Annotated in this window: 104 protein-coding genes and 3 pseudogenes (1 of these 107 running past the window's edge); 52 read left to right on the top strand and 55 right to left on the bottom strand. The window is 72.8% G+C overall.

From position 1 onward, the window contains the following. Positions 1-268 carry the end of an L-glyceraldehyde 3-phosphate reductase gene (mgrA, locus tag ACIF9R_RS23505; RefSeq protein ID WP_399983340.1) on the top strand. The gene continues 776 nt to the left of window position 1, outside the view, so 268 of the gene's 1,044 nt are visible here — the last part of the coding sequence; its start codon lies beyond the left edge, outside the window; it ends in the stop codon at positions 266-268. A gap of 18 nt (positions 269-286) precedes the next feature. Further along, entirely contained in the window at positions 287-769 is a 483-nt protein-coding gene (locus tag ACIF9R_RS23500) for an MSMEG_6728 family protein (RefSeq protein WP_399983337.1), read from the top strand. Positions 770-827: 58 nt separating this feature from the next. Here ACIF9R_RS23500 and ACIF9R_RS23495 read toward each other — a convergent pair whose 3' ends face one another. From ACIF9R_RS23495 to ACIF9R_RS23455, 9 genes are all read right to left on the bottom strand, one after another. Beyond that, positions 828-2,114, bottom strand: a complete 1,287-nt coding sequence (locus tag ACIF9R_RS23495; protein WP_399983335.1) for an ABC transporter substrate-binding protein — start codon at positions 2,112-2,114, stop codon at positions 828-830. Next, on the bottom strand, positions 2,111-3,256 hold the full coding sequence (locus ACIF9R_RS23490) for a branched-chain amino acid ABC transporter permease (RefSeq protein ID WP_399983332.1): 1,146 nt from the start codon (positions 3,254-3,256) through the stop codon (positions 2,111-2,113). The genes ACIF9R_RS23495 and ACIF9R_RS23490 overlap by 4 nt, the downstream gene beginning before the upstream one ends. Then, on the bottom strand, positions 3,249-4,145 hold the full coding sequence (locus ACIF9R_RS23485; protein ID WP_399983330.1) for a branched-chain amino acid ABC transporter permease: 897 nt from the start codon (positions 4,143-4,145) through the stop codon (positions 3,249-3,251). Before ACIF9R_RS23485 ends, ACIF9R_RS23490 begins: the two co-directional genes overlap by 8 nt. Beyond that, positions 4,142-4,978: an ABC transporter ATP-binding protein gene (locus ACIF9R_RS23480; RefSeq protein ID WP_399983328.1), complete on the bottom strand. Its 837-nt coding sequence runs from the start codon at positions 4,976-4,978 to the stop codon at positions 4,142-4,144. Before ACIF9R_RS23480 ends, ACIF9R_RS23485 begins: the two co-directional genes overlap by 4 nt. After that, positions 4,975-5,766: an ABC transporter ATP-binding protein gene (locus tag ACIF9R_RS23475; protein WP_399983325.1), complete on the bottom strand. Its 792-nt coding sequence runs from the start codon at positions 5,764-5,766 to the stop codon at positions 4,975-4,977. The genes ACIF9R_RS23480 and ACIF9R_RS23475 overlap by 4 nt, the downstream gene beginning before the upstream one ends. A 458-nt stretch (positions 5,767-6,224) precedes the next feature. After that, positions 6,225-7,484, bottom strand: coding sequence for a helix-turn-helix domain-containing protein (locus tag ACIF9R_RS23470; protein ID WP_399983322.1), 1,260 nt, complete (start codon positions 7,482-7,484; stop codon positions 6,225-6,227). Between the two features lie 142 nt (positions 7,485-7,626). After that, positions 7,627-10,812 carry a LuxR C-terminal-related transcriptional regulator gene (locus ACIF9R_RS23465; RefSeq protein WP_399983319.1) on the bottom strand — a complete coding sequence of 1,062 codons (3,186 nt, stop codon included), beginning with the start codon at positions 10,810-10,812 and terminating at the stop codon, positions 7,627-7,629. A 210-nt stretch (positions 10,813-11,022) separates the two neighbouring features. Continuing rightward, positions 11,023-11,925, bottom strand: coding sequence for an alpha/beta hydrolase family protein (locus ACIF9R_RS23460; protein WP_399983316.1), 903 nt, complete (start codon positions 11,923-11,925; stop codon positions 11,023-11,025). Positions 11,926-12,266: 341 nt separating this feature from the next. After that, entirely contained in the window at positions 12,267-12,479 is a 213-nt protein-coding gene (locus ACIF9R_RS23455; RefSeq protein ID WP_399983314.1) for a hypothetical protein, read from the bottom strand. 114 nt (positions 12,480-12,593) lie between these two features. Here ACIF9R_RS23455 and ACIF9R_RS23450 point away from each other — a divergent pair, with 114 nt between their 5' ends. Next, positions 12,594-12,800, top strand: a complete 207-nt coding sequence (locus tag ACIF9R_RS23450; RefSeq protein ID WP_399983311.1) for a hypothetical protein — start codon at positions 12,594-12,596, stop codon at positions 12,798-12,800. A gap of 87 nt (positions 12,801-12,887) precedes the next feature. On the opposite strand, the gene ACIF9R_RS23445 is transcribed toward ACIF9R_RS23450, so the two are convergent. From ACIF9R_RS23445 to ACIF9R_RS23435, 3 genes are all read right to left on the bottom strand, one after another. Next, positions 12,888-14,594, bottom strand: a complete 1,707-nt coding sequence (locus ACIF9R_RS23445) for a hypothetical protein (RefSeq protein ID WP_399983309.1) — start codon at positions 14,592-14,594, stop codon at positions 12,888-12,890. 151 nt (positions 14,595-14,745) lie between these two features. Then, positions 14,746-15,237 (bottom strand): hypothetical protein, encoded by a 492-nt coding sequence (locus ACIF9R_RS23440; protein WP_399983307.1) that lies wholly within the window; start codon positions 15,235-15,237, stop codon positions 14,746-14,748. Beyond that, complete coding sequence (locus tag ACIF9R_RS23435; protein WP_399983304.1) at positions 15,234-17,621, bottom strand: molybdopterin oxidoreductase family protein; 2,388 nt, start codon at positions 17,619-17,621, stop codon at positions 15,234-15,236. Before ACIF9R_RS23435 ends, ACIF9R_RS23440 begins: the two co-directional genes overlap by 4 nt. 227 nt (positions 17,622-17,848) lie before the next feature. Between ACIF9R_RS23435 and ACIF9R_RS23430 the strand changes: the two genes are divergently transcribed. Beyond that, positions 17,849-18,670, top strand: coding sequence for an SAM-dependent methyltransferase (locus tag ACIF9R_RS23430; RefSeq protein WP_399983301.1), 822 nt, complete (start codon positions 17,849-17,851; stop codon positions 18,668-18,670). A 50-nt stretch (positions 18,671-18,720) separates the two neighbouring features. On the opposite strand, the gene ACIF9R_RS23425 is transcribed toward ACIF9R_RS23430, so the two are convergent. Together ACIF9R_RS23425 and ACIF9R_RS23420 are read right to left on the bottom strand one after the other, a co-directional pair. Next, positions 18,721-19,641 (bottom strand): helix-turn-helix domain-containing protein, encoded by a 921-nt coding sequence (locus tag ACIF9R_RS23425; RefSeq protein WP_399983299.1) that lies wholly within the window; start codon positions 19,639-19,641, stop codon positions 18,721-18,723. Between the two features lie 155 nt (positions 19,642-19,796). After that, a complete protein-coding gene (locus ACIF9R_RS23420; RefSeq protein WP_399983297.1) occupies positions 19,797-20,027 on the bottom strand; it encodes a DUF397 domain-containing protein in 231 nt (76 codons plus the stop codon). 217 nt (positions 20,028-20,244) lie between these two features. Between ACIF9R_RS23420 and ACIF9R_RS23415 the strand changes: the two genes are divergently transcribed. From ACIF9R_RS23415 to ACIF9R_RS23400, 4 genes are all read left to right on the top strand, one after another. Next, positions 20,245-20,760 (top strand): ATP-binding protein, encoded by a 516-nt coding sequence (locus ACIF9R_RS23415; RefSeq protein ID WP_399983419.1) that lies wholly within the window; start codon positions 20,245-20,247, stop codon positions 20,758-20,760. Positions 20,761-20,806: 46 nt separating this feature from the next. Continuing rightward, on the top strand, positions 20,807-21,352 hold the full coding sequence (locus ACIF9R_RS23410; protein ID WP_399983294.1) for a hypothetical protein: 546 nt from the start codon (positions 20,807-20,809) through the stop codon (positions 21,350-21,352). Positions 21,353-21,666: 314 nt separating this feature from the next. Beyond that, positions 21,667-24,402, top strand: coding sequence for a SpoIIE family protein phosphatase (locus ACIF9R_RS23405; RefSeq protein WP_399983291.1), 2,736 nt, complete (start codon positions 21,667-21,669; stop codon positions 24,400-24,402). 175 nt (positions 24,403-24,577) lie between these two features. Further along, complete coding sequence (locus ACIF9R_RS23400; protein ID WP_399983416.1) at positions 24,578-25,942, top strand: FAD-dependent oxidoreductase; 1,365 nt, start codon at positions 24,578-24,580, stop codon at positions 25,940-25,942. A gap of 598 nt (positions 25,943-26,540) precedes the next feature. On the opposite strand, the gene ACIF9R_RS23395 is transcribed toward ACIF9R_RS23400, so the two are convergent. Both ACIF9R_RS23395 and ACIF9R_RS23390 read right to left on the bottom strand, forming a co-directional pair. Continuing rightward, on the bottom strand, positions 26,541-28,913 hold the full coding sequence (locus tag ACIF9R_RS23395; RefSeq protein ID WP_399983289.1) for a glycoside hydrolase family 65 protein: 2,373 nt from the start codon (positions 28,911-28,913) through the stop codon (positions 26,541-26,543). Positions 28,914-29,118: 205 nt separating this feature from the next. Further along, a complete protein-coding gene (locus ACIF9R_RS23390; protein ID WP_399983286.1) occupies positions 29,119-30,870 on the bottom strand; it encodes a GAF domain-containing protein in 1,752 nt (583 codons plus the stop codon). A gap of 317 nt (positions 30,871-31,187) precedes the next feature. Here ACIF9R_RS23390 and ACIF9R_RS23385 point away from each other — a divergent pair, with 317 nt between their 5' ends. Continuing rightward, positions 31,188-32,390, top strand: coding sequence for a globin domain-containing protein (locus ACIF9R_RS23385; RefSeq protein WP_399983284.1), 1,203 nt, complete (start codon positions 31,188-31,190; stop codon positions 32,388-32,390). A 61-nt stretch (positions 32,391-32,451) separates the two neighbouring features. Here ACIF9R_RS23385 and ACIF9R_RS23380 read toward each other — a convergent pair whose 3' ends face one another. The 4 genes from ACIF9R_RS23380 to ACIF9R_RS23365 form a co-directional block, all read right to left on the bottom strand. Next, a complete protein-coding gene (locus ACIF9R_RS23380; RefSeq protein WP_399983281.1) occupies positions 32,452-32,826 on the bottom strand; it encodes a hypothetical protein in 375 nt (124 codons plus the stop codon). Between the two features lie 86 nt (positions 32,827-32,912). After that, entirely contained in the window at positions 32,913-33,431 is a 519-nt protein-coding gene (locus ACIF9R_RS23375) for a roadblock/LC7 domain-containing protein (RefSeq protein ID WP_399983278.1), read from the bottom strand. Between the two features lie 38 nt (positions 33,432-33,469). Further along, positions 33,470-34,249 carry a hypothetical protein gene (locus ACIF9R_RS23370; RefSeq protein ID WP_399983275.1) on the bottom strand — a complete coding sequence of 260 codons (780 nt, stop codon included), beginning with the start codon at positions 34,247-34,249 and terminating at the stop codon, positions 33,470-33,472. Then, positions 34,246-34,650, bottom strand: coding sequence for a hypothetical protein (locus tag ACIF9R_RS23365; RefSeq protein WP_399983273.1), 405 nt, complete (start codon positions 34,648-34,650; stop codon positions 34,246-34,248). Before ACIF9R_RS23365 ends, ACIF9R_RS23370 begins: the two co-directional genes overlap by 4 nt. Positions 34,651-35,115: 465 nt before the next feature. On the opposite strand from ACIF9R_RS23365, the gene ACIF9R_RS23360 reads away from it, so the two are divergent. From ACIF9R_RS23360 to tgmB, 4 genes are all read left to right on the top strand, one after another. Beyond that, positions 35,116-36,258, top strand: coding sequence for a hypothetical protein (locus tag ACIF9R_RS23360; RefSeq protein ID WP_399983271.1), 1,143 nt, complete (start codon positions 35,116-35,118; stop codon positions 36,256-36,258). Between the two features lie 321 nt (positions 36,259-36,579). Continuing rightward, entirely contained in the window at positions 36,580-36,906 is a 327-nt protein-coding gene (locus ACIF9R_RS23355) for a YkvA family protein (protein ID WP_399983269.1), read from the top strand. A gap of 119 nt (positions 36,907-37,025) precedes the next feature. Beyond that, complete coding sequence (gene tgmA / locus ACIF9R_RS23350) at positions 37,026-37,217, top strand: putative ATP-grasp-modified RiPP (protein WP_103541913.1); 192 nt, start codon at positions 37,026-37,028, stop codon at positions 37,215-37,217. Between the two features lie 16 nt (positions 37,218-37,233). After that, the gene (gene tgmB / locus ACIF9R_RS23345; protein WP_399983266.1) at positions 37,234-38,217 is read left to right on the top strand and encodes an ATP-grasp ribosomal peptide maturase; all 984 of its coding nucleotides are present in this window, start codon (positions 37,234-37,236) and stop codon (positions 38,215-38,217) included. A 34-nt stretch (positions 38,218-38,251) separates the two neighbouring features. Here the strand turns inward: tgmB and ACIF9R_RS23340 are convergent, their stop codons facing one another. Beyond that, positions 38,252-38,455: a hypothetical protein gene (locus tag ACIF9R_RS23340; RefSeq protein WP_399983264.1), complete on the bottom strand. Its 204-nt coding sequence runs from the start codon at positions 38,453-38,455 to the stop codon at positions 38,252-38,254. Between the two features lie 339 nt (positions 38,456-38,794). Next, positions 38,795-39,046, bottom strand: coding sequence for a DUF5133 domain-containing protein (locus tag ACIF9R_RS23335; RefSeq protein ID WP_399983262.1), 252 nt, complete (start codon positions 39,044-39,046; stop codon positions 38,795-38,797). 194 nt (positions 39,047-39,240) lie between these two features. Here ACIF9R_RS23335 and ACIF9R_RS23330 point away from each other — a divergent pair, with 194 nt between their 5' ends. The 4 genes from ACIF9R_RS23330 to ACIF9R_RS23315 all read left to right on the top strand — a co-directional run bounded on the left by ACIF9R_RS23330 (position 39,241) and on the right by ACIF9R_RS23315 (position 42,733). Next, a complete protein-coding gene (locus ACIF9R_RS23330; RefSeq protein WP_399983260.1) occupies positions 39,241-39,654 on the top strand; it encodes a VOC family protein in 414 nt (137 codons plus the stop codon). Between the two features lie 289 nt (positions 39,655-39,943). After that, positions 39,944-40,840: a Gfo/Idh/MocA family protein gene (locus ACIF9R_RS23325; RefSeq protein ID WP_399983258.1), complete on the top strand. Its 897-nt coding sequence runs from the start codon at positions 39,944-39,946 to the stop codon at positions 40,838-40,840. A gap of 299 nt (positions 40,841-41,139) precedes the next feature. Next, positions 41,140-42,345 (top strand): glycoside hydrolase family 64 protein, encoded by a 1,206-nt coding sequence (locus ACIF9R_RS23320; RefSeq protein ID WP_399983257.1) that lies wholly within the window; start codon positions 41,140-41,142, stop codon positions 42,343-42,345. Between the two features lie 181 nt (positions 42,346-42,526). After that, positions 42,527-42,733 (top strand): hypothetical protein, encoded by a 207-nt coding sequence (locus ACIF9R_RS23315; RefSeq protein ID WP_399983254.1) that lies wholly within the window; start codon positions 42,527-42,529, stop codon positions 42,731-42,733. A gap of 78 nt (positions 42,734-42,811) precedes the next feature. On the opposite strand, the gene ACIF9R_RS23310 is transcribed toward ACIF9R_RS23315, so the two are convergent. The 3 genes from ACIF9R_RS23310 to ACIF9R_RS23300 all read right to left on the bottom strand — a co-directional run bounded on the left by ACIF9R_RS23310 (position 42,812) and on the right by ACIF9R_RS23300 (position 45,873). Next, complete coding sequence (locus ACIF9R_RS23310; RefSeq protein WP_399983251.1) at positions 42,812-43,300, bottom strand: DUF5709 domain-containing protein; 489 nt, start codon at positions 43,298-43,300, stop codon at positions 42,812-42,814. A gap of 175 nt (positions 43,301-43,475) precedes the next feature. Beyond that, on the bottom strand, positions 43,476-44,960 hold the full coding sequence (locus tag ACIF9R_RS23305; RefSeq protein WP_399983248.1) for a hypothetical protein: 1,485 nt from the start codon (positions 44,958-44,960) through the stop codon (positions 43,476-43,478). Between the two features lie 175 nt (positions 44,961-45,135). Beyond that, positions 45,136-45,873: an HAD family hydrolase gene (locus tag ACIF9R_RS23300; RefSeq protein ID WP_399983246.1), complete on the bottom strand. Its 738-nt coding sequence runs from the start codon at positions 45,871-45,873 to the stop codon at positions 45,136-45,138. Positions 45,874-45,969: 96 nt separating this feature from the next. On the opposite strand from ACIF9R_RS23300, the gene ACIF9R_RS23295 reads away from it, so the two are divergent. Together ACIF9R_RS23295 and ACIF9R_RS23290 are read left to right on the top strand one after the other, a co-directional pair. Next, entirely contained in the window at positions 45,970-46,659 is a 690-nt protein-coding gene (locus ACIF9R_RS23295; RefSeq protein ID WP_399983244.1) for a nucleoside/nucleotide kinase family protein, read from the top strand. Between the two features lie 145 nt (positions 46,660-46,804). Then, on the top strand, positions 46,805-48,475 hold the full coding sequence (locus ACIF9R_RS23290; RefSeq protein WP_399983242.1) for an ArnT family glycosyltransferase: 1,671 nt from the start codon (positions 46,805-46,807) through the stop codon (positions 48,473-48,475). A 9-nt stretch (positions 48,476-48,484) separates the two neighbouring features. Here the strand turns inward: ACIF9R_RS23290 and ACIF9R_RS23285 are convergent, their stop codons facing one another. Together ACIF9R_RS23285 and ACIF9R_RS23280 are read right to left on the bottom strand one after the other, a co-directional pair. Then, positions 48,485-48,898 (bottom strand): DUF3662 domain-containing protein, encoded by a 414-nt coding sequence (locus tag ACIF9R_RS23285; protein ID WP_399983239.1) that lies wholly within the window; start codon positions 48,896-48,898, stop codon positions 48,485-48,487. A 129-nt stretch (positions 48,899-49,027) separates the two neighbouring features. After that, the gene (locus ACIF9R_RS23280; protein ID WP_399983236.1) at positions 49,028-49,189 is read right to left on the bottom strand and encodes a hypothetical protein; all 162 of its coding nucleotides are present in this window, start codon (positions 49,187-49,189) and stop codon (positions 49,028-49,030) included. Positions 49,190-49,360: 171 nt separating this feature from the next. Between ACIF9R_RS23280 and ACIF9R_RS23275 the strand changes: the two genes are divergently transcribed. From ACIF9R_RS23275 to ACIF9R_RS23265, 3 genes are all read left to right on the top strand, one after another. Continuing rightward, the gene (locus ACIF9R_RS23275; RefSeq protein ID WP_399983233.1) at positions 49,361-50,278 is read left to right on the top strand and encodes a MurR/RpiR family transcriptional regulator; all 918 of its coding nucleotides are present in this window, start codon (positions 49,361-49,363) and stop codon (positions 50,276-50,278) included. A 413-nt stretch (positions 50,279-50,691) separates the two neighbouring features. Then, entirely contained in the window at positions 50,692-51,060 is a 369-nt protein-coding gene (locus tag ACIF9R_RS23270; protein WP_399983231.1) for a hypothetical protein, read from the top strand. Positions 51,061-51,164: 104 nt separating this feature from the next. After that, positions 51,165-53,558, top strand: coding sequence for a SpoIIE family protein phosphatase (locus ACIF9R_RS23265; protein ID WP_399983228.1), 2,394 nt, complete (start codon positions 51,165-51,167; stop codon positions 53,556-53,558). Positions 53,559-53,568: 10 nt separating this feature from the next. Here the strand turns inward: ACIF9R_RS23265 and ACIF9R_RS23260 are convergent, their stop codons facing one another. Together ACIF9R_RS23260 and ACIF9R_RS23255 are read right to left on the bottom strand one after the other, a co-directional pair. Continuing rightward, positions 53,569-54,216: a peptidoglycan-binding protein gene (locus tag ACIF9R_RS23260; RefSeq protein ID WP_399983225.1), complete on the bottom strand. Its 648-nt coding sequence runs from the start codon at positions 54,214-54,216 to the stop codon at positions 53,569-53,571. Between the two features lie 78 nt (positions 54,217-54,294). Continuing rightward, positions 54,295-55,140 (bottom strand): hypothetical protein, encoded by an 846-nt coding sequence (locus tag ACIF9R_RS23255; protein WP_399983222.1) that lies wholly within the window; start codon positions 55,138-55,140, stop codon positions 54,295-54,297. 397 nt (positions 55,141-55,537) lie between these two features. On the opposite strand from ACIF9R_RS23255, the gene ACIF9R_RS23250 reads away from it, so the two are divergent. Beyond that, entirely contained in the window at positions 55,538-55,954 is a 417-nt protein-coding gene (locus ACIF9R_RS23250) for a Zn-ribbon domain-containing OB-fold protein (RefSeq protein ID WP_399983220.1), read from the top strand. A 71-nt stretch (positions 55,955-56,025) separates the two neighbouring features. Here the strand turns inward: ACIF9R_RS23250 and ACIF9R_RS23245 are convergent, their stop codons facing one another. From ACIF9R_RS23245 to ACIF9R_RS23235, 3 genes are read right to left on the bottom strand one after another with little or no spacing between them, the layout of a single operon-like run. Beyond that, positions 56,026-56,409: a PPOX class F420-dependent oxidoreductase gene (locus ACIF9R_RS23245; protein ID WP_399983217.1), complete on the bottom strand. Its 384-nt coding sequence runs from the start codon at positions 56,407-56,409 to the stop codon at positions 56,026-56,028. Between the two features lie 10 nt (positions 56,410-56,419). Beyond that, the gene (locus tag ACIF9R_RS23240; protein ID WP_399983214.1) at positions 56,420-57,151 is read right to left on the bottom strand and encodes a class I SAM-dependent methyltransferase; all 732 of its coding nucleotides are present in this window, start codon (positions 57,149-57,151) and stop codon (positions 56,420-56,422) included. Then, on the bottom strand, positions 57,144-58,343 hold the full coding sequence (locus ACIF9R_RS23235) for a MalY/PatB family protein (RefSeq protein ID WP_399983212.1): 1,200 nt from the start codon (positions 58,341-58,343) through the stop codon (positions 57,144-57,146). Before ACIF9R_RS23235 ends, ACIF9R_RS23240 begins: the two co-directional genes overlap by 8 nt. 189 nt (positions 58,344-58,532) lie before the next feature. On the opposite strand from ACIF9R_RS23235, the gene ACIF9R_RS23230 reads away from it, so the two are divergent. Next, positions 58,533-59,906, top strand: coding sequence for a S1 family peptidase (locus ACIF9R_RS23230; RefSeq protein WP_399983210.1), 1,374 nt, complete (start codon positions 58,533-58,535; stop codon positions 59,904-59,906). Positions 59,907-59,972: 66 nt separating this feature from the next. On the opposite strand, the gene ACIF9R_RS23225 is transcribed toward ACIF9R_RS23230, so the two are convergent. Both ACIF9R_RS23225 and ACIF9R_RS23220 read right to left on the bottom strand, forming a co-directional pair. Then, positions 59,973-60,158 (bottom strand): hypothetical protein, encoded by a 186-nt coding sequence (locus ACIF9R_RS23225; RefSeq protein WP_399983207.1) that lies wholly within the window; start codon positions 60,156-60,158, stop codon positions 59,973-59,975. A gap of 167 nt (positions 60,159-60,325) precedes the next feature. Next, on the bottom strand, positions 60,326-61,021 hold the full coding sequence (locus ACIF9R_RS23220) for a L,D-transpeptidase family protein (protein ID WP_399983204.1): 696 nt from the start codon (positions 61,019-61,021) through the stop codon (positions 60,326-60,328). Between the two features lie 138 nt (positions 61,022-61,159). On the opposite strand from ACIF9R_RS23220, the pseudogene ACIF9R_RS23215 reads away from it, so the two are divergent. Further along, positions 61,160-62,153 (top strand): annotated as a pseudogene (locus ACIF9R_RS23215) (pyridoxal phosphate-dependent decarboxylase family protein). A 48-nt stretch (positions 62,154-62,201) separates the two neighbouring features. On the opposite strand, the gene ACIF9R_RS23210 reads toward ACIF9R_RS23215, so the two are convergent. From ACIF9R_RS23210 to ACIF9R_RS23195, 4 genes are all read right to left on the bottom strand, one after another. Beyond that, complete coding sequence (locus tag ACIF9R_RS23210) at positions 62,202-63,005, bottom strand: SDR family NAD(P)-dependent oxidoreductase (RefSeq protein WP_399983202.1); 804 nt, start codon at positions 63,003-63,005, stop codon at positions 62,202-62,204. Positions 63,006-63,055: 50 nt separating this feature from the next. After that, entirely contained in the window at positions 63,056-63,967 is a 912-nt protein-coding gene (locus ACIF9R_RS23205) for an SDR family oxidoreductase (RefSeq protein WP_399983199.1), read from the bottom strand. A gap of 101 nt (positions 63,968-64,068) precedes the next feature. Next, on the bottom strand, positions 64,069-64,698 hold the full coding sequence (locus ACIF9R_RS23200) for an MBL fold metallo-hydrolase (protein WP_399983197.1): 630 nt from the start codon (positions 64,696-64,698) through the stop codon (positions 64,069-64,071). Next, the gene (locus ACIF9R_RS23195) at positions 64,698-65,786 is read right to left on the bottom strand and encodes an S-(hydroxymethyl)mycothiol dehydrogenase (RefSeq protein WP_399983194.1); all 1,089 of its coding nucleotides are present in this window, start codon (positions 65,784-65,786) and stop codon (positions 64,698-64,700) included. Before ACIF9R_RS23195 ends, ACIF9R_RS23200 begins: the two co-directional genes overlap by 1 nt. Before the next feature lie 135 nt (positions 65,787-65,921). Between ACIF9R_RS23195 and ACIF9R_RS23190 the strand changes: the two genes are divergently transcribed. From ACIF9R_RS23190 to ACIF9R_RS23180, 3 genes and pseudogenes are all read left to right on the top strand, one after another. Beyond that, complete coding sequence (locus ACIF9R_RS23190; RefSeq protein ID WP_399983192.1) at positions 65,922-67,676, top strand: ABC transporter ATP-binding protein; 1,755 nt, start codon at positions 65,922-65,924, stop codon at positions 67,674-67,676. A 167-nt stretch (positions 67,677-67,843) separates the two neighbouring features. Beyond that, entirely contained in the window at positions 67,844-68,209 is a 366-nt protein-coding gene (locus tag ACIF9R_RS23185; protein ID WP_399983189.1) for a nuclear transport factor 2 family protein, read from the top strand. Between the two features lie 122 nt (positions 68,210-68,331). Continuing rightward, positions 68,332-68,612, top strand: a pseudogene (locus ACIF9R_RS23180) (nuclear transport factor 2 family protein). Between the two features lie 7 nt (positions 68,613-68,619). On the opposite strand, the gene ACIF9R_RS23175 reads toward ACIF9R_RS23180, so the two are convergent. Further along, the gene (locus tag ACIF9R_RS23175; RefSeq protein ID WP_399983187.1) at positions 68,620-69,282 is read right to left on the bottom strand and encodes a TetR/AcrR family transcriptional regulator; all 663 of its coding nucleotides are present in this window, start codon (positions 69,280-69,282) and stop codon (positions 68,620-68,622) included. A 184-nt stretch (positions 69,283-69,466) separates the two neighbouring features. Between ACIF9R_RS23175 and ACIF9R_RS23170 the strand changes: the two genes are divergently transcribed. Beyond that, positions 69,467-70,729, top strand: a complete 1,263-nt coding sequence (locus tag ACIF9R_RS23170; RefSeq protein ID WP_399983184.1) for a YncE family protein — start codon at positions 69,467-69,469, stop codon at positions 70,727-70,729. Between the two features lie 48 nt (positions 70,730-70,777). Here the strand turns inward: ACIF9R_RS23170 and ACIF9R_RS23165 are convergent, their stop codons facing one another. The 4 genes from ACIF9R_RS23165 to ACIF9R_RS23150 all read right to left on the bottom strand — a co-directional run bounded on the left by ACIF9R_RS23165 (position 70,778) and on the right by ACIF9R_RS23150 (position 74,579). Beyond that, positions 70,778-71,278 carry a metallophosphoesterase family protein gene (locus ACIF9R_RS23165; protein ID WP_399983181.1) on the bottom strand — a complete coding sequence of 167 codons (501 nt, stop codon included), beginning with the start codon at positions 71,276-71,278 and terminating at the stop codon, positions 70,778-70,780. A 22-nt stretch (positions 71,279-71,300) separates the two neighbouring features. Further along, a complete protein-coding gene (locus tag ACIF9R_RS23160; RefSeq protein WP_399983179.1) occupies positions 71,301-71,480 on the bottom strand; it encodes a hypothetical protein in 180 nt (59 codons plus the stop codon). Positions 71,481-71,553: 73 nt separating this feature from the next. Continuing rightward, the gene (locus ACIF9R_RS23155) at positions 71,554-71,973 is read right to left on the bottom strand and encodes a CBS domain-containing protein (protein ID WP_399983176.1); all 420 of its coding nucleotides are present in this window, start codon (positions 71,971-71,973) and stop codon (positions 71,554-71,556) included. 164 nt (positions 71,974-72,137) lie between these two features. Beyond that, positions 72,138-74,579, bottom strand: a complete 2,442-nt coding sequence (locus ACIF9R_RS23150) for a SpoIIE family protein phosphatase (protein ID WP_399983173.1) — start codon at positions 74,577-74,579, stop codon at positions 72,138-72,140. A 251-nt stretch (positions 74,580-74,830) separates the two neighbouring features. On the opposite strand from ACIF9R_RS23150, the gene ACIF9R_RS23145 reads away from it, so the two are divergent. Next, complete coding sequence (locus ACIF9R_RS23145) at positions 74,831-76,981, top strand: SpoIIE family protein phosphatase (protein WP_399983413.1); 2,151 nt, start codon at positions 74,831-74,833, stop codon at positions 76,979-76,981. 878 nt (positions 76,982-77,859) lie between these two features. On the opposite strand, the gene ACIF9R_RS23140 is transcribed toward ACIF9R_RS23145, so the two are convergent. Then, positions 77,860-79,203 (bottom strand): S1 family peptidase, encoded by a 1,344-nt coding sequence (locus ACIF9R_RS23140; protein WP_399983170.1) that lies wholly within the window; start codon positions 79,201-79,203, stop codon positions 77,860-77,862. A 147-nt stretch (positions 79,204-79,350) separates the two neighbouring features. Here ACIF9R_RS23140 and ACIF9R_RS23135 point away from each other — a divergent pair. The 7 genes and pseudogenes from ACIF9R_RS23135 to ACIF9R_RS23105 form a co-directional block, all read left to right on the top strand. Beyond that, positions 79,351-79,629: pseudogene (locus ACIF9R_RS23135) on the top strand (hypothetical protein); the annotation flags it as partial. Continuing rightward, positions 79,626-81,848: an NHLP family bacteriocin export ABC transporter peptidase/permease/ATPase subunit gene (locus ACIF9R_RS23130; protein ID WP_399983167.1), complete on the top strand. Its 2,223-nt coding sequence runs from the start codon at positions 79,626-79,628 to the stop codon at positions 81,846-81,848. The pseudogene ACIF9R_RS23135 and the gene ACIF9R_RS23130, both read left to right, overlap by 4 nt. A 1-nt stretch (position 81,849) precedes the next feature. Beyond that, the gene (locus ACIF9R_RS23125) at positions 81,850-84,675 is read left to right on the top strand and encodes an NHLP bacteriocin export ABC transporter permease/ATPase subunit (RefSeq protein ID WP_399983165.1); all 2,826 of its coding nucleotides are present in this window, start codon (positions 81,850-81,852) and stop codon (positions 84,673-84,675) included. An 84-nt stretch (positions 84,676-84,759) separates the two neighbouring features. Then, positions 84,760-85,770, top strand: coding sequence for a Ppx/GppA family phosphatase (locus ACIF9R_RS23120; RefSeq protein WP_399983163.1), 1,011 nt, complete (start codon positions 84,760-84,762; stop codon positions 85,768-85,770). Positions 85,771-85,840: 70 nt separating this feature from the next. Then, positions 85,841-86,854, top strand: a complete 1,014-nt coding sequence (locus tag ACIF9R_RS23115) for an iron-containing redox enzyme family protein (protein ID WP_399983160.1) — start codon at positions 85,841-85,843, stop codon at positions 86,852-86,854. Between the two features lie 22 nt (positions 86,855-86,876). Continuing rightward, positions 86,877-87,530 (top strand): HemK2/MTQ2 family protein methyltransferase, encoded by a 654-nt coding sequence (locus ACIF9R_RS23110; protein WP_399983158.1) that lies wholly within the window; start codon positions 86,877-86,879, stop codon positions 87,528-87,530. Further along, entirely contained in the window at positions 87,511-87,708 is a 198-nt protein-coding gene (locus ACIF9R_RS23105; protein WP_360406178.1) for a CDGSH iron-sulfur domain-containing protein, read from the top strand. Before ACIF9R_RS23110 ends, ACIF9R_RS23105 begins: the two co-directional genes overlap by 20 nt. A gap of 197 nt (positions 87,709-87,905) precedes the next feature. On the opposite strand, the gene ACIF9R_RS23100 is transcribed toward ACIF9R_RS23105, so the two are convergent. Further along, positions 87,906-88,340: a subtilase-type protease inhibitor gene (locus tag ACIF9R_RS23100; RefSeq protein WP_399983156.1), complete on the bottom strand. Its 435-nt coding sequence runs from the start codon at positions 88,338-88,340 to the stop codon at positions 87,906-87,908. 324 nt (positions 88,341-88,664) lie between these two features. On the opposite strand from ACIF9R_RS23100, the gene ACIF9R_RS23095 reads away from it, so the two are divergent. Beyond that, entirely contained in the window at positions 88,665-89,222 is a 558-nt protein-coding gene (locus ACIF9R_RS23095) for a hypothetical protein (RefSeq protein ID WP_399983154.1), read from the top strand. A 35-nt stretch (positions 89,223-89,257) separates the two neighbouring features. Beyond that, positions 89,258-89,953 (top strand): alpha/beta fold hydrolase, encoded by a 696-nt coding sequence (locus tag ACIF9R_RS23090; RefSeq protein ID WP_399983151.1) that lies wholly within the window; start codon positions 89,258-89,260, stop codon positions 89,951-89,953. Between the two features lie 159 nt (positions 89,954-90,112). Here the strand turns inward: ACIF9R_RS23090 and ACIF9R_RS23085 are convergent, their stop codons facing one another. The 4 genes from ACIF9R_RS23085 to ACIF9R_RS23070 all read right to left on the bottom strand — a co-directional run bounded on the left by ACIF9R_RS23085 (position 90,113) and on the right by ACIF9R_RS23070 (position 95,255). Further along, the gene (locus ACIF9R_RS23085) at positions 90,113-91,753 is read right to left on the bottom strand and encodes an RICIN domain-containing protein (protein WP_399983148.1); all 1,641 of its coding nucleotides are present in this window, start codon (positions 91,751-91,753) and stop codon (positions 90,113-90,115) included. A gap of 476 nt (positions 91,754-92,229) precedes the next feature. Then, positions 92,230-92,607: a toxin Doc gene (locus ACIF9R_RS23080; protein WP_399983145.1), complete on the bottom strand. Its 378-nt coding sequence runs from the start codon at positions 92,605-92,607 to the stop codon at positions 92,230-92,232. A gap of 3 nt (positions 92,608-92,610) precedes the next feature. Continuing rightward, a complete protein-coding gene (locus ACIF9R_RS23075; RefSeq protein WP_399983142.1) occupies positions 92,611-92,856 on the bottom strand; it encodes a hypothetical protein in 246 nt (81 codons plus the stop codon). 155 nt (positions 92,857-93,011) lie between these two features. Continuing rightward, entirely contained in the window at positions 93,012-95,255 is a 2,244-nt protein-coding gene (locus ACIF9R_RS23070) for a glycoside hydrolase family 9 protein (protein ID WP_399983140.1), read from the bottom strand. A gap of 214 nt (positions 95,256-95,469) precedes the next feature. Between ACIF9R_RS23070 and ACIF9R_RS23065 the strand changes: the two genes are divergently transcribed. Continuing rightward, entirely contained in the window at positions 95,470-97,842 is a 2,373-nt protein-coding gene (locus ACIF9R_RS23065) for a SpoIIE family protein phosphatase (RefSeq protein ID WP_399983138.1), read from the top strand. 222 nt (positions 97,843-98,064) lie between these two features. Here the strand turns inward: ACIF9R_RS23065 and ACIF9R_RS23060 are convergent, their stop codons facing one another. After that, positions 98,065-98,589, bottom strand: coding sequence for a flavoprotein (locus ACIF9R_RS23060; protein ID WP_399983136.1), 525 nt, complete (start codon positions 98,587-98,589; stop codon positions 98,065-98,067). A 167-nt stretch (positions 98,590-98,756) separates the two neighbouring features. On the opposite strand from ACIF9R_RS23060, the gene ACIF9R_RS23055 reads away from it, so the two are divergent. Next, a complete protein-coding gene (locus ACIF9R_RS23055; RefSeq protein ID WP_399983134.1) occupies positions 98,757-99,389 on the top strand; it encodes a LysE family transporter in 633 nt (210 codons plus the stop codon). Between the two features lie 93 nt (positions 99,390-99,482). Next, on the top strand, positions 99,483-99,932 hold the full coding sequence (locus ACIF9R_RS23050; protein WP_399983131.1) for a nitroreductase family deazaflavin-dependent oxidoreductase: 450 nt from the start codon (positions 99,483-99,485) through the stop codon (positions 99,930-99,932). 82 nt (positions 99,933-100,014) lie between these two features. Here ACIF9R_RS23050 and ACIF9R_RS23045 read toward each other — a convergent pair whose 3' ends face one another. After that, positions 100,015-100,944 (bottom strand): cation diffusion facilitator family transporter, encoded by a 930-nt coding sequence (locus tag ACIF9R_RS23045; protein WP_399983411.1) that lies wholly within the window; start codon positions 100,942-100,944, stop codon positions 100,015-100,017. Positions 100,945-101,099: 155 nt separating this feature from the next. Here ACIF9R_RS23045 and ACIF9R_RS23040 point away from each other — a divergent pair, with 155 nt between their 5' ends. Next, entirely contained in the window at positions 101,100-101,645 is a 546-nt protein-coding gene (locus ACIF9R_RS23040) for a hypothetical protein (RefSeq protein ID WP_399983129.1), read from the top strand. Positions 101,646-101,730: 85 nt separating this feature from the next. Further along, the gene (locus ACIF9R_RS23035) at positions 101,731-102,036 is read left to right on the top strand and encodes a DUF4235 domain-containing protein (RefSeq protein ID WP_399983127.1); all 306 of its coding nucleotides are present in this window, start codon (positions 101,731-101,733) and stop codon (positions 102,034-102,036) included. Between the two features lie 9 nt (positions 102,037-102,045). Here ACIF9R_RS23035 and ACIF9R_RS23030 read toward each other — a convergent pair whose 3' ends face one another. Next, complete coding sequence (locus tag ACIF9R_RS23030) at positions 102,046-102,438, bottom strand: VOC family protein (protein ID WP_399983124.1); 393 nt, start codon at positions 102,436-102,438, stop codon at positions 102,046-102,048. Between the two features lie 246 nt (positions 102,439-102,684). Between ACIF9R_RS23030 and ACIF9R_RS23025 the strand changes: the two genes are divergently transcribed. The 3 genes from ACIF9R_RS23025 to ACIF9R_RS23015 all read left to right on the top strand — a co-directional run bounded on the left by ACIF9R_RS23025 (position 102,685) and on the right by ACIF9R_RS23015 (position 104,421). Then, positions 102,685-103,077, top strand: coding sequence for an anti-sigma factor antagonist (locus ACIF9R_RS23025; RefSeq protein WP_399983122.1), 393 nt, complete (start codon positions 102,685-102,687; stop codon positions 103,075-103,077). Positions 103,078-103,222: 145 nt separating this feature from the next. Further along, the gene (locus ACIF9R_RS23020) at positions 103,223-103,885 is read left to right on the top strand and encodes a DUF4230 domain-containing protein (protein ID WP_399983120.1); all 663 of its coding nucleotides are present in this window, start codon (positions 103,223-103,225) and stop codon (positions 103,883-103,885) included. Positions 103,886-103,944: 59 nt separating this feature from the next. Then, complete coding sequence (locus tag ACIF9R_RS23015; RefSeq protein WP_399983117.1) at positions 103,945-104,421, top strand: VanZ family protein; 477 nt, start codon at positions 103,945-103,947, stop codon at positions 104,419-104,421. A 64-nt stretch (positions 104,422-104,485) separates the two neighbouring features. Here ACIF9R_RS23015 and ACIF9R_RS23010 read toward each other — a convergent pair whose 3' ends face one another. Beyond that, positions 104,486-104,761: a hypothetical protein gene (locus ACIF9R_RS23010; protein WP_399983115.1), complete on the bottom strand. Its 276-nt coding sequence runs from the start codon at positions 104,759-104,761 to the stop codon at positions 104,486-104,488. 146 nt (positions 104,762-104,907) lie between these two features. Between ACIF9R_RS23010 and ACIF9R_RS23005 the strand changes: the two genes are divergently transcribed. From ACIF9R_RS23005 to ACIF9R_RS22990, 4 genes are all read left to right on the top strand, one after another. Next, positions 104,908-105,948, top strand: coding sequence for a PHP domain-containing protein (locus ACIF9R_RS23005; protein ID WP_399983112.1), 1,041 nt, complete (start codon positions 104,908-104,910; stop codon positions 105,946-105,948). Between the two features lie 630 nt (positions 105,949-106,578). After that, positions 106,579-106,851, top strand: a complete 273-nt coding sequence (locus ACIF9R_RS23000) for a hypothetical protein (RefSeq protein ID WP_399983110.1) — start codon at positions 106,579-106,581, stop codon at positions 106,849-106,851. 144 nt (positions 106,852-106,995) lie between these two features. Continuing rightward, a complete protein-coding gene (locus tag ACIF9R_RS22995) occupies positions 106,996-107,484 on the top strand; it encodes an FBP domain-containing protein (RefSeq protein WP_399983107.1) in 489 nt (162 codons plus the stop codon). An 82-nt stretch (positions 107,485-107,566) separates the two neighbouring features. Continuing rightward, the gene (locus ACIF9R_RS22990; RefSeq protein WP_399983104.1) at positions 107,567-108,817 is read left to right on the top strand and encodes an aromatic acid exporter family protein; all 1,251 of its coding nucleotides are present in this window, start codon (positions 107,567-107,569) and stop codon (positions 108,815-108,817) included. A gap of 80 nt (positions 108,818-108,897) precedes the next feature. On the opposite strand, the gene ACIF9R_RS22985 is transcribed toward ACIF9R_RS22990, so the two are convergent. Together ACIF9R_RS22985 and ACIF9R_RS22980 are read right to left on the bottom strand one after the other, a co-directional pair. Continuing rightward, a complete protein-coding gene (locus ACIF9R_RS22985; protein WP_399983101.1) occupies positions 108,898-109,632 on the bottom strand; it encodes a DUF2470 domain-containing protein in 735 nt (244 codons plus the stop codon). A gap of 88 nt (positions 109,633-109,720) precedes the next feature. Continuing rightward, on the bottom strand, positions 109,721-110,329 hold the full coding sequence (locus ACIF9R_RS22980; RefSeq protein ID WP_399983098.1) for a TetR/AcrR family transcriptional regulator: 609 nt from the start codon (positions 110,327-110,329) through the stop codon (positions 109,721-109,723). Between the two features lie 110 nt (positions 110,330-110,439). On the opposite strand from ACIF9R_RS22980, the gene ACIF9R_RS22975 reads away from it, so the two are divergent. Next, entirely contained in the window at positions 110,440-111,945 is a 1,506-nt protein-coding gene (locus ACIF9R_RS22975) for a cytochrome P450 (RefSeq protein ID WP_399983096.1), read from the top strand. Positions 111,946-112,283: the final 338 nt, after the last annotated feature.

The following is a 112,283-nucleotide window of genomic DNA, read 5'->3' as shown; positions in this document are numbered from 1 at the left end:
CGACATGCTGCACCGGCTGCGCGCACTGAACGGGATCGCGGCCCGGCGCGGGCAGACTCTCGCGCAGATGGCGCTGGCCTGGGCCCTGCGCGACCGGCGGGTCACCTCACTGGTGATGGGTGCCTCCCGCCCCGAGCAGCTGGAGCAGAACGTCGCCGCGCTGGAGAACCTCGACTTCTCCGCCGAGGAGCTGGCCGAGATCGACTCGTACGCCACCGAGGCCGGCGTCGACCTGTGGCGTGAGGCGCGCCTGGGCACAATGGACTGAGCCCCCGAGGAGGGTCGTATGCAGACCTTCATGCCGTATCCCGACTTCCGCGAGTCGGCGCTGGTGCTCGACCGGCGCCGGCTCGGCAAACAGCGGGTCGAGGCGATCCAGGTGCTGCGCGGGCTGATCGTGCCGGGGTACGGATGGCGCCGCCATCCCGCGGTGCGCATGTGGACCGGGTACGAGGAGGCGCTGGTGCGGTACGGCCTGGACATCTGCCGGGTCTGGCGGGACCGGGGCCATCAGGACAGCTGCGCCGCCACCCTCGTCGCCGATCTCGCCGGCGTACGGCCGGGCGCGCCGGTGCGCGGTCAGCGGGAGCTGGCCGAGGCCGGCGAGCTCCCGCCGTGGCTCGGGGACGAGGCCCTGCACCGCAGCCACCGGTCGGCGCTGGTCCGCAAGGACCCGGCCTTCTACGCCGGGCTCTTCCCCGGCGAACCGGACGACCTGCCGTACGTATGGCCGGCGTCCGACCGTGATCCGGAGGCGGTCGGCGGCTGACCCCGGCGTCCCCTCCCCCGGGGTCGGCCGGGGCACCCCACCCCGGGACGGCGTCGCGTCACCGCGCGGACAGGTAGTCCTCCACTCCCGGCGCCGCGTGCGCCTCCTCCGCGTTCACCACACCACCGACCGCCTTGGCGTCGGGCTTGAGCACATAGGTCCTGACGCTCGCGGGACGGTCGACGTCGGAGAAGTTCTGCGGGGTGCCGAGGCCGGTGTCCGCGTTCGTCTGCGCACGGTGTGCCTTGACCACGTCCTCACGGGTCAGGCCGCCCGCCTCGCAGGCCCTCTTCAGGTCGTCGCCCATGAGCTGGGCGGCGTTGTACCCGGACAGCACGCCGGAGTCGACCGGCGAGTCCGGGTACTTCTTCTGGTACGACGCCACCATGCGCTGCACGCCTGGCAGGTCGGAGCTGACCGCGGGGGCGGCGCTCACGATGCTGAGCATCGCCGCCAGGGCGGGCGCGGCGGGCGTCTTCATCAGCTGGGGCGCGAAGCCGGGGGCGCTGCTGACGACGGGGACCTTCAGGCCGCGGGAGGCGGCGACGCCGACGAGGGAGGCGGTCTGTGCGGGTCCCGCGCTGATCAGGATGGCCTTGACACCCTCCTTGCGCAGGGCCGAGACCTGGGCCGACAGATCGGTGTCCGTCGCCTGGATCTTCTGTCCGGTCACCTTCATGCCGGCCTTCTCCGCCGCCCAGGTGGAGCCTTCCAGGGCGTTGGCGCCGTAGTCGCCCTCGAAGTAGACGTGGCCGATCGTGTCGCCCTTCTTCAGGCCCTTGGTGCGGGTGAGGTACTCGACCGCGGCGATCATGTCGACGTCGTAGGTGGTGCCGAGCACCTGGATGGCGTCCTTGCCGAGCAGGGAGGCCGCCCAGGCCTGCGGGAAGGTGAGCATCTTGTCCCGCTCGATGTCGTCGAGCAGGGCCGCGACCACCGGGGAGCCGATGACCTGGGGCAGCGCGACGACGTCGGGGGCGATGTCGGCGTAGGCGGTGACCGCCTTCTGCACGTCGTAGCCGTGGTCCTTGACGACGATCTCGACGTCGCGTTCGCAGATGCCGCCGTCGGCGTTGACCTCGTCGGCCCACAGCTGCTGGGCCTGCACGATGCTCTTGCCGAGCGTGGCGTAGGGCCCGGTCAGGTCGGTGAGGGCGCCCAGTCTGATGGTGTCGGCGCCTATCCCGGGTCCGGTGCGGACGCCGTCGGCGGCTTCGCCGCCGCCCTTGCCGTCCTCCGCCTTCGAGCTGCATCCGGTGGCCGCGAGCAGCAGGACGAGGGCGCCGGCGAGGACGGTGCCGGCGGTGCGGCGCCGGTTGCGGGGCCTGAGGTGCGTGGTGTTCACGGGGTGTGCTCCTTGGGTCGTGCGGCTGCGGTCGGCTGCGGAGGGGAGGGGATGTCGTGTGTGTCGGCGGGGGGACGGGATCGGCGCCGCCCTACGCGGTCGCGGGCCCGGCGTGCCAGGCCGTGCAGACCGTCGGGGGCGTACAGCAGGACCAGGACGATCGCCGCGCCGTAGAGGTAGCGGGCGGCCTCGGTGGGGCCCACGGCGCCCTCGGACGAGCCGGGGGCGGCGACCAGCGGGAGCTGGTCGGCGTAGCGGGTCATCAGCAGGGGCAGCGCGGTGACGAAGACGGCGCCGGCGGTGGCTCCGGCGACGGAGCCGAGACCGCCGATGACGATCATGGCGAGGTAGTCGACGGAGAGGACGAGGGAGAAGTAGTCCGGGACGACGCGGCGGAAGGCGAGCGCCAGGAGCACTCCCGCGAGGCCCGCGTACATCGACGACACCACGAAGGCCGCGGAGCGGTGCCGGGCGACGTCGACGCCCATCACGGCGGCCGCGGTCTCGCTGTCGCGCAGGGCGGCGAGCGCCCGGCCGGGGCGTGAGCGCAGCAGGCCGCGGGCGGTGAACCAGGTGAACCCGAACAGGGCCAGGCCGAGGAACCACAGGCGCTCCTCGGCGCCGAACGGTACTCCGAGTACGGTGAGTTCGGGGTCGCTCTCGGCGAAGGTGAATCCGCCGAGGGTCATCGGGGGCACGGAGCGGCCGTTGAAGCCGCCGGTGACGGAGTCCGCGGTGAGCAGGACGTGGTGGCCGAGGAAGACCAGGGCGAGGGTGGCGATGCCGAGGTAGATGCCCTTGACCCGGGCGGCGACGGGGCTGAAGAGGCCGCCGGCCGCTCCGGCGAGCAGTACCGCGAGGAGCGCGGCGAGTGCGGGTGGCAGGCCCGCTCCTGGTTCGCCGGCGAACCATGAGTAGCCGTAGGCGCCGACGGCGAGGAAGAAGGCGTGGCCGAGGGAGAGCTGGCCGGCGGTGCCGGTGAGCAGGGCGAGACCGACGGCGCCGATGGCCGCGGCCATGGAGAACAGGCCGATGCGGAGCCAGAAGGCGTCCAGGTAGAACGGCGGCAGGCACAGGACGGCGGCGAGCAGCAGAAGCCGGGTACGCCGGCGGGTCAGAGCCCCGGTGAGTCGGTCAGACACGGGCCGTCCCCTTCCCGCCGAACAGTCCGGTGGGCCGCACGAGAAGCACCAGCAGCATCACCGCGTACGGGGCGACGTCGCCGAAGCCCTCGCCGAGGACGTGGAGTTCGGACTGGTAGCCGACGACGAGCGCCTCGGTGAGGCCGATGATCAGGCTGCCGGCGAGGGCGCCGGCCGGGGAGGCCAGCCCGCCGAGGATCGCCGCGGGGAAGGCGTTGAGGGCGATCTGGCCGGTGGTGCGCTCCAGGCCGGGCGCGGGGAAGGCGGAGAGGAACACCGCCGCCAGCGCGGCGAGCGCGCCCGCCAGGCACCAGGCGCCGGCGCGGACCCGGCCGAGCGGTACGCCCATCAGGGCGGCGGCCTCGAGGTCCTCGGCCGCGGCCCGCAGGGACAGTCCCCAGGAGGTGAACCGGAAGAGCGCGAACACCGCGCCGATCACCACGGCCGACACCCCGATCGCGGCGAGCCGGCTGTCGGCGACGGTCAGCGGCCCGATCTCGGTCACCGCGTCGCCCCAGGGGTCGCCGAGCGACAGCAGGTCGCCGCCGATGCGCCGGGCCAGGTCGGTGAGCAGAACGATGTCGATGCCGATGGTGACGATGGTCTGGACGTGCGCGGAGTGGGCGTCCTGGCCGCCGCGTTGCAGCAGGAGGCGGTCGAGCGCGCCGGCGAGGGCGGCCGTGGCCAGGACCGCCAGGGCGAGCGCTCCGGCGAAGCCGAGGTCGTCGTGGAACACGGCGGTGAGGTAGCCGCCGAACAGGAGCAGGGAACCGTGGGCGAAGTTGAGGACGCCGGAGGCCTTGAAGATGACGACGAAGCCGAGGGCGACCAGCGCGTAGACCGCGCCGAGTGCCAGTCCGCCGAGGATGTTGTCGAGGAATGCCGTCATGCCGCGTCCTCTCCGGTCGCGTCGGTGCCCAGGTAGGCGCGCAGCACCTCGGGGTCCTGGCGGACCTCGTCGGGGGTGCCGTGGGCGATGCGCCGGCCGAAGTCGAGCACGGTGACGTCGTCGGCGAGGCGCATGACCAGTCCCATGTCGTGCTCGACGAGGACGACGGACAGCCCGAGTTCGGCGCGGAGTTCACCCACGACCTCGGCGGTGCGGGCGCGTTCGGCTGCGTTCATGCCGGCCACGGGTTCGTCGAGGAGCAGCACGCGCGGCTCCAGGCAGAGGGCGCGGGCGAGTTCGACGCGCTTGCGGTCGCCGTACGACAGCAGCGCGACCGGGGTGTCGAAGTGGGCTCCGAGGCCGGTGAGTTCGGCGATCTCGCGGGCCCGCCCGAGGTGCTCGCGCTGTTCGCGCACGGCGCTCGGCAGGCGCAGCGCGCTCGCGGCGAAACCCGCGCGGGACAGGGCGTGGCGGCCGAGCATGAGGTTGTCGGCGACCGTGCCGTGGGTGGTGACGATGTTCTGGAAGGTGCGGGCCACGCCGAGCGCGGCGATGCGGTGCGGGGCGAGCCGGGTGAGTTCGGTGTCGCCGAGGGTCACCGCGCCTTCGGCCGGGCGGCACAGGCCGGACAGCACGTTGAAGCAGGTCGACTTGCCGGCGCCGTTGGGCCCGATGAGCGCGTGCACCGAGCCGGGCGTGACGGTGAAGGAGACGCCGTCGAGGGCGGTGAGTCCGGCGAAGCGCACGGTGACGTCCCGTACGTCGAGCACCGGCGGGGCGGTGGTGGTGCGGTCGTCGTGCACGGGCGGTGCGGTGGTGGTGCGGTCGTTCACGCCGCCCCCTCGTCCTCGGCCGACTCGCCCAGGTAGAGGCGGCGTACGGCGTCGGTGCGGGCGAGTTCGTCCGCGGGGCCGGACAGGCGGGTCTCGCCGACCTCCAGGACGTGGGCGTGGTCGGCGAGGGAGAGCGCCATGCCGGCGTTCTGCTCGACGAGGAGGACGGCGGTGCCCTGGGTGTTGATCTCGCGGATCACCTCGGCGATCCGGTACACCATCTGCGGTGCGAGGCCGAGTGAGGGCTCGTCGAGGAGCAGCAGGCGGGGGGCGGCCATCAGGGCGCGGCCGATGGCGAGCATCTGCTGCTCGCCGCCGGAGAGCAGGCCGGCGGCCTGGTGGGTGCGTTCGGCGAGCCGGGGGAACAGCGTGAAGACGCGGTCGCGGGCCTCCCGCACCTGGGCGCGTCCGCGCCGGCCGAGACCGAGACCGCCGGAGCGCAGGTTCTCGTCGACCGAGAGGCCGGCGAACACCCGCCGCCCCTCGGGGACCTGGACCACTCCGGCGCGCACCGCCGCGACGGGGTCCTTGCCGTCGAGCACCGTCTCGCCGTAGCGGATGCGGCCGGCCGTGATCGCGCCCCGGTGCAGGCGCAAGGTGCCGGACACGGCCCGCAGCAGGGTCGTCTTGCCGGCCCCGTTGGCGCCGAGGAGCGCCACCACGGCGCCGGGCGGCACGGTCAGGGACACGGAGCGGAGAGCGGACAGCGCACGCCCGTACGTCACGTCGACGTTCTCGACGTGCAGGGCGGGCAGGGCGGGCAGGCCGTCCGGTGGTGCTTCGGGCATCACGACTCCTCGGGACCGTGCCCGCTCGGGGCGGTCACGGCTTCGGGGGAAGGGGTGCTCACGACAGCACGGGGGCGGACGGCCGGTACAGCGGCCGGGGGCTGCTCGCTGCGGTGTACCAAGCGGGGCGGGTGGGGGTTGTGCGGGTGCCCAGGCCGGGGGCGGGGGCATGAGGGTGGGGGGCATGGGGGCTGGCTGTTGTGGTCACGGCCGCTGCGCACTCCGGGGGTGCTGCGACGCGGTCGGGGATCTCGCCCCCGCCGCCCCTTCCCGTCCCGAACTGGGGCTCCGCCCCAGACCCCGCTCCTCAAACGCCGGAGGGGCTGACATAGCCCCTCCGGCGTTTGAGGAGCGGGGGTCCGGGGGCGGCGGGGGGAGGGCCCCGGCACAGCTCCGCGCCCCTGAACGCGCCCACGCGACCGAGTCGCGTATCGGGGCGGCGCCGTGCCCGTTGCGCCTCAGCGGTGAAGGAGGCTGCGGGCGGTCAGGGCCAGGGTCACCTCGACGAGGTCGGAGGGGCGGGAGAGGGAACGGCCCGTCAGTTGTTCGTAGCGGCGGAGGCGGTTGAGGACGGTGTTGCGATGGCAGTACAGGCGCCTGCTCGCCCGCTGCGCCGAACCGTCACAGGCCAGCCAGGTGGCCAGGGTGTCCAGCAGTACCTCCGCGTCGGCGGGTTCGAGGTGGGCCAGCGGGCCGAGGAGCCGGTCGGCCAGCGCCGCGGCGAGTCCGGGGCTCGACGCCACCAGCGCGGCCGGGAGGTGTTCGGTCAACCGGACCGTACCGCCCGACTCGGGGCAGAGGGTCAGCGCGGTGTCCGCCAGACGCCGCGCGTCGCCCACCGCGGCCAGCCCGTCGACCGCGCCGCTGACGCCCACCCGTGTCCCGGGCGGCTGTTCCTCCCGCACGATCGGCTCCTCACCGTCCTCGACCCGGACGATGCCGTAATCGGCGTCCGCACCGGTGTGCCAGTGCACCCGCACACCCGGGGCGAGGACGGCCTGGGCACCCGGACAACCGGTCGGCCCGCCACCGGCGGCCACGACGACCACGTACCGTCCGTGCTCCGGCAGATCCAGCGCCTGCGCGGCCTCGGGCAGGTCGGCGATCCTGCTCGTCCCGTCCAGCAGGGCCCCGGCCAGCAGGCGCACCCTGTTCTCCCTCCGCCACGCCAGCCGGCGCTCGGTCTGCCGGTAGGCGTCCGCGACGAGCGTGCAGTGCTCGTCGACGAAGTTCCACACGTCGGACGCCACGTGCACCAGCAGCCGTACGTCCTCGGGTGCCGCCCGTGACGTCTCGTCGACCAGCCCCTGCCACACCAGTGAGCCACCCAGCCGGAAGGCGTGCAGCAGGGCGTCCAGCGGCATCCCTTGTTCGGCGCGGGTCGCACCGATCCGCCAGGAGCAGCGGCGCGCCGCGTCCCGGGCGCCCCTCGGGTCGAGCAGGGACGCGATGCTGTGCCGCAGTGAGCGGTGCGCCTCCTGCCAGGTCGCGGTGGCGTCGCCCTCCAGCGCGGTGCGGTAGGCGGGCTCCTGCTCCCGCAGTACGGCGAGCAGCCGGTCGGTGAGCTGCGGCAGGTCGTCCAGCAGGACGCGGGCGGCCCGGTGCAGCACCCGCAGCGCGTCGGCGTCGATCAGCGACCGCATGCCCGGTGTCCGCGGGCGCGGAGCGGGCGTGGGTCCGTGGCGAGGCAGGGTACGTGGCCGTACGGCGTGTTGCATCGCGCATCTCCCCCAGGGTCGGGTTCCCGGCGGTGCCCGTGCGGCGGTCCCCGCATCGGCGCCCGGCCGGCCGGGGAGCCCGTGGGCCGGCCGCCACCGGACTCGTCCTGCCCCGAAGGATGGCATACCGTCCGGTCGGTCCCTAGAGTCGTGCACCGGTCTTTTCCTCCTGTTCGACCAGCCGGACGAGCGCGACCCGGGAACGGACGCCGAGGGTGGCGAACACGTTCCGCAGGTGATAGTCGACGGTGCGGGTGCTGACGGACAGGCTCAGGGCCACCTCCCGGTTGGTGGCGCCCTCGGCGACACATCGTGCGATCCGCAGTTGCTGCGGGGTCAGCCGGGACAGCTCCCCGGCCCCGGTCCCGGCCGGGGCCGCGCCTCCCGCCCTCAGTTCGGCGGCGGTCTGCTGCGCCCACAGGGGTGCGCCGCACCGCTCGAAGCCCAGCAGCGCCTCGCCGAGGCGCACCCGCGCCTCACGCAGTCGGCGCCTGCGCCGCAGCCATTTGCCGTAGAGGAGCTCCGTGCGGGCCCGCTCGAAGTCACCGGCCGTCTGCTCGTGGTGGTGCAGGGCCCGCAGGTACAGGGCGTCGGCGGCGGCCGGGGCGGCCAGCAGCGCGCGGCAGCGCATCAGCTGGGCGGGGGCCTGCGGGTCGGCACCGCAGGCGGCCCACAGGGCGAAGTCCTCGACGACCGCCGGGGTCTCTTCGGGCCGGCCGGCGAGTGCGGCGGCCTCGACGAAGCAGGGAACGGCCAGCATCCACACCGCGAAGTGGCCCCGCCGCGCACCGGGGCGGACCAGCGGACCGAGACGGTCCGCGGCCTCGTGAGGGCGGCCGGCACCCAGGTCGGCGCGGGCCGCGGCCCACTGGGCGAGCGTGGCCGCCTGCGCCAGGCCGTGCCGGCGGGCGGTGCTCAGGGCGGCCGTCACATGCTCGGCGCCGATCTCCCGCTCCCCCTCGATCGACGCGGCGAGCGCCAGTACGGCGTGGTGGTGGGCGGCCGTGTTCCGCTGCCCCGTCAGCGAGGCGGTGCGCAGGCCCTCCTCGGCGTGGGTACGGGCGAGCTGGTGGCGTCCGGCCCGCAGTTCGGCGTACGCGAGGTATTCCAGTGCCCTCGGTTCGAGGGCGGCGCGGCCGAGGGTCCGGGCCGTCACGAGCGCCCGGGCGCCGGCCCGGCGGGCGGCGGTGACCTCCCCGAGCATGAGCGCGGCGGCGGCCGCGCGCAGCAGCAGCTCAGGCTCGTCGCCGCGCAGCCCCCGCCCGACCACCCGCCGCAAGGGAGCGGCGGCACGGTCGAACCGCGCCAGCAGTACGGCCCGCATCCCGTCCCGGTGATCACGGAGCATGCCCTTGTCGTGACGAGAGACCGCGTCGCCGTCCTGCCTCCCCCCGGGCGATCTCCCGGCAGCCCCGGCCGCCGACACCCTGCCACCACAGGCACCGGCCCCCACGCCCGCGGCCTCCCTGCCCCCCGCACCGGGAGAGCCGGGCGCCTCCCCGCCGTCGACGGACGGCACACCCGACGCACCGGCCGCCACCCGGCCCGCGACAGCGGCCGGAGCCCCGGTCACCGGGCTCGGAGTACCGACGGACGCGACAGCCGCACCGGACACACCGCCGACCGCCGGAACGCCCTCATCCCCCGCCTCGCAAGCCGCTCCGCCCACTCTCGATCCACCAGCCGGCGCCCGCACCGGAACCGCGGCCGGAGCGCTGGTCGCCCGCACCGGGCTGCCACCGGTGGACGGGACCCCCGGGCCGGGCACGGCCTCGGCCGCCGCGGTGGCCTCTTCGGGGACACCGGAAGCCGCCCCACCGGCGGTGGACGACACGGCCACGCCCGCGGTGGTGGTCATCGGCGGGTGCGGGAAGGGGAGTTGACCCGGGCCGGTGTGGGGCGGCGGGTCGGGGGTGAGGGCCTCCAGGCAGGCCGCGGCGTCGCCCGCCGACCAGGCCGCGTCCGCCGCGCCCAGGGTCGCCCTGGCGGCGGCCTCCCGGTCGGTGGCGGCCAGCAGGGCGGCGGCGAGCAGGAAGGACTCGCGGGCGTCGTCCACCGGCCCGTCGGCCAGGAGCACCGCACCCCGCAGAAGTTCCGCTCCGCCGCGTGCCGACGGGGGTGCCGGACGGCTCCTGCCGGCGTCGAGCAGGCGCAGGGCCTCGGACGGGTGACCGGCGAGGACGGCCTGCTCCGCGGCGGCTGTGCGGTGGTGGAGCCGCTGCGTGTCGTCCGGGGTGAGTGCGGCGGCCCGGGTCAGTGCCCGGCGGCGCAGGGCGGGCGGCAGCGCCGGGTCCGCCGCCGCGCGGGCCAGCCGGGCCGCCAGGGCGGGAGCGTGGCCCGTGACGGTCCATGAGCGGTGCAGCAGCGCGAGGATGTCCTCGGGGTCGGGCAGGGCCCCGGCCAGGGCGCGGTGTGCGGCGCGGCGTCGCGCGGGCGGCGCACCGGCGTAGACGGCCCGTCCCAGGAGCGCGCTGCGGAACCGCAGCCGGCCACCGGCCCGGACCAGCACGTCGGGCAAGGGCTCCACGGCGCGGGTCGCGTCGGCTCGCAGAACGAGGTCCGCGTCGGCGTCCGGCTCACCCGTCACCCGCAGGGCGGCCGCCGCCGTCAGCAGCAGTGCGGCCCGGTCGGCCGGCACGCCGGTGAGACATCCGCCGGCCACCCCGGCCAGGACCTCACCGTCGGCCAGCGGCCTGGGCAGTGCCCGGCGCCCGCCGAGCTGGGCGGGCGACAGCCGGTGGACCAGCGCCAGCAGCAGCGCGGGATTGCCCTCCGCCGCGGTCACCAGTTCCTCGCGCACGGCGGGGTGCAGGGCGCCGTCCGTCGCGTCGTCGGCCAGCCGCGCCGCGTCCCCGGCCGCGAGCGGGCCGAGCCGCAGCACGGGCAGCGCCGCCAGCTCCGGGTCGACGGGCCGGTGCCCTGGAACGGTGAGGAGCAGCCCCGCCCGGATCCCCGCGGAGCACACCCTTCCGGCGGCGTGTCCCAGCGCGGAGCGGGACGCGGCGTCCCACAGGTGCGCGTCGTCCACGCACACCAGGAGCGGCACCGCGGTGGACGCCATGCGCAATGCCTCGAACAGCGCTTCCCCCGAGGGGCCGTCCGCGGGCACGGGTACGGAGCGCCCGGCGGCCCGCAGCAGGGTGTGCAGGCCGCCGGAATGCCGTACGTGCCACACCGGTCCGGCGTGGCAGGACCGCGTGGCGTGCTCGAGGAACGTCGTGCGGCCGCAACCGGGTTCGCCGGTCACCACGCGGACGCCGCCGTCGGTGCGAAGCGTGTCGAGGAGCTCGGAGATCACCTGCCGCCGCAGGAACGTCTGTCCGGTCATTCCCGCGACGTTACTCATGCGTAAGGTGACCTGGAAGGAACCCGTCCACGCTGGATGAACGCTCAACTGCCGCTTCACCAGCGGGTCTTCTCCCGCCGTACGGGAAGCGGAGTGTGCCGCGGCCCAAGGCGGGGGGTGCCCGGCGGTGCGCCCGCACAACGCCGGTGGCGGCCCGCGCCGTACGCGGACCGCCACCGAACGCCCCGAACCTCAGGAGGTGTGCGGGCAGTTGCCCCGGGACTCCTCGATCGTCAGGCTCCGCGGCGGCAGCGGGCAGAGGAACTTCTCGTAGCGGGTGTCGTTGTCGATGAACCGCTTCAGCCAGGAAATGCTGTACTTCGCGATCGTCGTGTTCGACGAGTTCGGCGTGAAGTGGGTGGCCCCGTTCAGTTCCAGATAGGCCCGGTCCAGGGAGGACGGCAGGCCCGTGTACAGGGGCTCGGCGTGGCTGGAGACCGGGGCGATCGTGTCGCCGTCGGCGCCGAAGATCAGGGTGGGGGTCCGCACCTCGGGCCAGGTCTTGTCGAGGTTCCACGGCGTCAGCGGGATGGCGGCCTGGAGCGAGGGCCGGTCCTTCGCGGCTTCGAGGGTTCCCCCGCCACCCATCGAGTGGCCCATGACGCCGAGCCGGCCGCTGTCGACACGGCCGCGGACGGCGCTGCGCTGGGTGAGGTAGTCCAACGCGGCCAGCAGCTGGCGGCCCCGGGAGTCCGGCTGGTCGAGGGTGGTGTTGGTGTCGATGGTGAAGACCACGAAACCCTGGGAGGCCAGGCGCGGGCCCAGCCAGGCGATGGAGGACTCGTAGGCGGTGAAGCCGGGCGAAATGGCGATCGCGCCGAAGGTGCCGTCGGCGGTGCTGGTGGGGTAGTAGATCGTGCCGCCGCCGAAGCCGGACACGGAGAGCGAGGAGACGGAGATGTCCGACACGGCATACGGGCCGCGCAGCGCCTCGATGCTCGATTCGGTCGGGGCCGGCCCGCGCTCGTAGGGGTTGTCCGCCGCGTGGGCGCCGGGACCGCCGAGGGTGCTCAGAGCGACCACGGCGGCGAGGGAGGCGGTCAGTCCGGCAAGCCGGCCTGTCGGGCGCCTGCGGGTGTGGGGGTGCTGCTGCACGACGAGTGTTCCTCTCTGTCGCGGCGTACCGCCCGGCCGGCCGGGGCACGGGATCATGGCGCGGTTCGGGGCCGTGCCCCGGCCGGGGGCGCCGCCGATTGACTGGAGGTGCCACTGTCGGAGAGGAGGGGGTGGGTGCGGACCGGCAATCTCACCGGTCTCGTGCGCAAGCACCGTTGCGTGCGCGGCGAGGGAAGGTGACCGCGCGCAGGGTGTGCCGGGGAGAAGCGGGGGTAGACGGACAGGCGCGGTCACCGTCGGAGTCGGCGCCGACGGTGACCGCCGACCGCGGTGGCGGGGACGCCGCTCAGGTGCGCCTGGTCATGTGCGCGGCGGTCGCGTCACGCCGCGTCGTAGACATGGGCCCGGCCACCGGCCCACCTGACCCAGGCGGGATCGTCCAGCAGGCGTTCGCCGTCCGGCAGCCCGGCGCGTCGCAGGAACTCCACCACGTCCCGGTCGGAGCCCGCGAGGCCGACGATCTCCCCGCGCACGGTCACCCGGCGTCCGCCCGAGCCGAGCGGCGGGTGTACGACGATCGGCGCCTTCCTCACCCTTCCAGCATCCGGCGACGGCCTCCGGTATGCATCCCGGCCCCGGATGTCACCCGACTGGCCCGCCGGACGAGCGGTCCGGGACCGGGCCGTGCTCGTATGGGAGCGGCCCCCATGCCTACCCGGAGGGAGCTGGGAATGCACGAGATGTGGTGCGGTGCAGACACTTCGGGGGAGCCGGTGTGGCATGTTCTCACCCCGGACAAGACCTCGACCCTGTGCGGAGTGGACAAGGAGGAGGAGTCGCCGGGCCGTGACACGACGGACCGGCACTGCTACTCCTGCATGCAGTCGTTCCAGGCCGTTGTGGCGTCCCGCTGAGGGTCACGGCGTGCCGGTGCGGCCCGGACCGGCTGCCCGCCGGGAACGGGAGTGCCTCGGACGGTGGTCCGAGGCACTCCCGTTCTCTCAGTGACACGGATGGCCGCCGCTCCCGTCCCCGTCGGCGTCCGCGAAGGCCGCGGGCCGGCCGGTCTCCGTGCGGCAGAAGCAGGACGCCTCGATCGGTACGTCCGCCAGCGCGGCCGCGTGCTGGAGCTGCCGGGCGATGATCGCAGCCTCACCGGTCTTGCCGGTGCGCAACAGGCACTCGTGGAAGCCGTGCAGCGCCCAGACGTTGTTCGGGTGCTGCAGGGGTCTGGGCAGGGTGGCGTCCAGTCCGAGATCCGCGCGGTAGACCGCCTCGGCCTCGGCGACGCGTCCCTGTTCCAGGAGCAGCGCCCCGTAGGCGTGCCGGGTGGGCTGCATCCAGCCCCAGGGCTCGTCGTAGGGCAGGTTGTCGTCCAGTTCGATGGACCGCTCCAGCGCGGCGAAGGCGATGTCGTACTCCCCCTTGCGGTAGGCGAGTTCGCCGTCCAGCATCGCCGACGCGATGGCGAGGATGTCGTGGCAGGTGTTGTTGAAGAGCATCCTGGTTTCGGGGACCCGGTCCACGGCCGCGCGGAAGCTCTCCCGTTCGGCCTCGGCCGCGTCGGTGTCGCCGGTGGCGGACAGGGCGACGCCTCGCGCGTAGTGCAGCATGGCGGTGGTCACGCGGTACAGGTCGGGGTCGTCGGGAAAGCGCAGTGCCAGGATGTCGTCCCACCGGCCGAAGCGGATCAGGACATGGACGCGCATGGCCAGGAACCCCTCGAGCCAGTCGGCCATGGGCGGGCTCTGGACCCGGAGCAGCTGTTCGGGGATGGCCTCCTCGAGCCGTGCCGCGGCGTCCAGGGCCACCTTCGACTGGCCGGCGAACATGGCGCCGTAGATCCGGAAGTGGTGGTTGTGGGCGCGGTAGAGCGTGTAGAAGTTCATCGCGCCGGCCCGCCGGAGGTACCTCTCGTCGGCTGCGATGGCGAGGGTGTTGTCCGAGACGACCCGCCGGTAGTCGCCGCACAGCACTTCCAGGTGCGAGGGCATGTGGTGCAGGTGCCCGGCATCGGGTACGGCGCCGCGCAGCCGGTCGGCGACGGTGAGGGCCGCTTCCGGGGTGGGGGACATCTCCATCAGGTGGATGTACAGATGGAGGACACCGGGGTGCCGGGCGCCCTCCTCGGTGGCGAGCGCGCCGTCGAGTACGGCCTTGGCCTCCAGGGTGCGGGCGCCCTCGGCGGGGTGGCCGGTCCTGAGGTCCCACAGCTGCCAGGGGGTGAGGTTCATCAGGGCGTCGGCGCAGAGCGTGGCCACGTCGAGGTCACCGGGGGCGCTCTCGTACACGGCGAGCATCCGGTCCGCGTACGGCTCGTTCCACACCGAGCAGTCCTCGGTGGCCCGCGCCTGGGGGTAGCGGGCGCGGAGGGCTTCGACGAGGGCCTGTTCCACGGGGCCGGCGGACGCCGCCTTCTCGTGCGCCCGCTCCACCGCCCGGTGGGTGCGTTCGACGGTGTGGGCGAGTTCGTCACCGTCGAAGGCGTCCCAGGGTTTGTTGTAGTTGGGGCCGAGGGCGTAGGCGATGCCCCAGTGGGCCATGGCGCAGTCGGGGTCGGCTTCGGCGGCCTTCTCGAAGCAGGCGACGGCCTCCTCGTGGTTGAAGGCGTACGTCCACATCAGCCCCCGGTCGAACCAGAGTTGGGCTGCGGCGGAGGACGTCGTCACGGGCCGGCGGTAGGGGCCGAGGTCGTAGTAGTCGTCCATGGGGGCCTGCCTCCCGGGGATGCGGATGGGCCGGCCGCTGCCGCGCCGGCGGCGAACGTCCCGTGGGGACGAAACCGACGATAGCGGGGCACAGGCGCTCGCGCAGGCGTCAGCGCGGTTCCGGGCACCGTGTACTCACCCGCTCACCCGCTCACCCGCTCACGAGGAGCTGCGGGGAGAGCACCTTGATCATCGTATTGGTCCAGCGCATCTGGCGCAGGGTCTGCGGGTGGCAGGCGGAGACCAGCTCCAGGAGGTCCCGGTCCCGGGTGGCCTGCGCCGCCTGGGCGAGCATCTCCCAGTGCAGGGAGTTGCGTACCGCGGCCAGGTGCAGGTCCCGCAGGTCCTGCAGCAGGAGCAGACCGGTCCCGGGACGGCGCCCGAGGGCCTGCGAGGCCTTCTCCCGCAGCGCGGCGAGCGCGCCGGGAGAGGGGTGCTCGCGGGGTCCGGACAGTGCGAGGCCGTGGTCGCGGCCGAGGGCGGCGAGCCGGACGGCGTGTTCCCGGGACCAGCGCGCGACGTCGGTCGCGATGTGGTGGAACTCGTGCTCGACGCGATGGCGTTCCGCGGCGGCCAGCAGGTCCTGTTCCAGGTCCCGTTCGTCGTCGTGCAGGGTCCGCAGGGTGAGGTCGACGCCGCTCATGCCGTGCTCTCCGCGCCGTCGGCGCCGTCCGTGCCGGTGCCGCGGCGGGAGACCAGCGTCATGCGGGCCGCGGAGGTCTTGAACAGGGGCTGTTTGGAGAGCGGGTCCCAGTCGGTGATGGTCGTCTCGTTGACGGCCCGGCCTGGGCGGTCGTCGGGCGGCCGGTGGCCCTGCGGTGTGTCCCAGTAGCCGTAGTGGAACGGGACGAACACCACTCCGTCGCGGATCCCGGTGGTCCGCAGCCGGGCCCGCATCGCTCCGCGCGGGGTGGTGACCTGGACCAGGTCGCCGTCGGCGAGCCCCTGCGTGGCGGCCTCCGCCGGGGAGATCTCCGCCCACACGTCGGGGGCGGCGGCGTTCAGCTCGGGCGCACGGCCGGTCTTGGTGCGGGTGTGGAAGTGGTACACGGTACGGCCGGTGGTCAGCTGGAGGGGGTACTCGGGCGAGCTGTCCTCGTGCGGCGGCAGGTACTCGGCGGCCTTGATCACGGCCTTTCCGTGCGGGTTGAGGGAGCGGTACTCGACCGGGGTGACCGTCGCGCCGGTCACCATGTCCTTGCCGTAGCTCTCGCACCGGTCGGGGTGGGCGTGGGCGAAGCCGTCGGTGTAGAGGCGGGCGGTGCCGTCGGGGGCCTCCTCGGTGCAGGGCCACTGGATGCCGCTGCCGCGGCGCAGCCTGTCGTAGTCGAGGCCGGTGTAGTCGCAGGGGCGTCCGGCGCTGCACCGCTGCCAGGCGGCGAACGCGCCCTGCGGGTCCCGCCAGCCGATCAGCGGGCCGCCGTCCTTGTCACGGAAGTCCATACGCGCGGCGAAGTCGAGGAAGATGTCGAGGTCGGGCCTGGCCTCGCCGGGCGGTTCGACGGCTTTCTCCGACAGGTGCACGGTGCGGTCGGTGTTGGTGAAGGTGCCGGTCTTCTCGCCCCAGGTCGCGGCCGGCAGGACGACATCGGCGAGTTGGGCGGTCTCGGTGAGGAACAGGTCCTGCACCACCACGAACAGGCGTTCCTGGGCGAGGATCGAGCGGATCCTGGCGAGTTCGGGCAGCGAGACGGCCGGGTTGGTGCCGGTGATCCACAGCATGCCCAGGGAGCCCTGCTCCGCGTAGCGGAAGATCTGCAGGGCGTGGGTGGGCGGACCGTAGTGGGGGATGGCTTCCGGCTCGACGTTCCAGATCTTGGCGAGCTCCGCCACGTGCTGGTCGTTCTGCCAGTTGCGGAAGCCCGGGAGGTCGCCGTTCGCACCGCATTCGCGGGTGTTCTCGGCGGTGGGCTGGCCGTTCATCTGGAGCAGCCCGCGACCGGGGCTGCCCAGCATGCCCCGGATCAGATGCAGGTTGTTGACCTGGACGGCGGCGGCGGAGGCCTGGTGGGACTGGTAGACGCCCTGGAGGACGGTGGACAGCAACCGCCGCGCGCTGCCGAGGAGTTCCGCCGCCCGTTCGATCTGCGCGGCGGGGACGTCGCAGATCCGCGCGGCCCACGTGGGGGTGCACGGCTCGACGCGGGAGGCGAGTTCGTCGAAGCCGACGGTGTGCGCGTCGATGTAGGCGCGGTCGACGCGGCCGGTGCGGATGATCTCGTGCAACAGGGCGTTGAGCAGCGCCACGTTGGTGCCGGGGCGGGGCGCCAGATGCACGTCGGCGCGCCGGGCCACGGGCGTGTACCGGGGGTCGACGCACAGCAGCCGGGGCGGGTCGGAGCCCTCCAGGCGGTCCAGGATCCGCATCCACAGCACGGTCTGGGTCTCCGCGGCGTTGTGTCCGAACAGCGCGATGGTGTCGGCGTGGTCGACGTCCTCGTACGAGCCGGGCTGACCGTCGGAACCGAAGGTCTCCTTGAGCGCCTCGGCGGCCGTCGCCGTGCACAGCCGGGTGTTGCCGTCGAGGTGGTTGGTGCGGATGCCGACGTGGGCGAGGACGGCGAGGGTGTAGTACTCCTCCAGGAAGAGCTGGCCGGAGGTGTAGAAGCCGACGGCCCCGGGGCCGCGTTCGTCCAGCAGGCTGCCGGTCCGGGAGGTGATGCGGTCCATGGCGGTGTCCCAGTCGGACTCCACCAGGCGTCCGTCCTCCCGGACGAGGGGCCGGGTGAGGCGGTCCGGTGAGTGGTTGGCCTGCCAGCCGTAGAGGTCCTTGGGGCCGAGCCGGCCGCGGTTGACGCGGTCGACCGCGCGTCCGCGGACGCCCACGATGCGGCCGTCGCGCACCGCGATGTCCAGCGCGTCCCCGTTGGAGTGCAGGATCGAGGCGGAGCGCACCCACCGCTCCACATCCTCCTCCCCGACCCCGTCCGCCAGTTGCATGTCGGTACGGGCCGGCCACGGGGTGCCGGGTTCGTAAGGGGTGCGCGCGCCCCAGGGGTTCGCGATCCGTTCCGGCGAGCTGTTCAAGATCCGACCTCCCAGAGGTGACCATGTCGCCGCCGAGTACCCCTTCCCCGGACCACCAGACCCTCACGTCGCGCCACCGGACGGACACCCGGAGTAGTGACGAGTGTGCGCATACGCCATTCCTTCGAGCGCTTTCGCCGACCGGCTGGCACGGGCCGCACGGCGCTCCCTAGGATGTATTCCCTGTCCAGCCAGCTCAGTTGGCGCGGTACTCCGCAGGGGGAACGATGCACACCGGTAAGCAGCTGTCCACCGAGATCGACGCGACCGTGCCGACAGCCGCACGCATGTACGACTACTATCTGGGCGGCAAGGACAACTACGCGGCGGACCGCGCGGCCACCGAGGAACTGGACAAGGTGGTGCCCAGCACCCGCCGCCTGGCCCTGAATAACCGGCGCTTCCTCCAGCGGGTGGTGCGCACCCTCACGCAGGAGTACGGCATCCGCCAGTACCTGGACCACGGTTCCGGTCTGCCCACCCAGGACAACGTCCACCAGGTCGCGCAGCGCATCGATCCGAGCACGCACGTGGTCTACACCGACAACGACCCGATGGTGCTGGTGCACGGCCGGGCGCTGCTGGAGCAGGACGAGCGCACCGTGGTCATCCAGGCCGACATGCGCGACACCGAAGGGATACTCGGCCACCCGGAGACCCAGCGTCTGATCGACTTCTCGGAGCCGGTCTGTGTGCTGTTCAACTCGGTCTTCCATTGCATCCCGGACAGCGACACCGACGGCCCGCTCGCCGTGGCCCGCAGGGTCCGTGAGCGCCTGGCCCCCGGCAGCTTCATGGTGATGTGCCAGCTGGTGAGCGAGGACCCGGAGGTCCGTGAGTTCGTCACCGGGTTCATGGACAAAGCGACCCAGGGGCACTGGGGCCGGGTACGCGAGCCGAAGGACGTCGAGACCTACTTCGAGGGCCTGGAGATATTGGATCCCGGCCTGGTGGAGGTCTCCACCTGGCGTCCGGACACCGAGGTGGCGCCCCGTCAGCTCACCCAGGAGTGGATCGAGTTCGGTGGCGTGGGCCGGCTCCCGCTGTAGCACTTCCGGCAGCACCGGTGTCCCGGCCGGTGCTGCCGGCCCGCCGCCGTTCAGGTGGCGGCGTAGCGCTCCTTGATCGTCCTGCGCAGCAGTTCCACGGACTCACGGGGCTGAAGGGCCTCGTCGGCCAGGCGGTCCAGCGCGATCCGGTACTCCTCGGTCTCGTCGAGATCCTCGAGGAAGTTCGCGCTTCGTATGTGTTCCAGATAGACCACGTCGGGCAGATCGAGCCCGCCGAAGCGCAGATAGGTCACCGGGATCGCGGGAGCGGACGCGTTGGTCACGGCCAGCGGCACGATCTGTACCGTCACATTGGACCGCTCGGTCATCGTCACCAGGTGCTCGAGCTGCTCCCGCATGACCGCGGGACTGCCCAGTACACGCCACAGAACCGACTCGTCGATGACGGCCCACAGCTGCGGTGCCGCCTCGCGCCGCAGCAGTTCGGCCCGGCGCATGCGCAGCTCCACCCGCCGCTGCACCTCGCCGGCCGGAGCGTTGGGCAGGCCCCGCTCGACCACGGCGCGGGTGTAGGCGGCGGTCTGCAGCAGTCCGGGGACGTACTGGATCTCGAAGGTGCGGATCGTGGCGGCGGCTTCCTGGAGACCGACCAACCGGTCGAACCACTCGGGCATCAGCCGCTTGTCGTACCGCTGCCACCAGCCCGGTTCTCCGGCCCGCTTGAGCAGTTTGAGCAGCACCGAGGCTTCGTAGTCGTCGGTGCCGTACAGCTTCAACAGCGCACGGACATCGTTCTCGGTCGGCGGGCGGCGGCCCTTGCCCGACTCGATGCGGGACAGCTTCGCCCCGCTGAAACCGACGGATCGCGCCGCCTGGTCCTGGGACAGCCCGGCGTCCTCACGGAAGCCTGTCAGCTGCACTCCGACCAGCATCTTCAGCAGGGTCGGAGCGGGCTCGGGCCTGTCCAGATAGGGTTCCAGACGGGAGATTCGATGCGACGCGGCGGACATCCTGACTCCCAGCAGACCGGCACAAGGGCGATTCACACTATCGCATCTGACAGTGACTCAGCGCATCCACGCGAGAAGCACCACGCAAGTGGGTCACGCGCCTCCGTTTCGCCGGCGCCGCCCCGAACGGCCGGCGCCGGCATCCCGGGAACGGGTCAGACGAGGTGGTCGAACTCGCCGTCCTTCGCTCCGGCGAGGAACGCCGCCAGTTCCGCGACCGTGTAGACGAGGGCGGGTCCGTCGGGGTCGCGGGAGTTGCGCATCGCGACGCCCCCGCCGGCCAGCGGGGCCACCTCGACACAGTTGCCCTCGGCGTTGCTGTGCCGGCTCTTGATCCAGCGGGCGCCCAATTCGCTGGCCCGCACTCCGTTCCGCACTCCTGGCACCGGTGTCTCCTCGCTGTTCACGTTCCACCGCGCACGCCGTCCCTCCGTGCGTGGCGAAAAATCTCGCGCAATTTCTCGTGCAATTGCACGCGAGCGCTGTCAGCGTGGATAATAGCCGCGGCGTCAACCCCCTTGTCGGCGCCAGGTCCTGACGATGCATCGAGGAGATGCCGTGTCCTCACCTGCGCTTCCTGTGCTCCGGTCGTCGGCCGTGGCGGTGGTACCGGCGGGTGGCCCCGGCACGGCCCGGGCCTTCCCCCACACCCCGCTCCCGACGGCCGCGCGCGACGAACCCCGCCCGACGTCCAGGACGGCCGGTACGGCGTCCGCCTCGGCGGCGCTGCGCATCGCGAGCGGCCCCGAGGGCCTCGCCCGGGCGCGGTCCTTCACCCGGGACATCCTGGGCCTCTGGTCCCTGGGACACCACTGCGACGACGCCACCCTGGTGATGACCGAGCTCGCCGTGAACGCCGTGACCCATGCGGCACCACGCTGCCCGGGTGTGCCGGACATCCGGCTCGGGTTCCGGCTGGAACCGACGCACCTGCTGCTCACCGTCTCCGACCCCGACGACCACCCGCCCGTCCACGCACCCGGTGCCGGCTTCGACCTCGAGGAGCACGGCCGGGGGCTGCGCATCGTCGAAGCCCTGTCCGAGGCGTGGGGCTGGAACCCCGTCGCCCCGGTCGGCAAGACGGTGTGGGCCCGGTTGTCGACCCGCCCGCCCGTCTGACCCGTCCGCCCATCCGACCCGACTGCCGCGGAAAGGCACCCACGCCATGCGCAGCGCTTCGACACAGCAGCCGAGCAGCGAGCGCCCTGTGCGCCACACGCCCCCCACCAAAGTGGCACGGACCACGCCCCTCACGGCACTGTCCCGGGTGCCCTGGGCCGAGATGCAGGACTCCACCGGATCGGCGGCCGCCGTCCCCCTGCTGCTCAATGTCATCGCCTGGGGCGACTCCGGTACGGCCCTGGCCGCTCTGGAGGATCTGCGGAAACGGATCTGCCAGTACGGTTTCGTCACGGAGCAGGCGACTGCGGCCACGGTCCCCTTCCTCTGGGAGCTGGCCCAGATGCCCCACGTCACCTGCCGGGTCCGGATCATCGAGCTGCTCAAGGCCATCGCCGACGCCCGGCAGTGGGAAAGCACCGCCGCCGCGTATCCCAAACTGCTCAACCACCGCGAGAACCCGGTGGTATGGGAGCGGGCCGCCCGTCAGGCGGTGCGCGCCCGGCGTGACGAGCTGAACCGGCTGCTCGACGAACCGGACACCGAGATCGCGCGGGCCACCACGGAACTGGCCCGCGCACTGGCCGACTGAGAAGCCGGCCGGCCGGCCGGGAAGCCATGGGCCGCTCCTTCGGGCGGTCCGGCCGAGAACGCGCGCGCCCCCGTCGGGGGACGGGGCGCGCGCGGGGGGAGGGTCGGGGGGGGGGCCCGGGGGGGCGGGCCCCCCCCCCCCCCCCCCCCCCCCCCCGCGCGGGCGGGGCCGCCCCGGGGGGGGGGGGGGCCCCCCCCCCCCGGGGGGGCCCCCCCCCCCCGCGACCCGCGAACCGACCGGCGGGGACGCCGCGGCCCGCCGGTCGGGTGGGTGCGCCCCTCGCCTCATATGGCGTGGCGGTGTAGACATGGCACATGGTCCGACTCATGGGTCGATTCCGGACCCGGTCGCCCCAACGGCCCGGCGCCGTGCCGGAGCGGCGCCGCCGGCAGGGAGGCGGCAGCTCCCGGCGGCGTCCGGCGACGGGACTGCGGTCGGCGCTGAGCAAGCGGAGTGTCGCCGGGCAGGTGTTCGTACTGCACCTGGTGATCGTGCTGCTGCTGGTCGCCGCCGCCGTCGTGGCCCTGGTCCTCCAGGTTCAGCGGGACAGCACGCAGGAGGCCCGCAATCGCTCGCTCGCCGTCGCGGAGACCTTCGCCAGCGCGCCGGGGATCGTCGAGGCGCTGGACTCCCCCGACCCCACGGCCGTGCTCCAGCCGCGCGCCGAAGTGGCACGCGAGCTGGCGGATGTCGACTTCATCGTCGTCATGAACACCGACGGCATCCGCTACACCCATCCCAGGACGGACCGCATCGGCAAGCAGTTCGTCGGCACCACCGGGCCCGCGCTGGCCGGGGAGCCGGTCGTGGAGGAGATCGAGGGCACCATCGGGGAACTGGTGCAGGCGGTGGTGCCGGTCGAGGACGCCGACGGCACCGTGGTGGGCCTGGTGTCGGCGGGCATCACGACCGAGAACGTGGGCGGCGCGGCGGAGGACCAGCTGCCGCTCGTGCTGAGCGCGGCGCTCGGCGCGCTCGCCCTGGCCGTCGGGGGCGCGGCCCTGGTCAGCAGACGGCTGCTGCGGCAGACCCACGGCCTGGGCCCTCACGAGATGACCCGGATGTACGAACACCACGACGCGGTACTGCACGCGGTACGCGAAGGCGTGATCATCGTCGACGGCGACGGCACCCTGATGCTCGCCAACGACGAGGCGAACCGGCTGTTCGGCCTGCCCGAGGACGCCGAGGGCCGGCACGTGCTGGACATCGGCCTGGATCCCGACACCGCGGACCTGCTGTCCTCCGGGCGGGTGGCCACGGACGAGGTGCACCGGGTGGCCGGCCGGCTGCTGGCGGTCAACCAGCGGCCCACCGACCGCGCGGGCGGCCCGCCGGGCAGTGTCGCCACCGTCCGTGACTCCACCGAGCTGCGGGCCCTGTCCGGCCGGGCCGAGGCATCGCTGGAGCGGCTCAACATGCTCTACGAGGCGGGCGTGGGCATCGGGACGAGTCTGGACGTCCTCCGCACGGCCGAGGAACTCACCGAGCTGGCCGTGCCGCGGTTCGCCGACTTCGTCACGGTGGACCTGTTCGAGTCGGTGCTGTCCGGCGGCCACCCGGATCCGTCCGGCACCCTGCGCCGCACGGCCGTGACGGGGATCGCCGAGGACGCTCCGCTCTACCCGAGGGACGAGAAGATCCGTTTCGTCGCGTCGTCCCCGCAGGGCAAGAGCCTCACCACCGGCCGCCCCGTCCTGGAGCCCCGGCTCGTCGAGGCCCCGGGCTGGCACGTACAGGACGTCGAGCGCTCCCGGCGGGTCATGGAGTACGGCATCCACTCGCTGATCACCGTGCCGCTGCGGGCCGGGGCGCTGACGCTGGGTGTGGTCAGCTTCTGGCGTTCGGAGAAACCGGAGCCGTTCGACACCGATGAGCTGGCCCTGGCGGAGGAGCTGGTCACCCGGGCGGCGGTCTCCATCGACAACGCCCGCCGCTACACGCGTGAGCACAACATGGCGGTGACGCTCCAGCAGAGTCTGCTGCCGCGCAGTCTGCCCGAGCAGACCGCCCTGGAGATCGCCTACCGCTACCTTCCGGCGCAGGCCGGGGTGGGCGGGGACTGGTTCGACGTGCTGCCGCTGTCCGGTGCCCGGGTCGCGCTGGTGGTCGGCGACGTCGTCGGGCACGGTCTGCACGCCGCGGCCACCATGGGGCGGCTGCGCACGGCGGTGCACAACTTCTCCGCGCTGGACCTTCCGCCCGACGAACTCCTCGGTCTCCTCGACGAGCTGGTCGGCCGCATCGACCAGGACGAGGCACAGGACGAGCAGGTCGCCCCGGTGACCGGGGCGACCTGTCTGTACGCCGTGTACGACCCGGTGTCGCGGCGCTGCACCGTCGCCCGCGCGGGCCATCCCCCGCCGGCCCTGGTGCGGCCGGACGGCAGCGTGGAGTTCCCGGAGGTGCCCGCCGGTCCTCCGCTGGGACTCGGCGGTCTGCCGTTCGAGTCGGCCGATCTGGAACTGCCGGAGGGCAGCCGGCTGGTCCTCTACACCGACGGTCTGGTCGAGGACCGGGGACACGACATCGACGTCGGTCTTGAGCGGCTGCGCCAGGCGCTGTCCCGGGCCGGGGACTCTCCCGAGGACACCTGCAGGGTCGTACTGGAGTCCCGGCGGCCGATACGGGCCAGTGACGACATCGCCCTGATCGTGGCGCGGACGCGGGCGCTGTCCGCCGACCGGATCGCCGAGTGGCCGGTGCCGTCGGATCCGGCGGCCGTCGGTGAGGTACGGGCCGCGGTCAGCCGGAAGCTGGCCGAGTGGGGGCTGGAGGCGTTGACCTTCGGCACCGAGCTGATCCTGAGCGAACTGGTCACCAACGCGCTCCGCTACGGAGGCTCCCCGATCCAGGTGCGTATGCTGCACGACCGCAATCTGATCTGCGAGGTCTACGACAGCAGCAGCACCTCGCCCCATCTGCGGTACGCGACCATGACCGACGAGGGCGGACGGGGACTGTTCCTGGTCGCCCAGCTCGCCGATCGCTGGGGCACCCGCTATCTGCCCGCGGGCAAGGTGATCTGGGCGGAGCAGCCGATTCCCTGAGACCTGCAAGGGCTCATCACCAAGGGCTCACCAAGGGCTCACCACATAAGACCCTCGGGGATGACCCATAAGGCACGCTTATGAACTCATAGGCCGGACCCGCGTACCAGGTAAGGCATACCTCAGCTTAGGCTTCCGCATGAGACGCCTGTCCTCGCTCGAAGGGAACCTGACCATGCCCCGCCCCCTGCGGGTAGCCATCGTCGGATCCGGCCCCGCCGGGATCTATGCCGCCGACGCCCTGCTCAAGTCCGACGTGGCCGCCGAACCGGGCGTGTCCATCGACATCTTCGAGCGGATGCCCGCGCCGTTCGGACTGATCCGGTACGGCGTCGCTCCCGACCACCCGCGGATCAAGGGCATCATCACCGCCCTGCATCAGGTGCTCGACAAGCCGCAGATCCGTCTGTTCGGCAACGTGGACTACGGCACCGACCTCCACCTCGACGATCTGCGCGCGTTCTACGACGGCGTGATCTTCGCCACCGGCGCGACGGCCGACCGCGCGCTGCCGGTCCCGGGGCTCGACCTCGACGGTTCCTACGGCGCCGCGGACTTCGTGTCCTGGTACGACGGCCACCCGGACGTCCCCCGCACCTGGCCCCTGGAGGCCGAGAAGGTCGCCGTCCTCGGTGTCGGCAACGTCGCCCTGGACGTCGCCAGGATCCTCGCGAAGACGGCCGACGAACTGCTGCCGACGGAGATCCCGCCGAACGTGTACGAGGGCCTGAAGAGGAACAGGGCCCTGGAGGTGCATGTGTTCGGGCGCCGTGGCCCGGCACAGGCGAAGTTCAGCCCGATGGAGCTGCGGGAGCTGGACCACTCCCCCACCATCGAGGTCGTCGTCGACCCCGAGGACATCGACTACGACGAGGGCTCGATCACGACCCGGCGCGGCAACAAGCAGGCCGACATGGTCGCCAAGACCCTGGAGAACTGGGCGATCCGCGATGCCGGGGACCGCCCGCACAAGCTGTTCCTGCACTTCTTCGAGTCCCCGGTGGAGATCCTCGGCGAGGACGGCAAGGTCGTCGGTCTGCGCACCGAACGCACCGCACTCGACGGCACCGGGAACGTCAAGGGCACCGGCGAGTTCAAGGACTGGGACGTCAGCGCGGTCTACCGGGCTGTCGGCTACCTCTCCGACCAACTCCCGAAGCTGCCCTGGGACATCGACTCCGGCACGGTCCCGGACCAGGGCGGCCGGGTCGTCCAGGAGACCGGTGAGCACCTGCCCTCCACGTACGTCACCGGCTGGATCCGGCGCGGTCCGGTGGGCCTCATCGGCCACACCAAGGGCGACGCCAACGAGACCGTGGCGAACCTGCTGGAGGACTACGCGGGCGGGCGGCTGCCGGCGCCCGCTTCGCCGGCCCCGGAGGCGGTGGACGCGTTCCTGGCCGAGCGCGGCATCCGCTTCACCACGTGGGACGGCTGGTACCGCCTGGACGCCGCGGAGAAGGCGCTGGGCGAGCCCGAGGGCCGCGAGCGCGTGAAGATCGTCGAGCGCGAGGACATGCTGCGGGCGAGCGGCGCGTAACGCCTGCCGGCGGGGTGGGCGGAAGGAGACGAGGCGCCTCCCCGGCCAGCCCGCCTCCGGCCGGGAAGGCGGCACGCGGCGGCACGGCCGTATGCGGACCACCCGGCCCCGGGACCGCAGCGGCCCCCCTGGGCGGTCGGCCCGGACACCGGCACGCCGGGCCGAGGCGTGCACCGGGCACGGCTCCGCGCGGCGCTTCCCGGCCGCCTGCGGCAGGCGGCGCGTGCCGGGCGGTTCTGGCCCGGCCCGAGCCCGGCGGGTGGAGCGGCGCACCGGCCCGCCGTACCCCCGTTCCGCTCCCGGCCGAGCGCACCCCGCCGAGGTGACGCGCCGGCGTCACAGGACGGCGCGCACGCGCACGACACCGCTCGGCCGCAGCGCCCCCACCCTGCCGAGAGCCGAGCGCACCCGCCTGACCGGCGGGGTGGGCGGAGGGAGAGGGGGCGGCCGCGGCGCAGCGCGCCCTGGCTGCCGGAGCGGGCGGTCCGCCCGGCGGGGGAGGGTGTCGCCGAGCCGGTCGCTCCGGGCGGTTCCGCGGTCGGTGGGGCAACGCCGCAGAGCGCCTGTTCGATCGGGAGCGGACGGCGTTCGGAGTGGGTCAGTCCGCGAGGGGCAGGCGGACGGTTTCGCCCGGCTCGACGCCGACCGTGCGACGGTCCGGGAGGTGCACTTCGATCGGGGAGCGCCCTGACGAGGGCACGGTGATCTCCAGCAGACCGCGTTCCAGCCGCAGCCGCACGCCCCAGTGGCCGTGATAGCGCAGGGTGAAGCCGTAGGAGGACAGCTCCGGCAGGGGCACCGGGTCGAGCCACAGGGCACCGCGGCGGGTCTCAAGACCGGTCAGTCCGCGCTGTACCAGGTCGAGGGTGCCGGCCATGGCGCCGAGGTGGATACCCTCACCGGTGGTGCCGCCCTGGATGTCGGCGATGTCCGCCTGGAGAGCCTCCTGGCAGAACTTCCAGGCGTCCGCACGGCGGGCCCGGGCCAGCACCCAGCCGTGGACCAGGCCGCTGAGGGTGGAGCCGTGGCTGGTGCGGTGCAGATAGTGGTCCACCGTGCGCCGCCAGGTCCGTTCGTCCAGGCTGAGGCCCAGCCGGTGGAAGACGCCCTGGAGTTCGGCGGGCGAGAAGAGGTACCCCAGCATCAGGACGTCCGCCTGCTTGGATGCCTGATAGCGGTTGACGCTGTCTCCCTCGGCCTCCAGGATCCGGTCCAGCCGCCGGATGTCGCCGTACCGGCGCCGGTAGCCCCGCCAGTCGAGCTCGGTGAGTTCCCCGTAGCCCTCGAACTGGCTGATGACCCCGTGGTGGAAGGGGACGTGGAGCATACGGGAGATCTCCTCCCACTCCTCGAGCTCGCCCGCGTCCAGTCCGGTCCGCTCGGCGAGTTCCCGGCGCCGCGGCTCGGGCAGGCCGCGCAGCACCTCCAGGGTGCGGGTGAGTACCCAGGCGGCCGTGACATTGGTGTACGCGTTGTCGTCGAGGCCCGGCCCGGCGGCGTCCGGGTAGGCGTCGTGGTACTCGTCCGGTCCGACGACGCCCTTGATGCGGTATCGGCCCAGGCCGTCGTCGAAGTCGGCCGAGTCCGCCCAGAACCGGGAGATCTGCAGCAGCATCTCGGCGCCCTTGGTGTGCAGGAACTCCTCGTCGCCACTGGCCTCGCAGTACTGCCACACGTTGTAGGCGATGGCCGACCCCACATGGTGCTGCAGGTGGGAGTGGTCGGGCAGCCAGCGCCCGGAGCGGGGGTTGAGATGCAGCTGCTGGGTCTCCTCCCGCCCGTCGCTGCCGCTCTGCCACGGGTACATCGCGCCCCTGCGCCCGGCGTCCGCCGCGGCGGTGCGGGCGCGCTCCAGGCGCCGGTGGCGGTGGTGCAGCAGGGCGCGCGAGACCTCCGGGAAGTGCAGGTTGAGGTAGGGCAGGACGAACAGCTCGTCCCAGAAGACGTGTCCCCGGTAGGCCTCGCCGTGCAGTCCCCGTGCCGGGACTCCGACGTCCAGGTCCGCGGTGTGCGGGGAGAGGGTCTGCAGGACGTGGAAGAGGTGCAGCCGCAGGACGCGCTCCGCCTCGTCGTCCACGTCCAGCTCGGCCCGGCGCCAGAGCTGTTCCCAGGCCGTCAGGTGCGGTCCCAGCAGCTCGTCGAAACCGCCCGCCCGGCTCACCCGGTCGACGGCGGCGTGCAGCGGGTCACTGATCGCGGGGTCGCGGGAGGTGTGCAGGGCGACGATCTTGTCGACGGTGACGGTGCGTCCGGCGGCCAGGTCCAGCCGGGTCGTCTGGACGGCACGCGGACGGTCGTGCCGGACGGTGACGGGCGCCGGCGAGGTGAACCGGGCGGCGAGGGCGATCCGCACGTCCGAGGTACGGGTACGGCAGCCGAGCCACACCGTGTCCGCGGCGCTCGTGCCGGTGAGCACATCGGTCAGGTGGCGGCCGTCCAGCTCCCGGTAGCGGGGCACCCCCGCGTTGGTGACAGCCCCGTCGAGCGCCGCCTCGGTCTCCAGGGGGCCGGAGAACCCCTCGGCGGTGAACTCGGTGCGCAACCCCGCCAGATGAGGATCGGCCATGTGCACGAACCGGAGCTGGCGCACGAGGAGCGCGCGTCCCGCCCCGAGGCCGTACCGTGTCCTGCGCTCCATCAGTCCTGATGACATGTGCAGCGTCACCACGTGGTCGAGCACCGTCGCCGTGTCGGGGGTGAGCCAGGACTTGCCGGGCAGTCGGAAGCGCAGCGGGAGCCAGTTGGGCAGGTTGACCATGTCCTCGTTCTCGACCTGCCGTCCGACGACCTCGGAGGTGAGCCGGTTGTAGACACCGGCCGCGTACGTCCCCGGGTAGTGCACCTCGTCGGCGGAGCACTCCGCCAGCGCTCCCCTGGTGGCGAGGTATCCGTTGCCCAGCGTGCACAGGGACTCCCGCAGGCGGGCGTCGGCGGGGTCGTAGCCCTCGTACTCCCAGGTCCAGTCCGTCACTCGACGCTCCTCCCGCCGGCGGCGGTCCCGCGCCCCCGGACGTCGTCCCCTGCCGTGGCACCGGGCGCGCCGTACCCCGGTGTCCGGTCCCGGCCCTCACCGGCACCGGACCCGTGCCGGGCGGGGCTCGACCGGGGCCGCCGCGACCGGAGGCCGTCGTCGAGTACCCCCGGCGGGTGCCCGGCACACACCGGATGGGGGACGCCTATTCCTCCCCCACCGGCACCCGCCACAGGAGTCTGGTGCCCCCGTCGGGCGGACCGATGATGTCGAACGAGCCGCCGAGCTGCTGCGCGCGCTCGGCCATGTTGCGCAGCCCGCTGCGGCGGCCCCCGGAGGAGATGCCCACTCCGTTGTCCTCGACCGTGAGCCGGACCTCGCGCCCGTCGGTCTCCAGGACGACCTGGGCACGGTCGGCGCCGGCATGCCGGGCGATGTTGGTCAGGGCCTCGGAGAGCACGGCCACGAGGTGGTCGGCCGTCTCCTTGGACACCTGGGTGTCGATCAGGCCCTCCATCCGCACACTGGGCGCGAACCCGAGCAGCGGCGCGGCCTCGCCGACCACCCGCACGACGCGGGCCCGCAGGCCCGCTCCGCCGGCGCCGGCGGTCTCCCGGGAGCGCAGGCCGAAGATGGTCGACCGGATGATCTTGATGGTTTCGTCGAGGTCGTCGACGGCCCGCAGCACCCGCTCCGAGGCCTCCTTGTGCTCGACGAACCGGCCGGCGCTCTGGAGGGTCATACCGGTGGCGAACAGCCGCTGGATCGCCAGATCGTGCAGATCGCGGGCGATGCGGTCGCGGTCCTCGAGCACGGCGATCTGCTCGGCGTCCTGACGGTGTTCCGCCAGTTCCATCGCCACGGCCGCCTGGGCGGCGAATCCCTGCAGCGGCTCGATCTCCTTGTCGGTGAAGGGGTTGCGGTCGGCGGACCGGACCAGCAGGACGATGCCGCGCACCCGGTCGCCCGACCCGATGGGCACGGCGACGGCCGGGCCGAGGTCCTCGAGGCTCTGGGCGCCGGGGAAGACCCGGTCGTCACTCGTGATGTCCGTGCTGGTGACGGGAGCGCCCGCGCTGAAGGCCCGGCCGAGCAGGCTGCCGCCGACCGGCACGACGAGCCCGCGATGGGTGTCCGCCCCCTGTCCGATGGCCAGTTCCACCGTGAGCGCGTCGGTGCCCTCCATGGGCACCGCGACCACGGCGAGGGCGGCTCCGGTGATCTCCCGGGCGCGCTCGGCGATGAGCAGCAGCGCCGCGCCGCGTTCGCTGCCGGACATCAGGCCGTGGGTGATCTCGGCGTTGGCCTGGAGCCAGCGTTCGCGCTGCCGGGACTCCTCGTAGAGGCGGGCGTTGTCGATGGCGACACCGGCGGCGACCGCGAGGGTGGACAGGACCGACTCGTCCTCCTCGTCGAACTGCGCCCCGCCCCGCTTCTCGGTCAGATACAGGTTGCCGAAGACCTGGTCGCGGACCCGGATGGGTACCCCGAGGAAGGTGTCCATCGGCGGGTGGTTGGCCGGGAAGCCGTACGAGTTGGGGTGGTCGGAGAGTTTCGCCACCCGCAGCGGCTCCGGATGCCGGATCAGTTCACCGAGGATGCCGTGGCCCTCGGGATAGTGGCCGATGCGGCGGATCTCCTCGTCGCTGACGCCGACGGTGTGGAAGGCGGACAGCCGCTTGCCGTCCGGGCCGATCACACCCAGGGCCGCGTACCGCGCGTCCACCACCGCCGCGGCGGCCTCCACGATGCTGTGCAGCGCCTGCTCCAGCTCCAGCTCCCTGCCGACCGACAGCACGGCCTCCAGCAGGCTGTGCACCCGGTCGCGGGTGCCGCGGGCCGCGTCTATGCGCGCCTGCAGCTCCTCCAGCAGCTCGTCGAGCCTCAGCTGAGGCAGCCGTACGCGGGCCTCCTCGTCCCACTCGGAGTCTGCCACCCGTGTGCCTCCCGTCCCCATCGCCCGCGCACCGCCGCCCGATTGTCTGCCGACCGGCGCCCCGGTAACGGTCCAATAAAGACGACGGTACGGCATCGGCCTGCGCGCGGGTCCGGCGGGGACCATCCTCCGGCCGTCCCGGGTCCCCCGGGCCGTTCGGCCCTGTTCCGCGCCGCCGGCCGGGGCCGGAGGTCCCCTTCCGGCGGGACGAGGGTCCCGCCGTGCCTCAGGAGCCCCGTTACCCCCGGAAACAGGCGTTTCTGATTGCTATACAGGTCCTGCCGCCGGTCCGGACCCGCGGTCCCACACCCTTGTTCCGCACCGCTTTGGGAGACCTCATGCTGTCCGAAGAGTCCGCCGCCGTACTGCGGGCCACCCTGCCCGCCGTGGCCGGGGCGCTCGATGAGATCACCACGTGTTTCTACGGCACGATGTTCCGCGACCGGCCGGAACTCCTGGACGGTCTGTTCAACCGGGGCAACCAGGCCAGCGGGGCACAGCGCCGGGCTCTGGCCGGGTCCATAGCCGGTTTCGCCCAGGCGCTGCTCGCCGACCCGGACAGCCGGCCGGACGCCCTGCTGGCCCGGATCGCCCACAAGCACGTCGCGGTCGGGATCACCGACGACCAGTACACGATCGTGCACAAGTACCTGTTCGGCGCGATCGCCGAGGTGCTGGGCGACGCGGTGACCCCGGATGTCGCGGCCGCCTGGGACGAGGTGTACTGGCTGATGGCCGGCGCGCTCATCGCGCGGGAGGCCCGGCTGTACCACGACGCCGGTGTCGAGCCGGGGGACGTCTGGCGTCCGTGGACGGTCGTGGAGCGCCACGAGGAGACCGACGACGTGGTGTCGCTCCTGCTGCGCCCCGCCGACGGCAAGCCGGCGCCGCGGGCCCGGGCGGGCCAGTACGTCAGCGTGAAACTGCGCATGCCCGACGGGGTGGACCAGCTGCGCCAGTACAGCCTCTCCTCCGACCCGGGGGACGAGCTGCGCCGCATCACCGTCAAGCGGGTGGCGGGAGCGGAGGGCGCCCCGGACGGCGAGGTGTCCAACCTGCTGTTCGACCGGGTCGGCACGGGGGACGAACTCACCCTCTCCGTGCCGGCCGGTGATGTCGCGCTCGACGAGGCCGACACCCCACTGGTGCTGATCTCGGCCGGTATCGGCTGCACCCCGATGCTCGGCATGCTCGCCCGGCTCGAGGCCACCGACTCCACCCGGCGGGTGCTCGTCCTGCACGCCGACGGCTCGCCCGCCGAACACGCCCTGCGCGCCGAGACACTGGAGACGGTGAACGCACTGCCCGACGCGGAGGCGGTGTTCTGGTACGAGCGTCCCGGCGCGGAGGAGCCCGGCGTCCGCGCCGGTCTGATGAGCCTCGAGGGAATCGACGTCCCGGCGGACGCGACGGTCTACCTGTGCGGCCCGCTGCCGTTCATGCGCGCGGTGCGCGGCGAGCTGCTCGCCGCCGGGGTCCCCGCCCGGTCCGTCCACTACGAGGTGTTCGGCCCCGACCTCTGGCTGCCCGAGGCGGCCTGACCCCCGGCCGGGGTCCGGGGGCTCCGCGTGCCCTGACGGCGCGCGGGGCCCCCGGACCGGATCAGACCTCCAGTTCGGCCTCGATGCGGCGCAACTGGTGGCGTGCCATGGCGAGGTTGGCCCGGGCCGCGTCGAGCACCAGGTAGAGGAAGAGGCCGTTGCCGCCGCGTCCCTTGAGCAGGCGGATCAGGTGGTACTGGTTGTTCAGGGTGATGAGGATGTCCTCGATCTCCTCGTTCAGCCCCAGGTGTTCCATGGTGCGCAGCTTGGACCGTACGACGTCGGTGTTGCCGGCGGCGGCGACCTCCAGGTTGAAGTCCTTGCTCCCGCCCAGTGTGCCGAGGGCCATGCCGCTGGTGTAGTCGACGAGCGCGGCGGCCGTCGCGCCGTCGATGGAGGCGAGGCATTCCTTGAGCGAGGTCTCGGTGTTGGCCATGAGTGTGTCCTTTCGGTCATGAATGGGTGGTTCGGGCCGGCCGCCGGATGATGCGCGGGCGTCCGGCCGGTCGGAGAGGTCGGGGGTCAGCCTCCGGGCTGGGTCCGGGGCCGGTGTGCGGGCAGCTGCGGGGTCCGCACCGGAAGGGTGCCGATGGGCCGGTCCGGGTCCTGCGGCCGTGCCGGGATCTCCCGGGCCATGAGCCGGTCGGCGTGCCGCCCGGCGCCCGGGCCGATGTGGGTGTCCACCAGTTCCGCGATCCGGGCGCCGCTGCGCCGGCCCTCCAGGTGCAGCCGGCCCACGTTGACCCGGTCGTCGGCGAGCAGGGTGAGGACGGCCGTGGTTCCGGCCGCGTAGGTCGCGATGTAGCCCTGGCTGCCGCGCACCAGGAGTTCGCGGAACTCCCCCCGGGTGGCGGCGTCCGTCATCCGGTACGCGACGCCGAGCGCGGCCGCGGTGAGCGCGGCCAGTCCCTCCGGTTCGGTGTCCGGTGCGTCGTGGGCCAGGACGAGGCCGTCGACCGTGGCCGCGAGGGTCCCGGCCAGCCGGGGTATACGGGTGCGGAGCCGACGCAGTTCGTCCAGCACGTCGGTCTCGACGGCCATGAGCAGTCTCCTTTCGGCACGCTGTCGGCGCGCGCGGATCACAGTGCCTCCAAGGCGTCCAGGAGCCGTCTCAGCAGCGCTGTGTCGGGCTCGTCCCACGCCGCGCCGCTCGCGTCGGGGACGGAGTGGACGGACATTGCGGGCGGGGGTGGCGCGGGGGTGACCAGCCCGTCGGCGGCCAGGCGGCGTAGTTCGACCAGGGTGTGGAAGGTGCGGCAGGCGAGGGCGGAGGCGATCTGCGCGGCGGTGCGGCCACCGTCGACCAGGGCCAGGGTGCGCCCCCGGCGGGGCGGCAGCTCGGCGGACTCGGCGCCCTCCGCGCGGGTGAGCGGTGCGGTGTCGACGGCCGGGTCGGGCCAGATGCGGTGCAGCAGGTCACGGCGGCGCCGCGACTCGCGCAGCACCGTCGCCACCGGTACGGGGCGGACCGCGCCGAGCCAGTGCCCGACGCCGGGGCGGAAGCGGAGCGCGGCTCCGTCGTGGGCGAGCGCGAAGTACGCCGCGTCGAACAGCGCGCCCGTGTGGCACAGTTCCAGCGCCCCGGTGGTGAGGCGTCCGCTGTCCACCAGCTGGCGGCCGACGCCGTGCACGGCGCCCGCCCGTTCGACCGCCTCCCACCAGCCGGCCGGGGCGACGGCGCCGCTGCGGGTGAGCAGGTCGCCGAGGTCGGGGCTGTGGGCGGATTCGACGTGCACGACATGGCCCGCCGAGAGGTAGAAGACGCCGGTCTCCGTGGAGAGCGCGCCGGTGGCGTGGTCGGCGGCGAGGGTGCCCAGCAGCTCGGGGGCGGATCCGTCGGTGCAGGGCGCTGTCGTCATCCGAGCACCAGCCGGTCCGCCATGACGGAGAGCCGGATACGGGCGAGGGCGAGGTTGCCGTCGGTGCGGTCGAGCCACAGGTAGAGGAACACCGTGCTGTCGAACGTCGTGACGACGAACCTCAGCAGGTGATACGCGTCCGCACTGGTGAGGATCAGGTCCTCGACGGGCGGTTCCTTGCCGGTGACCCCCGTCCCGCCGCCGTCGGACGCGGCGAGGGTGCCGCTCTCCATGGCCTGGCGGGCGAGTTCCGCGGTCTCCGCGGCCGTGGCCTCCGCGTCGCCCCCCGGGGCCTCGCCGACCGCGCCCAGGGCGAGCCCGCTGATCCAGTCGACCACCAGGGCACCTCGCGCACCGGGCAGTCGCATGGCTTCCAGCAGGCTCTCGTCGATTCCGGGCACGCCGGATCCCCCTCCCTCGCACGGCTGTACCGCGAACGTGACGTCGACGCTACGGTGTGTGCTCGATCGAGGCAGGAGCTTTGGTGTTTTCCTGGGGAATATGCGACGCACGGGGCGGGCCGCTGGTAAGGTCCGGGCTTTTGCCCCCACGACGGAGCCGGTCGCCCGGGTGCGGTGCGGGCAGGACCGGCCCCGATGCGGATGGTGGGCCGGCCCTGCTCTCAGGCCCATGGTGATGACGGCCGTACCGCCGGACCATGGGTGAACCGCGGTCGTCACGGGTGCTCCGCGCACACCCCGCGCGCGACACGCCGTGCGCTCATGCCGTTCGCCCACCTCGTACAAGGGCCGTACGGGGCGGATGGGCGCCCACGGGGCCCGCCGCCCGGTGGACCCCCGTGTCATGTCGCCGGCCGGCGGCGACGATACTGGCAGGAGCACGCGCCCCCGCTCCCCCATGGACCCATGCCGAACTCCTCCACAGCCCACGCCACGATCCCGCCCACGGTCTGGCTGGCCCGCGGCCGCCATACCGGAAACCGGGCGGACGAGGCGCTGCGGCGCGGTCTGCGCCGGCTCAAGGACGGCCGGGCCATCGACGACTTCCTGGAACTCCCCGCCGCCGACACCGCTCCTGACCTGGTGTTCGAATCTCGGACGCGGGTCGCCCGGGAGGTCACCGTACGTGCCCGGCTGAGTCTGGCGCCCGGCACGGCGGAGGGCCGGGAGTGGACGCTGGTCGCGGAGGCGGAGCTGCCCTGGGACCGGGCCTGGCCGTCCCCGACCGGGATGTTCTGGGAGCCGGAGCAGGACGCCGACTGGAACCACGACGCGGCGACCGGACTGCGCCCCGGGGAGCTCAACCCCCTTCCGGACGACGACAAGGCCGTACGACGGCTGCTGCGCGACTGCGTGCGTGACGCGTGGCACATCCATGTCGTCGTCCACGAGGCGATGACCACGGACGAACGCGGCCGGGTGCCGCTCGCGCACTGGCTGCCGCCGGGACTGCGGCACCGGGTCGTGGAGCACCGGGCCGCCCCCCAGCAGTTGCGGGTGGCCAACTGGGCGCTGCGGGAGTTCGGTGTGCAGGTTCCCCGCGGGGGTGCCGCGGTGCTGCCGGGCGCTCCGGTCCCGGAGGGGTACGACGCCGGCGCCTTCGCCGTACGGGCGGTCTTCCTCGACGGCACCGAGCCGGCCGGCCTGGTCGACGCGGTGACCCGCTACGACGCGACTGCGCGCGCGCTGCCGGACGGTGCGCGGGCGGCCCTGACCGCGCTGCGGGAGGACTGGCACCTGCTCACCCTCGCGGAGGAACTCGAACGTGAGCGCGCGCTGGTGGCCATGTACGCCGAGGCCCTGGAGGCCATGACCAAGTCCCGGGACCTGTACCGCGAGGCCGCCGAACGCGCCCACGAGGCACTGGCCGCCTGTCAGGACGCCTCCTCCGACGTCCCGGCCGCCAGGCAGCCGCCCGCAGCCCCCGGGCCGGCCCCCTCGTCACCGCTCCAGCAGCTGACCCGCACCCTGGAACGCCTCAAGCCCACCGCCAGGTCCCGCCGTGCCACGCCCCGCGAGCCCGGGGAGCCGACGCCGGACCGGCAGTAGACGACGCCGGACCGCCGAGGCCCGCCCGGCGGACCGGCCGCCGGCACGAGGCCCGGCACGCTCCCCCGCGTCCGGCCGCGCTCCATGGGAACGCCGATGGCCATGACCGGGCGCCCCACACCTCGCTGCCACGTGACCGGTCCACCGGAACGACCTGCGACGATCCCGGGCTCCACCGGAATGTGGCGGGGCATCGGGCGCGTGCGCGCATGGCCGGTCCCCGCCGTCATACGGTGGCCGTCGGCGGGAATCCGCTCAGAGAAGGCCGTACCGCGGCAGCGGGCCGCGGTACGCCGGTCACCCCAGGAGGGCAGTGAACCGTTGGAGTCGACCACCGTCCTGCTGACCGTCGCCGCCGTCCTCGCGGCCGCGGTACTGGCGGGTGCCGTCGCCGTTCTGGTCCGTCTGGTCCGCACCCGGCGGGAGTTGCGGCGGGCGGGTCTGCCCACGGGGCCGCGCTGGGTGTTCTGGGGCGCGGTCCTCTATCTGGTGCTGCCGGCCGATCTGCTGCCCGACCCGGTCTACCTGGACGACATCGGGGTCCTTCTGCTCGCTCTGCGCTCCCTGCGTGGTTCCGCCGGCAAGGCCCTGCCCGGAGCGTCTTCGCGGCGGCCGGGCAGGCAACCCGCCGATGACTACGCTCCGTAAGGAAACCAACCACCCGTTCGATTCGTATAAGTCTCTGGAAGCTAAAAAAGTCGGCGGACCAAACAGCGGCGCGCAGAGGGCCGTTGCTCGGTCGGCGCAGCACCGACGAGGGAGAGACGATGCAACCGTTCGCGCTCAACTACGCACGCCCGGCAGTTGAGTTGGCTGTTGCCACTCCGTACGCGTACGACTCCGGACTGCAGTTGAACGTCCTCGGTGACGGACGGATCGCAGCCCGCGACCACGCGCTGTTGCGCGAGGTGGGGACGACGACGTCCACCGCGGGCTCCAAGACCCACTTCGACGACTGAACGCGGACCGTAGACGATGACCGTGCTGATCCTCACCAACGAGGAGGATGTCACCGCCGACATGGCGGTCGTGCATCTGAACGGCTCAGGAGTCCCGGTGGTGCGCCTCGACCCCGCGGACCTGACCGGTGGCGTCTCGCTGTCGGCCGAGTACGTCCACGGCCGCTTTCGCGGCCATCTGTCCGTCGGGGGGCGGCTGGTGAGCATCGGCGGGCTCCGGTCCGTGTGGGTACGCCGGCCCGGCACCCCGGCCGGGCACGCGCCGCAGCCGTCGGCGTGGCTGACCGAGGAGGCCTCGCAGGCGCTCTACGGGATGCTGCGCGGTTGCGACGCGCGCTGGATGAATCACCCGGACGCCGCCCGGCAGGCACGCCACAAGCCGTGGCAACTGCGGCTGGCACAGCGCTGTGGTCTGCCCGTGCCGGCCACGGTGATCACGACATTCCCCCGCGCCGCCCGGGAGTTCGCGGAGCGTTTCCCGGATCTGGTGGTCAAGCCGGTGTCGGGGGCCCACCCACAGGATCCGCCGCGGGCGGTGCCGACCAGCCGGGTGGCGCCGGACACGGACTTCTCGGCGGTCGCCTACGGACCGACGCTGCTTCAGCGGCGGGTCGCCAAGCGGGCCGACATCCGGCTCACCGTGGTGGGCGAGCGACTGCTGGCGGCCCGCAAGGCCACGGCGAAGGACGCGGATCCGCAGGAGGTGGACGTGCGTTTCGCCGCGCCCGGGCCGCCCTGGGAGCCTGCCGAGGTCCCGGCGCGCACCGCCGACGCCGTTCGCACCTATATGCGCCGGGCCGCACTGGCTTACGGAGCTTTCGATTTCGCCGAGGACGCGGACGGGACGTGGTGGTTCCTGGAATGCAACCAGTCGGGACAGTTCGGGTTCGTGGAAGTGGAGACGGGCCAGCCGATCGCGCGGAGCATCGCCGAGTGGCTGTCCCGCCCCATTCCCGACGAGCCCGCGGAGCTCAACGGGGCGGGTTCCACGAGGCGGTGAGGAGCGGTCCGCGCGACCGCCATCCCTACGCTGGTCAGCGCGACCGCGGTCCGGGCAGCAGGGCGGTACGCTGCCAGCCGTTGCCCGGGGCCTGCGGCCGGTCGAGGCCGGGGGACTGCAGCGGCCGCATGACCAGCTCCAGTTCCCTGCTCACGCGTTCGGCCTCGCGGCGGACCTGTGCGGGCACGTCGCCGCACTCCGCGATGAGTCGGTCGTAGATGGGGGAATCCTGGAACACCCGTCAACGTGCCTTTCTGCTCGGCGGCCCCGGTGCGGGGACGCGACTGCCGAGTGTAGGCGCACGTTCGGGGTGAAGTGGGCGTTCCGGACGGTCCCGCCCCCTTCGCCGAGCCGGGGCGGACGGTTCATCAGGACATGACGGTTACCCGGAGCGGGTCGAACACCCCTGTGGGCGCTGAGAGTTGTCCCGGGCTCTGCGCAGGCCGACGGGCCACCCACGGACCACCCGGCGCACGAGGTCACGCCCGGGGCGACGGCGGCGCGCACCGGCGTGAGCGGGCGCGCCTTCGGGCGCCGGTTCCGTGAGCGGCTCATGGCAGGGTGCGTGCGGCCGGGCTCAGACGGCCAGCGACAGTCCGTTCCCGCCGTCCCCCTCGGGGGTACGGCTGGGCGTGGACCGGGCGAGCAGGGCGTCCGCCCGCGCTATGGCCTCGTCGATGCGTGAGGTCGCCATCATGACGCAGAGCGTGTAGGCGACGTCCTCCAGTTCACGCTCCGCCGCCGGCGAATGCCTCTCCGCCTGAGCGATCCGCAGCGTCGCATGGCGGGTCAGCAGCTGCCTGACGGTCTTCGGGTTCGGTACGAGCACGAAACGCCCCTTTCCTGTTCTCGCTGCGTATGCCCGGAACAGGCGGAAACACTCACACCGTGATCCACCCCTTCCCCGCCCCACCCGGCGCCGTGGACTCGGGACCGCCCGTGCGACCGGGCTGCCGCGCGGGGGCCGGTGTCCGGCACTACGCTGCGCACCATCGGCCCTTTGCACCGTTCCGGGAGGTATTGATGGCCTCGCTCCTCAACCCGTATCTGAGTTTCGACGGGAACGCACGGCAGGCGATGGAGTTCTACAAGGAGGTCTTCGGCGGGGAGTTGCGCCTGAACACGTTCGGCGATGCCGGGCAGCCCGGCGCCGAGGGTTCGGACAAGATCATGCACGGCATGCTGACGACCACCGACGGCTTCACCCTCATGGGCGCCGACATGCCGCCGGGGACGGCGCACACCCCGGGGAACACCTTCGCCGTGAGCATCAGCGGCGAGGACGAGGGCACACTGCGCGGTTACTGGGACAGGCTGTCGGGTGGCGGGTCGGTGTCCGTCCCGCTGGAGAAGCAGATGTGGGGCGACGTGTTCGGGATGTGCACGGACCGCTTCGGCATCCCCTGGATGGTCAACATCAACCAGCCCGAGGGCTGAGCGCCCACCGGCTTCCCCCTCCCGGGCGCGCCCGACCGCGCCCGTCGGCGCCTCCCGCCCCGTGCGCCGGTACGTCCGCCGTCGTGGGCCGCGACCGGCTCGGGTCCGTGCCCCGTCCCCGGTGTCCCTCCAGCCCGGCACGGCCCGCCGCCCCGCCCCGCCCCCGCCCGTCGTGAGGCTGTTGACATGGCCTTTCGGCAGGGAACATCGTACGGACCGGGAGCGCGCCGGTGGAGCGCGGCGAGGACGGTCCGGCGGCGGACGCCGGTTTCGTGGGAGAGGCGGCGGCATGCGGATCGGACTGCTCGGCACCGGGCCCTGGGCGAGGGCGGCACACGCCCCCGCGCTGAGCGGGCACCCGGACCTCGACTTCGCCGGAGTGTGGGGCCGCCGTCCCGACGCCACCGGCGAACTGGCCGGCCTGCACGGCGTCCGGGCCTACGACGACATCGACGCGCTGCTCGCCGAGGTCGACGCGGTCGCCGTCGCGCTGCCGCCGGCGGTGCAGGCGGAGCTGGCCGTGCGCGCCGCGCGGGCGGGGTGCCATCTGCTGCTCGACAAGCCGCTCGCCCCGACGGTCGCGCAGGGACGGGCGGTGGTCGAGGCGGCGGCGGAGGCCGGGGTCGCCTCGGTGGTCTTCTTCACCACCCGCTTCCAGTCCGGGCCGGAGGCGTGGATCACCGAACAGGCCCGTGTGGGCGGCTGGTTCACCGGGCGGGCACAGTGGCTCGGGGCGGTGTTCACCGACCCCGACAACCCCTTCGCCGCTTCGCCGTGGCGGCGGGAGAAGGGTGCCCTGTGGGACGTCGGCCCGCACGCCCTGTCCGTGCTGCTTCCGGTGCTCGGCGAGGCGCGGCGGGTGACGGCCGCGGCGTACGGTCCCGGGGACACCGTCCATCTGGTCCTGGACCACGAGAGCGGCGCGTCGAGCAGCCTCACCCTGAGCCTGACCGCGCCCCGGGCCGCGGCCGGGGCCATGGTCGAACTGCGCGGAGACGCGGGGGTCACGCTCCTCCCGGAGGCCTCGGACGGGGTCGTACCCGCCCTCGCCCGGGCCGCGGACGCTCTCCTCACCGCGGCCCGTACCGGTGTCGCCGACCCCTGTGACGCGGCGTTCGCTCTCCGGGTCACGCGTCTCCTGGCTTCGGCGGAGTCGTTGCTGCGCGGCGAGGCCCGCTCGGCGTGACCTCGGCGCCGACTGCGCGGTGGAGCGCTCCCGACGCGCTCCGTGGCGCCCGGACCCGGTCGGCTTAAGCGCCCCTTAAAGGCCGGTTAAGCGATCGTGGGGGCTTGGCCGCTTCTTCAAGTATGCGCAGGTCAGGGCGGGTTGAGGACAAGTCGGACCGTTGGCGGGGCCCTTCGGTGTCCCTAGCATCAATGCCGCACGCCGGTCCCGGCCCGCAGCCCGAGAGCGCTCTCTCGGGCTGTCCCCTCCGTCGTCCGGCCCGGTCAGGAACCCGCACGAGTACTTCAGGAGACCCCCACATGACTCCTCGTCATCAGCGCACCCTCGGCCGCCGCAAGGTCCTCTTCGCCCTCGGCGGAGCCGCCGTGGCCCTGCCCGCCGCGGCGGTGATCGCCCCGCACGCCCTCGCGGACCAGCCGGGGGAGCGGAAGGCCTCGGCGGCAGCGGCGGGATCCCTGCCGCTGACGATCGTCAACAACAGCGGTTCCTTCGACAACACCAGCGTGCATCTGTATGTCGTGGGCAACGCCGACGGCCGCCAGGTCCGGCTCACCCCCGAGGGCACCGTCGCCCCGATCGCCGTCTCGGACAACGGCCCCGACGGCTTCACCGATTACGCGATCGGTCTGGCCGGCAGCGGCGAGACCGAGCTGTCCCTGCCGTACATGTCCGGCCGGATCTACGTGTCCCTCGGCGCGAAGCTCACGTTCAAGGTCGTCACCGACGGCAACGGGAACGCGGCGCTGCAGTACCCGGCCGGCTGGGTCGCCTCCGACCCGAACCACGGTGTGCTGCACGATTGCGCGGAGTTCACCCACAACGCCGCCGGCATGTTCTGCAACACGACGATGGTCGACATGTTCAGCGTGCCGCTGAGCATCCGGCTCACCGGCTCCGGGGACCGGACGACGGGCACCGTGCGCGAGGGCGGCCGCGCCGCCGCCTTCGCCGCCGTCAAGGAGGTGGAGGCGTTCTCCCGGCTGGTCGTGGACGACACCCGGATCATCGCGCCCGGCCACGGGCTGGACTCCGGTCTGTTCGCCGAGGACTACCTCGCCCCGTACATCGACGAGGTGTGGAGCACCTACACCGGCCGGGATCTCAAGGTCACCACCAACGCCGGCACCTTCACCGGCCGGGTACGCGGCGAGAGGTTCTCCTTCGACGGGCCCGCCCAGGTCTCCTTCGGCAGGCCCTCCACGCGGGACGTCCTGTTCTGCGACGGCGCGCTGGCCGCGCCCAACGACGGCACCACCGGTCCGGTCGCCGCGGTGCTGGGCTCCGGATTCAACCGGTCCACGCTGCTCAGCCACCCCGACCAGCCGACCGCCGACCCCTCGGTCTTCTACCGGACCGAACTCACCAACCACTACTCCCGGGCCATGCACGCGGCCACCGAGGACGGCAGGGCGTACGGCTTCGCCTTCGACGACGTGGCCGACTTCGCCTCGTACATCCAGGACACGGCGCCGACGGGCCTGCGGCTGACCCTCACGCCCTTCTAGACGGCCGCACGGGCAGATCCGCCACGGTCCCGGGAGGGGTCCCCGCCCCGGGAGCCGTCCCTGCGCCCGGGTGCCGCGAGCGCTTCCGGATGCACAGCGGGCTCCCCCGTTGAAGGGTGGGTATCGGACCCGATGACAGCACCGGGGCCGCTACAGCGATCCGGACCCGAGGAGCCAGAAGATGTCGACGTCCCAGCCCGACGCGTCCCGGCAGCCCGAGGACAGCGCCACCCCGGACAGCCTGCTGCACGCCCGCACCGGCACCGATGTGTCGCCGGAGGACCTGGTTCTCGCCTCCGGCAAGGACCTCACCCCGCAGAACCTCGAGTGGGCCAGGCGCAAGCTGGCCGAGGAGGGGCCGGCCGCCCTGGACAAGATCCTGCCCTGAATCCGTACCCCGTTCCCCGGCAGTACGGCGCCGCCGGTCCCCCGCGGACGGACCGGCGGCGCCGCGCGCCGTGCGCGATCACGTTCTGTCCCGGCCGTCCGGGAGCTCCGCCTCGTCCTCGACGACGTGCATCGCGGCCTCCTCCGCGCCGGCGGCCCCGCCGTCGATACCGACGTCCTCGGCGACCGTCTCCTTCGTGGTGTCGGCGTGAGCACCCTCGTCGGGGGCGACCAGGCGTCCGGCGCGGGCGGTGCCCGCCTCCGGGTCGACCGGCTCGCCCTCGCCGCCCTGCAGATCGCCCACCTCGTCCCCGGCGGGCGCGGACGCTTCGGGCACCTCCTGGGCCAGCCGCTGGTCGAGGGTCTCCCCCTCGTACTGCTCGGCGGCCGTGGTGCCGTACTTGGTGACGCCGAGCGGCTTCTCCGGCGGGGAGTAGCCCTCGTCGAGCGTGTCGTCGTAGGACCGTTCGTCGAGGGCGTCCTGCATGTCCAATGGCGCGGCGTCCTGCTGCTCCTCGTTGCTCCCGGTGGGCTGGTAGGCGTCGTCGGCCATTGGTTCGGAACCCATGGCGTCCTCCCTGTCACGCTGCGTCGGCACCTGTGTCCGTGGTGTCCGATCCGCGTTTCCCGTCACCCGGTCTTCAATCCCGTGCGGCGGGCAGCGGAGCCAGGGGCCCGGGGCGGGCAGGGGCAGGGCCTGTTCGGGCGACGGCGACGGTTCCGGCCCCACCTGGCGCCGGGAGTCAGCCGCCGCCACCCGGGGCGATACGGACCTCGAGGTCACCGACCAGGTGAACCGGCCACGGCCGGGCGTAGGCGGGCGGGGTGCCGCCGGGACCGGTGAGCTCGGCGACCGGGAGGCGGTCCGCGGTACGCAGGATCTCGGCGACGGTGGTGTTCTCGTTGTTGCCGAACGTCGCGCCGGAGGAACAGCCGGTGTAGTAGCCGATGGGGATGGATCGGTACCCGGTGATCAGGCAGGGTGGGCGGATGCCGAGCCGGTGGAGTTCACCGGCCGTGCGGGCCCAGTCGCGGCGGCCGTCGAGGGTGCGGTCGACGGTGTGGACGAGGACGGTCAGCTGAACGGTGAGATGGCCGGCCACCGCGAGCGCGACCAGCACCGCGGCGGCCGGCCGCCACCTCCCGCGTGCTGCCGTGACCAGGTACCACAGTGCCTGGGCGGCGGGGATCGCGAGCAGGGCGTACGCGGGCTGGAGGAAACGCGGCGCCGCGTAATCGATCATGAACAGGTACGGGAGTGCGACGGTCGTGGCACAGGCCAGCGGCAGCAGGGTGCGCAGCGTGCGGCGGGCCCGTACGGCGACGACCAGCCCGAGGACGGCGAGCAGCGGCAGGACGAACCACCACAGGGTGATCACCGGGTGGGGCATCGTCCCGGTGCACGGACGGCACAGGGCGCGTCCGCCGAGGCTGCGCAGCTGGTCGTCCACGGCGAAGTGCCGGCCGAGCCCGCCCTGGATGCGGGAGGCCTCGGCCAGCCGCTCCCCGAGGCCCCCGAAGGCGACGTACGCCTCGATCACCCACTCGGCCCCGCCCGCCACGAGGCCGCCCACGAGCGCGAGCAGCGGCCGCCACCGCCGGCCCGCCAGGGCGAGGACGAGCAGCGGGATCGCCACCCAGACCGCGTCGGTGGGACGCATCCAGGCCATGAGCGCGGTGCCCGCCACCATGGCCCACAGCGGGCCGCCGGAGGAGGGGTCCGCGCGGTGGCGCAGGAAACCGCCGACGGTGATCAGAGCGCCGATGGCGACCCAGTAGTTGGGCATGGCCTGGGGACCGTAGAAGAGGGTCACCCACAGGGAGGCGAAGAAGGCGCCGGCGGTGAGCAGGATCCGGGTCGGGAAGAGGCCACGCCAGGCGCGCAGGGCCAGGTAGAGGGCGAGACCGGAAAGCACCGCGAGGTAGACGCGCAGCAGGGCGGTGGAGTCGGACCAGGACGCGACGGGCGCGACCAGCAGGGAGACGCCCCGGGAGCGGGGGGCGCTGAAGAAGGCGGCGGGGTGGTGGGAGGTGACCTGGCTGGTATAGACGATCTCGTCCCAGCCGAGACCCAGCACGGGGCGGACGAGCGCGAGTTGGGCGAGGGTGAAGACGGCGGCGAGCACCGCGAGCGGCCTGCCGTCGTGCGCCGGCCGGGTGGCGTCCGGCCCGGACCGCTGCTCGCGGCGCCGTGTCACGGCGAGGAGGGCACCGGGGCCGTCGCTCATCGTCCGTCCTTCACTCTCACGTCATGGGTGCCGGGTCTCGCCGGCCGCGGGGGCGGCCCAGGGGTGGCGTCGTCCGGCCGGGCTTTCGGAGATCACGAACAACCTAACCCGACGGGAACAGGCGTGTGGGGCGATATACGGCCAACCGTCGCAGAGGCCCGGAGCCGCGGTGTGCTCAGGCACCGCCTCCGAGCTCGGCCAGGTCCGTCACGACCCGGTCGGCGCCGTGCGCGAACAGCGCGTCGGACTGACCCACCCGGTCCACGCCGACGACGTAGCCGAAGCGTCCCGCGCGCCCCGCGTCCATGCCGGCGAGCGCGTCCTCGAACACGGCGGCGCGGGACGGCGGCACGCCGAGCTCCCGGGCGGCGGCGAGGAACGTGTCCGGCTCCGGCTTCCCGGGCAGGCCCCGTTCGGCGGCGACGACTCCGTCGATCCGGACGTCGAAGAGGTTCTCGGCGCCGATCGAGCGCAGGACGTCACGGCAGTTGGCGCTGGAGGAGACGATCGCGGTGCGCAGCCCCCGGGCGCGGACCGCCTCGATGTAGCGCAGGGTGCCGTCGTAGGCGGCCACGCCTTCGGTGCGGATCTTCGCCAGCAGCAGTTCGTTCTTGTGGTTGCCGAGGCCGTGCACGGTGCGGGCGCCGGGCGGGTCGTCGGGAGCGCCCGCGGGCAGCGTGATGCCGCGGGAGGCGAGGAAGGTGCGCACGCCGTCGGCGCGCGGGCGGCCGTCGACGTACTCGTCGTAGTCGGCGGCGGTGAAGGGGCGGAAGGCGTCGCCGTCCCGCTCCCGGAGGAAGGCGTCGAACAGTTCCTTCCAGGCGGCCGCGTGGACGACGGCCGTCCGCGTGACGACGCCGTCGAGGTCGAAGAGGCAGGCGAGGATGTCATCGGGCAGACCCAGATCCGTCATGGGGGACACCTTCCCCGTTCGACGCCGGACAGTGGCCACCCTGGCCCCACGGCGGCGGAACACCTGCCGCAGCGCCGTGGTGCCACACTCTTCCGTGTGGCGCTGACCTTCGAAGACCTCCTCCGTCGTGCCCGTTCCCTCCCGGGGGACGGCCGGCGTGCGATCCTCGGCATCGCCGGCGGCCCGGGTGCGGGCAAGTCCACCCTCGCCGGGCATCTGGTGCGGGAGCTGAACGGCACCGGGGAGCCGTGGGTGGCGCATGTTCCCATGGACGGTTTCCATCTCGCCGACGCCGAACTCGACCGCCTGGGCCGCCGGGACCGCAAGGGTGCCCCGGACACCTTCGACGCGGCCGGTTACGCGGCGCTGCTGCGGCGGCTGCGCGAGGAGGCGGACGGCGAGATCGTGTACGCGCCCGGCTTCGAGCGGGTACTGGAGCAGCCGCTGGCGGGAGCGGTGCCCGTTCCGCCGGCCGCCCGGCTGGTGGTGACCGAGGGCAACTACCTGTTGCTGGACACCGGCGCCTGGGCCCGGGTCCGGCCGTGGCTGGACGAGGTGTGGTTCTGCGCCCTCGACGAGGAGGAGCGGCTGCGCCGTCTGATCGCCCGCCACGAGGAGTTCGGCAAGAGCCACGCGGAGGCGGTGGCCTGGGTGGAGCGCTCCGACCAACGCAACGCCGAGCTGGTCGCCGCGACCCGGGACCGGGCCGATCTCGTGGTGCCGGCGTCCGTACGGCCGGACGCGACCCGGCCGCCGGAACGGGCCGACCGCGGTCGGTCCCGCTGACGCGGGCTCCCGCCCGTGGTCGGACGGGAGCCGTGGACAACGCGGTGGAGACCGGTTCGGTGAGCCGCGAACCCCTGACGTACGTACCCGGGGACGTCGACAGGTGGCGCCCGGCGGGTGGGCGCGGGTGCGAGAGTAGGAGCCCATGAGGGATCTTGTGGTGGCGGAGCGGGCGCCCGATCCGCGTACCGGTACCGGTGGACCGGCCTCCTCCCCGGCGGGCTCGGGCCGGCGGTGGGCGGTGCTCGTCGTGGTCGTGCTGCTGCTCGGGCAGATGGCCGTGGCGATGGTGACCGCCGCCGCTCGGCAGACGCCGACGATCGACGAGCCCGTGTACGTGGGTACGGCCGCCGTGTATCTGGAGGAGCACAGTCTGCGGTTCAACCCCGAGCATCCGCCGCTCGGAAAGCTGGTGATCGCCGCGGGGGTGGCGGTCGCGGGTCCGCATCTCGAACCCGGATTCAGCGGTGATCAGGGTGAGTTGGGTCGGCGGCTGCTGTACGAGTCGGGCAACGACCCGTGGCGGGTGATGTTCTGGGCCCGTCTTCCGGTGATCGTCCTGACGTTGCTGTTCGGACTCGTCGTGTTCGCCTTCGCCCGTGATCTGGCCGGTGCGGCGGCTGGGCTGGTGGCGCTCGCGCTGTACTGCCTCTCCCCCGACGTGATCGCGCACGGCTCACTGGCCACACTCGATGTCCCGGCCGCCGGGTTCGTGCTGACCTGCGTGTGGCTGCTGTGGCGGGCGCGCCGGCGTCCTGGGCTTCATCTGCCGCTGGCCGGCGTGGCGTTGGGGGCGGCGCTGGCCACCAGGATGAGTGTGCTGCCGGCGGTGCCGGTGCTGGTGGTGACGGCCGCCATATCGGTGTGGTGCGCGGCCGGGGGCGACCGGCGGCTCGGGCTCGCACGGGCGGCCCGGTGGGCCCTGGCCTTCACGCTGATCACGGTCGCCGTCGTCTGGGCCGCGTACCTGCTCGTCGATCCCCGGTTGCGCTGGAGTTCGGAGCAGGTACCCGTACTGACGGGGCCGCGCGGGCTGTTGGTGGACCTGCTGCCGTTCCCCGAGCCGTACCGGGACGGCATGCGCGTCCAGTTCGGCCTGGAGAACCGGCCGTGGCAGGGCTTTCTGTTCGGGCGGGTGTACACGGGCTCGCTCTGGTACTACCTGCCCGCCGCGCTGCTGGTGAAGACGCCACTGGGCATGCTGGTGCTGTGGGCGGCGGGCGCCGTCACGGTGGTGACGACGCGGCGGCTGCGGCCCGTGGCGCCGTATCTCCTGGTGGTCCCGGCCGTTCTGCTGGCCGCCGCCATGTACGGATCGCGGAACTTCGGCACCCGGTACGCCGTGTTCCTGCCGATGTTCCTGGCGGTCGCGGCGGGCTGTGTGCTCCTGGTCCGCCGACGGTGGGCGCCGGTGGTGACGGCGCTGCTGGTGGCGTTCGTCGCGGTGAGCTCGCTGCGGACGTTCCCCTATTACCTCCCGTACTCCAACGAGGCGTTCGGCGGCCCGTCGAAGACCCGGCTGCGGCTGCACGACTCCAACGTGGACTGGGGCCAGGATCTCGGCCGGCTCGCCGACCGGCTGCGCGAGCGGTACCGGGGAGAGCGGATCTGGCTCGTGTACAAGGGCGCCGGTGTGCCCTCGTACTACGGCATCGACGCGGCCGACCCGCGCCGGGTGCCACCCGAGGAGGTCCGTGGGGTGCTGGTGGTGTCGGACTCCGCCGCGGCCAAGGCGACGGGCCGGCTGGCCGAGTTGCTCGAAAGCAGCCGGCCGGTCGACGACGTCGGTCACTCGATCACGGTGTACCGGCGGTGAGAGGGACCGTCAGCCCCGGCCCGGCGCCGCCGCCCGCTGGAAGCCGTCCGCGCTCACATGCGGCATCACACTGCTCGCCACACGGTAGCGGCCGCCCGGCACCTCGGCGGACCGGCGGACGTGCACGGCGAGCGGGCCCGCCCACTCATAACCGTGACGCGCGGCGTGCCGGGCCAGGCGGTCGGTGAGCACCTGACCCACGCGGACGCCCCGGCGCGTCAGTTCCTCGTGCACCGGGCCGGCCAGTTCCACCTCGTAGGCGTTGGGCACCAGCACCCGGCCCGCCCGGCACACCACGGCGTTGCTGTCGCACTCGTGCCGCAGGGCGTCGACGAGTTCGACCGGATCCCGGCCGAACATCCGCGCCCACAACGCCTCCCACCGGTTCTCCAGTGCTTTTTCCAGCGCGCTCAGGGCGCTCATGCTTTCACCTGCCGAAACATCGTCGCGTCGGGGACCGGGGGCTTGGGGGACGCCGTTCGGATCAGGCCGCGGGAGCTCGGCGGCGCCCCGTCAGCACGTCGTGGCCGCGCCATGATCCGCACGGCACGCCTACCGCTCGTCGTAGTCGTCGGGCCGGATCCGGGCCTCCTCCAGCGCCTCGCGCATGGTGCGGCCGGTGCCGCCCCGCACACGCGCCTCCTCGCTCTCCTGCTGCTCGACGGTGTCGTCGGTGTCCCGGGTCTTCGGCCGGTTCTCCTCGGGGACGGTCATGTCAGCCGGCTCCTCGTGTGTTCTGGGGTTCGCCTGTTCCGCTGTCTCGGCGGGTTCCCTGAGGATGCGCGGATATCCCCGGGAAGCGGGGCGGTGTGCTCCGGCGAGCGGCGTGGGCGTCACGGGGCGTGGGCTATGTTGACCCTCGTGGGAGACGAAGGAGGCGCACCGGTGCCATCGCCGCAACAGGCACGCGCACAGGCATCCGCGATCACCTCGGGGAGGACCGGCCACGACACGGAGTTGTCCCCGACGGGCCAGCTCCGGGCCCTGTTCGACCGGCCCCGGCTCTCCCCCGGCCAGCGGCGTATCGCCCAGTACCTGATCGAGCACATCGCCGAGGCGGCGTTCCTGTCGATCACGGATCTCGCGGAGCGGGTCGGGGTGAGTCAGCCCTCGGTGACCCGGTTCGCCTCGGCGGTCGGCTTCAGCGGATATCCCGCGCTGCGGGAGAAGCTCCAGTCGATCACGCTCGGCGCCCGGTCCGGCGGCCCCGCCGAGGAGACCGGGGGGAACGAGCTGCAGGCGGCGGTCGACGCGGAGATCGAGAACCTGGAGAACCTGCGGCGGGACCTCGCCGACGCCGACCGGGTCATCGAGATGGGCCGCCGGCTGTCCGCGTCCACGCCGCTCACCGTGCTCGGCCTGCGTATCTCCGTCTCCCTGGCCGAGTACTTCGCCTACGCCGCCCGGCGCATCCACCCGGACGTCCGGCTGGTGACGCGGGGCGGCAGCGTCGCCTATGACGCGCTGCTTCAGTCGCGGGAGGCGGGCGGCACCTGGGTGCTGGCGTTCTCCATGCCGCGGCACGCCCAGGAGACCCTGACGGCGGTGCGGGTCGCCCGCAGCGCCGGACTGAAGGTCGCGCTGATCACCGACCTGGCGCTGGGCCCGGTCGTGGACGAGGCCGATGTCACCTTCGCCACCGGGACCGGTTCACGGCTGGTGTTCGACTCCTACGCCGCTTCGGGCGTGATGTGCGCGGCGCTCCTCCAGGCCATGACGGACGCGGATCCGGAGCGGACGCAGGCGCGGCTCGACGAGTACGAGCACGTCGCCGACGAGCACCAGTTCTTCCTGAAGGACTGAAGGCCGCCTGCGGGTGTGTCACGCGTGCGGTCGTGCGGGGTGTCCGCTTCGATCGCGCATGAATGTTTTCATACGTCTTGCAAACCCGATGGCATATATAAATACTGCTCACGGATCGCACCCCGGTGGCTCCGGACCGCGCTCCAGCACCCTCGTCCCCTCCCCCGCTCCGCCCGGAAAGCCGACGGTCCACCCATGCGCTGCACGCACCACCCGCCGCGGATGACACCGGTCCCGACCGGGCGCCTGTGCGAACACCCGAAGCCGCCGGCTCCTACCCGCACCGGCGGCCACGGTGTTCGGCCGGGCATCCCCTGCCCGGCCACTCGTGGCGGCCCCGGTCATCCCCTAGACCGGGGCCGCCCCACCGCGTCGTCCAGGCCGGCGACACCGCACACCCGGAAGCGATATTCATGTCCCTGACGTCCACGCGCCTCAGTTCCGACTGGCCCTGCCAGGTCAAGACCCCCGGCAGTTACGACTGGGAACGCTCGGCGGCCAAGTGGCTGCGTGAACTCGTGCCTGCGCGCTACGCGAGCTACCCGGCGTTCATCCGGCACCCCGTCCTGCTGGGCCGCCACGCCCAGATCCAGGTCGAGCACGAGATACGGGTGGCCCGCATCGCCCTGCAGACCGCCCGGGCCGATCTGCCCCGGGCGGGACTGCGTGAAGGTGTCATCGAGCACACCATCAAGCTCTACGCGGCCGAGGTCCTGCAGCTTCAGCACATCGCCCGCAGCGTACGGGCCGTCACCCAGGCCCTGGCCGACACCGGCCGCTGACCGCTTCCGGGGCTCCGGGAAGGTGCCCCGGACCCCGGCCGGTGGCCGGAAGCCGGGGCGACAGGCCGGTCAACGAACCGGGAGGGGTGTGCGATGCTCGTGGCGTGAAGAGCGAGTCCGTCGTCCCGGCCGGGTCCGGTTCCGCACCTGACCTGGTGGAACTGGCCAGAATCGTCGCGCAGCAGCGCGCCGAGCTGGACCGGCTGCGTGAGCAGGCCGCGACCTCGTGCGTCGTGGAACGCGCCAAGGGCGTCGTGATCGCGACGACCGGCTGCTCCGCGGACGCCGCCGGCGAGACCCTGCTCCAGCGCGCCGAGGCCGCCCGGCGCTCCCTGCTCGAGGAATGCTGGATCACCCTGGGCGAACCGTCACCCGTCCGTCCGGGCAGCGGCCCGTTGCCGACGGGCTCCGGGAACGGGCAGGACGGCACGACGCCGGGCCTCCCCGGCACCGACCCGCCCTCGGCCCCCTCCGCTCCCGACGACGTCGCCGACGCCCTGAGCCGCCTCGGCCGCGATCTGGAGCGGACCGACACGCACCAGGACCTGGCCCGCTGTCTGCTGGACCACCTGGACCTGGCGGCGGACGCGGTCATGATCTATGCCCGCCGGGCCGGCCGCGGCCTGGAGCTGATCGGGCACGCGGGGATCGACGAACGGCTGGCCACCCGGTGGCGGCAGATACCCCCCTTCAGCGGGGTGGCCGTGCTGGACGCCATGGATGCCGGTGAACCCCGCTGGCTGGAGGACTACGCCGAGGACAGCAGGCGGTATCTGCTGATCGGCGAACCGCCCGAACGATGGCGTTCCCGGGCCTGGCTGCCCCTGCCCGCCGGGGACGGCAGCGAGGTCTGCGTCGGGGTGCTGCGCGGACGCCCCGGCGCCTTCACCGAGCGCGACCGGGTCCATCTGCGGGGGGCCGCACAGCTGTGCGCCGGACGGTTGCGGATGTTCGCCTCCCTTCCGGAACCCGTGCCCGTCACGCCCTCGGACGCCGTACGGGCACTGTTCACGGCGCTGCCGGTCGCGGCGCTGCTGCTGACCCCACTGCGCGGCCCTGCCGGTGACCCCGAGGACTTCCGGATCGACGCCGCGACGACGCAGGCGGCGGACCTCCTGGGCGGCAGCGGGGGCGACGTGACCGGGCGGCGGCTGCTGGAGGTCCGGCCCGGCCTGACGGACGCCCCGGTGTGGCAGGGCTGCCTGGACACGCTGGCCGGCGGGGGGACGTACGAGAGCGAACCATTCGCCCACCAGGAGGCGGTGGACGGCGTCGTGGAACTGTCCACCTACTCCGTCCTGGCGCGGCGGCTGGGGGGCGCGCTGGTCGTCACCTGGGTCCGGCACGACTCCTCCGACCGGCGGGAACAGCGACTCGCCGAACTGCAACGGCTGGGCGACCTCGGCTGGACGAACTGGAACCTGACCACGGGCGAGGCGTCCTGGGCGACGCAGGTCTTCGCGATCCTCGACCGGAACCCGGCGGACGGTCCGGTCCCGCTCGCCGACCTCCCCGGACTCGCGATCCCCGACGACCGGGCCTCGCTGCACCGGGCCGTCGACGCCCTGGTCGGCGAGGGACGGCCGTTCGACGTCCCGTTCCGGATCCGCGGCGCGCGCGGCGTCCGGCACCTGCGTCTCGTCGCCGAGGTGGTGGCCGACGGACACGGCAGGCCCGTCGAGGTGCACGGCATCATCCAGGACCTGACCGCGCGGCGGCGGGCCGAGCTCGCCCTGGTGGAGAGCGAGCGGGCGATCCTCACCCAGCACGACGTGCTGCGGTCCGAACGGACCCTGGTCGCCCGGCTGCAGAACGCCCTGCTGCCCCTGCCCGAGCGCGAGGTGCGTCTCGCCGGGCTGCGCGTCGAGGTGGCCTATCTCCCTGCCCAGGCGGGCATACACGTCGGCGGCGACTGGTTCAGCGCCATCGAGCTTCCCGACGGCGACGCCCTGTTCGTCATCGGCGATGTCGCCGGACACGGGGTGGACGCCGTCGCCACCATGGCGCAGCTGCGGTTCACGGCGAAGGGCATGGTCATCACCGGCTCCTCGCTGACCGGGGCGCTCACCCGGCTCAACACACTGCTGCTGCACTCCCGGGACAGCCACGGCACCGCGACCATGCTCCTGGCCCGCTATCGGCCCCGGGACCGACGACTGCTGTGGGCGCAGGCGGGACACACGCCGCCCCTGCTGGTCCGCGACGGCGAGGTCACCTATCTGCGCCGGCCCCCCGGAATGCTGCTCGGCGCCACCGCCGCACCCCGGTTCGAGGAGGCCGAGTGCCTGCTCGAACCGGGCGACCGGATGCTGCTGTACACGGACGGTCTGGTGGAGCGGCCCCCGGAGATCATCGACGTGGGCCTCGACCGGCTCGCCGGGGCCGTCACGGCCCGCCCGGGCGACACGTCCCTGGGCACACTCCTGCAGACCATGGTCGAGGACGAGCGCCGCGACGACGTGTGCGTCCTGGACATCCGCGTCCCACCGCCGCGGTAACCGTCCCGGGTCAGTACACGGCGTCACCCGTGCGCGACTCCAGCGCCAGACGGGTGTCGTCGCCGTAGACGCCGGTCTCGTCGCCCTGGATGCCGTACCAGAGCTGGAAGCGGGCAACCGCGGCCGAGAGCGTGGTGTCGTACCGGCCGTCGGTCGAGCCGGCCCGGTAGACGTCCGGAATGCGCAGCAGCCGCTCCTGGAGTTCGGTCACCTCGGGGCCCGAGTCGCCCTCACGGAGGAACCCCTCCTCACCGCGGGGAGGCGGCACCGGGGCCGCGGAGACCGGCGGCGCGGGGGCGGACGGCACGGGGGCGGGGGCCGCGCGCTCCTCGCCACCTCGGTCCATCAGCAGCAGCGCGCCGCCGAAGCCGGTCAGCGCGGCGGCGGCCACGGCGAGGGCCAGCGCGGTGCGGCGCGCCCCCGACCTGCCGCGGGCCCCCGGCGGCGGGCCGTCGGGAACGGGCGGGAGTTCCTGGGTCCCGTCCTCCGAACCGGCCGGCGGACGGGGCAGCGGCACCGGCTCATAACCGTCCCGCTCCCCCTCCTCGAACTCCCGGAACAGCTCCGCGAGCGCGTCGGTACGGCGCGGGCGCAGCACGCGGATGGGTTCGAGGGGCGGTCCGTCGTGCGGCCCCCCGGGCTCGGACGGTGTCGTCACATCGCTCTCCTTCCGTCCCGTTCGGGGGAGTTGAGCCGCTGCCTACGGGGAGAGATACGCGACGAAGGCCCCGTGGGTTCAGCCGCCCGCCCGGGAGGTGTCGCGGAGGAAATCGCGCAGGGACGTCACCATCGCCGAGACGAACGCCTCCCGGCCCGCGTTGTCGAGGGTGTCCAGGGACAGGTACGGGTTGAGGTCCTCCAGTTCGACCAGCAGCAGTTCGCCGCCCGGCGCACGGCAGGCGTCGACCCGCTGGATGCCGTGGTCGAGGGTGTTCCACTCGACGAAGCGCCGGGCGAAGTCCAGGTCGTCCGGGGTGGGTTCGTAGCGCTCCAGCTGCCAGCGCCGCTCGGGGTCGGGGGCGTGAAGGGCGTACTGGAAGGAGCGGTCGACATAGTAGAAGGAGACCTCGTAGGCGAAGTCGATGTGGGGCTGCACCAGCACATCGCCGTCGACGAGGCCGCGCACCGCGTCCGCGGGGACGACGCGCAGCCCGATGGAGTCGGCACCGAGCCGGGGTTTGACCACGTACCGCTCCGCCACGGGCAGCCGGTGCAGGTCCTCGGGCCGGTCGACGGTGGGGATCACCGGCCGGCCGGCCGCGGTGAGGTCGAGCAGGTACTGCTTGCCGGCCATGTCGCCGCGGCCGGTGAGCGGGTTGTAGACCGGGGCGCCGGTGGCCAGGGCGTGCTCGCGGAAGGCGTCGTAGGCGTCCTGGTACGCCAGCACCGGACCGCTGTTGCGCACGATCACGGCGTCGAAGCCGTCCATGAGGGCGACGGCGTCCCGCGGGTGGCACAGGGCGAGGTCCATGTGCTCGCGCAGCCGGGAGGTCAGGAAGATGTCCTCGTCGCAGTAGCGGCGCCCGCGGGCCGGGTAGGCCAGGTCGGTGACATAGAGGACGCGGGGACGGGCGGGCGGCATAGGGGCTCCTCGGCGTGATGGTGGCTCGATCATAGGGACGACCTGCGCGGGAGCGGTTGCGACGGTACTGAGTACCGCTCCGGGCTTGCACTGAGTGCCATCCCCGGAGCGGATCCGCGCGCAAGGCGCTCGCCGGGGGTCGACGGTGGTCCTCTACCGGCATTTCCCGTCCCGCGAGATGACGGATCCCCCGACCACGGACCCCATCCGGCCGACATGACGGCCGTCCCGGACAGGAACATCGACGGTGTCGCGCAATTGATGGTACCGAGTACCTTTACGAGTGGCACTCAGTGCCATACGCTGTGGCTGTGCACGGTGGCACGGCATACCGGGCACATGCGTGCCGGGCGACCGCGCACGTGGGATTCCGGCCGAGCGCAGGGAGTTGACCAGCGTGTATCACCACTCAGGACGTGTCGCCCAGCAGGCGGGCGGCACTGCGGCGGGCGTCCTCGAACCCCGGGGCACCGACCGCGCGGAAGCCATGGTCTACCAGCGCTGCACCTGGTGCGGCACGGCCATGTACCAGCGGTTGCTGTGCCCTGTCTGCCAGGGCAGCGACCTGCGGACGGAGCACAGTGAGGGCATCGGCACGGTCCGTCACTCGACGGTGCTGCACCGCAACACCCCCGCGGCCCGCAATGTGTCCCTGATCGAGATGGCCGAGGGATTCGTGGTGCGCGGCCGGGTCATGGGCCCGCCCATCGGCATTCACAGCGGCGACCGGGTGCGGCTGTCGACGGCCCAGGACCCGGTGCGGGGCGAGCCCGTCTTCCAGATACTCGACGAGCCGTTCCGGGCGTGGACGTGACGGTCCGGCAGACACGGACACTCTCCTGCTCCCCAGGGTGACCCCAGGCCCCAGGAGGGCGCTCCCGGGCCTCAGAGGGTGATACGGATGCCCACCGTGCCGTCGCGCCCCCTGCGCAGGCGGCTGCCCAGGAGCGTCAGCCGGCCCAGGACGCCGTACTTGCGGGCGAGCAGCCGCCGGTAGCGGTCGGTGGTGGCCGGGTCGCAGATCTCCGCGGTGGCCGGAACCTGGCCGCCGGTCGGCCGTCCGCGCACGTCGCACGGGCCGACGAGGACCTCACCACGGGCGCGGATCCGCTTCACCTTCCACGAGTCGGCGACGGTCCACACCCCGAGCGCGTCACCGTCCCGCACCACCCACACCGGCGTGGCCACGGGCGTCCCGTTCTTGCGGTAACTGGTGACCAACAGGTACTTTCCGGCACCGAGCCGGTCCCGCAACGCCTCGTCGTCCATGAGGGCAATCCTAGGCGTCCGGGCGGCAGGCGACGAAGACGAGCTCCCGCCCCGGGCGGTCGGGAGCGTCACGCACGCCCTCCACCGTGTAGCCGTGCCGGGTGAGATCCGCCTCGGCCTCCTCCCGCCCGCGAAAACGCAGTGTCGATTCCGAGGTCAGCACCGCTCCGTCCACGGCGAACACATAGGTCGTACGAAACGTCACCAACGGGCCGTCCACGTCGGTCACCTGGTGCCAGTTCTCGACCGTGCCGACACCCGGAACGTCCGTCCTGCGGTACGACTCCTCCCGGGTCCATCCCTCCCACGCCCTCCGGGCCGGATCGCGGGTCTCGAACACCAGCCGTCCCCCGGGCCGCAGCGCCGCGTGGGCGCCCTTCAGGGTGCCGTGCCAGGCATCCGGGCCGGTGATGGCCTGAGCGACGTTCGCCGTCATGGTCGCCAGATCCACGCCGAGCGCCGGCAGGGCCGTCGCGTCGCCCTCGATCCAGCGGACCCGTGCGGCGCCCGGCTTGTTCCTGGCCACGTCGAGGGAGGCCCGCGCGGGTTCGACGCCGGTCACCTCGATCCCCCGGCCCGCCAGGAGCAGGGCGAACACTCCTGTTCCGCACCCGATGTCCAGCACCCGCCGGGCACCGAACTCCTCCGTCATACGCAGATACGCGTCGAGATCACCGCGATCGGCGTCGAGCGGATCGTAGAGCGCCGCGAGGCGTGGATGACCGAAGCACTCGTCAGTCACGGGCGGCGCCCGCCCTTTCCACGGTCACCGCCATCCGCCGCACCGCCTCCCCGATCACCTCGGGTGAGGCGGCGAGGTTCAGCCGGACGTGGCCGGTGCCGCCCGTGCCGAAGGGCAGGCCCGAGTTGAGCGCCACGCGGCCGTGCTCGAGGAAGGCCCCGGCCGGGTCGTCCCCGAGGCCGAGGGAGCGGCAGTCGAGCCAGGCGAGGTAGGTGGCGTCCCCCGGGCGGTAGCGGATGGCCGGCAACCGCTCGGCCAGGAGCCCGGCGAGCAGCCGGCGGTTGGCGTCCAGCCCGGCGAGCAGGGCGTCCAGCCAGGGGACGCCGTCACGCAGGGCGGCGGTGTGGGCGAGGATGCCGATATGGCTCGCGCCGTGGCCGGCCTCCTCGGGCATCCGCGCCAGATCCCCGGCCGCGTCCGGCCCGGCGACGGCGAGGGCCGCCTTGAGCCCGGCCAGGTTCCACGCCTTCGACGCCGACATCAGCGACAGGCCCCGCTCGCCGCCCGGCACGCTCAGGTAGGGCACGAAACGCGTGTCGCCCACGACCAGTGGCGCGTGGATCTCGTCGGCGACGACGCGTACGCCGTACCGCTCGGCGAGGGCGGCGACGGCGGTCAGCTCCTCGGCGGTGTGCACCGTGCCGGTGGGGTTGTGCGGGCTGCACAGCAGGTACGCGGCCGGCCGCCCGCCCGCCGTCACCCGCCGGAAGGTTCCCTCCAGGAGGTCGAGGTCGAGCCGCCCGTCGGCGCCGAGCGGGGCCTCGGCCACCTCGCGGTCCAGGTGCCGGACGAAGTCGTGGAAGGGCGGGTACACGGGCGGGTTCACCACGACCGGATCGCCGTACCCGGTGACCAGTTTGAGCATCTCGACCACGCCCAGCATGACGTCCGGCACGAGCGCCGTGCGCTCCACGGCGAGTCCGTCCCAGTCCCACCGCTTCCGGGCGAACGCGGCCAGCGCCTCGGCGTAGGCACTGCCGACGGGATATCCGGTGTCACCGAGTTCCATGGCCTCGGTGACGGCGCGCACGACCGGTTCGGCGAGGGGTACGTCCATCTCGGCCACCCACAGCGGCAGCACGTCCGCGGGGTGCGTGCGCCATTTCATGCTGGTGCGGCGCCGCAGGTGGTCAAGGGTGAGGGCGTGCAGGGGATTCGGTTCACCGGACGTCTCGCGCGGGATCCTGGTCATGGGCACACGATAGGCGGCCAGGCCGGAAGCGGACATCCGGTGGGATCGGCCGGTGCGGTGCGCGGTTTTCGGCCGGGGTCACGTCCGCGCTGAACGCCGCGGCTCCGCGACCCGTATGGACAGAGGGCACCCGACTCGGGGCAGCCCTCGCGGTGTTCGCACCGTGCCGCAGAGGTTCGGGAGCCATGCATGAGGCACGCACGACGACGGGTGGTCCGGCGAGTGACACGGCTGGCGGCCGTCGGCGGACTCCTCCTGGGGGCCACGATGGTCACCCGCGCCGTCGCCAGTGAGCCCCAGGTGCCCGAGGCGGTCCCGTTCTCCACCGCCGAGGAGACATCGGCGGGCCCGGGCGCCGGCCTGGTGTCACGGTTGGGCACGTCCCGTACGGCGGGCAGCTGGATCGGCGCCGACGGCCGCACCGTGGTCGCGGTGACCGACGAGGAGGCGGCGGCGGAAGTGCGCGCGGCGGGCGCCGAGGCGAAGATGGTGCGGCACAGCATGAACGACTTCAAGTCCGCGGCGAAGACGCTGGCTTCGGCGCCGCGCGTGCCCGGCACGGCGTGGTCCATGGACTACCGGTCGAACCAGGTGGTGGTCCGCGGCGACACCACGGTGTCCGCGGGCGACTGGTCCCGGCTGACCCAAGTGGCGGACGGTATCGGCGGCTTCGTGCGCATGGAGCGGACCGGGGGCAGCTTCACCACCCGGCTCAACGGGGCTCAGCCGATCCTGTCGACGGCCGGCCGGTGCTCGGCGGGCTTCAACGTGACCGACGGCGAACGGGACTTCATCCTCACGGCCGGGCACTGCGGGCCCGACGGGTCGGTGTGGTTCGCCGACAACCAGGGGCGGCAGGAGGTCGGCACCACGGTCGGCGGAAGCTTCCCCGGGGACGACTACTCGCTGATCGAGTACGCGGGCGGCCGGGCCGGCGAGGGCGCCGGTGTGGTGGCGATCGGCGACGGCAAGGGCGTACGGATCACGGGGGTGGCGAATCCGACGGTCGGGCAGCGGATCTTCCGCAGCGGCAGTACCAGCGGACTGCGTGACGGTGAGGTGACGGCGCTCAACGCGACGGTGAACTATCCCGAGGGCACGGTCAGCGGTCTCGTCGAGTCCAATGTGTGCGCCGAACCCGGTGACAGTGGCGGGCCCATGTTCTCCGAGGGGATCGCCCTCGGTGTGACCTCCGGGGGCAGCGGCGACTGCGGCGACGCGGGCGGTACGACGTACTTCCAGCCGGTGACGAAGGCGCTGGCGGATCTCGGCGTACGGCTCATCGTCGCGCCCGAGGCCGACGGTGGCGCGGCGGCGCCCTCTCCGGCGCCGTCCGGGGCGGCTGCGGCGCCGGACGGCGCCTCGCCGGGCTCCTCGACTCCGGTGCGCGGTATCGTCCCGGACCCATCGACGCTGCTGTCCCGGCTGGCCGATCCCCAGAACGTCGGGCCGGGCCTGCTGTTGATCGGGGGCAGTCTGGTCGCGCTGGTGGCCTCGCGGTGGATCCGGGCGGAACAGGACCGCAAGGCCTACCGGCGTCACTATTCGGCGACCTGGGGCTGAGCGCACGCGGGTGCGTGCCGGTCGCCGAGGAGGACGGAGGGTGATGCCGGGCCGCCCGCGGATCGCTCAGGCGGCCCTGGCCGGCTGCGGACGGGCCGAGGCCCACTCCTGGACCAGTCGCCGGTACTCCTCGCGCTGTTCGCCGCTCAGTGTCCCGCCCGACCGGAGCCACAGGGCCCGGATCTCCTCGTTGACCTCGGCAGCCGATCGCTCGGAGGAGGGTTCAACAGTGGTGGACATGCTGTGAAGCATACGGTGCCCGAGGTGAAGACGCTGTGAGCAATCGCACATACATCGGACATTTCCGGCAGTGGCACTGATCACGTCCATCTGCCGTATCTGCCATGGAACGTGGGCGAGTTCACATCACTCCGCTCCCCGGGTCCCGCGTCCGGGCCCCGGGGAGCGACAGGGTGGGGTCAGGTGCCCGGCTTGCGGCCGTACACGTAGACGTCGTCGCCCTTCTTCAGCAGCGACCAGTACTTCTTGGCGGCGGTCCTGGTCATGTTGACGCAGCCGTGCGAGCCGGGCGGGTTCCACATGCTGACGCCGACCGAATGGAAGGCCTGGCCGCCGTCGAAGAACTGGCTGTAGGGCATCGGCACGTTGTAGATCGTCGAGACGTGGTCGATGTTGCGCCAGTAGACCTTCTTCAGGCCGGTGCGGGTCTCGTACCCGTTGCGTCCCGTACGGACCGGGACCGGGCCGTAGACGAGCTTCTTGCCGTCCTGGATCCAGCTGAGCTGGAGCGTCAGGTTCACGCAGGCGATCCGGCCCTTGTTCGTGGGGCATTTGCCGGACTTGTTCGGCTTCTTCCCGACCGCCTTCTGCTTGTTCATCAGGTCCATCACGCCCCACGTGACGGGACCGGCGTAGCCGATGTTCGGCTTGATGCCGTGCTTGGTCTGGAAGGCACGGATGGCCTTGCAGTCGGCGGAGGACTGCTTTCCGTCGACCGGGCGGCCGAGGAACTTCTCCACCTTCTTCTGGTACGGGCCCGTCGAGGTGGTGCAGCTCGCGGCCTGCGCCGGTGTCGCGCCGAGCGCGAGTGTGAGCGGAGCCACCAGCGCGGTGACCCCTACGACGACGGCACTCCGTCTCTTTACGTCCCCCATGGTCTGCTCTGCCTTTCCGCAGCGGTGGGCGCATGGCCTGCGCTCTCTGCTGGTTGGACGACTCATCGGGAGCATCGGTTGTAGGACCGCACCGACCGCAACCGAACGGTGACACAGGCGCCGCCTAGGCTCCGTGCCATGGACCGCACACTAGCCGGTGATCTGGCCCGGCTTCCCGAGCTTCTGCAGAGTGTCCGTGATGTGGCCGTCCGGGAGGTGGAAGGACTGTCCGAGCGGCCCGTGACCCGCCTCGGTCCGGCACCGGACCCGGACCCGCTCCCGGTCGACGGCGTGGGCGGCGAGGCGGCACTGACCCGGTTCGCCGAGCGCTGGTCGCCCGGCTTCTCCGGCTCGGCGGGACCGCGCTACCTCGGCTTCGTCACCGGCGGCGCGACGCCCGCCTCGGTGGCCGGGGACTGGCTCACCTCCGCGTACGACCAGAACGGCTGTGCGGCCGTCGGTTCCTGGGCGGCTGCCCTGGAGCGGGAGACGGTGGGGTGGCTGCGGGAACTGTTCGGTCTGGGCGAGGAGTTCGGCGGGGCGTTCGTGACGGGCGCCACCATGTCCAACACGGTGGGGCTGGCGGTGGCCCGGGAGTGGCTGGGCGAGCGCCTGGGGGTGGATGTGGCGCGGGACGGAGTGGCCGCCCTGGGTCCGGTGGACGTCCTGTCGGGCAGCGCGCACTCCACCATCGGCAAGGCGCTGTCGGTCCTGGGACTCGGCAGGGGACGGCTGCGGCAGGTCCCCGTGCTGCCGGGCAACCGTGAGGCCGTCGACGTGGAGGCGCTGGACGCGGCCCTGACGGAACTGGGCGGGCGGCCGGCGATCGTGGTGGCGAACGCCGGAACGGTGAACAGCGTCGACTTCGACGATCGCGGACGTACCGGAGTTGAGGCTGCTCGCCCCGGTGCGCCTCAATGTCGTGTGCTTCACGCTCGCCGACGATCCGGACGAGGGGCGGGTGGCCGCCTTCGACCGGGCCGTGGCGGCCACCGGCGAGACGTTCCTGACGCCGACGGTGTACGACGGGGTGTGGGGACTCCGGGCGGCGTTCAGCAACTGGCGGACATCGGCGGAGGACGTGGAGCGGGTGGTCCAGGCCCTGGTGGCGGCGGCCGCCCGCGTCTCCTGACGGGAGTCCCGCGTCGGGCCCGACGGGGAACTCGCGCGGTCAGCGGTCTCACCGGAGGGCTCCCGGCCGGGGCACCGCCTGATCGAAGGCCGAGTTCACCGCCGTGATCCCGCCGTCGACCACCAGGGTCGTCCCGGTGATCCAGGACGCGTCCCGGGAGGCGAGGAAGGTGACGGCGGCCGCGATGTCCTCCGGTTCGCCGACGCGGCCCAGCGGGTAGAGGCGCCGGAGCGCTTCGAGGTCGTCGTCCCTGCCCGTCCAGGCGCGGGTGCGGACCGTCCCCGGTGCGACGAGGTTGACCCGGACGCCGCGCGGGGCCGCGTGCCCGGCGAGGGTGCGGGTGAGGGAGACGAGACCCGCCTTGGCCGCGCTGTAGGCGTGATTGCCGAAGTCCTGAAGGCCGTTGACGGAGCCGACGTTCACGACGGCGCCCCGGCCGGAGGCGACGAGGTGCGGGAGTGCGGCGCGACAGCAGCGGTAGGCGCCGGTGAGGGTGACATCGAGGTCCGCGGCCCACTCCTCGTCCGGCTCGTCCTCGAAGCGGGGCGCGTCCGGTGTGCAGTGCGCGGCGTTGTTGACCAGTACGTCGAGCGAACCGAAGGCACTCACCGCGTGCGCCACGGCCGCCTCGACCGAGGCCCGGTCGGCCACGTCGCAGGCGAGGGCCCCGGCGTCGAGCCCTCGCTCCCGCAGCGCCGATGCCGTCCGCTCCGCCGCGTCCGGGTCCACGTCGGCGACCAGGACCCGCGCACCCTCCTCGGCGAACCGCAGGGCGGTGGCCGCACCGATCCCGCGTGCCGCGCCGGTGATGAGAACTCCGTACCCCTCGAACCGCCGTGCGTCCGTCGTCATGGAGTGACGGTAGCCGCCGGCACGATCAACGCGGCAGCGGGCGGGGGCGGTCAGCGGTAGCCGGTCACATCGGCGGGCCTGCCCGCGTCCTGGACCTCGACGAGATAGCGCCAGGCGTCCGGGCGGCTGCCGTCGAGGTCGGTGAAGCCGTACTCCCGGGCGAGCCCGCCGCTGGACAGGGAGGTGCCGTTGAACCGGGCCACGTCCGGGTCGGCGGCGAGAGCGGTGACGGCCCGCCCCACATAGCGCGGGGTCTCGGAGATGGCGAAGTGGGGGACTTCGGCGAGGGCGTCGCGCCAGTTGTCCTCGCGGACCCCGAAGTGGTCGAGCATGATCTCCGAGCGCAGCCATCCCGGGGTGAGGGCCACCGCCGTGGCGCCGCGCGGCCCGAGTTCGTGGCCGAGGGCGAAGGCCATGCGCAGGACGGAGGACTTGGCGAGATCGTAGAAGAAGGAGACGCGGTAGGTGTCGCGGTTGTAGTCGGCGGTGCCGTCGGTGACCTCGACGACCAGTCCGCCCGGGTGGCGCAGCAGCAGCGGCAGGGCGTGATGGCTGGTGATCGCGTGGGTCTCGACCGCGAGGCGGAGCAGACGCAGCCCCTTGTCCAGGTCGTGCTCCCAGACGGGCACGTCCCAGGCGAAGAGTGTCTCGCCGCCCCAGATGTCGTTGACGAGCACGTCCAGGCGGCCCTGCTCCCGGTCGATCCGGTCGACGAGGGCGCCGACCTGCGCGGGGTCGAGGTGGTCGGCCGGCACCGCGATCCCCCGGCCGCCCGCGGCGGTGACCAGGTCGGCGGTGTCCTCGATGGTCTCGGGACGGTCGTACTCGGAGCGGCGGGCGCGGGTGCTGCGGCCCGTGACGTACACGGTCGCGCCCGCCGCGCCCAGTTCCACGGCGATGCCCCGACCGGCTCCCCGGGTCGCCCCGGCCACCAGCGCGACCTTGCTCTTCAGCTCCGACATGTACGACTCCCGTCACCCTTGCCCGGCTCTCGCTTCGAGGGTGACGGGTAAGCCGGACATCCTCTGTCGCCTTTTCGCACCGGTCACCCGGGCGGGCCCGCTCAGTGGCCCCGTGCGATCCATTCCTCCAGGTGCGGAGCCTCCGCGCCGATGGTGGTGGAGTCGCCGTGGCCGGTGAGGACCTGGGTCCCGGGCGGGAGGGTGAGCAGCCGGTCCCGGATCGAGTCGATGATCGTCGGGAAGTGGGAGAAGGATCGTCCGGTGGCGCCGGGACCGCCCTGGAAGAGGGTGTCGCCGGTGAACACGGTCCCCAGCCCCGCGTCGTAGAGGCAGACCGCTCCCGGCGCGTGGCCCGGGGTGTGCAGCACGGTGAGGTCGGCGCCGGCGGCCTCGATCACCTGACCGTCGGTGAGCCAGGCGTCGGGGTCGCGGTCCGGGTGGGTCTGCTTCCACAGCCCCAGGTCGTCGGGGTGCAGCCAGATGGTGGCGCCGGTGCGCTCGGCGAGGGCGGGGGCGGCGTCGATGTGGTCGTTGTGGGCGTGGGTGCACACGATGGCCGTCAGGCGCCGGTCGCCCACCGCGTCGGCGATGGCGTCGGCGTCGTGGGCGGCGTCGATGACGATCGCCTCGTGGTCGTCGCCGACGATCCACACGTTGTTGTCGACGTCCCAGGTGCCGCCGTCGAGGCTGAACTGCCCGGAGGTGACCAGTCGTTCGATGTGGGCGGTCATCACAGCACCACCACCGAACGCAGCACGTCGCCGCGGTGCATCCGCTCGAAGGCCTTCTCCACCTCGTCCAGTTGGATGGTCTCGGTGACGAACGCCGCCAGGTCCAGGCGCCCCTGCAGATGCAGGTCGATCAGCATGGGGAAGTCCCGGGAGGGCAGACAGTCCCCGTACCAGGAGGACTTGAGGGAGCCGCCGCGGCCGAAGACGTCGAGGAGCGGCAGTTCCAGCTTCATCTCCGGGGTGGGCACGCCGACCAGGACGACCGTGCCGGCCAGGTCCCGGGCGTAGAAGGCCTGCCGGTAGGTCTCGGGGCGGCCGACGGCCTCGATGACGACGTCGGCGCCGAAGCCGCCGGTGAGTTCGCGGATCGCCTCGACGGGGTCGGTCTCACGGGAGTCGACCGTGTGGGTGGCGCCCATGGAGCGCGCGGTGTCGAGTTTGCGTGCGTCGACGTCGACGGCGATGATCTTCGCCGCGCCGGCGAGCCGGGCCCCGGCGATCGCCGCGTCACCCACGCCGCCGCAGCCGATGACGGCGACCGAGTCGCCCCGGCCGACGCCGCCGGTGTTGATCGCCGCGCCGATGCCGGCCATCACACCGCAGCCGAGCAGCCCGGCCACCTGTGCGGAGACGGCGGGATCGACCTTGGTGCACTGTCCGGCCGCGACCAGGGTCTTCTCGGCGAAGGCGCCGATGCCCAGGGCCGGGGAGAGCTCCTGGCCGGTGGAGGCGAGTGTCATCTTCTGCCCGGCATTGTGCGTGTCGAAGCAGTACCAGGGGCGGCCCCGCAGGCAGGCCCGGCACTTCCCGCACACCGCACGCCAGTTGAGGATCACGAAGTCGCCGGGTGCGACGTCGGTGACGCCGTCGCCCACCGACTCGACGACGCCCGCGGCCTCGTGGCCGAGCAGGAACGGGAAGTCGTCACTGATACCGCCCTGCTTGTAGTGCAGATCGGTGTGGCACACCCCGCAGGCCTGGACCCGTACGACCGCCTCGCCGGGTCCCGGATCGGGTACGACGACCGTCTCGATCCGCACCGGCTCGTCCTTGCCTGGTGCGATCACGCCGCGTACTTCCTGGGGCATGGTGCTGACTCCTTCGTCGGCCGGTGTCCGTCCTTTTCGACCCTACGCGGGAACGATCGGTGGTGCCGCCCGCCGTGCGGCGGGTTCCCGCCCGCGACGTAACCTGGACCTCCATCCGTCACCCAGGGGGGCCACATGAGCGTCGCAGCCGAGGAATCCGGACCACCCGCCTGGCGGGTGCTGCTCGGATACGTCCGCCCGCACCGGTGGGCCCTGCTGGGCGGTGCCCTGCTCTCGCTGATGACCGGCGCGACGGGTCTGATGCTGCCGCTGGTGGCCCGGGAGCTGATCGACGACCTCTCGGACGACCGGGCCATCACCGGCGCGCTGCTGCTGATGACGGCCCTGGTCGTCGCCAACGCGGTGCTGGGCGGGCTGGGTTCGTACGTGCTGCGGCGCACCGCGGAGTCGGTGGTGCTCGGGGCGCGGCGCTCGTTGTCGTCGTATCTGCTGCGGCTGCGCATAGCGGCCGTGGACCGCAGTGAGCCGGGCGATCTGATGGCCCGCATCACGTCCGACACCACGCTGCTGCGCGAGGTGACCACCGATTCGCTGGTCGGTCTCGGCACGGGCGGGCTGACGCTGATCGCGACCCTGGTCCTGATGGGCCTGGTGGACCCGGTGCTGCTGGGTGTCACGCTGGGGGTGATCGCGGCCGCGGGGACGGTGCTCGGGGTGATCGTGCCGCGGATCAACCGGGCCTCCCGGCGGGCGCAGGACGCGGTCGGCGTGATGGGAGCGTCGCTGGAGCGGGTGCTGGGCGCGCTGCGCACGGTGAAGGCCTCGGGTGCCGAGCCCCGGGAGGAGCGCAGGCTGCACGAGGCCGCGCAGGAGTCGTGGCGGCAGAGTGTGCGTGCCGCCAAGTGGTCGGCCGCGGCGGGGAACACGGCCGGTCTCGCGATGCAGATCGCGTTCATCACGGTGCTCGCGGTGGGCGGCGCGCGGGTGGCGACGGAGGCCATCGACATCGGAACGCTGGTGGCGTTCCTGCTGTTCGTGTTCTATCTGATGGCGCCCATCCAGCAGGTCGTCGCCGCGGTCACGCAGTACCAGACGGGCAGCGCCGCCCTCGCCCGGATCCAGGAGGCGCTGCGGCTGCCCGCCGAACCGGCGGCGGGCGTCGCGGAGTTGCCAGGCCCGGACTCGGCGCCGGCCGCGCTCGCCTTCGAGGACGTGCGCTTCCGGTACGCCGACGATCTGCCGTACGTCCATCACGGGGTGACGTTCTCCGTACCGGCGCAGGGCATGACGGCGTTCGTCGGCCCGTCCGGCGCGGGGAAGACCACGGTCTTCTCCCTCATCGAGCGGTTCTACGATCCCGGCTCCGGTGTGATCACGCTGGACGGCCGGGATCTGGCCGAGTGGGAGCTGTCGCGGCTGCGGGCCGCGATCGGCTACGTGGAACAGGACGCACCGGTGCTGTCGGGGTCCCTGCGGGAGAACCTGCTGCTGGGCAGCCCCGAGGCCGACGACGAGACGGTGACGCGGGTGCTGAAGACGACCCGGCTGGACGGTCTGGTGTCCAGGATGCCGGACGGGCTCGACACGCTCGTCGGGCATCGTGGCACCAAGCTGTCCGGCGGTGAGCGCCAGCGGGTCGCCATCGCCCGCGCCCTGCTGCGCCGGCCCCGGCTGCTGCTGCTCGACGAGGCCACCTCGCAGCTCGACGCGGTGAACGAGGCGGCGCTGCGCGACACCGTCGCCGATGTGGCGCGTACGACGACCGTCCTGGTGGTCGCGCACCGGCTGTCCACGGTGACGATGGCCGACCGGATCGTGGTGATGGACGCGGGCCGGGTCCGCGCCGTCGGCACGCACCGGGAGCTGGTGACCGACGATCCGCTGTACGCCGAGCTGGCGGCGACACAGTTCCTGGCCGCGGCCGAGTGACCGTCGTCACGGCGCGTACGCGGTCCCGGCCGCGGCGCGTACGAGGCCCGGGCCGCGGCGCGTACGGGCCCCGGCTTGCCCTGCCCGCCAAAGCGGGGGACGCTCGTAGCAGAGGCCGTCTCGGCCTGCCGGAGGTGCGGGGTGCGGCCTCGGAGGAGGCGGTCATCATGACAACCGCGGCACCGTCCGGCTTCGGCACGGACACCCTGCGCCGGGGCATCGAGGCGGACACATCGGCGATGCTGCTGGAGCTCTACGCGGACGACGCGGAACTGCGAATCGTCGACCGCAACACCCAGCCCAGCCACCCCAAGGTCCTGCACGGCCGGGACGAGATAGCCGCCATGCTCGACGACGTTTACAGCCGCGACATGACGCACTCGCTCGAGGCGTGTGTGGTGCAGGGCGACCTCGCCGCGTACAGCGAGAGCTGCCGGTACCCGGACGGTGTGCGGGTGCTCTCGGAATCGATGCTCACCCTGCGGGACGGGAAGATCACCGGGCAGACGCTGATCCAGGCCTGGGACGAGTAGCCACGCGGGCCGGCCGGCGGCCGCGCTGCCCCAGCCGGTCGGACGCGTCGTCCGTGCGGCGCGGCCCGACGTCGGCGTCCTGGCCGCGTTTCGGGCCGCTGGCGGCGTCCGAGTCTCCTGACGTGGCCGGGTGCACGCACGCAGCCACCGCTCAGTCGGCCATCGACACGTTCGTCTCGGCGTTCAACGCCTCACACGACGCCGGACGGGACCGCTCCGCTGTCGCAGGCGCTCACCTCGGACGTGGTGTTCCGGGGGCCGCTCGGCAGGAGCCCGGTACCGGTGGGTGTTCACGACGCCCGACGGTGGCCCGCAGCTCGCGGGCACGGATGTCGTCCATCTGCGGTGGGACCTGATCGACCAGATGATCATTTTCGCCGGGGACATCGAGCCGGCCTGCTGACGGGCGGTCAGCGGGGCGGCGGGGTCCATCCGAGCGGGCGGAGGATGCTCAGGAGCTGGCGGACCAGTTCCTCCACGACCTCGTCCAGGGTGGCCTCCACCCAGCCCGCGCTCCAGTCGTGGAGCAGACCGTTGACGCTGCCGATGAATCCGGTCGCGGCGAGGCGGTGGTCGCGGGGCGCCGCCTCTCCCCGTGCGGCGGCGGCCCGCGCCTCGGCGCAGATCAGCTCCACCCACTGGGCGCGGCGGGCCAGACGCTGCTCCTCCAGGCGTGGGCTGACCCCGATGATCTCGACGAACGCGATACGGATCCGCCGCGGGTCGCCGGTGACATCGGCGGCGTAGGCGCGGAAGACCGCGTCCGCCCGTTCGGCGAGCGGCGCGTGTGCCGTACGGGCCGCGGCGGCCAGGACCGCCGCCTCGGCCCGGTCGTTGACCTGGAGGTGCAGTGCGGCCAGCACGTCCTCCAGGTTGCGGAACTCCTCGTAGAACTGACGGGTCGACAGGCCCGCGGCCTCGCTGAGGGCGGCGACGGTGGTGGACCGGTAGCCGGGGCCGGCGCCGAACAGTTCGAGTGCCGCATCGAGAAAGCGCCGGCGTCGCTCGGCCTTCCGCTCCTCGGCGGACTTCCCGGCGTAACGGCCGCTCGGTGCGCTCGGTCTGGCCGGCACCGGCCCTCCCCTCCTTGTGCGCACGGCCAAGTTTGTCGTGTACGCAGTCTTGCGGAGAAGGGCCACCCGTCCTTACTTTGCAGTAAGTTGACTTTGAAAGTACCTGTGTTCAGATTCCCACCCCTCGCTTTGGCATGTCCCACTCATGGCTCTCATGCCCCCCACCGCAGAGGAGAGAGCAGTCGTGCCACTCCGCAGAACCAGGCACCTGTGTGTACTCGCCGCAGCCCTCGCCCTGACCGTCACCGCTCCCGCCTCCGTCGCGAGCGCCGCCGGCACCGCCCAGGGTTCCGGCACCGCCCTGCGCGAGGTGCTCTTCGTGGGCAACAACTGGGACGGCACCGCCGATGTCCTGGAATCCACCGGTGACTTCGCGCGGAAGGGCCGGATCGACGTCATCCCCGACAGGAACGAGCGGATGGCCGAGATCAACGCCGACCCGATCCGCTGGATCTACTTCATGGCCATCCGCAACAGCGTCGGGGAGGGCCACGACCAGTTCGTCGACGACATGTACTCCACCCCGGACGGCGACTCGGTGGTGGTCTCCCGGCCGAGCTTCGCCGACGTGGTCTCCCTCGACCTCGTCACCGGAGAGATCAACTGGCGTTTCCCCGTGTCCGGTTACCGGTCCGACCACATGGCCGTCTCCCCGGACGGCAAGCGGGTCGCCGTCTCCGCCTCGACCTCCAACCGGGTGCACGTACTGGACATCGAGACCGGCAGGGAACTCGGCTCGTTCGCCACCGGCGACAAGCCGCACGAGAACATCTTCAGCGCCGACGGCAAACACATCTGGAACATGTCCATCGGCGAGGTGAACACCGCGCTCGACGCGCCCTGGCTGGACTGGACGAAGGGCGACCGCCGCATCACCGTCGTCGACGCGACCACCTTCCGGCAGGTCAAGGTCATCGACATGCGCGAGCGGCTCGACGCGGTCGGACTGAAGGACCACTCGGACGCGGTCCGCCCGGCCGTCCTCTCCCCCGACGAGTCGAAGCTGTACTTCCAGGTCTCCTTCTTCAACGGCTTCTTCGAGTACGACGTCGCCACCGACCGGATCACCCGCACCGCGACCCTGCCGACGAACCCCGCCACCAGCACCGACCGAACCACCTGGGTCAACGACTCCCGCCACCACGGCATCACCATGAAGCCCGACGGCACCAAACTCTGCGTCGCGGGCACCATGGACGACTACGCGACCGTCGTCGACCGCACCACTCTGCGGGAGGGGCCGCTGGTCACCGTCTCCAAGCCGTACTGGGCGACCGTCAGCGGCGACGGCAGATCCTGTGTGGTCTCCGAGAGCGGTGCCGACCGGGTCACCGCGATCGACTTCGCGACCGGTGAGAAGACCGTGTCCGTGCCTGTCGGCGACCACCCGCAGCGGGTACGCCTCGGGCAGGTGAAGGCCGACTGGTCCGGCCCGTCGGGAAGCTGAGCGGGCCCGGCGCCCGGGCCGCTTCCACCGGAGGTGCGACCCGGGCCGTCAGCGCGGGGGCAGCGGGTGGAGTTCCACCTCGGTGAGCCGGCCACCGGCGAGCGTGGCGGTCATGTAGGTGCGCTGCGGCTGACGACGGCGGTCCGTCGGAGAGCCCGGATTGAGCAGACGGAGTCCCGTGGGCGCGGTGGTGTCCCACGGGACATGACTGTGCCCGAACACCAGGACGTCGAGTGCGGGGAAGCGCGCGGCGCACCGGGTCTCCCGCCCCCGGGCGGGTCCCGTCTCGTGGATCACACCGAAGCGCAGCCCGTCGAGCTCGGCGTACGCGGTCTCGGGCAGGCGTGCGCGCAGGCCGGGGCCGTCGTTGTTGCCGTACACGCCGATCAGCCGCCGGCTGCGCGTCTCCAGCAGATCGAGGGTGTCGGTGTCGACCCAGTCCCCCGCGTGGAACACGACGTCCGCGCGGGGGACTTCGTCGAGAAGCCGCCCGGGCAGCCGCTTGGCGCGGGTGGGCAGATGGGTGTCGGACATCAGGAGCAGTCGCACGGACTCACCCCACGGGCACCTGTCAGTCCTCGCCCCTCACGATGTTTCCCTCCGCCCCGGTGTCCGGGACCGTCGAGGTGATGGTGGGGGCCACGGCGGGCCTGCAGGTCCGCAACGGGGCCTTGCCGCGCAGCCGCCGGGCTCGCGCCCAGCCGGTCTCCGGCCGGCGGGTCCGGGGTGTGACGCTGATCTCCGTGGTCACGACGCATCCTCTTCCTTCTGCTTCGGCCGGTCCTCGGGTCCCCGGTGCCGCGTCGGGCAAACACCCGGACGGGTCAGGTGTTCGGCCGGGCCACGCTGATGTCGCCCAGGGCGGACTCGGGGTCGCGTTCCATGGCGAGGTCACCCAACGTGACGACGCCGACGGGGCGCCCGCTCTCGACCACCGGGACGCGGCGCACGGCGTGCTCGCGCATCAGCCGCACCGCGTGGTCCAGGTCGTCGTCCGGTCCCACCGTCACCAGGTCGTCGCTGCACGCGTCGGCCACGGTGGTCTCCTCGGTGTCCACCCCCTGTGCGACCGACCGCACCACCAGGTCGCGGTCGGTGACCAGCCCGCGCAGCCGGTCGCCGTCGGTCACGAGGACGGCCCCGAGGTCGCGGTCGCGCATGACGCGGGCGACCTCCGCGACGGAGGTGTGCGGCCCGACCGTGACCGGTGCGGCGGTCATGATGTCGCGGACGTGCTGTGCCATGACGTTTCCCTCTCGTACGACGTTGGGTGGCGTCCCGGGTACCCGGTGGAGCCGCGCGGTCACCCGGCGCGTGCGGCGTCCCGGAACGTGGTCGCGGGCCGGCGGCACACGGGTTGCCGATGTGCCGGGCCGCCGCGCCGGGGACCGGTGCCCGCGGGACGACGTCAGTTCAGGACGAACTCCGCCCACACCTGCTTGCCGCCGCTGACCGGAAGGGTGCCCCAGGTCGCCGACACGGCCTCGACCAGCAGGATGCCCCGGCCGCCGGTGGCCTCCCAGCCGATGCTGGTGGGCTTCACCGGGGAGCGGGGCGAGGAGTCGGCGACCGCGAGCCGCAGCCGGCCGCCCACCAGGGTGAGATCGAGGCGGACCTGGCCGTCGGTGTGCACCAGGGCGTTGGTCACCAGCTCGGAGACGGCGAGCAGGGCGGCGTCGATGTTCTCGGTCACTCCCCAGGAACGCAGCGTGCGCCGGGTGAAGCGGCGGGCGTGTCCGACCGCCTGGGGCACCCGCCACACCGTCCAGCTCTCGCGCAGCGGCCGCGAGGTCATGCCGTCGTAGCGCATCAGCAGCAGGGCGACGTCGTCGCTGCGCGGGGCCTTGCCGAGCAGGGTGTCGGCGAGCGGCCCGAGATGGGCGGGGTCGGAGGCGGCCAGCTGCCGGGCGAAGCGGTCCATGCCCTCGTCGATGTCGGCCTCGTGCGACTCGACCAGACCGTCCGTGGTGAGGGCGACCAGCGTGCCGGGCTGCAGCCGCAACGGGCTCATGGGGAAGTCGCTCTGCCGCACCACCCCGAGCGGCGGACCGCCCTCGGCCTCCGCGATCTCCGTACGCCCGTCCGGGTGACGCAGCACCGGCGGCAGATGGCCGGCGCGTACGCACCAGGCGAAGCCCTCCTCCATGTCCACGTCGACATAGCAGCAGGTCGCGAAGAGGTCCGACTCCATGTCCATGAGCAACCGGTTGGCATGGGACACCACCACGTCCGGCGGATGTCCCTCGACGGCGTAGGCGCGCAGCGCGGTGCGCATCTGGCCCATGAGAGTGGCGGCGCCGGCGTTGTGCCCCTGGACGTCGCCGATGACCAGGGCCACGTGGTTGTCGGGCAGCGGGATCACGTCGTACCAGTCGCCGCCGAGCTCCATCCCCACGGTGCTGGGCAGATAGCGGGCGACCGCGACCGCGCCGGGCAGCCGGGGCAGCCGCCGGGGCAGCAGCTGGCGCTGGAGCATGCCGACCAGTTCATGCTCGGCGTCGAAGGCACGCGCTCTCATCAGGGCCTGTCCGGCGAGGCCGGCGGCCGCGGTGAGCAGCGCCCGTTCGTCGGCGCCGAAGTCGTGCGGGGCGTCCCAGCCGATCAGACACGCGCCGGCCATGCGGTTACCTGCGGGCAGCGGCAGCATGGCCAGTCCGCCGGGGCCGACCTCGGCGAGGGCGGTCTCCAGCGGGGAACCCGCCGGCCAGATACTGGCGCGGCCCTCCCGCAGGGCGGCGGCGAGGGTGGGCATGGTGCGCACGGGCGCCTCGGGCCACTCGGTGCGCCACTCCGCGCGCCACAGCTCCGGCCACGCCTCCGGCTCGGGCGGGTCCAGGACGGTCACGACGAGCCGTTCGTTCTCCAGCTCGGCCAGCGCGATGCGGTCGGCCCGCAGCGGGCGGCGCAGCGCGGCCACGACGGCCTTGCCGACGTCGCGGACGGTGACTGCGGTGGCCAGCGCGGCGGCGAGCCGCTGCACGCGGGCCACGTCGGTGATGTCGGAGCGCAGCGTGGAGGCGTCGGCGACGGACCCCACCAGCCGGGCCGGGCTGCCCTCGCCTCCGGGCAGCAGCCGGCCACGCAGCCGGAGCCACTTGGGCGGTCCGTCGGGCTGGAGCACCCGGAACTCCAGTTCACGCTCGCCGATCGTCATGTGGTCGGCCTCGACGACGGACATCAGCGAGGGCAGGTCCTCCGGCACCGTGAGGCCCAGCAGGGTCTCCACCCGTCCGTCGAAGTCGCCCGACCCGAGACCGAACAGGTCCAGGACGTCCGGGTCGACCCGGACCCGGCCGGTGTCCATGGCGAGGCTGAAGCCACCGGACGGCAGCTCCGCACCCTCGTTGACGGCCCACGGCGCTGGAAAGACGAGCGCGTCGGCGACGAGGCCGAGACAGACCCGGTCGTCGGCGTCGAACCCGCCGGGGTGCTCGCTGACCGCGAGGAGACAGCCACCGCCCCCTCCCACGGGCAGGGCCGCCAGATGGAAGTCCCGGCTCGGCACGCGCCGGGACTGGGCCTGCGCGGCGAGATCCCCGGGTCCCAGCCACACCGGCCGGCCGCGGTGGGCCTCGGCCACCGGGGACCGCCCCGCGACCGGGTAGCCGTCGCGCACGCCGCACAGGGTCCTCGGCATCCCGGCGGACTCCACGAGGGAGAGCAGTTCTCCGTCCGCGCCGGGGGCATACGCGGCGGCGAACCCGGCCCCGGCGAAGACGAGAGCCTGCTCCAGGATCCGTCGCACCCGTTCGGGTGACTCGGGGTCGACGGCGATCACCGTCAGGGCACGTTCCGCACGCAACGTTCGCGTGCCGCGTCCCGTAGCGCCCTCACTGACCACGTTGGCCATTACAGCGCTTATGGGACACCGGCGCAGCCCCTGTGCGCGTTCGGCGGCCGGACAGGCCGCCCCTGTTCGTCCCGGAAGTGCGACGGCGGGCCTTGGGGCTCCGGTCGTGGGGTAACCGGAGGGTGCGCCGTGACGGCGGGCCGTGGCCGGCCCGCTCCTCCCGCGGCATACGGCCCTCTTTCCCGCCGCTCGTCGTGCGCGACGGCCGGGCAGGGAGGAGATTGGATCGCGGGACGCGGCCGTGCGAGGAGGTGGTCGGCGTGTCCGAGGGACAGTCGTCCGTGCAGGCGCCGGCGGGTGCACGGGCGCCGGTCGGCCGTCCGATGCTGTCGCTGACGCTGGCCGCGATGATGGACGAGGTGCACGCCCACTCCGGGGCGGTGTATCTGCTCTCACCCGACCAACCGGTGCTGGAGATGGCGGTGATGGCGGGGCTGCCGCGCGCCTTCGCCGCCCCGTGGGAGCGGGTGGGACTGAGCGCTCCGATCCCGGTCTCCGACGCGTTGCGCGAGCGTCGGCTGGTCTGGGTGAGCGGCGAGGAGGAGATGGCCCGCCACTATCCCCGGATCGCGATGGTGCTGCCGTATCCCTTCTCGCTCGCCGCGCTGCCGGTGGCAACCGCGACCAAGGCGTACGGGGCGGTGTTCGTGACCTGGCCCGGCGGGCATCCGCCGCACCTGTCCGACGGGGAGCGCGATCATCTGACGGCCGCCTGCGACCGGCTGGCGGTGCGGCTGGAGCGGGCCGCCGAGCAGAGCGTGCCGCTGACACCCGAACCGGATCTGCTGGCCGCGCCGCTGGTGGACGGCACGGCCGGCACGCTCGGGTCGGTGGAGGCGGCACGGATGGTGTCCCGGCTGCCGTACGGTCTGTGCTCACTCGATGTGCACGGGCGGGTCGGCTTCGCCAACGCGGCCGCCGCCGAACTCCTGGGCGTCCCGACGGGCCGGCTGCTCGGCGCCCATCTGTGGGCTACGGTGCCGTGGCTGAACGACCCCGTGTACGAGGACCGCTACCGGGCCGCGATGTTCAGCCAGCACGTCACCTCGTTCGTCGCGCTGCGTCCGCCGGGCGAGTGGCTGTCCTTCCGGCTGTATCCGAGCACGACCGGACTCAGTGTGCGGATCAGCCGGGCGCGTGCGGTCACGGAGATGAACCGCACGCCGCCGCCCGGGCAGACCGGCACCCGGCTGGTCACCATCACCCAGGTGCTGGACCTGGCCGGCGCACTGACCGAGGCGGTCGGGGTGCAGGACGTGGTGCAGCTGGTCGCGGACGAGATCGCGCCGACGGTGGGCAGCCAAGGGCTGGTGATCCTTGGATCCCGGGCGGGCCGGCTGCGCGTACTGGGGCACCGCGGGTACCCGGATCCGCGGGTCGTGGAGCGGTACGACGGTATGCCGCTGTCGGAGCCGACCCCCGGCAGCCAGGTGCTTCGTACGGGTGTGCCCGCCTTCTTCGAGAACCGCGCGGAGTTGGGACGTCTGTATCCGTCGCTGGCGGTGCATCTGTCCCAGTTCTCGGCGTGGGCATATCTGCCGCTGATCGCCTCGGGGCGCCCGGTGGGGACCTGCGTGCTGTCGTACACGGCGGCGCACCACTTCACTACGGAGGAACGGGCGGTGCTGACCAGTCTGGCCGGACTGATCGCCCAGGCGCTGGAGCGGGCCCTGCTCTACGACGCCAAGCACCGGCTCGCGCACGGGCTGCAGGAGGCACTGCTGCCGCACACGCTCCCGTCACTGACCGGGATCGAGGCGGCCGCACGCTATCTGCCGGCGACCCAGGGGATGGAGATCGGGGGCGACTTCTACGACCTGGTACCGACGCAGGGCGTGGCGGCCGCGGTGATCGGGGATGTGCAGGGGCACAACGTGACGGCGGCCGGGCTGATGGGGCAGGTCCGCACCGCGGTGCGCGCCTACACGGCCGTCGGGCAGCAACCCGACGAGGTCATGCGCAGCACCAACCGGCTGCTGCTGGACCTGGGTTCGGAGCTGTTCGCGAGCTGTCTGTATCTGCGGCTCGATCCCGCGCGCGGGCGGGCCGTGATGTCCCGTGCGGGTCATCCGCCGCCGCTGCTGCGCAGGCCGGACGGCCGGGTCCGGGTGCTGGACCTGGCCGGCGGCCCCCTGCTGGGCATCGACGGCTCGGCGGCATATCCGTCGACCGAGGTGGACCTCTCCCCCGGATCGCTGCTGGTGCTGTACACCGACGGTCTGGTGGAATCCCCCGGTACGGACTTCGAGGACGCCCTGGCCGATCTGGGCCGGCGTCTCACCGAGCTGGGCGACCTGCCACTGGACGAGCTCGCCGACGCGCTGGTCCAGCACGGCGCGGACGCGGACGGACGCCTGGACGACACGGCGATACTGCTGCTCAGGGCCCTGCCGGACGACTGACACGGTCCGTCCGGAGCGGTGGCCACCGCACGCCACCGCTCCTGGGACCGTGCCACCCCCCGGCGGGGCTCGACGGCCGGCGTTCGCCACCGCCACTGTCGCGGGCGCGCGGCCTCCGGACGACGGGTGTCCCGGCACACGAAGGGCACACCGTCCGGCATTCCACCCGCGGGCCCCGAGGCACGCCCGGCCGACGCGCCGGCAGGCGGTCGACCAGCCGTCCGCGGCCGACACCCCCAGCGCACACCCACCCGTCGGACGTGACCGTCGACAGCGCGAGCAAGACGAAGCGGCACACTCCGGGCAAGGTCCGCTCCCCGGAGGGCAACCGACCCGCGCGTCACGCCCGCGCGGCGCCCGAGGCACACCCGGCCGACGCGCCGTCAGGCGGTCGACCAGCCGTCCGCGGCCGACACCCCCAGCGCACACCCACCCGTCGGACGTGACCGTCGACAGCGCGAGCGAGACGAAGCGGCACACTCGGGCGAAGTCGGCTCCCCGGAGGGCAACCGACCCGCGCTCCACGCCCGCGCGAACGCCCGAGGCACGCCGGCCGACGCGCCGACAGGTGGTGGACCAGCCCTTGCGGCCAACGCCCCGAGCGGGCACCGACCGGTCGGACATGCCCGTCGACAGCGTGAATGAGACGGACCGTCGCCCCCGGCACGAAGCCGACTTGCCGGAGGAAGGCCGTCCCGCACTCCCGTGCGGGGGCGACCCGGGCGCGATGAGCGACGCGCCGTCAGGTGGTGGACCGGGTACTCGGCGGCGGGCGGCTAGCGGGGTGGGCGGCGGCCGTGCCGGTGAGGGCAACGGCCCGGTCCCGCCACGGCTCGTGGCGGGACCGGGCCGGGGTCACCTCGGGCGGTCGGGGGGTGTCAGTGGGTCCCGGTCAGGCCGGAGCCCTGGTCACCGGCGTGCTGACCGGCTCCGGACCCGTCACCGGCTCCCGCACCGATGTCGTCGCCACCGGCCTCGTCACCGCCGCCGATGTCCTGACCGCCGGGCTCTGCTCCCGCGCCCGCCTGGTCACCGCCGACCTGATCGCCGCCGGCCTGGTCACCGCCAGCCTGATCGCCGCCCGCCTGGTCACCCGCGCCGGTCTCCGCGCCGAGGGTCGCGCCGACTGCCGCCAGGGCGGTGGTGACCGGCTGGAAGAAGGTTTCGCCGCCGTTGGTGCAGTCGCCGCTGCCACCCGAGGTCAGGCCGATCGCGAGGCCGTCCCGGGTGAACATCGAGCCGCCGCTGTCACCGGGTTCGGCGCAGACGTCGGTCTGGATGAGACCGGTGACCGTGCCCTCCGGATAGTTCACCGTCGCGTTCAGACCGAGCACCTGGCCGTCGGCGAGCCCGGTGGTGCTGCCCATCCGGAACACCTCCTGGCCCACGGTGGCCTCCGCGGCCCGGGAGATCGCAACCGTCTGGTCGCCGACATCGACCTCGCTCGGCGCCTGGGTCGCGGGGTCGTCGTAGCGGACGAGCGCGAAGTCGCCCGCGCCGGGGAAGAGCGCCTGGTCGACCGTGGCGATCGGCTGCCCGCCCTGCTGGTCGGACCACTGGTCTCCCCCGGCGGCGCAGTGACCCGCCGTCAGGAACGCCGGGGCACCGTCGCCCGCGGTGACGTTGAAGCCGAGCGAGCAGCGCGCGCCGCCGGCGAAGATGGCGTCGCCGCCGGACACGAACGTCCTGAAGGTGCCTTCGGACTTCTTGATGGTCGCCATGCCGGAGCCGAGGCTCTGCACGGTGGACTCCAGCCGGTCCCACTTGTCCCCGGTGACCGTGCTGTCCGCGGTGACGAGAATCTTGTTGGTGCGCGGGTCGACGGCCCAGGAGGTGCCGGGGATGGTCGCCTCCGTCTTCAGCGTCTGCGCCCCTTCCTCCAGTTCGGACATGCTGTTGTCGACCTCGCGGACGGCCGCGCCCGCCTTCTTGGCCTGCACGATGACGTTGTTGTTGTCGCCCGGTACGACGTTGACGACGAGTTGTTTGTTGTCACCGTCGTAGTAGGAGCCGGCGAACGCGTCACCGAGGAGTCCGGCGAGCTGCGAGGCGAGATCCGAGGCGTCGCCCGCCTTCAAGGTCCGCGGCGCCGCCGCCGCGGCGTCCGACGCGCCGTCCTGTGACGCGTTGGCGTTCGGGAGCAGGATCGCGGCGGCTCCGAGCGCCACCACACCGCCCACCGCTATCGCGGCCTTGCGCTTCGGAATTCGCTTGTGACTCAAACTACTCGACCTCCTGGGGGGACCGGAGTCGTGCCGCCGTGCGGCAGTTGTCGGGGGACGCCTGGATGGCTGTTGGTACGCACGGGGCGCGGGGCGCGTTCAATCCCGGCCCACCCTCACGTCACGTCACCGGCCGTGAGCGGTGGGTACGGCGTCCTGCGCGGCAGGGTGACGTCGGTGGACCGCTCGGCCCAGTCCCCCCAGCAGATCGCCGCGTTCCTCGGGGACAGCCGGCTCGGCGAGCAGTTCACCCAGGAGGGCAGACCGGTGGCGGTCACCGTCGAGTTGAGGAAGTCGTCCGTCACACGGAGCGGTTACGAGTGGTCCTCCGCGGACGGCCCGCCGTTCGAACTGACGTCGATGACCCTGGCCACCGGCTCGGTCCGGCTGGCCGACCGGCGCCCCGTCGACTGGCTGCTGCCGTGAGCAGCGGCCGGGAAACCCGCGGCAGACGCCGGGCCGCCCCGCCGAAGCGCACGGTGCCGGGGTCCCGGGTCAGGACCGTCCGTACACCCACCGTCCTCCAGATGGAGGCCGTGGAGTGCGGCGCCGCCTCGCTCGCGATGGTGCTCGGCCACTACGGCCGTCATGTCCCGCTGGAGGAGCTGCGCATCGCCTGTGGTGTCTCCCGCGACGGCTCCCGCGCCGGCAACCTGCTGAAGGCGGCGCGGAGTTACGGGATGACCGCCAAGGGCATGCAGATGGATCTGGCCGCGCTCGCCGAGGTGACGACGCCGGCCGTGCTCTTCTGGGAGTTCAACCACTACGTCGTCTACGACGGCATGGGCCGCCGGTTCGGCCGCCGCGGGGTGTACATCAACGATCCCGGCAAGGGACGGCGGTTCGTCCCTCTGGAAGAGTTCGACGGCAGCTTCACCGGTGTCGTGCTGGTGATGGAGCCCGGCGAGGACTTCACCCGGGGCGGCCGCAAGCCGGGAGTGTTCGGCGCGCTGCCGGCCCGGCTGCGCGGCACGGCGGGCACCCTGCCGGCCGTGGTGCTGTCGAGTCTGCTGCTGGTGGCGGTGGGCGCGGCGGTGCCCGGACTCAGCCGTACCTTCATCGACGACTTCCTGATCGGCGGCCGGACCTCGACGCTGGACGTGCTCTTCACGTCGATGGGCGTCTGTGTGCTGCTCACGCTGGTGCTGACCTGGCTCCAGCAGGGCAACCTGCTGCACGGCCGGCTGATCTCCTCCACGCTGTCCAGCGCCCGCTTCCTGCGTCATCTGCTGCGGCTGCCGGTCACGTTCTTCGCCCAGCGCAGCCCGGCCGACCTGGTGCAGCGGCTGCAGTCCAACGACGCGGTGGCCGAGACGCTGGCCCGCGATCTGTCGGCGGCGGGCGTGGACGCGCTGGTGGTCGCCCTGTACGCGGTGCTGCTGTACACGTACGACCCACAGCTGACCTTCGTGGGCATCGGTGTGGCCCTGCTGAACATCGCGGCGATGCGGGTCGTCATCCGGCTGCGTGCGACCCGTACGGCGAAGCTGCGGGCGGACACCGCGCGGCTCACCAACACGGCGTACACCGGTCTGCAGCTGATCGAGACGCTGAAGGCGACCGGCGGGGAGGACGGCTACTTCCGCAAGTGGGCCGGTCAGCACGCCACGACGCTGGAGGAGCAGCAGCGGCTCGGGGTGCCCACGGCATGGCTCGGCGTCGTCGCGCCGACACTCGCCACGCTCAACAGCGCGCTGATCCTCTGGATCGGCGGTCTGCGGGCGGTCGAGGGCCATATCTCGGTCGGGTTGCTGGTGGCCTTCCAGGCGCTGGTGACGCGGTTCACCGCGCCGCTGACCCGGCTCAACGGCGTGGCGGGACGGATCCAGGACTTCGCGGCGGACGTGGCCCGGCTGAAGGACGTGGAGAACTTCCGGGCGGACCCGCTCTACGGCCGTGCCGGTGCCGGGACGTCGACGCGCCGGCTGCTCGGCCATGTCGAACTGCAGAACCTCACCTTCGGCTACAACCCGCTGGACAAGCCACTGCTCACCGGGTTCGACCTGGCCGTGGGGCCCGGCCGCCAGGTGGCGCTGGTCGGCGGCTCGGGCAGCGGCAAGTCCACGGTGTCGCGGCTGATCTCCGGTCTGTACACACCGTGGGAGGGCGTGATCCGGATCGACGGGCAGCGCATCGAGGACATCCCGCGCGGGGCGCTGGCCGCTTCGGTCTCCTTCGTGGACCAGGACGTGTTCCTGTTCGAGGGCACCGTGCGCGACAACGTGGCGCTGTGGGACCCGTCGATCCCGGACGAGGCGGTGGTGGAGGCGCTCAGGGACGCGGCCCTGTACGACGTGGTCTCGCGTCGGCCGGGCGGCATCCACAGCCCGGTCGAGCAGGACGGCCGGAACTTCTCCGGCGGGCAGCGCCAGCGTCTGGAGATCGCGCGGGCGCTGGTGCGCCGCCCGAGCATCCTGGTGCTCGACGAGGTGACCAGCGCGCTGGACGCGGAGACCGAGCTGGCCGTGATGGACGGTCTGCGCCGGCGCGGCTGCGCCTGTGTGGTGATCGCGCACCGGCTGAGCACCGTGCGCGACAGCGACGAGATCGTCGTCCTGGAGCACGGCACGGTCGTGGAGCGCGGACGGCACGAGGAACTGGTGGCGCGCGGCGGCGCGTACGCGGCGCTGGTCAGGGAGCGTTGAGATGACAGCCGTGCATGATGCGGCGGGCGGCGATCTCGTCCTGGGCGCGCTCGGGTCGCTGGGCGCACCGGTCGACTGCTCCGGTTTCTCCCGCCTGGACCTGGAGGGGCCGCAGGTGCTGTGGCTGATCGCGTCCGGTGCCGTGGACCTGTTCGCGGTGGACGCCGGGCAGCAGGGGCACTGGCACCATCTGGGCCGGCTGGAGGCGGGCTCGCTGGTGCTGGGTCCGGTGGCCGGCCCGGCGCACACCCTGGTGGCGCGTCCGCTGCGGGACTGTGTGGTGCGCCGCGTCGGGCTGCGCGAGCTGTACCAGCCGGCGGGCACCCAGACCTGGTCGTACGACGAGTACGGCCATCCGCAGTACGTTCCGCCGACGACGAGCCCGCTGGAGTACGCCCTCGCGCTCGGCGTGGGACGGAGTCTGTCCGTGCTGTTCCAGGCACCGATGGCGACCGAGCGGGCCGCCGCACCCACCGACGACGACGTGTTCTGGATGCAGGTACCGCCGGGCAGTGTGCAGTACGGCTCGCTGTACGGCGCCGAGGCCGCGGCCGATCTGCTGATGGACCCGGCGCTGTGGCAGAGCCTGGTCGACCAGCAGTTCCGGCTGATGACCACGCTGGACCGGTGGATCGAGCAGCTGGAGGACACGCACGAGACGCGCACCGCCGAGGGCATCAGGGCCGGGGAGGCGGTGCGGGACCGGGCCGACCGGACGCTGCTGGCCGCCATCGGCAGCCGGCCGGGCCGGCGCGCGACGTCGGCCGACGCGGACGCCACGCACGCGGCCTGCGAGCTCGTGGCGCGGGCGGCGGGCATCACGCTTGCCGCGCCCGCGCGGTCCGGCACCGGCGGTGACCGGCTCGATCCGGTCGAGCAGATCGCCCTGGCCTCCCGGCTGCGCACCCGTGTCGTACGGCTGCACGGCCGCTGGTGGCGGAACGACGTCGGGCCGCTGGTGGGTCACCGGGCCCTGTCGGGCGCGCCGGTGGCGTTGCTGTGGCGGCGCGGCGGCTATGTGGCGGTGCACCCGGGGACCGGCCGCGAGACACCGGTCGAGCAGGCGAACGCCGAGGAGTTCGAGCCCCGCGCGGTGATGTTCTACCGTCCGCTGCCCGAGCGCCGGCTGAGTCCGCTGCGGCTGCTGCGCTTCTGCATGTCGGGCACCCGGAGTGATCTGACGGGGCTGCTGCTGAGCGGTCTGGTGACGGTGGCGATCGGTGCCCTGGTGCCGCTCGCGACCGGCAGGGTGCTCGGCGAGTTCGTGCCGAAGGCACAGACCGCGCTGATCGCGCAGGTGTGCCTCGCGGTGATCATCGGCAGTGTGGTGACCGCCGCCTTCCTGCTGCTGCAGAATCTCACCCTGCTCCGGCTGGAGGGCCGGGTGGAGGCCACGCTCCAGCCGGCCGTGTGGGACAGGTTGCTGCGGCTGCCGACCCGGTTCTTCACCGAGCGGTCCACCGGTGAGCTGGCGAGCGCGGCCATGGGCATCAGCGCGATCCGCCGGCTGCTGGCCGGGGTCGGCCCCACGGTGGCCCAGTCGGTCACCGTGGGAGCACTGAACCTCGGTCTGCTGCTGTGGTTCAGCGTGCCGATGGCGCTGGCCGCGCTCGGGATTCTGGGCGTCGTCGCGGGGGTGTTCCTGGGGCTCGGACTGTGGCAGGTGCGCTGGCAGCGCCGCCTGGTGGTCCTCACCAACAAGCTGAACAACCAGGCCTTCCAGACCCTGCGCGGGCTGCCGAAGCTGCGGGTGGCGGCGGCGGAGAACTACGCGTACGCCGCGTGGGCGTCGGAGTTCGCCCGCAGCCGGGAGCTCCAGCGGAGGGCCGGCCGGATCAAGAACCTGACGGCGGTGCTGGGCGCGGTCTGTCTGCCGCTGGTCACCCTGGCGATGTTCATGCTGCTGGCCGGGCCGGCACGCGGCTCGATGACGGCGGCGGAGTTCCTCACCTTCAACACCTCGGTGACCATGGTGCTGACCTCGGTCACCCAGCTGACCGGCGCGTTCGTCTCCGCGGTCGCCGCGCTGCCATTGTTCGAGCAGATCAAGCCGGTGCTGGACGCCGCGCCCGAGGTACGTGCGGCGAGCACCCGACCGGGCCCGCTGTCCGGGGCGATCGAGGCCCGGCGGCTGTCCTTCCGCTACTCGGACGACGGTCCGCTGGTCCTGGACGACGTGTCCTTCGAGGCGCGGCCCGGCGAGTTCGTGGCGGTCGTCGGCCCGAGCGGCTGCGGCAAGTCCACTCTGCTGCGGCTGCTGATCGGCTTCGACCGGCCGGTGTCCGGGAGCGTGCTGTACGACGGGCAGGACCTGGCGGCACTCGACGGGTCGGCGGTCCGCCGGCAGTGCGGGGTGGTGCTCCAGCACGCGCAGCCGTTCACGGGGTCCGTCCTGGACGTCATCTGCGGGAGCGAGCCGTACACGCCGGACGAGGCGATGGCGGCCGCGGAGCTGGCGGGGCTGGCCGAGGACATCCGGCGGATGCCGATGGGGCTGCACACCATCGTGTCCGGCAGCGGTGCGGTCTCCGGCGGTCAGCGGCAACGGCTGATGATCGCCCAGGCGTTGATCCGCCGGCCGCGGATCCTCTTCTTCGACGAGGCGACCAGCGCCCTGGACAACGAGACGCAGCGCACGGTGATCGAGAGCACCAAGGCCCTGGAGGCGACGCGGATCGTGATCGCGCACCGGCTGTCGACGGTCCTCGACGCGGACCGGGTGGTGGTGATGGAGGGCGGCAGGATCGTTCAGCAGGGCACGCCCGCGCGGTTGCTCGCGGACACCGGCGGCCGGCTGCACGAGCTGGTGCGGCGGCAGCTGGCCTGAGGCGCCGGGCCGCCGGTGGCGTGTCTTCGACCCGTGGCGCGGCCGTTTTCGTTGATCCGCACGGTAAGTGGGTACCCACGGGCCATGCGGACCAGCGTGGTGGATGTGGGATCGAAGACCGTCAGACTCGTCGTGTCGGACACGGGGGGCGGCGCGCCGCTTCCGGTGCACACGTCGAAGTGGCGGCTCAGGCTGTCCGAGCAGGTCACGCCGGGCGGGCCGGTGCCGGAGCAGGCCGTGGAGGACCTGGTGGAGGCCGTGGCGGCGGCGGACCGGACCGCCGCGCGGTGGGGTGCGTCGGGCCCGCTGGCGTTCGCGACGGCCGTGGTGCGTGGGGCGCCGAACCGGCTGGAGGTGCTGCGCACGGTCCGGGCACGGACGGGTGTCGAGCTGTGCACCCTGCCGGGCGAGGTCGAGGCGGAACTCACCTTCCTCGCGGCGCGCCGCTGGATGGGCTGGCGCTGCGGACCGCTGGCGATGCTGGACATCGGCGGCGGGTCACTGGAGGTCGCCTTCGGGCGCGGCAGGCTGCCGGACTTCGCGGCCTCGCTGCCGCTGGGCGCGGCCCGGCTGACACACGAGTACTTCGAGGACGAGGACCCTCCCTCACCCGAGCGGCTGCGGGGGCTCCGCCGGCATGTGCGACACCAACTGCGTGACGTGGCGGCCCGGATCCGCTGGGAGGGGCCGCGCACCGCGGTCGCCTCCTCCCGGACGTTCCAGCAGCTGGGGCGGCTGTGCGGGGCCGCGCCCGGACGGCACGGGCCGTTCGTGGAGCGGCGGCTGTCCAGTGCCGATCTGCGGATGGCGATCGACCGGCTGGCCGTCCTGCCCGCTGCGGAACGGGCGCGGCTGCCCGGTATCTCCGCGCCGCGCTCCGGGCAGAGCCTGGCGGGTGCGGTCGTGGCGCACACGGCGATGAAGCTGACTGGGCTGCGGTCGGTGACGATCTGTCCCTGGGCCCTGCGTGAGGGGGTGCTCCTGCGCCATATCGAGGACGGTCCGTCCTGGTGGGCGGAGATCACCCGCCTCAACGAGAAGGAGGCGGCCGGCGCGGAGCCCCTGCCCCTGCGCCTCGCCGCCGCGCACGACTGAGGGGCACCCGTCGGCCGCCGCCTGCCACGCGGGCAGGGGTGTGCGTGCGCCGTCCGGGTACTCGCGGCACATGGAACACCCCCATGACGAACCCCGGCTGCCCACGCCGCGCGGTCCTGTGAGCGGCGCCGTACTGGATGGTCTGCGCGGCACCGGCCCGCTGCCCCCGGAGGGGGACATCGCGGCGGCCCCCGTGTACGGAGACGACCTCCAGCTCGCCCTGTACCTCTGCTACGAGCTGCACTACCGCGGGTTCGCGGGCGTGGACCCGGACCTCGAATGGGACCCCGGTCTGCTGCGCACCCGTGCCGCTCTGGAGCAGAGCTTCCTCACCGCGCTGCGCGCGGACGCCCGGCGGCACGACACCGTCGACGACGCGCTCGCCGGGATCCTGGTGGAGCCGGTGGACGGTACGGGCGTCAGTCACTTCCTGCGCGACAAGGGCGAGCTGTGGCACGTGCGCGAGTACGCCGCCCTGCGGTCCCTGTACCACCTCAAGGAGGCCGACCCGCACGCCTGGGTGCTGCCCCGGCTGCGGGGCCGGGCCAAGGCGGCGATGGCGGCGGTGGAGTTCGACGAGTACGGCGGCGGCCGGGCCGACCGTGTGCATGCCCGGCTGTTCGCCGACCTGATGGACGACCTGGGCCTGGACACGACGTACGGCCGCTATCTGGACGCCGCCCCCGCCGAACTCCTGGTGACGGTGAACCTCATGTCGCTCTTCGGCCTGCACCGCTCCCTCAGGGGCGCCCTGGTCGGCCACTTCGCCACGGTCGAGATCACCTCCTCACCGGGTTCCCGGCGGCTCGCGGAGGCGATGCGCCGGACCGGCGCGGGGCCCGCCGCCGAGCACTTCTACGACGAGCACGTGGAGGCGGACGCGGTGCACGAGCAGGTGGTGCGCCACGAGGTCATCGGGGGGCTGCTGGAGGACGAACCGCACCTCGCGCGGGACATCGCCTTCGGGGTGGACGCGACGGTGTTCACCGAGGACCTGCTCGGCGACCGGCTGCTCACCGACTGGGGGGCGGGCCGCTCGTCCCTGCGCGCTCCCCTGTCACAGGAGTCCACCCATATCTCCTGAGCACGGGGGTACTCGGCGGTCTGTGAAATCACTCGTACCCCCGGGCGTGTACGCCCCTCAAGAGGACACAGAACTGCTGGCCGGCGCCCTGTTCGAGGAGCCCGTCCAGCCGGGGGCCGACGTTCTCGACGTGGGAACGGGATCCGGCGCGCTGGCGGTGGCCGCCGCGCGGCGCGGCACCCGGGTGACCGCGGTCGACGTGTCGTGGCGGGCGGTGTGCGCAACACGGGTGAACGCGTTGCGGGCCGGTGTGCCCGTGCGGATCAGGCGCGGGAACCTGTTCGCTCCGGTGCGGGGCCGGTCGTTCGACCTGATCCTCGCCAATCCCCCGTATGTCCCGGCACCCGGCGGCGGGAGGCTGCCGCGTGGTGCGGCCCGGGCCTGGGACGCGGGGGGTGACGGGCGGCTCGTCCTGGACCGGATCTGCCACGAGGTTCCGGAGCTGCTGCGGCCCGGCGGTGTGCTGCTGCTGGTGCAGTCGGGGCTCAGCGGCCCCGAGCTGACGCTCGGCCGGCTGCGGACGGCCGGGTTGAAGGCCGCGGTGACGCGGCGCCGGCGCATCGCCTTCGGTCCGGTGCTGCGGGACCGGGAGCACTGGCTGCGCGAGCGGGGGCTGCTGCCCCCGGCGGAGAACGAGGAAGAGCTGGTGGTGGTCCGTGCCGAACTCCCCGTCTGACACCCCCCGACGCGTCACCGTGCGGCGCAAGGGGCCGCTGCTGCTGGAGGGTCCGGTGGAGGTGGAACTGGAGGACGGGACGGTGGTGTCCTCCGACCGCTTCCGGGTGGCCCTGTGCACCTGCCGCCGCAGCCGCCGCTACCCGTGGTGCGACACCAGCCACCGCGACCGGGCGTAGGGCCTGTTGCGAAGGTGGCACCTGCCGCGCGACGCCCGGCACGCACTCTCGCCGCACCGGACGAAACCCGGAGGCCGGCGGGCGGCCCCACTCCGCCCGCCGGCCTCCTTGCGCGAGATCGCACGTTCCGCGTGGGGGCTCGCACTCCCCAGATCTGCGGGCCGCCGCGCAGTCACGGGAACCGTGCGATCCCGGTCTCAGAACGCGAAGACGCTCGAACCGTGAGCGCTCATCACGCACGCGTTGGGAAAGATCCGCTCGTGGGAGACGCGCTGCCCCTGCCACACCCCGTCGACGGTGACGAGCACCGGGTCGTACTGCTGGGTGCAGAAGACGCCGTCCCTCATCGTCAGCGCGTCGAAGTCGCCGCTGACGCCGTTCAGGTCCGCGCAGGCGGAGGCCGCGGCCGGGTGGGTGCCCGAGGGACCGGGGGCGCAGGTCAGGGTGACCGCGCGTTCCGGCGTGACGGTGGCCGCGCTGTCGCCGTGACCCACGGTGAGAACCAGGGCCGAGGGGGCGTAGAGCGCGGACGGGGCATCTCCCGGAGCGGCGAGCGCGGCCCCGGCCAGGGGTGCGCAGACGGCTGCGGCCGTGAGGCCGAGGAGGGTGGCCCAGCGCGCGGTGTTCCGCATTGTGTGCATCCTTCCGCTTCTTTTCGTCGGGTCGCCGGCCCGTGCTCGGTGGTGCCGGACCGGCGTGCCGGAGTCTGCCGAGTCCGCGCCGGAAACTCACATCGGATGTGCAGATTCAGGTAACATTGCGTGTTGAATCAGTGGCGTGAAGTGACGTCATGCGAGCGGCTCGCCCCGGCAACCGGGGGGCCGCCGCAGAGGCGAAGTGGCCAGATGGCCGAATACCCGTCGCTCATTAATCGGCCTGAAACATTCCGATTCCGCTGCCGGCAGACCGCTCCTCGACCTCTTGCGTTCATGAAGGGTGCGCGTAATGGTCATTACATGATTACGAGCGAGCAGCGAGAGCAACTGCGGGGCTGGTTCGCGGGCCGGCTCCCCGACGATCTCTTCGAGGAACTGGCCGAACTCACGGTCGACCGCGAGGAGATCACGGTGATCGGCCGTATCCCCGGCCCCGGGCCGGACGCGGACGCCTCGCCGGCCGCACGGGAGGCGGCGGTCGAGGGCCGGATCCAGGAGTTCCGGGAGCGCACCCGCGAGGACCGGATGGCGGTGGCCCGGGACGCCGAGCGCCGCTTCGGCCGGAAGGTCTCCTGGGGCGTGGAGTGCGGCACCCACCGCGCCCTGTTCACCCATGTCGCCGCCCCCGTCATGACCCGGCTGCGCCAGCCGGAGCGCCAGGTCCTCGACACCCTCATCGCGGGCGGGGTGGCCCGCAGCCGCAGTGAGGCGCTGGCCTGGTGCGTGCGCCTGGTCCAGCGGCACACCGACGACTGGCTGACCGAGCTGCGCGAGTCGCTGGAACACGTCCGGCGGGTGCGGGACCGGGGGCCGGACGGCGAACCGCGGGAGGAGGAGCCCGCGGCCGACGGCGACTGAACGGCATTGTCAGTGGCCTCCGTTACGGTGCGGGCATGACTCGATTCGTGTTGGTGGCCGGTGCGTGGCTCGGAGCGTGGGCGTGGGACGAGGTGGCCGCCGAACTGCGCGCGGCGGGCGCCGAGGTCCACCCCCTGACACTGTCCGGCCTCGCCGAGAAGCAGGGCGCGCCCGCCGGGCCGCAGACGCATGTCCAGGACATCGTGGGCGAGGTGGAGCGCCTCGGCCTGCGCGACGTCGTCCTCGTGGGGCACAGCTACGCCGGCCTTCCCGTCGGCCAGGCCGCCGAGCGGATCGGGGACCGGCTGCGGCGGGTGGTGTTCGTCGACGCCGGCGTGCCGGTCGACGGGGAATCGTTCCTCGCGGGCTGGCCCAGCGACCACGTCCGGCGGGCGATCGAGCACCACGACGGCTTCTGGCCCCCGGCAGGCCCGGACGACTACGCGGGCCAGGGGCTGACGGACGACCAGATAGCGCGCATCGTCGGCGGATCGACCCCGCATCCCGGTGCCACGCTCACGGAACCCGCCGTCCTCGACCGGCCGGTCGCCGAACTGCCGGCGACGTACGTCAAGTGTCTGCTGGACGGTGACGAGCCCCCGTCCGCCGCGGCGGAGCCGCTGAAGAGCGGCCGCTGGGAGCTGGTCACCCTGGACACCGGGCACTGGCCGATGTTCTCCCGGCCGCGGGAGCTGGCCCGGGTCCTGTACGAGGCGGCCGCCGGTCGCTGAACTCCCGGCCGTCCGCGCTGGACGCGCCCCGCGCATACCGGCCAGTATGCGTCGGGACGGCACGGCTCGAGAGACCGACGAACCGCGGGCCCGGCACCCGTCGCACGCGGCCGGCCGGAGCGGAGCCCCCTCAGTGGGCACCGTCCCGGCCGTGTGCGGTCACGCCAGGGATTCGGGGAGCTTGGCGTGGCGGGCCGACGGGGTGTCCGTTCCCGTGATGGAGAAGGAGTCCGCGGCGCGTACGGGTTCGGCCGCCCAGCGCTGGTTCACCGTCCGGTCTCGCACCTTGACGACGATGTCGGCGTTCGCGTCGGAGGTGGCGGGGGTGAGGGTCAGCTGCTCGTCCCAGCGGGGCAGCAGCTCGCCCTGGAAGGTGAGGTCGTAGCGCACGTCGTCACGGCGGGCGTCGTCGGCGTCGGCACAGGTGCCCAGGACGACGACACCGGCGTCCTTGTGGGAGTCCAGGCACAGACCGGGGTCCGCCACGCTGCGCAGCAGCCCGTCGTCCTCGTACGTCCACTGCTGGGTCCATCCCGAGGTGCACTCCGCCAGCCGCGTGCCCGAACCGTCCTGCGGCACGCCCCGGGTGTCGAGGCAGAGACCGGAGGCGACGTTGCGCAGCCGTGTGCGCCCCGGCGCACTGGGGAGTCCTGCGGCGCCGGGCGGTGACGCGGACGGCACGGCGGCGCGACCGCCCACCGCGCCGGTGGCGCCCGTCGGGTCGGCCCCGCCTCCGTCCGGTGAGGAGGACCCGGCGATGAGCACACTCACCAGCACTCCGGCGGACACCGCGCCGATACCGGTGAGCAGGGTCCTGGTGGAGCGCACCGGGTCCGGGAGCACGATGCCGGTGAGGCGGTCGGGAACGGGGATCCGGGACAGCAGACGGTGCCGGCCACCGCCGGACTGCCCGTCTCCGCCACGGTGCCGGCGGCGGGCGGTCCGGCCGCCGCCGACACCTCCCGACGCGCGCCCGGGGCGTGAGTCGAGATAGCGCCGGGCGCCCCACCCCAGCACAGCCTCGGCGATCAGCGTCCCCAGCCCGCCCTCGAAGTGGCCCAGTTGTTCGGCGGCGTGCCGGCAGTAGCGGCACTCCGCCAGATGCTGTCGGACGTCCGGCAGCAGCGCGCCGCCCCGGCGGATGGGGACGTCGAGGAGCCGGTTGTAGAAGCCGCAGTCCTTCGACGGCGCGAGTTCCAGATGGGCCTGGACAAGACCCTGACGGAATTTGTCCCGTGCCTGTTCAAGTGCGCCGGACGCGACGTCGGGATCCATGCCCAGCAGACCGGCGGGTACGGAAATCGGTTCGGCCTCGACCTCGACATGCCAGAGCAAACAGCGCGCGAGTGCGGGTAGGGACCGGAATGCCCGTTGAGCCAGTGTGCGGTTTTCCGGAGTCATGGTCGTCGCCGCGCGCATGCCGCGGCCGCCGGCCGGTTTCTGCAGCCCCGGCAGAACTCCGGCTATTCGGTCGTCGGCGGCCCACTCCCGGACGGTGTCCCGCACCGCGACCAGCAGGACCGGCCGGAGCGCGACGGCCGATTCGCCGACGGCGACCCGGTCCAGGACACGGTGCAGGGCGGCCGCGGTGACCATGGCGGCCGTCTGTCCCGACGAGGCGAGGCAGACGGCCGCGTACTCCTGCATCGGCCCCCAGTGCCGAGCCGTCAGCAGTGCGACGGAATGGGCTGCCTCGCCTTCCGGGCGGCCCCGCAACCGCGCGGCGAGGGCCTCGTCGGATTCCCCGGGGTCCCCGCCCGGTGGCGGACAGGGAGGTCGAGAGGGGTGGGGGGTGTGCACTGAGATGATTCCTTCCCACAGCGCATGTGACATTCGAGCGTTCCCGACGCCGAAAAAGGAAACCCGATTGGTATATACCTCTTTGGCGTGGCGCGGGGGGCGTGAATTCACCGGCGGCGAATCCGATCCGGTTCACCAACTCGCGTGCGTCCCCGGCCTATACCCCCTCACAGGTGGCTCACTCTCGCACAACCGGCACGCGGCCAACAAGGCGGTCGGGCAACATCCGCACGTTGACAGAAAGTCAAAAGTCACGGTGGCTCCCGGCCCTCACCCCGGCTTTCGATCCGGGTTTTCCCGCGGTTCACATCCGGGGTGCCATACGTGAAGGCGGCCGCTCATGCGCGCGCTCGCCGGACGCGTTCCGCGCCCGCGCGAAGTCCGGGCTCCCGTCGGCTTCCCGCGCACGCTCCCCGCGCACGCCGGGGCGCGGCCCACTGGTCAGACGAGGGCGCCCGCCACCCCGCCGCGCGGTCTCAGATCTGCCAGGAGCGCAGCCGGTCGGCCGCGGCGTAGACATCGGCGTCGCCGGAGATCAGGTCCCGCGCGAGATCGACCAGGGCGCCGTAGGGCGGGTCGATGCCGACCCCGCTGACGAACATGTAGGCCACGGCCGTGGAACAGGCGAAGCGGGCGTTGGCCGAGGGCAGTGGCCGGAGCACGGCCAGGGTGTGCAGCAGGGCGGCCGCCCGCCAGGCCGCGTCGGAGTTCACACCCAGCCGGGGCGGGTCCACGCGATGCCGGGCGACGGCAGCGACCAGGGCGGAGAAGTCGCTGACGGTGGGCTGGTCCGGAAGGACCTCCTCGTGCCGCTGGAGCAGCCAGGGCACGTCGATGTGGAGCACGGGTGCCATCGCTCAGGCGGCCCGTCCCTCACCCTTGACGGGAGGTTCGTCGTCGGGGAAGGCGGCGGCGAACTCGTCCTTGTGGGAGGCGAAGAACCGGCGGAAGGCTTCCGCGCCCTCCTGCAGGGCGCGATGACGGGCTATGTCCGCCGCGGCCGCCTCCCGCACGAGCGCCTTCATGGACGTACCGCGTTCCTTGGCGATCTGCCGCAGGTCCTCGAGCTCGCGGTCGCTGAACTCCACGTTGAGAGCTGGCATGCCTTCACGGTACCGCTCGGGTACTTACGCGTAAATACCCACAGGTCAAGGCGTACACGCAGGGGTACCGCAGCACGGAAGCCCGCTGTGAGGCGGGTCACATCGGCCGGTCCTCGGGCCGGCGGCCGTGCGGTCGCCGGCCCGAGGAACCGCTCTCAGCCCTGATCGGCCACGAAGGAGGCCATCCGGGTCAGTGCGGCGTTCCAGTTGATCGTGTGCTCGTTGGTCGACCACGACTGGATGTCGTCGATGAAGCAGAACTGACCGACGCAGCCCTGGAGCTTCGACTGGGCGAAGGGATCCTGGATGCTGGAGTTCGGTCCGCCGGAGAGCGTGCCGGCGGGCGGGTTCGGCAGGTCGGCGTCGAGCTGACGGGCGTACCAGCGGCTGTGCTGGTTCTGCGCGTGGACCTCTCCGTAGCCGGTGACGTACGAGATGTTCAGGGCGTTGCGGCCCAGGATGTAGTCCATGCTCTGCAGCGCGCCGTCCCGGTACTTCGCGGCGCCGGTGAGGTCGTAGGCGGTGGCCAGGACGACCGCGTTGTTGAGCACCTGGTGGCTGGAGCCCCAGTCGTAGACGTGGTCGGCCGGTGCGTACGGCATGCCGTACGGGTGGGCCTTCAGCGTCGCCAGGTAGCGGTCGGCGCCCTGGATCACGGAACGGCGGACCTTGTCCCTGCCGGGCAGCCCGTTCGGCACGGTCGCGAGGTCGAGTCGGCCGGCCGCCGCGGTACGCGACCAGTCGAAGCCGAGCGGACCGAAGATGTCGGCGGTGTGCACCGGGGAGTTCAGCACGTACTCCCTGAACTGCCGCTCCCTCGTGGTGAGGTACAGCTCCGCGGCCGCCCAGTAGAACTCGTCGGACACCGTGTCGTCGGGGTAGGCGCCGCCGCCGATGCCGTCGTCCGGGTCGGCCAGCAGGTCCGGGTGGGCGAGGGCGGCCGTCCACGCCTTGCGCGCGGCCGCCAGCGCCGTGGCCGCGAACTCCTTGTCGTAGGAGCGGTACAGGCGTGCCGCCTGGGCCGCCGTGGCCGCGAGGTTCAGGGTGGCCGCGGTGGTCGGCGGGTGCAGTTCCCGTTTCTGCGGGTCGTCGCTGGGCAGCAGCGGCAGCCCGGTCCACTGTTCGTCGTGGATCTTGTGGTGGGCCATGCCCGCCAGCGGCTCACCCTCGGGGACCTGCATCTTCAGCAGGAACTCCAGTTCCCAGCGGGCCTCGTCGAGGATGTCCGGGACCTTGTTGCCGCTCTCCGGGATGTTCAGCGTGCCGTCCCCGAGCCGGTCCGCGTCGCCGGTGCGTGCGTGCCGGGCGCGTTCGTAGGTGCTGAGCACCTCCCAGGTGCTGATGCCGCCGTTCACGACGTACTTGCCGTGGTCCCCGGCGTCGTACCAGCCGCCGGTGACATCGAGGGTGTAGTCGCACTCGCCCGGCCGGCAGGGCACCGCGCCGTCGCCCTGGTTCGGGGCCACGTCCACGTGTCCGGCCGGGCGGCCGTAACCGGGACGCAGGTCGTCGCGGATCTCCGTGCCGCTGCGCTGGGTGTAGTAGTACTTCGCCGAATCCAGCCGCAGCCGCTCGTAGGCGTCCGCGCCGATGTCGAAGGGCCGGCTGGTCTCGCCGTCCACGGCCAGGGTGTAGCCGGCCCCGCGGCCCCGGTAGGAGCCGAAGTCGAGGGAGTGGACGTTCTGCCCGGAGGAGCCGTCCACGCCACGCGGGACGGTCCAGCCCTTGCGGACCACCCGGCCGTCGTCGTCCTTCAGCTTCCAGGGCAGCCGCGCGTCCGCCTCCGTGACCAGGGTGGCGTTCTTCGGTCCTGAGGGCAGGTAGCCGACCTGGTTCACCCGGACGCGTGGGCCGGTGTCGGGCTCGTACGGTTCGGGGGCGACCCCGCCGAGCAGGGACACGTCGTCCACGCAGAACCGCCAGGGGTCCGCGCTGCCGCCGAGCTGGAAGCCGACCTGCCCCGTACTGGTGTCGACCGGTGAAGTGAAGGTGTACGAGTAGGTGTCTCCGGAGACGCTGAGCTGCGGGGAGACCTCGTAGTAGGTGTCGTACGGCTCCACCTGCAGGCCGACGATCGCGCGCACGGCGTGCCCGGCGGGCGACCCGTCCGCGCTGAAGGAGAAGCGGTACGACTCCCCCTGCACCAGGGTGATGTCGTTCTGGCCGACGGCCGCGTCCCAGCGGTTGGTGGTGCCGCCGGGGACGTCGGCGCACAGCCGCCCCTCCGACGCGCCCGCCGTGACGTTGGCGGAGGCCCACCAGGAGGCGGTGCCGTCGTCGAAGGTTCCGTTGCGCACCTGCTCGACCTCGTCGGCCCCGGCCGGGGCGGCGGGCAGCGTGGTGAGGGCGGTCGCCAGCAGGCCGGTCAGGGACAGCAGAGCGGTTCTGCGTCTGTTCACGTCTGGGCTCCTCTGGGGAGGTTTATGGGAGCGCTCCCATCTCCGTACCCGGACCATGGTTGTGGCAGGTGTGACGGTCCGTCAACGGTTGGGACAGGACTGGTGAAGGTCGGCCCCGGGGACAGGTTCGCGTTCACGTGGCGCCCGGACGCACTAGGCTGGAACTCTGGCGATACACCGGTTCACGGTGAGTGTGCGCGATGGAGTGGCGACGATGAGGCCGGACGACCCGTTCGACGATGCCGTGACGGCCCGGGCCGTCATCGCCCCCGACGGCACGCTCGCGCGGTGGAGCGAGGGTGCGCGGCGGCTACTGGGGCACACGGCCGAGGAGGTCGTCGGGCGCCCGGCCGCCGAGCTGCTGGCCCGCGGGGGCCCGCCGCGGCTCCCGGCCGACCGCTGGAGCGGCACCCTCGCGCTGCGCCGCCGCGACGGTGGCACCGTCACCGTGTGGGTGCTCGCCCATCACCGGCAGCCGGACCAAGGCCCCGGGGAATGGCTCGCGGTCACCCCGCTGGCGGCCGCGGAGCACGATCTGCCCGACGATCCCCTGGTCAGGGCGGCCGTGTTCCAGTCACCCTGCGCCACGATGGTCTTCGACGACGCGCTGCGGCTGCGCGGGGTCAACGACGCCATGGCACGGCTCCTCGAACTGCCGGCCGACCAACTGCGCGGGCTGCGGCCCACCGACGTCGGCGGCCGGCCGCAGCACGTCGAGTTCGAGCGGCATCTGGACCAGGTGCTGCGCACCGGCCGGCCGTACGAGATGCAGACGTACATGAAGGCCACCGGCGAGAGCCGCGCGCACGCGTGGATGGCCCGGCTCGCGCCGCTCACCGACCGGGCCCGCCGGGTGCGGGGCGTGTGCGTGACGGCCCACGACTTCACCGAGCAGTACCAGGCACGGGAACGGCTGCAACTGGTCAACGAGGCCAGCATGCGCATCGGCACCACCCTGGACGTCACCCGTACGGCGCAGGAACTGACCGAGGTCTGCGTACCCTCGCTCGCCGACCTCGTCAGCGTCGACCTGCTGGAGCCCGACGAGCCCGGCGGCGAGCCCACCAGCCCGCTGAGCACGCCGGTCTCGCTGCGCCGGGTCGCCCATCACTCCCGCACACCGGGCAGCCCGGAGTCCATCGCCGACGTGGGAGAGGTGGTCGTCTACCCGGCCACCGCGCCCCAGGCCGACTCGCTGATCGCGGGCCACAGCATCATGGCCTCCGTCGCCTCCGGCGACCTCGACCCCTGGCTCGCCCTGGACGAGGCACGGGCCCGGCAGATCCGGGAGCACGGCGTGCACTCCATCCTGTCCGTCCCGCTCCAGGCACGCGGCACCACGCTCGGCATCGCCGCATTCATCCGCTTCAGCCGGCCCGAGGCGTTCACCTACGACGACGTCCTGCTCGCTGAGGAGGTCACGGCGCGCGCCGCCGTCTGCATCGACAACGCCCGCCGCTACTCACGCGAGCGCGAGACCACCCTCGCGCTCCAGCGCAGCCTGCTTCCCCGTACCCTGCCGCGCACGGCCGCCGTGGAGGCGGCCACCCGCTATCTGCCGGCGGCCCGCACCGGGGTGGGCGGAGACTGGTTCGACGTGATCCCGCTGTCCGGGATGCGGGTGGCCATGGTGATCGGGGACGTGGTGGGCCACGGCATCCAGGCGTCCGCGACCATGGGCCGGCTGCGCACCGCGGTACGCACCCTGGCCGACATCGACCTGGCTCCCGACGAACTGCTCACCCACCTCGACGACCTGGTCCACCACCTCTCCCAGGAGTCGGGCGGCGACCCCGGTCACAGCGAGGTCGGCGCGACGTGCCTGTACGCGGTGTACGACCCGGTGTCGCGCCGCTGCACCCTGGCCCGGGCGGGACACCCCGCACCGGTGCTGATCCCGCCGGGCGGCGCGGCCCAGCATCTCGACCTGCCCTCCGGCCCACCGCTGGGCGTGGGCGGACTGCCGTTCGAGTCGGCGGAGCTGGAGCTGCCGGACGAGGCGGTGCTGGCGTTCTACACCGACGGGCTGGTCGAGTCCCCCGGGCGGGACGCCGAGGCCGGGGACGTGCTGTTGCGCGAGGCGCTGTCCGACGCCTCCGGTCCGCTCGACGAGACCTGCGACCGGGTGCTGCAGGCCGTGCTCTCACCGGGTGGCGCGAGTGACGACGTGGCCCTGCTGCTGACCCGTACCCGCGGCCTGCCGTCCGCGCAGGTGGCCACCTGGGACATCCCCGCCGATCCGGCGCTCGTCGCCCCCATCCGCAAGCAGGCCGTCGACCAGCTGGCCGCCTGGGCGCTGACCGAGGCCTCGTTCACCGCGGAGCTGGTGGTGAGCGAGCTGGTGACCAACGCCATCCGGTACGGCGCCCCGCCCATCCGGCTCCGGCTGATCCACGACGCCTCGACGCTGATCTGCGAGGTGTCCGACACCAGCCACACGGCTCCGCATCTGCGCCGGGCCAAGACCTGGGACGAGGGCGGCCGGGGTCTGCTGCTGGTCGCCCAGCTCACCCAGCGCTGGGGCAGCAGACACACGGCCGAGGGCAAGACCATCTGGTCGGAACTGTCCCTGGTGGACGAGATGTGACGTCCGGACGGGCGAAGGCTGCTCTGCTCACGGGCTGAGGCCTCTCTTCTCGTGGCTCCCCCGGACGAACCGCACCCGCCGCACACCCGGCAGCGGGCCGCGGGGCCGGTGGTGGCCGCCGTCCGCGCGGGCGGGTGCGCCGGTGGACGGCGCCGCCGGTGGACGGCGCCACCCACCCGGAGCCCTGCCGGCGGGAGGAGCGTACGTGTACGCGGGTGCGCGTCAGTCCCGTCGGAGCAGGTCCAGTGCCTTCTCCCAGCCGAACTCCGGCCGCCCACCGTCCTGTTCCGCCTCGCCCGCGTACGGATCACCGAAGCGCACGCCCATGCCGCGCAGCCGGGTGAGGCTGTCCCGGTAGGCGGGATGGGCGGTCAGCGCGTCGGCGACGCACGGCAGGACGGCGATCGGCACCCCGAGGCCGGCGGCCTCGCACAGGGTGCCGAGGGCGAGGGTGTCCGCGATACCGGCCGCCCACTTGTTGACGGTGTTGAAGGTGGCCGGCGCAACCACCACGGCGTCGGGGGCGGGGAAGGGGCGCGGCTCCGCCGGGGAGCGCCAGGCCGACCTGATCGGGCGGCCGGTCCGGGTCTCGACTGCGGCGGTGTCGAAGAAGCCGTTCATGGCGGCCGGTGTCGCGATGACACCGACCTCCCAGTTCCGTTCCTGCGCGCGGGTGATCAGCCTGCTGACGTCCGCGGCGACACCGGCGGCGCAGACCACGACGTAGAGGAAGGGCTTGTCGGTCACGCGCGAACCCTACTCGCCGGCGGAAATCGATTGACCTTCCCGGAGAGCGGGCGTCAGGATCCCGCCATGAGCACCCGTTCCTTCCCGATGCCGCTGTCCGTCACCGCGCCCGCCGCGGGCCGACAGCAGCGGTCCGGCCCCCGGGAAGGACCGACACCGCCGCGCTCATGACGACGGCCCTGCTCGCGGGACTGCTCGCCGGCTACGGCATCGCGATCCCGGTGGGTGCCGTCGGTACGTACCTCGTCTCGCTGACCGCCCGCACCTCCGCGCGCACCGGGGTCTGCGCGGCACTCGGCGTCGCCACGGCCGACGGACTGTACGCCCTCGCCGCCACGCTGGGCGGATCCGCGCTCGCGGCGGCACTGCGGCCGGTCCTCGACCCGCTGCGGTGGGTGTGCGTGCTGGTGCTGCTGGCGCTGGCCGCGTGGGGCACGGTCACCGCCGTACGGCGGTACCGGGGGCACCGGCTCGCCACCCGCGCCGAGGACGCGCCGCCGAGTCCCGCACGGGCCTACGCGGCGCTGCTCGGTATCACCCTGCTCAACCCCACCACCGTGATCTACTTCACGGCGCTGGTGCTCGGTTCGCGGAGCGGGGAGACGGCCGGAGTGCCGGAGCGGACCGTGTTCGTGGTGGCGGCCTTCGCCGCCTCCGCGAGCTGGCAGCTGCTGCTCGCCGGGGGCGGCGCACTGCTGGGCCGGGCGCTGACCGGCCGCCGGGGACGGCTGCTGACCGCGCTGGCGGCCGGCGGCGTGATGACGGCGCTCGCGCTGCGGATGGCGGGGGCGCCCGGCTAGGACGGATTTCCGGTTCGGACGGACTTCGTGTGCGAGGGTGTTACGGGAGTGATCGACTCGGCCTCAGTACGCGAGAACGACGGGACGGATGCCATGCCTCTGCAAGGCGAGTACGAACCCAGCCCCACGCAATGGGTGCGCGAACAGGTGGAGCTGTACGAGAGTTCCGGTGGCACGGAGGGGACGACCCTGCGGCAGACGGGGCAGCCCGTCGTCGTGCTGACCAGCCGGGGCTCCAAGAGCGGCAAACTGCGCAAGACCCCCGTGATGCGGGTCGAACACGAGGGTCGCTACGCGGCGGTGGCCTCGCTGGGCGGAGCCCCCCAGCACCCGGTCTGGTACCACAATCTCAAGGCCGACCCGCGGGTCGAGCTCCAGGACGGGCCGTCCAAGTGGGACATGACGGCCCGTGAGGTCACCGGCGAGGAGAAGGCGGAGTGGTGGAAACGCGCCGTCGCGGCCTTCCCCATGTACGCCGAGTACCAGGAGAAGACGGACCGTGAGATCCCCGTCTTCGTGCTGGAACGGAACGATCGGGACTGAGAGACGCAAATCCGGCGGCCCGGCGGCGGCGAGAATTTCTCGCCGCGGGCGCATGAAGCCCGGCCCGCCGGGCATCCGTGGTTCAGGCCCCGCCGCGTTCCCCCGTCGCGGCGGGGCTTTCCCATGCCTCCCGCGCCTCCGGGGAGCCCCGCTCGGTGACGTCGAGGAAGATCTGCTCCGCCTCGGGGAAGGTGCGGGCGATGGACCGTTTGATGCGTACCGCGACCTCCTCCACCCGCTCGCTGTCCAGTCCGGGCATCAGATCGACGCGGGCGGCCACCAGCACGCTGTCCAGTCCGGTCTTCATGGTGAAGAGTGCCTCCACGCTGTCGATCTCGGGCTGCGCCCGCAACAGCTCCCGGATGCGCCCGCTCGCCTCCGGGTCGGCGGCCTCGCCGATCAGCTGGTCACGGGCCTCGCTCCCGAGCCGGTAGGCGACGTAGACCAGCAGTGCGCCGATGGCGAGGGAGGCTGACGCCTCCCACACCACCCGCCCGGTGATCATGTGCAGCGCCATGCCCCCGATGGCCAGGGTGACGCCGACCACCGCGGTGCCGTCCTCGGCGACCACCGTGCGCAGCGCCGGATCGCGCAGTCCGCTGCCCGGACCGCCCTGCCGGCGCACCTGGTACAGGGCGCGCAGCAGGGAGCCGCCCTCGGCGAGCAGGGCGACGCCGAGCACGACCAGTCCGGCGACATAGCCGTTCAGGTCCCGCTCGCTCCCGTTCCTGAGCGCCTCGACGCCCTGGTAGAAGGAGAAGCAGCCACCCATCACGAAGATCCCGACGGCCGCGAGCAGCGACCAGAAGAACCTCTCCTTGCCGTAGCCGAAGGGGTGACGGCGGTCGGCGGGGCGCCGGCTGCGCCGCAGCGCGGCCAGCAGGAACACTTCGTTCAGACTGTCGGCGACGGAGTGCGCCGCTTCCGACAGCAGTGCGGGGGAGGCCGCGGCCAGTCCGCCGATGGCCTTGGCGACGGCGATCACCAGATTGGCGGCGAGTGCCACCAGCACGGTGATCCGGGTTCTGCGATCCGATCGAGTACTCACCCTCGGCCGATTGCCCCGGTCGGCCCAGGCCATACCGTGCCGTCGGCGGAAAACGGGGAACGCGGTCACAGGGACATCCGGACGGCGATGGACCTCCCTACGGCGACAAGGAGAGCATCATGGGCCCCGACGACGGGGGCGGCGGCAACAGTTCGTACGGCAGGGTGAAGTTCACGAGGTCGAAGGCCCACTTCGCGGACCGGATCACCGCGGACGGCCGGGACGGCCGTCCGGTGGAGGCGGGACGCTACCGGCTCGTCGTGAGCCGGGCCTGTCCGTGGGCGAGCAGGGCCCTGGTGTCCCGGCGGCTGCTCGGTCTCGAGGAAGGCATCCGGTATCCGAGCGAGGCGTACGACCGGCGCGAGACGGACTACCCGCGCGGGGTGAGTGTGCCGGCGATCGTGGACGTGCCCAGCGGGAAACTGGTCACCAACGACTACCAGCAGATCGCCCTGGACCTCGCCACGGAGTGGACGGCCCTGCACCGCGAGGGGGCGCCCTACCTGTATCCACGGGCGCGCCGCGAGGAGATCGACGCGACCCGACCCGTCCGGCTGGACCGCGCCCATCACCGTGAGGAACTGGGCGGGCGGCCGTTCGGGGACGGCTCACCGCCGGCGCCGGTGCGGGCCGGCGAGGAGGTCCCCGCGCGCGGCCGCCCGTGACCGGCCCGGCCCCGCCCCCCCCCAGAGACCCACCACCTCACGACCCATCCACCGACAAGAACCGAAACCGACCTGGGAGATCCACGTGGCGAAGAAGAACAAGAAGGCGAAGATGCCCCTCGCGTACAAGCCCATCGGGTTCGCGCTGGGCTGGACGAGCGGCACCGTGGCGGGGATGGCCTTCCAGAAGACCTGGAAGGTGATCCGGCAGGAGGACAACGCGCCGGACGCGCTGGACCGGGACCGCCGCTGGGGCGAGATCCTGCTGGCCGCGGCCATCCAGGGCGCCATCTTCGCGGTGGTGCGCAGTGCCGTGGACCGTGCGGGCGCCAAGGCGATCGAACGCTCCACGGGCACCTGGCCGGTCCCGGACAAGGGCGGCCGCGACTGACCGGGCCGGTCAGCCCTGCTTCGGTGCCGTCGGAATGCCCCGGCGGACGGTGAAGGAGTGGCCCGCCGGGTCGGCGTAACCGCGCACATCCGTGGGCCTCGCGGGGTCGCCCGTCTCCGTCGGGCGGCCCCCGAGGCCCACGATCAGGCGCTCCGCCGCGTCCAGGTCCTCCACCACGAACTCCAGGTGGGCCTGGAGGGAGTTCTCCGGGCGGGGCCAGCTGGGCGCGGTGACGTTGGCATCGCGTCGCAGCGCCAGACGGAAGCCGTCGGCGGCCCGGATCTCCACCCGGTTGGCGTTGGACCCGACCTCGTCGGCCTCCAGCAACTCCTTGTAGAACGCGGCGAGTTTCTCGGGCTCTGCGCAGTCGAGCACGACCACACCCGTCGTCACCAGTGCCATGTCTCCTCCGGGGTCCCGGCGCGGGGCGCTCCTGCCCCGCCCTGTACGTGACACCTGTCCCGCCTCGCCGGTTTCAGTCGGCCCGCCGGCACGGAAGAGACTTGAAAGAACTCGGTCGCAATTCGAAGACATATGTCAATCGAACATGCTCAAATTCACTCGACCGAAGGTAACTTGCAGGGCAGGAACCGGTGTTGGGCCGGTTCCCTTCCCCGTTGCACGGAGCAAGCTGGAGGCGATGGCGTCGTGCGGTACGAACCGGCACCGCTGACCCGGCATCTGCGCGTCCGCCGGGACCGGGGACACACGGTGCTGGAATTCCGCGGTGAGATCGACATCGCCGCGGCCGCGGAGATGCTCCCGCATCTGGACCTGGCGACCGCGGAACCGGACGCCCGGATCGTGATCGACCTGACGCAGGTCGAGTTCTTCGACTGCTCCGGACTCCGCCTGCTGTACCGCGCCCGGCACCGGATCACGGACGGAGCCGGCAGCCTGCGCCTCGTCTGCGCCCACCCGCTGACCCTGCGCATGCTCCGCATCACCGGCCTGTCCCGTCTGCTGCCCCCGTGGCCGACGCTGGACGCGGCCCTGGAGGCGGACCTGGAGCAACCGGAATCCGCCTCCGGGCCGCCCTGAGGCGCCTCGGCCCACCAGTGACTCCGCGGCCGGGCGCCCCGCAGTGCGCCCCCTGCGTGCTCCCGATGCGGCCGTCGGCTCCCAACTTCCCTGTCTGTTCCCGGAACTGAGGGGCATCCGAACGTCAGGAAGGAGGGCCGTCGCCATGACGACTCCCGTGAGGAAGCCGACCGGCCGTGTTCCCGGATGGGTGAAGGTGGTCGGCTCGGTGGTGTTGCTGCTGGCCGTCCTGTTCGCCGGCATCCGGATGAGCGTGCTGCCGGGACTGAAGGACCTGTTCGGCACCGAGACCCAGGACCGCTCCGGACCCGCGCTCCTGGAATCCATCCAGGACATCAGCCGCTACGACGCCGCCTCGGGCAACTTCCAGGTCGTCGTGGACCTGGAGAAGGACGCCAGGTTCCTGCCCGACGCGATCCGCGGCAGCCGCACGCTGTACGTGGGCGCGGGCACCGTGGACTCCTATGTCGACCTCGGCTCGCTGGACGACGGCGACGTACGGGTCGACGACGAGCGGACGTCCGCCACCCTGCGACTCCCCCACGCGCGCCTGGGCACACCGGCATTGGACCCCGAGCGCTCCTACGCGGTCTCCAAGCAGCGTGGGCTGCTCGACCGTCTCGGCGACCTCTTCTCCGACAACCCGGGCGGCGAACAGGCCGTGCAGAAGCTCGCGGTGCGGCACATCGGTGACGCGGCGAAGGAGAGCGGACTCACCGCCCGCGCCGAGGCCAACACCCCGGACATGCTCGAAGGCCTGCTGCGCTCCCTGGGCTTCGAGAAGGTGCGGGTCACCTACGGCGACTGACGGCGCCAACCGAGGGTAACCGGCTTACTCCAAGCGGAAGTTGACAACAGGAGGACAGAATGGCCCGCGCCGCCGCACGTCCGCTCCCACTGCCCCTGCGGCTGCTGGTGCTGCTGTGCGCCCTCGTCTTCATGGTCGTCTTCGCGGTGGTGCTGGCCCGGCTCACCCTGCAGCCCTCCCCCGCCTCGGAGGCCCTGACCCACACCAATCTGCGTCCGGGCCGCTCCCTGCGGGCCTATCTCGACCAGCCCGCGCTGCGCGACGCCGTGCGCCAGATCGGCGGCAACATCCTGCTCGGCGTGCCCTTCGGCATCCTCGCGCCGGTCGTCGCGCCGCGCACCCGCGGATTCCTGCGGGTGCTGGTGCTGACAGCCGTGGTGATGCTGCTGGTCGAGGTCGCCCAGGGTCTTCTGGTGACCGGACGCGCCTTCGACATCGACGACGTCATCCTGAACACCGGTGGCGCCCTCCTCGGCTATCTGCTCGTGGGCCGGCGCCTCAGCCGGGCCGTACACGCACGCAAGGCGCAGACCTGACCCGCGGCCCGGCGGACGGCACGCCGGCCGCGCCCTTCGTCGCGGTCCTCGCGGTCGACGGCCCCTAGGGGCGCCTCTCCCGTCCCTCGTGGGCCCGCGCCGTCTGGCGCGGGGTCCAGGTGAACTTGTCACCGCCCACCCAGCGGACCGTGTCCGGGTCGTCCAGGTCGTGGACCGTGATCCCGAACGCGGCGGCGGCTTGCAGCACGTCGGTGAGCGTCCTGGCCTCACCGACCACCTGTCCGTCGATCTCCACGATCCGGAACGGCGGGGTCCCGGGCTGTACCCCGAGCACAATGATCCGCGGGTGCGACATGTACGGGCTCGCGCTTTCGGTCATGTATCGAGAGTAGAGCGCAAACGGCACGAACGGGACAGCCGGGAGCGCCCCGGTCCGGAGTGCGCCGCCGGTCCTCACGCGGTCGCACCCGCTTCCGTCGTGCGGCCGTACCCGCCCTGGGGAACCCTGGGAGCGAGGAGGTGGCGATGGATCCCGTCGAGGCGCTGGAGCGGATCGCCTTCCTGCTGGAGCGGTCCCTGGCCCCCACCTACCGCGTCCGTGCCTTCCGCACCGCCGCGCGGACCCTGTCGGAGCTGGGCGCGGACGAGGTGCGCGAGCGGGCGGCGGCCGGGACGCTCGAGCGGCTCAAAGGGGTCGGGCCGAAGACCGCGCAGGTCGCGCGCGAGGCGCTGGCCGGGGACGTGCCCGGCTATCTGCGCACGCTGGAGGACGAGGCGGGCAAGGAGCCGTCGGACCGGGACGGCCAGCGGTTGCGGGAGCTGCTGCGCGGGGACTGTCATCTGCACTCCGACTGGTCGGACGGCGGCAGCCCGATCGAGGAGATGGGGCGCACCGCCGCGGGGCTCGGACACGAGTGGGCCGTACTGACGGACCACTCGCCCCGGCTGACCGTTGCGCGCGGGCTGTCGGCCGGCCGGCTGCGCGAGCAGCTGGACGTGGTGGCGGAGCTCAACGAGACCTGGGCACCGTTCCGGCTGCTGACCGGAATCGAGTGCGACATCCTCGAGGACGGCTCCCTGGACCAGGAGCCGGAGCTTCTGGACCGGCTGGACGTCGTGGTGGTGTCGGTTCACTCCAAGCTGCGGATGGACGCCCGGTCGATGACCCGCCGCATGGTGGCCGCCGTGCGCGACCCGCACTCCGACGTCCTCGGGCACTGCACCGGACGGCTGCTGACCGGGCGTGGCCGGCCCGCATCGGAGTTCGACGCCGACGAGGTGTTCGCGGCCTGTGTGGAGACCGGCACCGCTCTGGAGATCAACAGCCGGCCCGAGCGGCTCGACCCGCCGCGAGGGTTGCTGCGCCGGGCGGTGGAGGCGGGTGTGCTGTTCTCCATCGACACCGACGCGCACGCGCCGGGCCAGCTGGACTGGGGGATCCTCGGGTGCGCCCGCGCGCAGGAGTGCGGGGTGCCACCGGAGCGGGTGGTCACCACCTGGTCCGTGGACGAGTTGCTGGCGTGGGCCCGGGAGCGGCAGGTGCCCGCCGGTGTGGCGGGCGGCTGAGGTGGTACCCGTCGGCGGCCTCGACGCGGCTCGCCCGGGGACCGGGCGTGCCGTGTTCGTTCGGCGACGGCGCTCCGGCCCGCACCCGGCCGTCCGCGTGTGACGACCGGGTGCGGAACTCCGGGACCACGCCGGGCGGGGCGCCGCACGCTCGGCCGTCCGGGGCGCGCTGCTCCTCCGGGTGGAGAACCTCCGAGCCGCACTGGACTGCGGGAAGCCGGAGCGGTGACGCACCTCACGCGCGCGGGGGCCGAACCGCGGAACAGCCGGAGGTGGCCGGCCGTTGAAAGGACCGTGGGTGCGGATGGGACAGTGTCCCCGGGCCCTGCCATTCGCCCACAGGGACGATCGTTCGGCTGAAGCCCTGTGGAGCCTTTCGCCGAGAGGCGACCGCCCTCCGTGCCCACCCTCTGTCCGCCCCGGCCGTGATTCCCCCGTCGCGGTCGGGGCTCCCCCTTTTTTTCGACCTCCCCAGTCGCAGGCGGAGGAGTCCCTGCCGGCCATGCGGCAGGGTGCGGGCCGGCGAGGCGGCGGAAACGCCGCGGGGCGCGCCGTGGGCCGAGTGCCGGGTTTGGCGGGCGCTCGGGGAGGTACCCGCAACGGCTCGCGCACGGATGAAGGGAGAGGGACGTGACCGACCACCGCCTCGAAGGACCCGGTGAGAACGGGGCCGCCGTCCCCCGCGACCTGCCGGACCAGCAGGCCGGCCCCGATGAGGACCCCTGGGAGGTCGCACCGGCCGCCGCGGAACGGGAGAGCGAGAAGCAGGCCCGTGAGTCGGGCGAGCCGCGGTCCGGACCCGACGTCCCCGACACGGACGAGGCCGGCACGGGACGCCGGGGCGCCGCCCGGCCGGCGTCCGGCGACCCGGATCAGCCCGTCCCGGACGAGCCCTCGGCGTAGCCGGGGCGCCGTCCCGGCGTCCGGGAAAAACCGTTGGCTCCTCCAGTCACCCGGTCCTTAACCTGAGCCTCCGGACCCGGGTCCCCCGGGTGTCGAAGGGTCCACGGACCAGTACCCCGCAGCAGACGCAGGAGTCGGCCCCCCATGAGAGCGCTCACCGAGCAGGACATCCGCACGTCGTTCATCAACTGCTCCAAGGGGGAGGCCAAGCGGCTGACCGTGCCGCGGGAGCTGGAATCACGCCCGTGGGACGACCTCGACTTCCTCGGCTGGTGTGATCCCGGCGCACCCGACCGCAGCTACCTCGTCGTCGAGCGGGAGGACCGTCTCGTCGGCGTGACCATGCGGTTCCAGCCCGCCCGGCGCGGCTTCCTGCACCGCAGCATGTGCTCCCTGTGCCTGACGACGCACCCGCGCGGCGGTGTCGCCCTGATGACGGCGCCCAAGGCGGGCACGGCCGGCCGCGAGGGCAACTCGGTCGGTGCCTACATGTGCACCGACCTCGCCTGTTCGCTCTATCTGCGCGGCAGTAAGGTCTCGGAGTCCGGTCCCCGTGTGGAGGAGAGCCTCACCCTGGAGGAGCAGATCGACCGCATGCGCGGCAATCTGTTCGCCTTCCTCGACACGTTGTAGGTCCCGCCGCGTGTGTGCTCCGTGGGGCTGCCGTCGCTCCTGAACACGTTCGACGCGTCCGGGGAAGGGGAACCGTCCGAGGATGCAAGCCGTACGGGAGATGACCGCGCCGGCCGTTCGCTTCGTCAAGCGGCGCCGGGACCCCGTGGCCGTGCAGACGCTGCGGTCGGCCGCCGCGGCCACGGTCGCGTACGTCATCGCGCTGCGGCTCAGCCCGGAGGCCGCCCCGCTCACCGCACCCCTGACCGCACTGCTCGTCGTCCAGGTCACCCTGTACTCCACGCTCACCACCGGGCTGCGCCGGGTGAACTCCGTGGTGACCGGGGTCGTCCTGGCGATCCTCTTCAGCCTGCTGGTGGGTCTGACCTGGTGGAGCCTGGGTCTGCTCATTCTGTCGTCGCTGATCGTCGGCCATCTGGTGCGGGTGGACGAGTTCGTCCCCGAGGTGGCGATCAGCGCGATGCTGGTGCTCGGGGTGACGACCCACGGGGACACCGCCTGGGCCCGGATCGTGGAGACGCTGATCGGAGCGGTCGTCGGGATGGGGTTCAACCTGCTGCTGGCCCCGCCGGTGTGGGTGGAGGAGGCCGGGGAGTCGATCGAGGAGCTGGCGCGGCGTGTACGGCAGCTGATGCTGCGGATCGGCGAGGAGGCCGCGGAGGGCCCGCCCGCGGAGCGTGCGGCGGCCCGGCTGCACGAGGCGCGTCGCCTGGACCACGACATCTCCGAGGTGGACGCGGACCTCCGGCAGGCCGAGGACAGCCTCCGGCTCAATCCGCGGGTGCGCGAGGGACTGCTGCACCGGATCGTGCTGCGCACCGGCCTGGACACACTGGAGATCTGCACGGTGGTCCTGCGGGTACTGGCCCGCACTCTGACCGACCTGTCCAAGGAGCGGGGACCCGGCCGGCTGTTCGCGCCGGAGACAGGTGCCGTCTTCGCACAGTTGCTGTCCGAGATCGCCGACGCCGTGGTCAGTTTCGCGGTCCTGGTGACCACGAGCGTGAGCGCCAGCGCCGAATCCGCGGAGGAGCGGCTCGCCTCCCAGCTGCGGCAGGCGGCCGCCACGCGTGACAGGCTGGCCCAGCTGCTCTTCGAGGAGGCCCGGCGCGACGCGCGTCAGTGGCAGTTGCTGGGCGCGGTACTGACCGAGGTCAACCGCATCCTCGACGAGATGGACACCGAGCACCGCACGCGTCGGCTGTTCGAGGAACTGGACCGCCACTCGCGGGAGCAGCGCGAGCGGCTGCCGTGGCTCACCCGGCTGCGGGACCGGCTCAGTGTCCCGGAGCGGCTGCGCCGTAAGCGTCACGGCACCTCTCCGCGATCCTGAGAGGCGTGCGGGCCCGGTCGGCGCGTCCCGGGTGGCCGGGGACGGCGGTGTCACCGCGCTCCGCGCGCGAGCCGTTCGCCTCAGCCGTCGCCGTCCGTGCGCTGCCGCTGCCGCTGCGGCGCACGGGGGCAGGTGGCGGCGCTCGCCTGCGAGAGCAGTACATGCATCCGTTCGGCGAGCGCGGCGACGTCGTCGGCGGGCGCGTGGAAGGGCAGTCGTACGTCACCGCCCACGCGGACGCGTTCGATGCGCAGGGTCAGTCCGTGCCGGTCGACGGCGAGCGGCTGGACGCGGACCGCGCCGTGCAGGCTGCTCATGCCGACGAGGCGGGTGAGCCGTTCGACCGCGTCGGGATGGCAGTCGGCGAGGTGGGTCAGCAACCGGGCCTCGGCGGTGGCCAGCGGGTCGGGCGCACCGGTCGCGAAGTCGTCGAGGTCCACGAGTACCGGGCCGGACGCCTGACGGAGCACCACCCGCGTCGGCTGAAAGGCGAGACGGCCGTCCCGGACGGAGAACCAGCCGGCGAGCCACAACCGGGCGCGGATCCGGTCGCGCACCGGAACGGGAGCGACATCGGCGAACTCCAGCACGGCGGACGGCTCGCCGCGGGGCGCGCAGACCGCGGCGGTGAGCAGGGCGCTGTCCTCGGGCACGTCCAGCAGTACCCGTCCGTCCTCGGTCACGGTGTGCGCGCCGACGAACTCCTCGCGACCGCCGCCCGCGGTCACCGCGCAGGACCATGCGGCGGCGAGCACGGAGCGGGCCCGCTCCGCCGCGCTCGGCGCGGCCGTCCAGCCGTGCGTGTCGTCACCCATCCCGAACCCTCCTCTTAGGTAAGCCTTGCCTAACTTACCGAAGATCGGGGCGCGCGCCAACCAGCCCGCGTGATCGGTACGAGATCCCTCAGGGCGTGAGCACGCCGAGCAGCGCTCGTGCGCACAGGTCGCGCACCTGCTCACGGCTCAGCTCCGAGCCGCGCAGCCACTCCAGACAGACCGCGGTGGTGAAGGCCAGCCAGCCGCGCACCGCGAGCCGGGTGTCCGGCCGCTCCTCGATGACCGGACCGAACTCGGGGTCCGCCGCGAGCGCCGCCAGGATCTGCCGCTCCTGCGCGGCCAGCGCGCGGCGGTAGACCCGGCGCACCGCCTGGTCCCCTGTCGCGTCGGCCCGATGAAAGGCCCGGTAGCCGTGCGCATGCACCTGGACGTGCTCCAGATACGCGTCGAGGCCCGCGGTGAGCTGCTCCCGTACCGGAACACCGGGGGCCGCCGCCGTCATCCGCAGCATCCGCTCGCTCTCGCGCTCCACCACCGCCGCGAAGAAGTCCCGCTTGGTCGGGAAGTAGTGGTACAGCAGCCCTCTCGACACCCCGGCGATCTCGGCGACCCGCTCGATCCACACATCGTCGTAGGCGCTCTCGGAGAACAACCGCGCACCGACCGACAGAAGCTGCTCCCTGCGCTCCTCGGTGCTGAGCCGGCGGCGTGTGCGCCCGCCCTGGTTCACGGCCATTCCCGCACCTTACTTGACGCCGGTTCAACAACAGGCACAGACTGGGGCGGCGTTATTGAACTCGCGTACAACAGGCCGTACTCGCTCGCCGGGTCGAAGGAGGTCGCGTCATGGCGGAGACGATGACACGGGCCGGACTGCCGAAGGGGTTCCGCAGCGCCGAACAGGGCTGGCCCGAGCTGCACCGCATACCCCACCCGCCGTACCGCCTGCCACTGCTCGGCGACCTCGTCGGCGCCGGCCGTCGCACACCGCTGCAGGACTCGCTGAAGTACGCCCGCGCGCTGGGGCCGATCTTCCGGCGGAACGCCTTCGGCAAGGAGTTCGTGTTCACCTGGGGCGCCGGGCTGGTGGCCGACCTGGCCGACGAGTCCCGGTTCGCCAAGCACGTCGGCCTCGGCGTCGCCAATCTGCGGCCGGTCGCCGGTGACGGCCTGTTCACCGCCTACAACCACGAGCCCAACTGGCAGTTGGCGCACGACGTACTGGCCCCCGGGTTCAGCCGTGAGGCGATGGCCGGGTACCACCCGCTGATGCTGGCCGTGGCGGAGCGGCTGACGGAACACTGGGACCGCGCGGCGGCCGGGGGCCGGACGGTGGACGTGCCCGGTGACATGACCAGACTGACGCTGGAGACGATCGCGCGGACCGGGTTCGGGCACGACTTCGGTTCCTTCGAGCGCGCCCGGCCGCACCCGTTCGTCACGGCGATGGTCGGCACGCTCACCTACGCCCAGCGGCTGAACAGCGTTCCCGCGCCGCTGGCTCCGCTGCTGATGCGCCGTGCGAGCCGCCGTAACGCGGCGGACATCGCGCACCTCAACCGTATCGTCGACGAGGTGGTGCGCCTTCGGCGCGCCGGCGGGGACGGCGGAGGCGACGGGGACCTGCTGGACCGGATGCTGGACACCGCGCATCCGGAGACCGGGGAGCGGCTGTCACCCGAGAACGTCCGCCGCCAGGTCATCACCTTCCTGATCGCCGGGCACGAGACCACCTCGGGTGCGCTGTCGTTCGCGCTGCACTATCTGTCCCGTGAGCCCGAGGTCGCGGCCCGGGCCCGCGCCGAGGTGGACCGCGTCTGGGGCGACGCGGCGGTTCCCGGCTATGAGCAGGTCGCCAAGCTGCGGTACGTGCGCCGGGTCCTGGACGAGTCGCTGCGGCTGTGGCCGACGGCGCCCGCCTATGCCCGGGAGGCGACGCGGGACACGGTGCTGGCCGGGGACCATCCCATGCGCCGGGGCGCGTGGACCCTGGTGCTCACCCCGATGCTGCACCGGGACCCGGAGGTGTGGGGCACCGAGGCCGAACGGTTCGACCCGGACCGTTTCGACGTACGGGCCGTTAGGGCCCGTCCGCCGCACACCTTCAAACCCTTCGGGACGGGCGCGCGGGCGTGCATCGGGCGGCAGTTCGCTCTGCACGAGGCGACGCTGGTCCTCGGCCTGCTCCTGCGCCGCTACGAACTGCGGCCCGATCCCGCCTACCGCCTGCGGGTGACCGAACGGCTGACCCTGATGCCGGAGGGACTGCGGCTGCGCCCGGAACGCCGGAGCGCGACGCGTCGAGCGGTGCCGGATTCCGTCGGCGGGGACGACAACGAGACGAGCTCCTGATCAGCGATCGGGTGGGGCGCCTCCCCGGGACACCACTCTCGTTCACCCGGGTACGCGCCCTCGGACCGATGGGCGCCACCGCCCCGCCCGGTACCTTCGGGCCCGGGGCCGGGCAGCCGCCGGGTTCGCGGGTCCATGGCGGCCGCCGCCATCGCCTGGAACCCGGCCGCCGCACCGGCGAGCGGCGCCCGGCCCCGCGGGCGGGCGCCCGGGGGCGGTGCCCCCGGCGGCCGCCGCCGGCAGGTCTCCGTGTGCGGCGGGGGGGGCAGTGGGGGGCGGGGCGGGTGGGGCCGGCTGTAAAGGCCGGGGTTGCGATTCTCGCCCCTGGGGGCGGTCAA

This window comes from Streptomyces sp. NPDC086080 (assembly GCF_044540255.1).
GTDB lineage: Bacteria > Actinomycetota > Actinomycetes > Streptomycetales > Streptomycetaceae > Streptomyces.
Note: the sequence above shows the minus strand (reverse complement) of the source record. Positions and strands in the feature narration are given on the sequence as shown.

Bases quoted from the DNA above. Each gene is read 5' to 3' on its own strand.
- ACIF9R_RS23500 (WP_399983337.1), top strand. From the start codon at position 287: ATGCAGACCTTCATGCCGTATCCCGACTTCCGCGAGTCGGCGCTGGTG.
- ACIF9R_RS23485 (WP_399983330.1), bottom strand. From the start codon at position 4,145: ATGACGGCATTCCTCGACAACATCCTCGGCGGACTGGCACTCGGCGCG.
- ACIF9R_RS23475 (WP_399983325.1), bottom strand. From the start codon at position 5,766: ATGCCCGAAGCACCACCGGACGGCCTGCCCGCCCTGCCCGCCCTGCAC.
- ACIF9R_RS23470 (WP_399983322.1), bottom strand. From the start codon at position 7,484: ATGCAACACGCCGTACGGCCACGTACCCTGCCTCGCCACGGACCCACG.
- ACIF9R_RS23465 (WP_399983319.1), bottom strand. From the start codon at position 10,812: ATGACCGGACAGACGTTCCTGCGGCGGCAGGTGATCTCCGAGCTCCTC.
- ACIF9R_RS23450 (WP_399983311.1), top strand. From the start codon at position 12,594: ATGCCTACCCGGAGGGAGCTGGGAATGCACGAGATGTGGTGCGGTGCA.
- ACIF9R_RS23445 (WP_399983309.1), bottom strand. From the start codon at position 14,594: ATGGACGACTACTACGACCTCGGCCCCTACCGCCGGCCCGTGACGACG.
- ACIF9R_RS23440 (WP_399983307.1), bottom strand. From the start codon at position 15,237: ATGAGCGGCGTCGACCTCACCCTGCGGACCCTGCACGACGACGAACGG.
- ACIF9R_RS23430 (WP_399983301.1), top strand. From the start codon at position 17,849: ATGCACACCGGTAAGCAGCTGTCCACCGAGATCGACGCGACCGTGCCG.
- ACIF9R_RS23425 (WP_399983299.1), bottom strand. From the start codon at position 19,641: ATGTCCGCCGCGTCGCATCGAATCTCCCGTCTGGAACCCTATCTGGAC.
- ACIF9R_RS23410 (WP_399983294.1), top strand. From the start codon at position 20,807: ATGCGCAGCGCTTCGACACAGCAGCCGAGCAGCGAGCGCCCTGTGCGC.
- ACIF9R_RS23405 (WP_399983291.1), top strand. From the start codon at position 21,667: ATGGTCCGACTCATGGGTCGATTCCGGACCCGGTCGCCCCAACGGCCC.
- ACIF9R_RS23400 (WP_399983416.1), top strand. From the start codon at position 24,578: ATGCCCCGCCCCCTGCGGGTAGCCATCGTCGGATCCGGCCCCGCCGGG.
- ACIF9R_RS23390 (WP_399983286.1), bottom strand. From the start codon at position 30,870: ATGGGGACGGGAGGCACACGGGTGGCAGACTCCGAGTGGGACGAGGAG.
- ACIF9R_RS23385 (WP_399983284.1), top strand. From the start codon at position 31,188: ATGCTGTCCGAAGAGTCCGCCGCCGTACTGCGGGCCACCCTGCCCGCC.
- ACIF9R_RS23380 (WP_399983281.1), bottom strand. From the start codon at position 32,826: ATGGCCAACACCGAGACCTCGCTCAAGGAATGCCTCGCCTCCATCGAC.
- ACIF9R_RS23375 (WP_399983278.1), bottom strand. From the start codon at position 33,431: ATGGCCGTCGAGACCGACGTGCTGGACGAACTGCGTCGGCTCCGCACC.
- ACIF9R_RS23370 (WP_399983275.1), bottom strand. From the start codon at position 34,249: ATGACGACAGCGCCCTGCACCGACGGATCCGCCCCCGAGCTGCTGGGC.
- ACIF9R_RS23360 (WP_399983271.1), top strand. From the start codon at position 35,116: ATGCCGAACTCCTCCACAGCCCACGCCACGATCCCGCCCACGGTCTGG.
- tgmA (WP_103541913.1), top strand. From the start codon at position 37,026: ATGCAACCGTTCGCGCTCAACTACGCACGCCCGGCAGTTGAGTTGGCT.
- tgmB (WP_399983266.1), top strand. From the start codon at position 37,234: ATGACCGTGCTGATCCTCACCAACGAGGAGGATGTCACCGCCGACATG.
- ACIF9R_RS23330 (WP_399983260.1), top strand. From the start codon at position 39,241: ATGGCCTCGCTCCTCAACCCGTATCTGAGTTTCGACGGGAACGCACGG.
- ACIF9R_RS23325 (WP_399983258.1), top strand. From the start codon at position 39,944: ATGCGGATCGGACTGCTCGGCACCGGGCCCTGGGCGAGGGCGGCACAC.
- ACIF9R_RS23320 (WP_399983257.1), top strand. From the start codon at position 41,140: ATGACTCCTCGTCATCAGCGCACCCTCGGCCGCCGCAAGGTCCTCTTC.
- ACIF9R_RS23315 (WP_399983254.1), top strand. From the start codon at position 42,527: ATGTCGACGTCCCAGCCCGACGCGTCCCGGCAGCCCGAGGACAGCGCC.
- ACIF9R_RS23310 (WP_399983251.1), bottom strand. From the start codon at position 43,300: ATGGGTTCCGAACCAATGGCCGACGACGCCTACCAGCCCACCGGGAGC.
- ACIF9R_RS23305 (WP_399983248.1), bottom strand. From the start codon at position 44,960: ATGAGCGACGGCCCCGGTGCCCTCCTCGCCGTGACACGGCGCCGCGAG.
- ACIF9R_RS23300 (WP_399983246.1), bottom strand. From the start codon at position 45,873: ATGACGGATCTGGGTCTGCCCGATGACATCCTCGCCTGCCTCTTCGAC.
- ACIF9R_RS23290 (WP_399983242.1), top strand. From the start codon at position 46,805: ATGAGGGATCTTGTGGTGGCGGAGCGGGCGCCCGATCCGCGTACCGGT.
- ACIF9R_RS23285 (WP_399983239.1), bottom strand. From the start codon at position 48,898: ATGAGCGCCCTGAGCGCGCTGGAAAAAGCACTGGAGAACCGGTGGGAG.
- ACIF9R_RS23280 (WP_399983236.1), bottom strand. From the start codon at position 49,189: ATGACCGTCCCCGAGGAGAACCGGCCGAAGACCCGGGACACCGACGAC.
- ACIF9R_RS23270 (WP_399983231.1), top strand. From the start codon at position 50,692: ATGTCCCTGACGTCCACGCGCCTCAGTTCCGACTGGCCCTGCCAGGTC.
- ACIF9R_RS23255 (WP_399983222.1), bottom strand. From the start codon at position 55,140: ATGCCGCCCGCCCGTCCCCGCGTCCTCTATGTCACCGACCTGGCCTAC.
- ACIF9R_RS23245 (WP_399983217.1), bottom strand. From the start codon at position 56,409: ATGGACGACGAGGCGTTGCGGGACCGGCTCGGTGCCGGAAAGTACCTG.
- ACIF9R_RS23235 (WP_399983212.1), bottom strand. From the start codon at position 58,343: ATGACCAGGATCCCGCGCGAGACGTCCGGTGAACCGAATCCCCTGCAC.
- ACIF9R_RS23230 (WP_399983210.1), top strand. From the start codon at position 58,533: ATGAGGCACGCACGACGACGGGTGGTCCGGCGAGTGACACGGCTGGCG.
- ACIF9R_RS23225 (WP_399983207.1), bottom strand. From the start codon at position 60,158: ATGCTTCACAGCATGTCCACCACTGTTGAACCCTCCTCCGAGCGATCG.
- ACIF9R_RS23220 (WP_399983204.1), bottom strand. From the start codon at position 61,021: ATGGGGGACGTAAAGAGACGGAGTGCCGTCGTCGTAGGGGTCACCGCG.
- ACIF9R_RS23210 (WP_399983202.1), bottom strand. From the start codon at position 63,005: ATGACGACGGACGCACGGCGGTTCGAGGGGTACGGAGTTCTCATCACC.
- ACIF9R_RS23205 (WP_399983199.1), bottom strand. From the start codon at position 63,967: ATGTCGGAGCTGAAGAGCAAGGTCGCGCTGGTGGCCGGGGCGACCCGG.
- ACIF9R_RS23200 (WP_399983197.1), bottom strand. From the start codon at position 64,698: ATGACCGCCCACATCGAACGACTGGTCACCTCCGGGCAGTTCAGCCTC.
- ACIF9R_RS23195 (WP_399983194.1), bottom strand. From the start codon at position 65,786: ATGCCCCAGGAAGTACGCGGCGTGATCGCACCAGGCAAGGACGAGCCG.
- ACIF9R_RS23190 (WP_399983192.1), top strand. From the start codon at position 65,922: ATGAGCGTCGCAGCCGAGGAATCCGGACCACCCGCCTGGCGGGTGCTG.
- ACIF9R_RS23185 (WP_399983189.1), top strand. From the start codon at position 67,844: ATGACAACCGCGGCACCGTCCGGCTTCGGCACGGACACCCTGCGCCGG.
- ACIF9R_RS23155 (WP_399983176.1), bottom strand. From the start codon at position 71,973: ATGGCACAGCACGTCCGCGACATCATGACCGCCGCACCGGTCACGGTC.
- ACIF9R_RS23150 (WP_399983173.1), bottom strand. From the start codon at position 74,579: ATGGCCAACGTGGTCAGTGAGGGCGCTACGGGACGCGGCACGCGAACG.
- ACIF9R_RS23125 (WP_399983165.1), top strand. From the start codon at position 81,850: ATGACAGCCGTGCATGATGCGGCGGGCGGCGATCTCGTCCTGGGCGCG.
- ACIF9R_RS23120 (WP_399983163.1), top strand. From the start codon at position 84,760: ATGCGGACCAGCGTGGTGGATGTGGGATCGAAGACCGTCAGACTCGTC.
- ACIF9R_RS23115 (WP_399983160.1), top strand. From the start codon at position 85,841: ATGGAACACCCCCATGACGAACCCCGGCTGCCCACGCCGCGCGGTCCT.
- ACIF9R_RS23100 (WP_399983156.1), bottom strand. From the start codon at position 88,340: ATGCGGAACACCGCGCGCTGGGCCACCCTCCTCGGCCTCACGGCCGCA.
- ACIF9R_RS23095 (WP_399983154.1), top strand. From the start codon at position 88,665: ATGATTACGAGCGAGCAGCGAGAGCAACTGCGGGGCTGGTTCGCGGGC.
- ACIF9R_RS23090 (WP_399983151.1), top strand. From the start codon at position 89,258: ATGACTCGATTCGTGTTGGTGGCCGGTGCGTGGCTCGGAGCGTGGGCG.
- ACIF9R_RS23080 (WP_399983145.1), bottom strand. From the start codon at position 92,607: ATGGCACCCGTGCTCCACATCGACGTGCCCTGGCTGCTCCAGCGGCAC.
- ACIF9R_RS23075 (WP_399983142.1), bottom strand. From the start codon at position 92,856: ATGCCAGCTCTCAACGTGGAGTTCAGCGACCGCGAGCTCGAGGACCTG.
- ACIF9R_RS23065 (WP_399983138.1), top strand. From the start codon at position 95,470: ATGAGGCCGGACGACCCGTTCGACGATGCCGTGACGGCCCGGGCCGTC.
- ACIF9R_RS23055 (WP_399983134.1), top strand. From the start codon at position 98,757: ATGACGACGGCCCTGCTCGCGGGACTGCTCGCCGGCTACGGCATCGCG.
- ACIF9R_RS23050 (WP_399983131.1), top strand. From the start codon at position 99,483: ATGCCTCTGCAAGGCGAGTACGAACCCAGCCCCACGCAATGGGTGCGC.
- ACIF9R_RS23040 (WP_399983129.1), top strand. From the start codon at position 101,100: ATGGGCCCCGACGACGGGGGCGGCGGCAACAGTTCGTACGGCAGGGTG.
- ACIF9R_RS23030 (WP_399983124.1), bottom strand. From the start codon at position 102,438: ATGGCACTGGTGACGACGGGTGTGGTCGTGCTCGACTGCGCAGAGCCC.
- ACIF9R_RS23020 (WP_399983120.1), top strand. From the start codon at position 103,223: ATGACGACTCCCGTGAGGAAGCCGACCGGCCGTGTTCCCGGATGGGTG.
- ACIF9R_RS23015 (WP_399983117.1), top strand. From the start codon at position 103,945: ATGGCCCGCGCCGCCGCACGTCCGCTCCCACTGCCCCTGCGGCTGCTG.
- ACIF9R_RS23010 (WP_399983115.1), bottom strand. From the start codon at position 104,761: ATGACCGAAAGCGCGAGCCCGTACATGTCGCACCCGCGGATCATTGTG.
- ACIF9R_RS23005 (WP_399983112.1), top strand. From the start codon at position 104,908: ATGGATCCCGTCGAGGCGCTGGAGCGGATCGCCTTCCTGCTGGAGCGG.
- ACIF9R_RS22995 (WP_399983107.1), top strand. From the start codon at position 106,996: ATGAGAGCGCTCACCGAGCAGGACATCCGCACGTCGTTCATCAACTGC.
- ACIF9R_RS22990 (WP_399983104.1), top strand. From the start codon at position 107,567: ATGCAAGCCGTACGGGAGATGACCGCGCCGGCCGTTCGCTTCGTCAAG.
- ACIF9R_RS22985 (WP_399983101.1), bottom strand. From the start codon at position 109,632: ATGGGTGACGACACGCACGGCTGGACGGCCGCGCCGAGCGCGGCGGAG.
- ACIF9R_RS22980 (WP_399983098.1), bottom strand. From the start codon at position 110,329: ATGGCCGTGAACCAGGGCGGGCGCACACGCCGCCGGCTCAGCACCGAG.
- ACIF9R_RS22975 (WP_399983096.1), top strand. From the start codon at position 110,440: ATGGCGGAGACGATGACACGGGCCGGACTGCCGAAGGGGTTCCGCAGC.